Raw genomic sequence first — 96,638 nt, forward strand, 5'->3', positions numbered from 1 at the left:
TCCCTGGGGCGCTATTAGACTTTGCCTTATATTTTTTCCTCAATCAAAAAGCATTGTTAGAAAAAGGCAGTGGTCCTTATTTCTATCTACCCAAACTACAGGCTTATCGTGAAGCCGCATGGTGGAGTGATGTGTTTAGTTACACCGAAGATGAATTCGGGCTAACGCGCGGAACAATTAAAGCAACGGTACTTATTGAAACATTACCTGCCGTGTTTGAAATGGACGAAATTCTTTTTAGTTTGAAAGAACATATTGTTGGGCTTAATTGCGGTCGTTGGGATTATATCTTTAGTTATATTAAAACACTTCGTCAGTATCCTGATCGTATCTTGCCTGATCGCCAAGTTGTAACAATGGAAAAACCGTTTCTTAATGCTTATTCACGTTTACTGGTGAAAACCTGCCACCGTCGAGGCGCATTTGCAATGGGAGGCATGGCAGCTTTCATTCCATCTAAAGAAGCAGAGCGTCAAGCATGGGTGCTTAATAAGATTAAAACTGATAAAGCACTCGAAGCGAGTAATGGCCATGATGGTACATGGGTTGCACATCCAGGCTTGGCAGACACCGCTTGTGGAGTATTTGATCAGGTACTTGGTGCTCGTAACAATCAATTAGATATTACCCGAGATGGTGATGCGCCCATTACTGCCGATGAGTTATTAGCACCATGTGATGGTGAGCGTACAGAAGAGGGGATGCGTCATAACATTCGTGTTGCGGTGCAATATATCGAAGCTTGGATCTCCGGTAATGGCTGTGTGCCTATCTATGGCTTAATGGAAGATGCTGCAACGGCTGAAATATCGCGAGCTTCAATATGGCAATGGATTAAACATGGTAAAGCATTATCGAATGGTAAAGTTGTTACTAAAGCTTTATTTGAGCAAATGTTAGTTGAAGAAATGCGAGTTGTAGAAGCTGAGCTTGGGGATGAGCGCTTTAAACAAGGGCGATTTGATGAAGCCGCAGCATTAATGGCAAAACTAACGACAAGTGAAGAGTTAGATAATTTCTTAACCCTTCATGGTTATGAATATTTGAATTAAACGCAGTTGCGTTTCATTAAAACTGAGGATCCGCGGTAGTTGAGGGTAAGAACCACTTTAGAACGTAGTATCAATTGACCATCATACCAACGGATGAATGCGGACAGAGACGAGGGATACCATTATGACATTAACACGCCAACAGCAAATTGAAGCAATTGAAAAAGACTGGGCAGAAAACCCACGTTGGAAACATGTTAAACGCACATACTCTGCGGAAGAAGTCATTAACCTGCGCGGCTCATTTGCACCTGCAAATACTATAGCCCAGCGTGGTGCTGATAAACTATGGCAATTAGTGAATGGTGATGCCAAAAAAGGCTATGTAAATTGTCTTGGCGCTTTAACTGGTGGTCAGGCTGTACAACAAGCAAAAGCTGGGATTGAAGCGATTTATTTATCAGGTTGGCAGGTAGCGGCTGATAATAATACCGCGTCGACTATGTATCCTGATCAATCTCTTTATCCTGTTGATTCAGTACCTGCGGTTGTTAAGCGTATTAATAATTCGTTCCGTCGCGCAGATCAAATTCAATGGGCGAATGGTGGCACTCCTGAAGATGGCGTTGATTACTTCTTACCTATTGTTGCTGACGCTGAAGCCGGATTTGGTGGTGTATTAAATGCTTATGAATTAATGCGTAGCATGATTGAAGCGGGTGCGGCTGGCGTTCACTTTGAAGACCAATTAGCGTCGGTGAAAAAGTGTGGTCATATGGGCGGTAAGGTATTAGTGCCGACGCAAGAAGCTGTGCAGAAGTTAGTTGCAGCTCGTCTTGCGGCAGACGTGGCGGGGACCACGACTTTAGTAATTGCCCGTACCGATGCTAATGCTGCAGACTTATTAACGTCCGATTGTGACCCGTATGATAAAGATTTCATTATTGGAGATCGAAGCGCAGAAGGTTTTTATCGTGTTCGTGCTGGGATTGATCAAGCCATTGCCCGTGGCTTGGCGTATGCACCTTACGCTGATTTAATTTGGTGTGAAACAGCAACGCCATGTTTAGAAGAAGCGCGTAAGTTTGCAGAAGCCATTCATGAACAATACCCAGATCAACTTCTGGCTTATAATTGTTCTCCTTCTTTTAACTGGGAGAAAAACCTTGATGCTGAAACCATTGCTAAATTCCAGCAAGAACTTTCAGACATGGGCTATAAGTACCAGTTCATTACTTTAGCGGGTATTCATAATATGTGGTTCAACATGTTTGAATTAGCTCATGCTTATGCGCAAGGTGAAGGAATGCGTCATTACGTTGAAAAAGTTCAGCGTCCTGAGTTTGAAGCAGCCGATAAAGGTTATACCTTTGTTGCTCACCAGCAAGAAGTGGGAACAGGGTACTTTGATACCATGACCAATACTATTCAAGGTGGTAATTCTTCAGTGACTGCATTGACGGGCTCTACAGAAGAAGAGCAGTTTAAGTAAACGTAAAAACAGTTTTAAGATAACGTGTTTATAGTAGTGACTATCCTAGCAATGTTGTTATCGACAGTACTCATATATTAAGCCGCATATAATACGAGTACTTGTTAATTACGTTATCACCGGGGAGCAATGATGCTCCCCTTTTTTATTAATTAAGAATATCAAGAGTATCTAAATCAGGCTCAATAGGATCGACCTCTTCTTGCATTTCTAGCAGTGAAATTGCAATTGTTACAAAATCACTATCTGTAATAATACCCACTAATTTTTTATTCTTTAGCACGGGCAAGCAACCTATTTTATGTTTTTGCATATAAAGTGCTGCTTCTTTTAATCCTGCACGATAATCCACACTCATTATTTTTGTTTTCATGCCTTGTTCAATTAAAACATCAAGTGGGGAAGACAGTGGATTTTCAATAATTGATTTTAGATTGGAATCTTGGGCTGACAAAATATCGCGTTGGCTCACTAACCCGATAAGTTCATTGTTGTGGTTAGTGATCGGTATATGGCGAATAGATAAAGTATCCATCATTTCTTTCGCATCAAGCAACGTATCATTACGTGACAAAGTACGCGGTTGGGGTGTCATCATATCGGCAACGGTAAACATATAAACCTCCATGCTATACTGCAAAAAATCGCGAACGGTGGATCTATTAGCTGATCTTTTTCAATATATCGGAATATGTTGTTAGAACGCATGATGAACATCAAATATTTCAATATAATTTTTGTGGTCTTTATTCCTTGATAGAATGAGTGTTCGATTAAGGCGATATGAAAGAAATTCTCATATTACGAGATCTAAATTACAGTTGGGTTTCGCATCTTAAGGGAAGTTAAGTATATAATGCCCGCTTGCTGTGATTTAGGGCGTAATACAATGCAAGTTTCAGATTTTGATTTTGACTTACCAGATGAGCTGATTGCTCGTTATCCTCAACCTGAACGTACCGCGAGTCGTTTATTACAAATGACTGGCAATACGGGTGAATTGGCACATAAAGGTTTTAAAGATGTGTTAGATCTTGTACAAGCTGGCGATTTACTTGTATTTAATAATACACGAGTGATCCCTGCGCGTATGTTTGGACATAAAGCTTCGGGTGGTAAAATTGAAGTTTTAGTTGAGCGTATGCTTGATGACAAATCTATTTTAGCGCATGTTCGTGCCTCTAAGCCGCCGAAACCAGGTAATGAATTATTACTGGGTGAAAATGGTGAGTTTTCAGCTGAAATGGTTGCCCGTCATGATGCATTGTTTGAAATTCGTTTTAATAGCGATAAAACAGTGTTGGAGATCTTAGATGCAGTGGGTCATATGCCGTTGCCTCCTTATATTGACCGCCCTGATGAAGATACTGATAAAGAGCGCTACCAAACAGTATATAATACAAAGCCTGGTGCGGTAGCTGCACCAACAGCAGGCTTACACTTTGACGATAAGCTAATGGCAAATCTAAAAGCAAAAGGTGTTAATTTTGCTTTTGTGACTCTACATGTCGGCGCTGGTACGTTCCAGCCTGTGCGTGTTGATGATATCAATGATCATCACATGCATTCTGAATATGTTGAGGTTCCTGAAGAAGTTGTTACTGCTGTTAACGAAACGCGTGCAAATGGCGGACGAATTATCGCTGTGGGAACGACATCTGTACGTTCATTAGAAAGTGCCGCACAAGATGCCATAAAAAATTGTACTGAATTTAAGCCATTTTTTGGTGATACTGAGATCTTTATTTATCCTGGTTATCAGTTCCAACTTGTAGATGCGTTAATTACTAATTTCCATTTACCAGAATCAACATTAATTATGTTAGTTAGTGCTTTTGCTGGTTATGAAAATACCATGAATGCCTATCATGAAGCTGTAGCCAATAGATACCGCTTCTTTAGTTATGGCGATTCAATGTTTATCACTCGTAAAGATGTATAAGGTTTAATAAGTATACATTTTTTATCGAGAAAAGATTGAGGCTGCTTTTTGTTACAATTGCAGCCTTTGTTGTGTCTAAAGCATAGTATAAATTCAATGATATTAAGCCAGTCACAGCGTTACGTTCTTCCGCTACGCTTTAGGTTGTCTATTGCCAGTATGGTTTGATGAATTAAGGCGCAGTTGGCAATCATATATCTATATATTGTGATTGTTTTTTTTGGGCTGATCAGGCGTTTGCCTGTGGGGCTAGGTCCTGTAATGGGAAATACGTCAGATTGTTTCTCTGGCTTTTGGAGGTTTTGTGAAATTTGAATTAGATAAAACGCAAGGTCGCGCTCGTCGTGGTCGTTTGCAGTTTGAACGCGGTACGGTAGAAACACCTGCGTTTATGCCGGTCGGTACTTACGGTACTGTTAAAGGTATGACACCTGAAGAAGTTAAAGAAACGGGTGCTCAAATCTTACTGGGTAACACGTTCCACTTATGGTTACGTCCAGGTCAAGAAGTGATGAAATTACATGGTGATTTACATGACTTTATGCAATGGCAAGGTCCGATCCTTACCGATTCAGGCGGTTTCCAAGTATTTAGCCTTGGCTCTTTACGTAAGATCACTGAAGAAGGGGTTCACTTCCGTAACCCTGTTAATGGTGACAAGATTTTCATGGACGCTGAAAAGTCGATGGAAATTCAAAAAGATCTTGGCTCTGATATCGTAATGATTTTCGATGAGTGTACGCCATATCCAGCGACACACGACGAAGCGAAAAAGTCGATGGAAATGTCACTACGTTGGGCACAGCGAAGTCGTAATCACTTTGATAAGCAAGAAAATCCAAATGCACTGTTTGGTATTGTTCAAGGTGGTGTTTACGAAGATCTTCGTGATGTTTCTGTTGAAGGTCTAACCAAAATTGGTTTTGATGGTTATGCGGTAGGTGGTTTAGCGGTAGGTGAGCCTAAAGAAGACATGCACCGTATTCTTGAGCACACGTGTCCACAACTTCCAGAAGATAAGCCTCGCTACCTTATGGGTGTAGGTAAACCTGAAGATTTAGTGGAAGGTGTTCGTCGCGGTATTGATATGTTCGATTGCGTAATGCCAACACGTAATGCCCGTAATGGTCACCTATTTGTGACTGGTGGTGTGATCAAGATCCGTAATGCGAAACATAAAACAGACACAACGCCTTTAGATCCGCATTGTGACTGTTACACTTGTAAAAATTACTCTAAAGCGTATTTGTACCATCTAGATAAATGTAATGAAATCTTAGGTGCACGCTTAAATACAATTCATAATTTACGTTACTACCAACGCTTAATGGCAAGTGTTCGTAAATCAATTGAAGAAGATCGTTTCGATGCGTTTGTAGAAGAATTCTATGCGCGTCGCGACCGTGAAGTTCCACCCTTACAAAATGTTTAAAACGAGGACGTTATAAATGAGTTTCTTTATCTCACAAGCACACGCAGCAGCAGAAGGTGCCCCTCAGGGCGGAAGCATGCAGCTATTCATCATGCTTGGTTTATTTGCTGTTATTTTTTACTTCATGATTTATCGTCCACAAGCTAAGCGTGTGAAAGAGCACAAATCGCTAATGAGTTCGATGGGCAAAGGTGACGAAGTAATGACGAACGGTGGCCTACTTGGCCGTATCACTAAAGTTTCTGCTGAAAGTGATTACATCGTTCTAGCACTTAACGACAATACGGAAGTAACAATTAAAAAAGATTTCATTTCTGCTGTTTTACCAAAAGGCACAATGAAGTCGCTTTAATATAAAAACATTCGCTTTGAAGGATCATAGCAGTGCTTAACCGATACCCCCTGTGGAAGAACCTGATGGTGTTGTTCGCACTTATCATTGGTTTGCTTTATGCACTTCCTAACGTATACGGTGAAGATCCAGCGATTCAAATTACCGGGGCGCGTGGCGCCTCGGTTAATATGAGCGCTTTGGATACTGTCACCGAAGATTTAAAAAAGAACAATATTCCATACAAGTCAGTGGTTTTTGAAAAAGGCTCTGTGCTTGTCCGCTTTAACGATACTGATACCCAAATCAGTGCTCGCGATATCTTAAATAGTGAGTTAGGTGATGACTATGTGGTCGCACTAAACCTTGCCGCTTCCACTCCTGCTTGGCTTGAATCTATTGGTGCATCACCAATGAAATTGGGTCTCGACTTACGTGGTGGTGTTCACTTCTTAATGGAAGTGGATATGGATGCTGCTATGGATAAACTTCTTGGTCAACAAGAAGAAACATTCCGTACAGAGCTTCGTGAAGAAAAAATTCGTTACCGTGCAATCAGTAAAACAAAAGATAGTGTTCAAGTTCGTCTTCGTGATGAAGCGCAATTGGAACAAGCTGAAGTCGCGTTAGAAAAATTGCATCCTGATATGCTGTTCACAACCAGTAAAATCAATGGTCGTTATGTATTAACGGCGAAGTTTACTGAAGAACGTTTACAGGAGATTCGCAATTATGCCGTCGATCAAAACATCACCATTTTACGTAATCGTGTAAATGAACTCGGTGTTGCTGAGCCATTGGTACAGCGCCAAGGCGCAAACCGTATAGTGGTAGAGCTTCCGGGTGTTCAAGATACGGCACGTGCAAAAGAAATTTTAGGTGCGACAGCAACGCTTGAATTCCGCGAAGTTGATAGTGAGGCTGATTTAGCTGCAGCTGCGGCTGGACGTGTTCCTGCTGGCAGTGAAGTGAAAATGACACGTGATGGCCGTCCTGCGGTACTAAAAAAACGTGTCATTCTAGCAGGTTCACATATTACTGATTCAAATTCGAGTGCGGATGAATATGGTCGTCCACAAGTTAACATCTCGCTAGATACCGAAGGTGGTAGCAAGATGACGGCTTTCTCGAAAAATAATATCGGTAAGCTGATGGCAACGGTTTTCACTGAATATAAAGACAGCGGTAAGCGAACGCCTGAAGGGAAAGTTATCCTGACGAAACACGAAGAAGTGATAAACCAAGCAACGATTCAATCAGCACTTGGCCGAAGCTTCCGTATTACAGGTATCGACTCTCAAGCTGAAGCGCATAATTTATCATTACTATTACGTGCAGGTGCATTGATTGCGCCAATATCGATAGTTGAAGAGCGCACTATTGGTCCATCTATGGGTCAGCAAAACATCGATATGGGTGTACAAGCATGTATCTGGGGTATGGTTGCGGTAATGCTATTTACGCTGCTTTATTACCGTGGATTTGGCATGATTGCTAACTTAGCATTGATGATGAACTTAGTGCTTATTATCGGCATTATGTCCATGATCCCTGGTGCTACCATGACCTTACCAGGTATTGCTGGTATCGTACTGACTGTCGGTATGGCGGTTGATGCTAATGTACTTATTTTTGAGCGTATTCGAGAAGAGCTTCGTGAAGGGCGTAGTCCGCAACAGGCGATTCAACAAGGCTATGGAAATGCGTTTAGCACGATTGCCGATGCAAACATTACAACCTTAATTACAGCAATTATTTTGTTTGCTGTAGGTACGGGCGCAATTAAAGGCTTTGCTGTGACATTATCGATTGGTATTTTAACATCGATGTTCACCGCAATTATTGGCACACGTGCCGTTGTTAACTTGATCTATGGCGGTAAGCGCGTAGATAAGTTGTCGATTTAAGGAGTCGCAGAGATGAGAGAATTATTGAATGCGAACAAAGTCGTCGATTTTATGCGTTGGTCAAAGTTTGCCTTTATCTTTTCATTGATAATGATCATGGGATCGATTGCCACTATCTCGACCAAAGGGTTAAATTGGGGTTTAGATTTTACAGGCGGAACGCTGATCGAAGTTAGCTTTGAAAAGCCGGCTAATTTACCCTTGATACGTGAATCATTAGAGAAAGCGGGATTTGGTGATGCCGTTGTGCAGAACTTTGGTACTGCGCGTGATGTGATGGTGCGTTTGCAGCCTCGAGAAGGTGTTAAAGGTGAAGTACTTGGTAACCAAATCCTTGATGCCCTAAAAGATGGTACAGCACAGTCGGTTGAAATGCGCCGTATTGAGTTTGTCGGCCCTAATGTTGGTGATGAACTAGCAGAAGCCGGCGGCATGGCTATTTTAATCGCTTTGTTGTGTATCTTACTTTACGTATCACTGCGTTTTGAGTGGCGTTTAGCGGCCGGTGCTGTGTTGTCGTTAGCACACGATATCATCATTACTGTTGGTATTTTCTCAGTGCTGCAAGTAGAGGTCGATCTAACGATTGTAGCAGCATTGCTAACGGTGGTTGGTTACTCACTTAACGATACAATCGTTGTGTTTGACCGTATTCGTGAAAACTTCCGAAAAATGCGTAAAGGAAGTCCTGCTGAAATAATGAATAGTTCAATTTCGCAAACATTAAGCCGTACCTTAATTACATCCGGTACAACTTTGTTTGTTGTTATTGCGCTATTCGCTCAAGGCGGATCAATGATACATGGATTTGCATTAGCACTTCTGATTGGTATCACGATTGGTACTTATTCTTCTATTTACGTTGCATCAGCATTAGCGCTTAAATTGGGTATTACCCGTGAACACTTAATGCCAACGCCAGTAGAAAAAGAAGGTGAAGAGCTTGATGCAATACCATAATCAGTTGCTATAAGTTCAGAATGAGAAAGGACCGCTTGCGGTCCTTTTTTTATTTATTTAATTCAAGAATATAAGAAAGTGTGTTTTTTATTTGATCGAGCCATTCATAACGACGTCGATACATTGCACGTTTAGGGCGTGATATGTCTTCAGGATTTCGACGTACATCATCAGTAGGAAGTTGGTAAAAATGGTGATCATAACTTAACCCACCAAGGGCTTCCCAATGGCGGTTATAATCCGTTTTTATTCGAGAGCTTCCGTACCTTTTTGACTTATAACGCGCCACGCAATAGGAATGCGATTCTGTTTTTATTGCTAGTAAACGGTCAACGTGCCAACAATTAGCGATGAATGTCATTATTTTTATCATCAAATCTTTAGGGCGTTGACCATGAAGTGTTTTTGTTAGTTTCTTTATTTTTAGGTTATTTTCATCACTGCTCGAAGGCCCTTGTATTCCGCCGATAATGAGGTGACGTTCAGCGCCTGTTTCATTTATCACAAAGGTAACGGTATAGAAATTATCACCTTGAGCATCAAAAAGGACTAGGCTCAAATCCCCTTCTTTTTGAAAGCGACCATCAAAGGTAAGGTTTAATGAATACTCTTCTTCATCCACAATAAAAGAGGTAAGTTGTAACCCTTTTTCATTAGCGAATATTTGCTTGCAGGTGTCTTGAGGGAGTACCTGTGTCATGAAACGATAATGATTAGTAATATAGTCAACACGTTGATTGGGAGTTGCGGAATTAGTTATGTACGGGCGAAAAGGTTTTTCAATAAAGCGGTTATGCTTCGTACATAAAACTTCGAGCAATGTTGAGTCTATCCCATTAACAAGTTGTGTTAATGAAGACTTATAGAAAAGCCCACGAGCTAGAAATTTGAGGCGATAACGCCATAGCGGATTATATTTCTCTTTTAGATGCTCTGGATAGACAGTTTTAGAAAGTTGGTGCAGTGATAATGTCTTTTTCATGTTTATTTGGTATTTTTAATGCTTTTAGTGATTATAATGCACATGGTTTTATTGTGACACTGTTTTATTGTGTCATTGTTATAAAAAAACGCCCTGCTGTATAAATAACAGCAGGGCGTTTTTAATCTTACTGGATAATCAGCGGATTATTTCGCTAATGCGTCGCTACCGAATTCACGGATTTTTGCAAGCATAGGCTTAACTACACGTGCATTACCAGCAACAATGTTGCCAGAAGTTAGGTAGTTAGTATTACCAGTAAAGTCAGCACAGATAGCACCAGATTCGCGAGCGATTAGTTCGCCAGCAGCAAGTTCCCAAGGCCTTTGACCTAGCTTGAATACACCGTCAACACGACCAGCAGCTAAGTAGCAAAGATCCAATGCAGTACAGCCTGATTGACGCATGTCATCACAGTCTGCAAATAATGCATTTTGGATTTTTAGGTAGCTTTCTGCATGCTGTTTAGCTGCAAAAGGAAGGCCTGTAGCTAAAACAGTTCCTGTTAGATCACGAGGTTGTGATGAGCGGACACGCTGGCTGTTAAGCTGAGCGCCTGCACCGCGAGTCGCAGTGAATAATTCGTTACGTACAGGATCGTAAACAGCAGCAACTTCAGTGCGACCACGCATACGTAGTGCAATAGATACTGCAAAGTGAGGGTAACCGCGAACGAAGTTCATGGTGCCATCCACTGGGTCGATAATCCATTGACACTCTTTGTCACGTCCTTCTTTGTTACCAGACTCAGCTGCAATGATGCAGTGATCAGGGTAAGCCTTAAGGATAGTTTCGATGATGATAGTTTCAGCTTCATGATCGATATTGGTAACAACATCATTACCTTTATTAGCAACCTCAATAGATTGAGGTTTTTCTAGAGATTTAATGACATGGTCACCAGCCTTTCGCACAGCGCGAATGGCAATATTAAGCATCGGATGCATAGGATCTTCCCAACGGATGTTAAAGAACTAAAAAGCGGCGGCGAGTATAACAGAGCTAAAAAAAAAAGGAAGTGGTTATTTTTTCGACATTGTTCCGTTTGTATTGTGCGTTTATGCTAGGTAATACGTATAACTTGCTAATAAATAGTGCTGATTATCGTCATCTGATTATTGAATAGCGGTAATAGATAATTACTGGTATCAAAAACACATGTTTTCACCACTTTTATTATGGCTGTGCTAAAATCTGTCAGCTTTAATTAATTGTTGGAATGTTGCTTCATCATGTTAGATAAAATTCGCGTTGTTCTTGTTGGTACGTCACATCCAGGTAATATTGGTTCAGCTGCACGTGCAATGAAAGTTATGGGTTTAACAAATCTGGTATTAGTTGATCCAGCTTGTGAAATTGACAGTCATACTATTGCGCTAGCGGCAGGTGCTGCTGATGTTGTTGAAAACGCAAAAATCGTAAAAACATTAGATGAAGCGGTTGCAGATTGTGGTTTTGTTGTAGGTTCAAGTGCTCGCTCTCGTACACTTGAATGGCCACAGTTAGACCCACGAGAGAATGGTATTAAAGTTGTTGCTGAATCTAATCTGCATCCAGTCGCTATTCTTTTTGGTCGTGAGCGTACAGGGTTAACTAATGAAGAATTACAAAAGTGTCATTGCCACGTTTATATCCCAGCGAACCCTGAATATAGCTCATTAAATTTAGCTATGGCTGTACAAACAGTAAGTTATGAAGTCCGTATGGCTTATTTAGATTCTCAAAAGTATACGGGTAAAACGGAAGTTGAAGAATATCCTCGCGCTCAAGAACTGGAAATGTTTTATGAGCACCTCGAAAAAGTCACTCGTCAAACCCGCTTCATAAATAAAAACCATCCAGGCGTAGTCATGGCTAAATTACGCCGTTTATTCACTCGTGCTCGCCCAGAGCAGCAAGAGCTGAATATTTTACGCGGTATTTTGTCGTCAGTAGAAAAGACGATAGAAACGCTGGAAAAGAGTGGAAAATAGCCACATAACATAAAAGGACTAATAACCAACCAAAACAGTCGGGTAAATACTTGACCACTTTAGTAGGTTATGAGATGCTTGCTTTAAATATTCAAGCAGGTAGCAGTGTTATGAAGTTGACTTCAAAGGGAAGATACGCGGTAACGGCAATGTTAGATGTTGCATTACACTCGCATAATGGACCGGTTCCATTGGCGGATATTTCAGAGCGTCAAGGAATATCGCTGTCTTACTTAGAACAATTATTTTCGCGTCTTCGCAAAGCAGGGCTTGTAACCAGTGTTCGTGGCCCTGGTGGTGGTTACCGTTTAGGCGAAGAAGCATCTGATATTGCTGTCGGTATGGTGATCGCAGCAGTTGATGAATCAGTTGATGCAACCAAGTGTCATGGAAAAGGGGACTGCCAAGGTGGTGCTCGTTGTTTAACTCATACGTTATGGCATGACCTAAGTGATCGCATTAGCGGCTTTTTAAATAACATCACTCTTGGTGAGTTGATGAAAGATAATGATGTACAAAGCGTTTCTGATCGTCAGGATGAAATCCTACAAGGAAATAGCAAAGCATCTTTTGGACATAAAAAATCACACGACAGCGCCACAATAGGTGTCGATGTCCGCTCCTAGAGACCAGACGTTCGTGTTTTCGGAGAAGAAAATGAAACTGCCAATATATTTTGATTACTCAGCTACTTGCCCTGTTGACCCTCGCGTTGCCGAGAAAATGATGCAGTGCTTAACTATCGAAGGCAACTTCGGTAACCCAGCATCACGCTCTCACCGTTATGGTTGGCAGGCAGAAGAAGCAGTGGATACTGCTCGTGAAAATATTGCTGATTTAGTAAATGCAGATCCACGTGAAATTGTATTTACCTCTGGTGCAACGGAATCGGATAATCTCGCGATTAAAGGTGCTGCGCACTTTTATAGCAAAAAAGGTAAGCACGTTATTACCTGTAAAACAGAACATAAAGCGGTTCTTGACCCATGTCGTCAGCTAGAGCGTGAAGGTTTTGAGGTAACGTACCTTGAGCCTGAATCAAATGGTCTGATTGATTTAGCTAAACTACGTGATGCTATGCGTGAAGACACAGTTCTAGTTTCAATCATGCACGTGAATAATGAAATTGGTGTGGTTCAAGATATCGCAGCAATTGGTGAGCTTTGTCGTGAAAACAAAACGGTTTTCCACGTAGATGCAGCACAATCAGCGGGTAAATTACCTATTGATGTACAAGCAATGAAAGTCGATATCATTTCTTTCTCTGCGCACAAAGCTTACGGTCCTAAAGGTATTGGTGCCCTGTATGTCCGTCGTAAACCACGTATTCGCTTAGAAGCGCAAATGCATGGTGGTGGTCACGAGCGCGGTTTCCGCTCAGGTACGTTACCAACGCATCAAATCGTGGGAATGGGTGAAGCATTCCGTATCGCGAAAGAAGAAATGGACCAAGATTATCAACACGCGCTTAAATTACGTGACCGTTTGTTAATGCGTCTAGAAGGCATTGAAGAAATGTCTATCAACGGTGACTTAGAGCAACGCGTACCCCATAACTTAAATATTAGTTTTGCTTTCGTTGAAGGCGAATCATTGTTAATGGCGTTAAAAGATCTTGCAGTATCATCAGGTTCAGCTTGCACATCAGCAAGTCTAGAGCCTTCTTATGTACTTCGTGCATTAGGTCTTAATGATGAACTAGCACATAGCTCTATTCGTTTCTCATTTGGTCGTTTCACGACGGAAGAAGAAATTGATTATGCAGCAATCCAAATTAAAGGTGCAGTAGATAAACTACGCGAAATGTCACCACTTTGGGATATGCATAAAGAAGGTATTGATTTAAACACAGTTGAGTGGGCGCACCACTAATCTGCGGTTAGACTGTTTTCGAGGAAATTTATCATGGCATATAGTGAAAAAGTCATCGATCATTATGAAAATCCGCGTAACGTGGGTTCATTTGACAAAGATGATCAAAATGTAGGTAGTGGCATGGTGGGAGCACCAGCATGTGGCGATGTAATGAAACTTCAGATTAAAGTAACTGAAGAAGGCATTATTGAAGATGCAAAATTCAAAACCTATGGTTGTGGCTCTGCAATTGCTTCTAGCTCACTGATTACTGAGTGGGTTAAAGGTAAAACATTAGATGAAGCTGCATCAATCAAGAACTCTGCGATTGCTGAAGAGCTTGAGTTACCACCGGTTAAAGTTCACTGTTCAATTCTTGCAGAAGATGCAATTAAAGCAGCAGTTAGCGATTATAAAAAGAAACACGAGCAAAAATAACTTTCTGAGGGTTGCAGTATGGCCATTACTATCACTGAAGCGGCAGCAGGTCGCGTATCGACTTTTTTAGCCAATCGTGGCAAAGGTCTTGGCTTACGTCTAGGTGTGCGTACTTCAGGATGTTCTGGAATGGCTTATATCCTTGAGTTTGTTGATGAACTCGATGAAGGGGATCAAGTCTTCGAAGAAAAAGGCGTTAAAATTATTGTTGATCCGAAAAGTCTCGTTTATCTTGAAGGTACAGAGTTAGACTTTGCTAAAGAAGGTCTAAATGAAGGCTTTCAATTTAACAACCCTAACGTTTCAAGCGAATGTGGTTGTGGTGAAAGTTTCAACGTATAAACGTTTTTAGTGTTTCAATTAAACCTGATTGCTGATCGTCTTTGGCGAGTTGGTTATCAGGTTTGATTTTTATAAATGGTCGCAATATGAATCATTTCGAATTATTTGGGCTACCTTTTCAGTTTGAACTGGACGGTGGCCTTCTTTCCAGTCAGTTCCGCGAATTACAACGTCGTTTTCATCCCGATAATTATGCTACAGCATCCGAGCGTGATCGTTTACTGTCTGTTCAAAAAGCTGCACAAATTAACGATGCATTTCAAACGTTAAAGAATCCTGTATCGCGTGCTGAATACATGTTGGCTGAACGTGATGAAGATATTCGTGGCGAACAAAAAACACTGCAAGACATGGCTTTTTTGATGCAGCAAATGGAGTTGCGTGAAACATTAGAAGCTATTTCTGATTCATCCGATCCTGAAAGTGCGTTATTTGATTTTGAGCAGCAAGCTTCTGCGATGTATAAAGAGCAATTGGCGCAACTTGCTGAGCTATTGAATAATGAACAATGGGTTGAAGCGGCTGATGGCGTGCGAAAATTAAAATTTATTGTAAAATTGCGTGATGAAGTTGAGCGCCTTGAAGAGTCGCTATTCGATTAATCATCCACATGCGTTATTTAGATAGGAATGACAATGGCACTGTTACAGATTGCTGAACCGGGTCAAAGTGCTGCACCACATCAACATAAGTTGGCGGTGGGTATAGATCTAGGTACAACGAATTCACTTGTTGCTGCTGTTCGCAGTGGCGTTGCAGAAACATTAGATGATACAGAAGGTCGTGCAATTCTACCTTCTGTCGTTCATTTCGGTGACAATGAAGTCTTAACCGGTGATGCAGCCCGCGCTTTTGCTCAACAAGACCCAACCAACACGATTCTATCAGTTAAACGTCTTATGGGACGTTCACTGGCTGATATTGAACAACGTTACCCGCAGCTACCATACCAATTTGAAGCATCAGATAATGGATTACCTCAGCTTATCACGCGTAGTGGTAATATAAATCCTGTTCAGGTTTCTGCTGAAATTCTTAAATCATTAAGTCAACGTGCGGTTGATACGCTGGGTGGTGATCTTGAAGGTGTGGTAATTACGGTTCCTGCTTATTTTGATGATGCGCAACGCGCGGGTACAAAAGATGCAGCGAAATTAGCTAACCTCAATGTGCTTCGTTTACTTAATGAACCAACAGCTGCAGCGATTGCTTATGGCTTAGATTCAGGTCAAGAAGGTGTGATTGCCGTCTACGATTTAGGTGGTGGTACGTTTGATATTTCTATTTTACGTCTTTCTAAAGGTGTATTTGAAGTATTAGCGACTGGCGGTGATTCTGCATTAGGCGGTGATGACTTTGATCACTTGTTAGCTACGTGGATCTTAGAGCAAGCGGGTTACACTGATGCACTTACAGCACAGCAACGCCGCGCGCTACAAGATACAGCTCAAGCGGCAAAAGTGACGTTGACTGATGCAGATAGCGTTGAGTTTGATGTCTTAGGGTGGCAAGGTGAGATTAGTCGTGAGCAGTTTGACGTACTTATTCAACCACTTGTGAAAAAAACGCTAATGGCGTGCCGTCGCGCATTAAAAGATGCTGATATCACTACTGATGAAGTGATTGAAACAGTAATGGTTGGCGGTTCAACACGCGTACCATTGGTTCGTGATATGGTAGGTGATTACTTCGGTAAAACACCGTTAACGTCTATCGATCCTGATAAAGTGGTTGCGATTGGTGCAGCGATTCAAGCTGATATATTGGTGGGTAATAAACCTGATTCCGATATGTTATTGCTTGATGTGATCCCACTTTCACTAGGTATTGAAACGATGGGAGGCATGATTGAGAAAATTATTCCTCGTAATACGACGATCCCTGTTGCTCGTGCGCAAGAGTTTACTACTTTTAAAGATGGTCAAACGGCAATGTCCGTTCACGTCGTACAAGGTGAGCGTGAAATGGTGAGTGATTGTCGATCTCTAGCACGATTTATCCTACGTGGTATTCCTGCAATGGCTGCAGGTGCTGCTCATATTCGTGTTACTTACCAAGTTGACGCTGATGGTTTATTGTCAGTCACAGCAATGGAAAAGAGTAGTGGCGTACAGTCCTCTATCCAAGTTAAACCTTCTTATGGCTTATCTGAAAATGAAATTGCGACTATGCTTCGTGATTCAATGACCTATGCACAAGATGATAAAGATGCACGTGCATTGGCAGAACAGCAAGTGGAAGCTGATCGTGTTTTAGAAGGGTTAATCGCAGCACTTGCCGCTGATGGTGATACCTTATTGAGCACACAAGAGCGTGCCGAATTAGAAACAGTAATGATGGAACTAGTTCAATTGCGTCAGGGAGCAGATTCTCGCGCAATTGAAGCTGGAATTAAGAAAACAGATAAAGCAAGCCAAGAATTTGCTTCTCGTCGAATGGATAAATCTATTCGTCAAGCATTGGCTGGCCAATCTATTGATGAGGTTTAAGCATGCCTAAGATCGTTGTACTTCCCCACGAAGAACTATGCCCTGAAGGTGCAGTATTAGAAGCAGAGTCAGGCGAAACAGTCCTTGATGTTGCGCTACGTAATGGTATTGGAATTGAACATGCGTGTGAAAAATCTTGTGCATGTACTACGTGTCACGTTGTGATCCGCGAAGGTTTTGATTCATTGAATGAAAGTGATGAACTAGAAGACGACATGCTTGATAAAGCATGGGGGCTAGAGTCTGAATCTCGTCTAGGTTGTCAGGCGCGAGTCGCTGATGAAGATCTAGTGGTAGAAATCCCACGCTATACGCTAAATCTTGCCTCTGAGGCTGCGCACTAATTATAAAAAAGGTTACCATTAGGTAGCCTTTTTTTTCATCTCAGCGTTATTATTAGGTTATCTGTCAATATAATAAGAAGGTATTTTTAATGAGCTTAAAATGGATTGATTCGCTCGATATTGCAATTGAGCTGTGTGAACAACATCCTGATATTGATCCCAAAACAATTCGCTTTACTGACCTCAGCGAGTGGATACTTGCACTGGATGATTTTGATGATGATCCAGCCCACTGTAGTGAGCGAGTACTAGAAGCTATTCAGATGTACTGGATTGAAGAAGCTGAAGAATAAAGCGTCGTAATAGAATAAGCATCTAATTGATTGTAGAAACAATTGAATTAGATGCTTTTTTTGTTTTTGTCCGTAGATTAATATTTTAAATCTAATTGCAATCAGCGTACTTTACCCCCATAACTATTTATCAATAACGCATGTATTTGTTTAACACTGCGTAGTTGCTACATTCAAGGAGTTTTTAATGTCGACTATCATGGCTGTTTCTCTCACTCAACAAGCAGCAAATGCACAATGGGGTGTCAATGCCTTACTGAGCTTTAATGCTGAAGGTGCTGTTATTCATTTAATGGAAAATGAGCAACTTGTTAATATCCAACGCGCAGCCCGTCGTTTAGATACGCAGGGTATCAAACAGGTAGAACTTTCAGGTGAAGGTTGGGATTTAGATCGAACGTGGGCATTTATCCAAGGACATCGTACATCTAAGTCTGGCAACAGTGTGGTTTGGTCGGCGTTAAATGAGACTGATGAAGCGGAATTACAAGCACGAATCAAAGCGACTGAATGGGTACGTGAAGTTATTAACCAGCCAGCAGATGTTGTGCGCCCGTCACAGTTAGCGACACGTGCTGGTGAATTTATTAAATCGTTAGCACCAGAACATGTGACTTATAAGATCATCAAAGGTAATGATTTATTGGATGAAGGTTGGAACGGTATTCATGCTGTAGGTCGTGGCTCAGAGCATCGTCCAGCGATGCTTCGTCTGGATTATAATCCAACGGGTGATGCTAATGCGCCAGTGTTTGCATGTTTAGTTGGTAAAGGGATCACATTTGATTCCGGTGGTTACAGTATCAAACCCTCTACTGGTATGACTGCGATGAAAGCCGATATGGGTGGTGCAGCATTAGCGACAGGTGGTTTAGCATTAGCGATGGCGCGCGGCTTAAACAAGCGTATTAAGTTGGTGCTATGCTGTGCTGAAAATATGATCTCAGGTCGTGCACTAAAACTTGGCGATATCATTAAGTATAAAAATGGTACTACAGTTGAGGTTTTAAATACCGATGCGGAAGGACGTTTAGTCTTGGCTGACGGCTTAATTTACGCGAATAGCCAAAATCCTGAATTAGTGATTGATTGTGCAACATTAACAGGCGCAGCCAAAATGGCGCTTGGCAATGATTACCATGCGCTGCTAAGCTTTGATACTGAGTTGTCTCATGCCGCATTAACAGCTGCTGTAGAAGAAAATGAGGGTATGTGGCCGTTACCACTTGCCGATCTTCACCGTAACATGTTGCCATCAAATTATGCCGATCTTGCCAATATCTCAAGTGGTGATTTTATGCCAGGTGCAAGTACTGCAGCAGCATTCCTATCTTACTTCGTTGATGATTATAAAAAAGGTTGGATGCACATTGATGCCAGTGGTACCTTCCGTAAAAGTGCTAATGATCAGTGGTCAGCAGGTGCAACAGGCATGGGTGTAAGAACACTTGCAAACATCCTAACTAAATAAGTTCAGTTTCAAAATTAAAAGCCTTCTTATGATAAGAAGGCTTTTTGCATTATCAGAATAAGAAAGGAAGGCTTTATCATGCTCAATGTTTATTTATCAACTGAAGAGTCTAACGGTCCTTGGGGATTAAATTCTCTACTAAGCTATCAGCCAGATAGCGCGACAGTTCATTATTGCAGTGATTTTCCATTACGCCGTATTCAGCAGGCTGGTCGTCAAATTCAATCACAAGGTGCACAAGCTGTACGTTTAGTGGGGGAAGGTTGGAATTATGAGCGTCAATGGGCGTTTTACTGTGGTTTTGCTGCAACTGTTATACCAGTAGATATTCAATGGGCCTCCATTGATGAAGATGAATTAGAACTATTAAATGCTCGTCGTCATTGTTCTGACTGGTTACGTAAAACGGTTAACGCGACTCCTGAAGATATGTCACCCGAGAAATTAGCGCATGAAGCAACCTGTTTTCTAAAAAAAATCGGTGGTGACAATATTCATGCGCAACAAATTGTGGGCGATGAACTATTAGCTGATGGTTGGGTGGGAATATACAATGTTGGACGCGGTAGTGTGCGTCCTCCTGTAATGCTTGAAGTAGATTACAACCCTACTGGTGATCCTGAAGCGCCAGTATCGGCTTGTTTAGTAGGTAAAGGGATCACCTTTGATTCTGGTGGTTACAGTTTAAAGCCTAGCGCAGGCATGGTTGCGATGAAATGCGATATGGGAGGAGCCGCTACGGTTACTGCGGCGTTAGGTTATGCGATAGAGCAAGGACTACGTCAACGTGTGAAGTTGATCCTATGCTGTGCTGAAAACCTCGTATCAGGTAACGCTTATAAGCTTGGTGATGTGCTAAGTTATAAAAATGGTGTTACGGTTGAAATAGTTAACACTGATGCTGAAGGGCGCTTGGTATTGGCTGATGGCTTAATTGCAGCTTCTGCGACAGGTGCACCACTGATCATTGATGCTGCGACGTTAACCGGTGCAGCAATGGTTGCAGTAGGTAGTGACTATAATGCAATTTTTGGTTTAGATAAGCCATTATTACAACAGGCACAGCAGTTATCTGAGCTAGTAAATGAGCCCGCATGGCCATTACCGTTAGAAAAATGGCATCAAGAATATTGCCCTTCACCTTATGCTGACACCGCGAATAGTCGTGTACAAAAAGGTGGTGGTATGGGAGGCGCATCCAATGCAGCGGCGTTTTTGTCTCGTTTTGTTGACACAGAAAATAGTCGTTGGATCCATTTTGATTTAGCGGCATGTTTCCAAGATGGCGGAGATTCTCGCTGGGCCGCTGGCGCTACAGGGTTAGGTCTTGCTAATATTGCAGGTTTGTTGCTGTAACTTAAATTCATGAGTTTGTTTTTGACTCGTAGAAAGCAATAAGACTCAAAAGGAAAATATAATAATGACAATCGAAAGAACTTTCTCAATTGTAAAACCAGATGCGGTTAAACGTAATTTGATTGGTGCAATCTATCAGCGTTTTGAAAATGCAGGTTTGAATATTGTTGCAGCTAAAATGTTGCATCTAGACAGTGCGAAAGCGCAAGGTTTTTATGCAGAGCATGAAGGTAAACCTTTCTTTGATGATTTAGTGGCATTTATGACATCAGGTCCTGTCATGGTTCAAGTACTTGAAGGTGAAAATGCTATTACACGTTACCGTGAGTTGATGGGTAAAACTAACCCTGAAGAAGCGGCTTGTGGCACTATCCGTAGTGATTTTGCATTAAGTATGCGTCATAACTCAGTACATGGTTCGGATAGCCCAGAATCTGCCGCTCGCGAAATTGCATACTTCTTTGCTGAAGATGAAATTTACCCACAAGGTGAATAAAGGTTTTAAATCTATGAGTCGTCAGTGAGAAGCACTAATGTGAAACACTGAAAGAATAGATTAATCATATTATTAACGGGAAGCATTGACTTCCCGTTGTTGTATGTGGCGTTTTGAAATCAGCAACACTAAAATAACCTTAGAGTCTAGGTGTGGAAACCATGCCACAAAGGCTGTACAATTTCGCGCCTTAAACCCGAGATAACAGAGCTATCGATAGAGCTTGGTTATTAAGGCGCAGCAATAGTCATTTTTAGTGAGGCACCAACCGATGACAACTGTCAAAATCAATCTGCTGGATTTCGATCGCAAAGGTCTACGTAAATACTTTGCAGAAGAACTTAATGAGAAGCCATTCCGTGCAGATCAGATCATGAAATGGATTTATCATTTCGGTTGTGATGACTTCGATCAAATGACCAATATTAACAAAAAGTTACGTGAAAAATTAAAGCGCGTAGCTGAAATTCGTGCGCCGCATGTATCTGAAGCTCAGTATTCAACTGATGGTACGATTAAATGGGCGATGCGTGTTGGCGATCAAGATGTTGAAACCGTTTATATTCCTGATGAAGATCGCGCAACATTGTGTGTCTCTTCACAGGTTGGCTGTGCATTAGAATGTAAATTCTGTTCAACAGCACAACAAGGCTTCAACCGTAACCTACGTGTATCTGAAATTATTGGTCAGGTATGGCGTGCTGCAAAAGAAGTGGGTATTCAAAAGGATACAGGTCGTCGTCCAATCACCAACATCGTAATGATGGGAATGGGTGAGCCATTATTGAACATGAAAAACCTGATCCCAGCATTAGAAATCATGCTTGATGATTTAGGTTTTGGTTTATCTAAACGTCGCGTTACAGTTTCAACCTCGGGTGTCGTATCAGGCCTTGAGCAAATGATTGATACGATTGATGTGGCTTTAGCTATTTCATTGCATGCACCAACGGATGAGCTACGCTCTCAAATCATGCCAATCAATGATCGTTGGAATATTGAAGCATTTTTAGATGTTGTGCGCCGTTATGTGAATTCAACGAATGCGAACCGTGGTCGAGTAACGGTAGAATACGTATTGTTAGATCATGTTAATGATGACATGGAGCATGCTCGTCAATTAGCGAAAGTATTAAAAGATACGCCTGCAAAAATTAACTTAATTCCGTTTAACCCGTACCCTGGCTCACCATACAAAAAGCCAAGTAACTCTCGTATTGATCGTTTTATGAAAACACTAATGGAATATGATTTCACAGTGACGGTTCGTAAGACTCGTGGTGATGACATTGATGCAGCTTGTGGTCAGCTAGTCGGTGATGTTATTGACCGTACTAAGCGTACTCAAGCAAAATTAAATGCGGGTGAACAAATTGCAGTAAAAGCTGTCTAAAAACAGACTACTATAAATAACTGCGAAATTTCACATGGATGTTGAGGTGAGCGAAAATGGTACGATGGAGCGTATATCCACTGTTGTTATGCCTATTATTTACAGGCTGTGCCACAGTGGATGTGGTAGATAATGGTAAAGAATTTGATGCCAAAGCTGCCTCAGAAGCGAGATTGAACCTCGGGCTAAATTACTTAAAAGATGGCCAGTGGGAGCGTGCACGAGAAAATTTGGAAATCGCATTAAAATATGATCCTGATTACTACCGTGCACAAATATCGATGGCTTATTATTATCAAAAAGTTGGCGAAAAAGACGCTGCAGAGAAAATGTACCGAAAAGCATTAAAACATTCACCAAAAAATGGCGATGTTTTAAACAACTATGGTGTATTCTTGTGTAGTGAAGGGCGTTACGATGAAGCCATTGCCGCTTTTGTTAAAGCGATTGAACAACCTTATTATTATCTGATTTCGGCAAGTTATGAAAATGCAGGCTTATGTAGTCGTAAGCAAGGTAATTTAGAAACCGCGACGGGTTATTTTGAAAATGCGCTTTCCCATGACCCGTACCGACCGAGATCTATGTTGCAACTGGCGCAAGTTGAAATTGAATCTAACAATTTTAAAGATGCTCGCGTACAGTTATTCAAATTTAATAAGAGATATGGGTACACAGCAGACAGTTTGTGGTTGCTCATTCAGTTGGAAAGACAAGCTGGAAGTTTAACGCAGTCAAAAAAATACGCTATTTTGCTGAAAGAGAAATACCCAGATTCTCTGCAATATCAGAATTATTTGGCCAATGAATACTGAAAATAATGAAGAACAAAAAATAACAGAAGAAACACTGTTTCCAGGTGACGTACTCCGTCAAGCTCGAGAGCAACTTGGCTATTCACAAAAGGACATTGCGAACCGTTTGAGGTTGCGACTTTCTGTTATTGATAACATAGAAAATAATCAATTTGATCAAGCTCAACTAGCCACGTTCACACGTGGCTATGTGCGTTCATATGCAAAATATGTCGGCTTGGAAGAAGAAGCGGTATTAGCATTACTTGACAAATGTGGGCACAGAAAGCCGAAAGCTCAAGATATGCAAAGCTTTTCACGTCGAACGAAACGCGAAGCGCATGATAGTCGCATTATGGGATTAACATGGATTCTTGCTGCCGTTTTTGTTGGTGTGACAGCAGTTTGGTGGTGGCAAAATATTCATTTAGAACAAGCACCTGTTGCTACAACAACAGCAGATCAAACCGTTGCTCATGAAAAGCAAGAACAGGGTTCTGATGACACAATAGTAACCACATTAAATGGTGATGATGCATCAATCAGTGCCACTCAACCAGCAACGGTTGATACCGATGTTGATCACTCTTCATCAACGAACACTGAACAAAATACCGCTGCATCGACAACTTCTGCTGATGCTGCGACAGATTCATCTCCAATAACCACATCAACGGCTGCAACTGGTACACCAGCTGAGAATACTGAAACAGCAGTATCAACAACAACTGATGTTACTGAAAATGCAGAGACAACAGCTAATGCAACACCTGTCGTTGATACAACTGCACCACAGCTACAGCTAAAGTTTTCAGCTGATTGTTGGATAGATGTTCGTGATGCAACGGGTAAACGATTAGAGTCTGGTATCAAGAAAGCTGGTCAAGTATTAGATTTAGAAGGTAAAGCACCATTTCGTGTTCGACTTGGCGCACCTAGTGCCGTTAAAATTAACATTAAGGGTCAACCTTTTGATTTAAGTCGTTACCCTGCGTCTAAGCCAGTAACACTTAAGTTACCGCAGTAATGTAGAGAAAAAGCAATGCATAACGAATCACCAATTATACGCCGTCAATCGAGCCGAATTTATGTCGGTAATGTTCCTATTGGCGATGGTGCACCTATCGCCGTTCAGTCGATGACCAATACTCGTACAACAGATGTTGAAGCGACTGTTGCACAGATCAAGGCATTAGAAAAAGTTGGTGCTGATATTGTACGTGTCTCTGTACCGACGATGGATGCCGCGGAAGCTTTTAAATTGATCAAGCAACAAGTGAATATTCCACTGGTTGCTGATATTCATTTTGATTATCGCATTGCACTTAAAGTGGCAGAATACGGTGTGGATTGTTTACGTATTAACCCAGGTAATATTGGTCGTGAAGATCGTATTCGCTCTGTGGTTGAATGTGCTCGTGATAAAAACATTCCTATCCGTATCGGTGTAAATGGTGGTTCACTTGAAAAAGAGATCCAGCTAAAATACGGCGAGCCGACACCTGAAGCACTGGTAGAGTCCGCAATGCGTCATGTGGAAATCTTAGACCGTTTGAACTTTGACCAATTTAAAGTCAGTGTAAAAGCGTCAGATGTTTTCCTTGCTGTTGAGTCATATCGTCAGCTTGCTAAACAAATTATTCAACCACTTCACCTTGGTATTACTGAAGCCGGAGGTGCTCGTGCTGGTTCGGTTAAATCAGCCGTTGGTTTAGGTATGCTTTTGTCAGAAGGAATTGGTGATACCTTACGTATCTCGCTAGCAGCTGATCCCATTGAAGAAATCAAAGTTGGTTTTGATATATTAAAATCATTACGTATTCGTTCTCGTGGCATCAACTTTATTGCTTGTCCGACATGTTCACGCCAAGAGTTCGATGTTATCAATACGGTAAATGAGTTAGAGCAACGTTTAGAAGATATCGTTGTTCCAATGGATGTTTCTGTGATTGGTTGTGTGGTTAATGGACCAGGTGAAGCGGAAGCGTCTCACTTAGGCATTGCCGGTGGTAACCGTAAGAGTGCTTTTTATGAAGACGGTATTCGTCAAAAAGAGCGATTCGATAACGATAATGTGATCGACCAGCTTGAGAGTAAAATTCGAGCAAAGGCATCAATGTTAGATAAAAACAACCGAATTGATGTAAAACAGCAAGATATATAATCAAAAAACCATGCTCATATTGCTGAGCATGGTTCACTATTTCAAAAAGAAATTATATATTCGATTCTAATACCCAGCGGTTAACGAGAATAAACGTGGCGAAACAAATTCAAGCAATTCGAGGCATGAACGATTGCCTTCCAACACAATCTCCACTTTGGCAAAAAGTCGAAGGTACTGTTAAACAAGTGATCAGTGCATACGGTTACAATGAAGTTCGTATGCCTATTGTTGAATCAACACATTTGTTTAAACGTGCTATCGGTGAAGTGACAGACGTTGTTGAAAAAGAAATGTACACTTTTGAAGACCGTAATGGTGATAGCTTAACGCTACGTCCTGAAGGGACTGCAGGCTGTGTACGTGCTGGTATCCAAAATGGTTTATTATACAACCAAGAACAGCGTCTTTGGTACATTGGCCCAATGTTCCGTCATGAGCGCCCACAAAAAGGTCGTTACCGTCAGTTTCACCAAGTAGGTGTGGAAGTATTTGGTCTTAACGGTCCTGATATCGATGCTGAACTCATCATGATGACTGCACGTCTATGGCGTGAGCTTGGCATTAATGAGCACGTACGTTTAGAGTTGAACTCAATTGGTTCACTAGAAGCACGTGCCGAATATCGCAAAGCACTGATCGCATTTTTAGAGCAACACTTAGATGTGCTTGATGAAGATGCAAAACGCCGTATGTACACCAATCCATTACGTGTTTTAGATACTAAGAATGCTGCAATTCAAGAAATTTTAGAAGATGCACCTAAACTTTCAGAGTACTTAGATTTAGAGTCTAAAGAACACTTTGCGGGTTTATGTGAACTATTAGACGCTGCTGGCATCAAATATCAAGTAAATGAACGTCTTGTTCGTGGTTTAGATTATTATAACCGTACTGTATTTGAGTGGATCACAGAGAGCCTTGGATCACAAGGTACTGTTTGTGGTGGTGGTCGTTACGATGGTCTAGTTGAACAACTAGGTGGTAAAGCGACACCTTCAGTTGGTTTTGCTATGGGGCTTGAGCGCCTAGTATTACTAATGAAAGCATTAGAACAAGACGAGGTTCGTCGTTCTGTAGATGTATACATGGTTACAGCAGGTGAAGGCACATTAGCTGTGGGCATGAAGTTAGCTGAAAAACTACGTACTGAAGTACCAGGTTTACGAGTGATGACTAACTTTGGTGGTGGTAACTTCAAGAAGCAATTTAAGCGTGCTGATAACGTTGGCGCAGCGGTTGCATTAGTTCTTGGAGAAAATGAAATCGCTGAAAACTCCGTAGTAGTAAAAGATTTACACGGCGGTGAGCAGACGACCATTGCACAGGATGAGGTTGCCGCAAAGCTGGCAGCATTGATTTAAGAGAGGACAGGAAGTGAACGACTACGCCACAGAAGAACAGCAGGTTGAAGCGATTAAATCGTGGTGGCAAGAAAACGGCAAAGCCGTTGTTCTAGGTGCCGTGATTGGTTTAGGTGGTCTTTGGGGCTGGCGTTACTACCAGTCTGAAGTACATGTTGCAAAACACATTGCATCTGATAACTATACACAGGTTGTTTCTGCGCTTGATGAAAACAGCAAAGACGCAGTCGCTGAAGCAAAAACGTTTATTGATGCGAATAAAGATAGTCAATATGCGGTACTGACAGCACTACAACTAGCGAAAGTTCAGGTTGATAATAAAGATCTGGATGGTGCGGTTGAGCAACTTCAATGGGTGATTAATCACACCAAAGATGAAGCCATTTTGCCATTAGCAACAACACGTTTAGCTCGTATTTATGCTGAGCAACAAAAATTTGATGAAGCATTGGCTGAGCTTAAAAAGGTAACAGTACCAAGTTGGAAGTCAAAAGTCGCTGAACTGCGTGGTGATATCCTGCTACAAAAAGGTGATATCAATGGTGCACGTGAAGCATATGTAGAAGCTCAGCAAGAAGGTTCATCACCTGCGCTGCAAATGAAGCTTGATGATTTAGCGCAATAAGGCAGATGATGATGCATAAGGTGTTAAAACGTGTTTTGGCTGTTGCTGTTGCAGTAAGCGTGCTATCGGGTTGTGCAAGTGAAGTCGATTCAATTCAAATGGCACCATTGCCAAAGGTTGATAATACTTTCACACCAAAAACAGATTGGAGCCGTAGCGTAGGTAACGGTGTTTCTGGTTATTACTCAAAACTCACGCCAGTTGTTGGGTTAGATAAAGTGTACGTTGCAGATCGTGATGGTTTGATCGAAGCACTGAACCCAGAAAATGGTGAAGTTGAATGGGAAACTGACCTAGAAAAAGACAACAGCGCGTTGTTGGCTGGTGGGCTTGTTTTAGGTGATGGTAAAGTTTTTGTTGGTACAGCCAATGCAAAAGTCATTGCACTTGATGCTGAGACGGGTAAAGAAGTATGGCGCACCAATGTTGCTGGTGAAGTTCTATCAAAACCACTTGTTTCTGATGGCTTAGTTGTTGTCAATACTAGTTTGGGTGTGCTGCAAGCGCTTGATGCTGAAACTGGTGCTTCTAAATGGCAAGTCAGTAATGAAGTTCCAACGTTGACATTACGTGGTGATAGTTCACCTGTTTCTGTTTCTGGTGGTGTGTTCTGGGGCTTAGCGAATGGGCGTTTAGCTGGCGCGTTAATGACTGATGGACGTATGTTGTGGCAACAATCGATAGCGGCACCAAAAGGTTCAACAGAAATTGATCGTTTAGTTGACGTTGATGCGTCACCTGTTATTGATGGCGATCGTTTATATGCCGTTGGTTATAATGGCTCATTGGTATCGATCGATCTACGTTCTGGTCAGATCGCATGGAAACGTAACTATTCGTCAGCAACTGACTTTGTGATTGATGGTAGTGAGCTGTTCTTAGTTACAGCGAAAGATCATATTGTTGCTGTTGATGCGCGAAGTGGTACAGAGCTATGGCAGAACACTGATTTACAATATCGCCAACTAAGTGCGCCAGCTGTGATTGATGGTTATGTAGTTGTGGGTGATGCAGAAGGTTACTTACACTGGCTTGATACCCAAAGTGGCGAGTTTGTTTCTCAAGAATCAGTAGACGGTAGTGGTATTGCTGTACCGCCTGTTGCACTAGACGATAATGGCTTTATTGTTGTGACCCGAGACGGTGAAATCAACAAAATGCAAATACCGCAATAAAACGGTATAATGTCGCTAGATTAATTTTTCGGCTCCAGCTGCGATACGTAGTTGGAGCCGTTGTTGTTATATCCGTTGAATATATTATTGTCGGATGAAGGTTTACAAAAATGTGAACTGGAGGCAAGAATGAACGGTAAAAATGTCAATAAGACTATGAAAAGTAAGAGGTAGTTATGATTCCTGTTGTTGCCCTAGTCGGGCGCCCGAACGTGGGTAAATCGACGCTATTTAATCGTCTTACTCGCACAAGGGATGCACTTGTTGCTGACTTTCCTGGCTTAACTAGGGATCGTAAATACGGTAGAGCAGAGCTAGAAGAGCATGAATTCATTGTTATCGATACCGGTGGTATTGATGGTACTGAAGAAGGCGTTGAAACAAAAATGGCAGAACAGTCATTAGCAGCGATTGAAGAAGCTGATGTTGTTCTGTTCCTAGTAGATGGTCGAGCTGGCTTAACGGCAGCAGACGAAGCAATTGCTAAGCACCTACGCAGCCGTGAAAAGCCAACGTTCCTTGTGGTAAACAAGGTTGATGGTATTGATGCAGATAGTGCTTGTGCTGAATTCTGGCGTTTAGGCGTTGATGCAATGTACCAAATTGCAGCAACGCAAAACCGTGGTGTTACTGCATTGATGGAGCGCGCATTAGCACCGTTCTCTGACAAACTGAATGCAGAGCTTGCAGAAGAAGGTGAAGAGCAAGAACTTCAACTTGAAGATCTTACATCTGTTGAAGATATCGAGAAAGCAAACCTTTCTGAAGCGGATGCGGAAGCTGCCTATAAGCGTCTTCAAGAGCAGCCAATTAAGCTTGCAATTATTGGTCGTCCAAACGTAGGTAAATCAACACTAACAAACCGTATTTTAGGTGAAGAACGTGTTGTTGTTTACGATATGCCAGGAACAACGCGTGACTCTATTTACATTCCAATGGAACGTGATGGTCAAGAGTACGTATTGATCGATACTGCGGGTATCCGTCGTCGTAAGAATATGCACCAAGCGGTTGAGAAATTCTCGGTTATTCAAACGTTAAAAGCGGTTGAAGATGCTAACGTTGTATTGTTGATTATCGATGCTCGTGAAAACATTTCAGATCAAGATCTAAGCTTATTAGGTTTTGCACTAAATGCTGGCCGTTCATTAGTGATTGCTGTGAACAAGTGGGATGGTTTAGATAACGAAGTGAAAGAGCGTGTTAAGTCTGAACTTGACCGTCGTTTAGGCTTCGTTGACTTTGCGCGTATTCACTTTATTTCAGCACTTCATGGTACCGGTGTTGGTCACTTGTATGAGTCAGTGATTGAAGCATACCAGTCTGCAACTAAGCGTATTAGTACATCGTTACTAACGCGTATTATGCAAATGGCACAAGATGATCACCAACCACCAATGATCCGTGGTCGTCGTGTGAAGCTTAAGTATGCGCACGCAGGTGGTTATAACCCACCGATCATCGTGGTTCACGGTAACCAAGTTAATGATCTTCCGGGGTCATACAAGCGTTACCTAATGAACTACTACCGTAAGTCATTAGAAATGATGGGTACACCTATTCGTATTCAATTCCAGAATAGCGAAAACCCATTTGAGACTAAAAAGCAGAAGCTAACTGTTTCTCAAGAGCGTCAGCGTAAGCGTTTAACGTCTGCACTGCGTGATCGTAAGAAGTAATATTTTACGATAAATGAATACGAAAGAGCCCGATACGTGAACTCTTAGAGTTAAAAGCGTATCGGGCTTTTTGCTATTTATACTTTGTCGAATTAATACATCAAAGAGTAAAGCTGACGGCGGTAAGAGGCTGCAATCGGATTACCTTGACCTAATGCTGCAAGAATATCCATCATGGTTTTCTTTGCATTACCATCAGAGAAGTTCATGTCTTTACGTAAAATTGCAATCAATAACTCTAGCGCTTCTTCATTACGTTTTACTTGGCTGTATTGCACGGCGAGTTCATAACGTAAATCAACATTGTCAGGATCGGCTGCTAGCTTTTGCTCTAGTTGTTGGATCTCTGGCGAGTTACCTGCTTGCTTGTGTAATTCTAATTTAGCGACTAGGCCTTTGTATTGTGAATCTTGATCTTGCATTGGAATTGTTGCAAGAATCGGCTCGGCTTCATCAAATAAAGCAGTTTCAATCAGGCATTCAGCAATAGCGAGTTTTACTAAGCTATCGTTAGGTAGTTGTGTTGACAGTTGGCGAAGTAGGGGGAGAGCTTGAGCGTACTCTTTATTATCAACTAATACCAATGCCTGTTTTAATGCGATCTCTTCTTGGCTTGGTAGATGACGAGTCAGCATTTCACGTAACGTTTGTTCTGTTTGTGGTCCCGCAGAGCCATCAGCAGGTTGACCATCTTTAAACAGAGCAACAGTAGGTAAACCACGGACACCGAACTGAGAAGCGACCATTTGTTGGGTTTCACAGTTTAGCGAAGCAAGAATAAATTGTCCTTGGTATTCGCGAGCAAGTTTTTCTAGCGTTGCATTCACTTCTAGCGTTTCAGGCATCGATGGCGCCCAAAAACTGATCACAACAGGCGTTTGCATCGATTGCTCGATAACCTGTTGCAGATTTTGTTCATTAATTTCTAGCGCAGTATTTTGGTACATGTAATTCGATCCGTTGACTATTTGAAAGGCTATATCAAATATATGGGGATGAATCGATGTGGATCAAGTTGAGATAATGAAACAGAAATTAGTAAGTGTTTAAATAATGAGAAAGAACAGTATTAATTTCCGAATACCAGCAAAAGCGCTAACGTAATACATGCACACAGTAAGTTAATTTGGCGCAATGTCATATATACACCTTAAACGTAATGAAGAAAGAGCTAAGTTTGATAGTTAGCTTAAGTTATGGGATCACATTACATTTGTTATATGACAGTAATATTACGTTTTATGGGAAATGTAATACTGGGTGAGGTTCTTAACTGGAGTGAGTATTTTTTTATGTTTAGTGGTTATAAATCAGCGTATTAATCATTGTTGATTTTATAAATGTTGTTTTTATCACCACTTTTATAGGGTGAGAAAACTGCTTAAAAACTATGGAGTTTAAGCAGCTTATTTATTTTTTAATTGCTTTTTATCAATAACTTATCAAGGGTTGATGTTGGTAGGATACGACGTAAAAAACCAAAAATATAAGTCGGTTGTGTCACGTAATAGCGTGATTTTGGGCGAGAGCTATTAATGATGTCTAATAGTGGGCGTAATACTGCATCAGGTTTTAAAGTGAATTTGTTGGTTACCTCTTCTTTACCAAGACGAGATAGGGTGTCTTGGTAGTTGTCATAATGACGAGAGTTGTTCATATCAATATGGCGTTCAAACATACGTTTTGCGTTAGCGCGAAATTGGCTTTCAATTGGTCCCGGCTCGATCAAAGAAATACTGATCGGCGTATTGTCTAACTCTAAACGTAAGGTATCGGTATAGCCTTCAATAGCAAACTTACTAGTGTTATATGCGCCACGATATTTCATGGCGACTAATCCCAGTACTGAGCTGTTTTGTACAATTTTACCGTGACCTTGGGCTAGCATCAGTGGGATAACTTGTTTAGTCAGTTCATGCCAGCCAAAGAAATTCGCTTCAAATTGCTCACGTAAGGCAGATGTCGGTAAATCTTCTAATGCGCCGGGTTGTCCGTAAGCTGCATTATTAAATAATACATCTAATTTTCCATCTGTGATGGCTAGGGTTTGGTTTAAACCTTCAGTAATGGATGACTCAGAAGTGACATCTAATTGAACGCAGCGAATACCTTCTTGATTGAGTCTTTCCACATCTTCTGATTTGCGACAACTAGCAACCACGTTGAAGCCTTGCTCGGTCAGTATTTTTGCGCAGTAATAGCCAATACCAGAGCTACACCCTGTAATTAAAATAGATTGTGTCACTGTGAGCTTTCCTTGTTGAGATAAGGTTGAAGATGCTTTGCCATAAATTGAGCGATCAGCGGTTGTGCTTGTGCGGTTGGGTGAAGGCCATCTTTCATCATCAATTCTGGCTTTACAATAATATCGATTAGAAAAAACGGCAATAAAGGCACATTGGTGTCTTCACTCAATGATGGATAAGTATTGCGAAACAGTTCGTTATAACGTTTACCATAATTGGGTGGGACTTCAATTTGCATTAATAGTGGCTGAGATCCCACTTTTTGGATCTCATTGATCATTTGATTAAGGTTATTACGTAATATTTTAGGATGAAACCCACGTAAGCCATCATTTGCACCTAATTCTATCAAAACAAAATCAGGCTTATGTTGTTCTAATAATGCTGGTAACCGAGCCAACCCGTTACCACTGGTATCGCCAGAGATACTCGCATTCACAATGGTCGTTGGTTGTTTTTGGTGTTCTAACAGTGGCGGCAGAAGTGCAGGCCAACTTTTCTCTGCTGGCATCTGATAACCAGCACTGAGGCTATCGCCAAGAACTAACAGTGTTTGACTCAATGCGGTGGATGAAAACACCAGCATCAACAATGAAAGGATTCGTATCATGTCTGTCTCCGTAATTAAGGCACACTCTGTTTCAAAACAAGTCACGACTACCTTGTCGCCCATGACTATTTTGCAGGATGTTTCGCTTGAGGTCGAGCAAGGAGAATCTATTGCCCTTGTCGGTGTTTCTGGCGCAGGAAAATCAACTCTGATGACATTACTGGCAGGGCTAGATGTACCAACACAAGGTGAAATAGAACTGCTTGGTCATAATCTTTCTACGTTAGACGATGAACAACGTGCTCAATTACGTAGTGAATCAATTGGTTTCGTGTTTCAAAACTTCCTGTTACTACCGACCTTAAATGCACTTGAGAATGTCACTTTACCGTGTTTGATCCAAGATAATGAGATGGATGTTGAGCGAGCTAAAGAGCTACTTGCTGTTGTTGGCTTAAAAGGTCGAGAAACCCATTTACCAAGCCAGTTATCCGGTGGTGAGCAACAACGCGTCGCATTAGCTCGCGCTTTTATGATCAAACCGAAAATCTTGTTTGCTGATGAGCCAACAGGCAACCTTGATCAGCATACGGCAGCCATGATCATTGAGTTGTTGTTTGAGCTTAATAAAAACAGTGGCACAACACTGGTACTTGTCACCCATGACGATACGTTGGCGGCTCGTTGTGATCGTATTATGCGATTAGATAACGGCAAACTCGCGAGGGATGAACGTCATGCAGAGTGATTCACTTTCGATGAAAAAGCGTCCATTCTTTTTGCGTTGGGCGTGGCGTGAAATACGACAAGGTCAGTTGTGGTTAGTCACCTTGGCGCTGGGCTTAATTATAGCTTGTGTATTTGCGTTATCGGCATTGGTAAGCCGTGTTGAAGGGATCATTGTTTCGCAAGGTCGCTCTGCGTTAGCGGCAGATATGGTATTGAAGTCATCGCAAGCGGTAGATTTACAACAGTTATCAACAAATAAGGTCGCCATCTCACAGCAAACTCGTTTTGGCACTATGGCATTTAGCGATAACGGTATGCAGTTAGTTAGCGTTAAGGCTGTTGATGCGAAATTTCCATTACGTGGCGATTTACGATTGCAAGCGGTTGGTCAGTCTGTGCACCATCATGTGAAACCCGGTGAGTTGTGGTTATCAGAACGTTTATTTTCTCTACTTGATGTCAAAGTGGGCGATACACTAATGCTGGGTGATGGGGAGCTAACCATCACTGGGCGAATCTTAGAAGATCCTGAGCTGTCTTTTAACCCTTTTAGCCAAATGCCAGCAGTATTGATCAACAATCAAGACATTGCTGTCATTGGCGGGATTCAAGAAGGTAGCAGGATCAGCTATCGCTACTATTTTTCCGGCTCAGATCCTGATCTTGCTGATATTCGTGAAACGATGAAGTTAACCCCAAGTCAGCGCTGGTTAACTGAAAATGATGCTGGGCGCAGTGGCGATTTTATTGAGCGAGCAAGGCAATACTTATCGCTGACTCTAGTGCTGGTGGTGCTCATGGCATCAGCAACCTTAGTACTTACATGTCAGCACTATGCGTCGACGCGGATCACGTCAGTCGCGATGATGAAGAGCCTTGGCGCCAGTCGAGGCTTTTTATGGCGATGGTTATTACAACAGATTGCGGTTGTGTTTTCAGTCGCGATTGGTGTCGGTTTGTTATTGGGTTTTGGGCTCGAATGGTTACTGCGCTATCCACTGCAACAGTTGTTACCTGATGAATTACCGACTATTGGGTTTGCTCCGTTAGTGATTAGCTTACTGCTTGCTCTTTTCATTTCATTGCCAGCGTTGGGTATACCTCTATCTCGCTTGGTCAATGCTTCTGCAATGAATACGGTACAAGCAACCCAGACTCCAACATCTAAGTTCTCAACTATATGGTTGTTGTTGATCTTCCCTGTTTTTGCAGCGGTATGGTGGATTGGTAGCAATGTATTTGTGTGGCTCACCTTATTGGGCATGGTGGCACTGTTAGTGTTGCTGGCTTTAGTTGGCCTTGCTGCCATCGCATTACTTAAGAAGATTAAGCTTGGCTCTGCTTATGCTTTAGCGTTAAGCCGTGTTAATCGTAGTAAAGCGAAAACCGCGACACAATTGGCGGCATTGACGTGTTCGTTAATGCTATTAGCAGTAATTGGATTATTACGAAATGAGCTACTAGCGGATTGGAAAAATACCTTACCTGCTGATGCGCCTAACGTGTTTGCACTTAATATTGCACCAGAACAGCAACAAGCTTATTTAGCTTATTTGGATGAGAACAAGTTGGAGCGTTCAGAGGGCTACCCAGTGACGCGCGGGCGATTGGTTGCGATTAACGAAGAACGTTTTTATTCGAATGAAGAAAATAATAAAAGTGGAGCACAAGAAGCTGATAGCTATTCTGAAAATAACCGCTCTCGGGATGAATCTTTACGCCGAGAGCTAAATTTTACATGGGCAAAAACACTGCCGACTCATAATGAAGTGATTGCCGGTAAGTGGGGGAGTAGCTCTGGTGTTTCAGTCGAATCTGGTGTAGCGAAACGCTTGAACATTGCATTGGGTGACAAGCTGGCTTTTACCGTTGGTGGGTTAGAATTTAACGCCACTGTAAACAGTATTCGTGATGTGGAATGGCGTAATATGAAGCCGAATTTCTATTTCATTTTCACCCCAGATGTATTGCAGTCGTTTCCTGCTACATGGTTAGTGAGTTTTAGAGTGAATGATCAGCAAAGCGATTTACTCAATACCTTAGCTAGTAATTATCCAACCGTGAGTGTGCTTGATTTACGTATGATGGCAACACGGATTCAAGCTTTATTAGCCCAAGTGAGTTGGTCACTTACGGTATTAGCTGGCTTAGGTGTACTGAGTGGATTACTACTCATTATGACCTTGTTACGCTTGAGTATTTCAGAGCGTCAAAGTGAAATTCAGCTTTATCGCACACTCGGTGCTAGTCGCAATCGCATTGCTGCTACCTTGTGGTTTGAATACGGCATTATTGCGTTATTGGCTGGCATTATTGCGGCCATTGGCGCTGAATTTGTTGTCGGTTTGCTGGTGGTGAAAGGCTTTGAACTGCCGTTTACTATACATCCATTTATGTGGTTAGGCTTACCTGTGCTGGCGATTGGGTTGGTGTATTTAGTGTCACGATCGCAGATCAAGAAGCTGTTGTTGCCGTTGCGTTGATAAGGGTAATAGCCCTATTTTTATTTGTTAATTATTCTATCTGTTATCACATTACTCGGTAAGTGAATAAGTTATTATGAAATCGAGTAATAACATTACTTATTATATTAATTCTCAGGGCGGGGTGGAATTCCCCACCGGCGGTGTACTTTTTTAAGTGAGCCCGCGAGCGCTCGATATTTTTGAGGTCAGCAGATCTGGTTAGAAGCCAGAGCCGACGGTTATAGTCCGGATGAGAGAGAATTTAACAACAGGTGCTTTTGCATATTCATGCAAAAGCATATTTTGTTTGTCATTTATAAACTCTCAACTAGCCCTGATTCTGGTTATATTTTTTGGAGAAACCATGAATCAGATTTCCTTATTAGCCGAGTTTGGCTCCCCAATAACACGAGTAGAAAATGCACTTAATGCCTTACGTCGTGGGTTAGGTGTCATGTTACTTGACGATGAAAATCGAGAAAATGAAGGAGACTTAATTTTCTCTGCTGAACACATTACTGCTACTCAGATGGCACTTATGATCCGAGAGTGTAGTGGTATTGTTTGTCTTTGTTTGACCGAAAAACATGTCAAACAATTAGATTTGCCAGCGATGGTAGAAAATAATAATAGTGCTAATAAAACGGCATTTACAGTCTCTATTGAGGCAAAAGAAGGCGTTACGACTGGTGTTTCAGCTTCAGATCGCGTCACAACTATAAAAACAGCGATTGCATTAAATGCACAGCCTTCAGATTTAGCTCGTCCTGGTCATGTCTTTCCACTATGCGCGAATGAGAAAGGGGTATTAGGACGAAGAGGCCACACTGAAGGCACAATTGATTTAATGACATTGGCAGGTTTGGAGCCTGTTGGGTTACTTTGTGAGTTAACCAATATTGACGGTACAATGGCAAAAGCAGATGAAGTAGTATATTTTGCTAAGCAACACAATATGCCAGTTTTAACCATTGAAGATATTGTGGCTTATCGCCTTCAGCAGAAGAAAGATAAATCTCAAGAATTAGAGATGGTTTTATAAAGAAAAGGGGGGCTAAGAATAGCCCCTATTTTTATTTCTCTTAATCACACAATGTCTGCTTCAATGCTTGTTCAATACAAGGGAAGCTAAAGTTAAACCCTTCTTGCTGTAACTTATTCGGTAGCGCACGTTGGCTATCTAGTAATAGCTGTGCTGACTCCCCAAGCCCCAATTTTAAAACCCATGCTGGAGTGAACAAAAAGTGCGGGCGCTTTAGGGTTGCCGCTAAGGTTTGGCTAAACACTTTATTGGTCACAGGTGTTGGGGCGGTAAAGTTAAATGCGCCATGCGCTTCTGGGTGATTAAGTAAGAACAGAATGCCTTTGATCATGTCCTGTATATGGATCCACGGGAAGTATTGCTTACCATCGCCAATTTTACCACCTAACCCTAGTTGATAAGGCAGTAACATACGCGCTAAGGCGCCGCCTTGTTTGCCTAGTACGATACCTGTGCGGATAAGGCATACACGGGTTTGTTCAGATTGAGTCTCAAGGGCAATTTGCTCCCAGCGGTAACAGACGTTTTGCGCAAAGTCGTTATCGTTAATATCAAGCGGGGTCGATTCATCAATGCTTTTATCTTGATTATCACCATAAATGCCCACCGCTGAACCACTAAGAAAAGTATATGGAGGATTACTACTGGCTTTAATTTTATCAACGAGTTGCTGGGTGATATCCCAACGACTTTGACAGATTTTTTCTTTTTGTTTTTCACTCCAGCGCTTATTGATGATCGGCTCACCAGCAAGGTTGATAATGACGTCAAATTGGTCGAAATTGTCGAAGCTATCTAGGTTATCAACGGCGTGGATATGATGACCAAGTTGGTTGTAAGCACGAGTAGGGTTACGTGTAAGTATAGTGACGTGATCATGATTGAAATGGGGAATAAGTGCTCGTCCAATAAAACCTGTTGCGCCTGTCATTAAAATATTCATGTCGTTATTCCATTATCAGCCATCATCTAAGTTTTGATGTGTCGCTTATTTCTATTATATATCGGTTAAATTATCAGTATAACGAGTCACTTAAAAACCATTTTATTAATATTGTGACGCAAGAGAATTATCACGAACATTATGTACATATAAGCACTTAGTTGCAATCGGTGGTGAGATGTCAGTATTGCTAACATGGTAATTAGATGAAACAACGAGTAGACTTCGAGCGTGTATTTATGACTGGTTTTTGATAATGAAACTCTTTTTTGCCTCTGATATTCATGGCTCTTTGGCTAGTGCTGAAAAGATGATTGCAGCGTTTGAACAAAGTGGTGCAGAGCACTTAATTCTATTGGGTGATATTTTAAATCATGGTCCGCGTAATCCATTGCCTGAAGGTTACGATCCCATCAAGGTATCTGAGCTGTTAAATCGCTTCGGCGATCGTATCACGGCGGTACGTGGTAACTGCGACAGTGAAGTAGACCAAATGCTACTTGAGTTCCCTATTATGGCAGATTACAACCTTGTGTTATTGCCAACGGGCCAGCGTTTATTTTTAACTCATGGTCACTTGTATAACGCCAATAAACATCCTCGTTTACGCGCTGGTGATGTGATTGTATCGGGTCATACTCATATCCCTGTAGCAGCAGCAAAAGATGAGCTATTTGTGTTTAACCCAGGATCTGTCGCTATTCCTCGTAATGGTTTACCTGCAAGTTATGGTTTGTTAGATGGCAATCAGCTATCTGTGATCAGTTTTGATGGTGACGTACTGGTTCAAACGCAGATCTAAAATGAGCTAAGTTATAAAAAGTAACGCCCTGAATGCATCTCTCTGGCTTTAAAGTTAAGAGAAAGCATATTCAGGGCGATATTGTATCTAGAACGAGGTATATCGGTTATGACTCACTGTGGCGATCTACGTGTCCTAAGTCGCGCTCTGGGTCGATAACATCACGAATACGTTGCTTTAGTTGTTTTGCATCTGGAAAGCCACCATCGGCTTTACGTTCCCAAATAAGCTGACCATTACAGCGAACTTCAAAACGTCCACCAGTGTCTGGGTGAAGGCTGATGGTTTGGATTTCTTCACTGAACGTATGCAGTAGCTCTTGGGTCATCCATGTAGAGCGTAGCATCCAATTACATTGACGACAGTAGTAGATATCAATGATCGCTTTATCCATGAAATACTCCTTACATAGCGTGGATTAGAAAGCTGAGTAAAGTAACTTAAAGCCAATAATAAAAGTCAGGGCTTCAAAGCAACTTTTGATGAGTTGATTACTTTTTTGATGAGCAAGGTGAGCGCCTAAATAGCCGCCGAGTAATGAGCCAAGTAATAACACAGGGATCCAAGGCCAGTAAATCGGTGCACCTGCTTGGTAAATAGCGACAGCGCCAATTCCATTCCAAAATAATCCAACGCTGACCAATGTTAGGGCTACCGCTTGTTTGTAGTTAAAGCCAAACCAACGGATTAAAAAGAGGGTAACAAATAGCCCAGTTCCAGCGGTCAGTGAGCCATTTAATACCCCAATAATGGCAAGCCCTAAGCCACCAATAACCATGCCTTTCATGTCGCGATGTTGTGTCGTTTCTGTTTGTCCTAATTCTTTTTTCGTTAGAGAATAAATACCAAGGCAAAGGATTAGCATACCGAGGGCAGCTTCAGCGATGTTTTCAGGAAAAGAGAGGATCAGGTTTGCGCCAATAATCACGCCTATTGCGCCTGTAAGGATCACATATACCGTAAATTTCAAAGACAGGGTGCCTTGACGTAAATGTTTAATAGCTGCACCGACACCTAATGCCACACTCGCCACTTTGTGGGTTGCAAGGGCGATACTAAAGGGTAAGCCGAGAAAGATAAGTAGAGGAAATTGAATTAAGCCTGCGCCGCCACCGGAGAGTGATGCGAGGGTATTGGAGATCAATGAGCCAATAAATAGCCCTAGGGAGTTGAGTAAATCCATGCTAACAGGTTGTCCTTAACCGTTAATTAGCTTGTCAGCATAAAGGGTTAAAACACCTTATTCCAGTAATAAAAAACGCCCCAATACACATTTCAATAAAAATTGAAGGCATATACTGGAGCGTTTTATCAGTCGATTAAATAAGTATCAAAACTTATTTTTCTGTAGCTTGTTCTGCCTGAATCGCAGTTAGTGCAACGGTATAAACGATATCGTCTACTAGTGCGCCACGAGAAAGGTCGTTAACTGGCTTACGCATGCCCTGAAGCATTGGACCGATAGATACTAGATCTGCTGAACGCTGTACCGCTTTGTATGTTGTGTTACCAGTGTTTAGGTCTGGGAATACAAATACAGTTGCTTTACCTGCGACTGGAGAGTTAGGTGCTTTAGAAGCAGCTACGTTTTCCATGATTGCAGCATCGTACTGAAGAGGACCATCGATCACTAGATCTGGACGTTTCTCTTGAGCGATCTTCGTTGCTTCACGTACTTTATCTACGTCTGCACCCTTACCTGATTCACCAGTAGAGTAAGAGATCATAGCAACACGTGGGTCGATACCAAATGCTTTTGCAGAATCTGCAGATTGGATAGCGATTTCAGCAAGTTGCTCAGCTGTTGGATCTGGGTTGATCGCACAGTCACCGTAAACCAATACTTGGTCTGGTAGAAGCATGAAGAATACAGAAGATACGATAGATGCATCAGGTGCAGTCTTGATGATTTGGAACGGAGGAACAATAGTGTTTGCTGTAGTGTGAACAGCACCAGACACTAGACCGTCAACTTCGTTGTTCTCAAGCATCATTGTGCCTAGGAATACTGAATCTTGTAGCTTCTCACGAGCAACAACGTCAGTCATACCTTTCGCGCCACGTAGCTCAACTAAACGAGCAACGTAGTTTTCACGTACTTCGTCAGAGTTGATGATCGTTACGCCAGTACCAAGAACTACGCCTTGTTGCTCAGCAACGCGACGGATTTCATCAGGGTTACCTAGAAGTACACATTCCGCGATACCGCGCTCAGCACAGATAGCTGCAGCTTTAACTGTGCGTGGCTCGTCACCTTCAGGAAGAACGATACGCTTAGCCGCTTTACGAGCTAGCTCAGTTAACTGGTAACGGAATGCTGGTGGGCTAAGGCGACGCTCACGGTTTGAACCTTCAGTTAGAGACTCAATCCAGTTACCGTCGATGTGGCTTGCCATGTACTCGTTAACTAGCTCTACACGCTCTTTATCGTCTGCAGGTACTTCTAGCGTGAAGCTCTGTAGATTTAGAGAGGTCTGCCAAGTGTTACCTTGAGCCGTCATTACTGGAAGACCAGTCGAGAACGCGCGCTCACATAGATCCATAACAGGTTTTGGTAGGTCGTAACCACCTGTTAGAAGAAGTGCACCTAGTTCAACGCCGTTCATTGCAGCAAGACATGCTGCAACGATTACGTCTGGACGGTCAGCTGACGTTACAAGCAGTGAACCTGGACGGAAGTGCTCAACCATATTAGGGATAGAACGTGCACAGAAAGTGATGCTCTTAATACGACGAGTTTCGATATCACCTGCATTGATAATTTCAGCATTTAGGTGCTGAGCAATATCAGTTGCACGTGTAGCGATTAGCTCTGCGCTCCAAGGTGCACAACCTAGTACACGAATTGGGCTTGAGTTGAACACTTGCATGATTTCAACATTTGAAGGAACAGTACCTTCTGCGTCATCAAAGATCTCAGAAAGATCTGGACGAGTACGACCTTCAGCATCAACTGGTGCGTTAAGTTTGTTAACAATAACACCAGAGATTTGTTTGTTCTTGATACCACCGAAGTTAGAACATGCTACTTCGATACGCTCTTTAAGTTGAGCTGGGTTATCAGTACCTGGAGATACAACGAACACGATTTCAGCATCTAGTGTTTTTGCAATTTCAAAGTTGATTTGGTTTGCAAAAGGGTGCTTACGAGTAGCAACTAGACCTTCGATTAGCGTTACGTCAGCATCTGCTGTTGCCGCTTTAAAGCGTGCAACAATGTCTTCTAGAAGAACATCAGTTTTGTCGTTACGGATCAATTCTTCAGCGCTTGCCATTGAGAATGACTCAGCAATTTTCATATCGCTGTTAGCACTAATAATTGTTGTTGTTAGATCTGGTTGATCGCCACCTTTACGCGGTTGCGCAATAGGCTTAAAGAAAGAAACGCGAACGCCTTTGCGTTCCATTGCACGAAGTACACCAAGGCTAACACTTGTTAGACCAACGCCAGCGCCAACTGGAACAAGCATAATAGTACGGGACACTATGAATTCCTCAAACTATTGAATGATAAAGCACTGTTCAATAACAATTCATTTTAATGAGTAGAATAACTATAGAACAATACCACATGAAAACATGACGGGATGCCATGAAGAAACGGCTGACTTAAAGCCAGCCGTTAAGATAATCGTTAGATTAGATTTCAGCTAGAAGCGCTGTATCTTCTGCGATTACTAACTCTTCGTTAGTAGAAACAACCATTGCAGGGATGCGGCTGTTTGCAGAAGTAATAACACCTTCTTTACCGAAGCGTGCTTTAAGGTTTGCTTCGCTGTCTACTTCGATACCGAAGATAGATAGACGCTTAAGTACTTCTTCACGGATAGGAGCTGAGTTCTCACCGATACCGCCTGTGAATACGATAGCGTCTAGACGACCGTCCATATTTGCTGCGTAGCTAGCTACGTACTTAGCAAGACGGTGACAGAATACGTTCATTGCACGCGTTGCTTCTTCTTTTTCGCCGTAGTTTTCTTCAACGAAACGACAGTCAGAAGTCACACCAGTTAGACCTAGTAGGCCAGACTCTTTAGTGAACATAGTGTTGATTTCAGCAACGCTCATACCTAGACGATCGTGTAGGTGGAACATAACAGCTGGGTCAAGGTCACCACAACGAGTACCCATTACTAGACCTTCAAGAGGAGTTAGACCCATAGAGATATCTACAGATTTACCGCCTTTGATTGCACATACAGATGCGCCGTTACCTAGGTGACAGTTGATGATGTTTAGCTCATCAAGAGGCTTGTCTAGAAGGTTCGCTGTTTCACGAGCGATGAAACGGTGAGAAGTACCGTGTGCGCCGTAGCGACGGATACCGTTTTCTTTGTATAGATTGTAAGGAATAGCGTATAAGAATGCTTCTTCAGGCATAGTCTGGTGGAAAGCAGTATCGAATACAGCCACGTTCTTAAGATCAGCGAAGTTGTGTTTAGCAGCTTCGATACCGACAACGTGTGCAGGGTTGTGTAGTGGTGCGAAATCAGACGCATCTACGATACCTTGAAGAACAACATCGTCGATTAGAGCTGAAGCAGAGAACTGCTCGCCACCGTGAACGATACGGTGACCGATAGCGCCTAGGTTCTCTTTAAGCTCAGGTTTAGAAGCAAGGATAGTATCAACCATGAATGCTAGAGCTTCTTCGTGAGCCGCGCCTTCACCTAGTTGTGCTTCGTGCTTGCCATCAAGTTTCCACTTGATGCGTGCTTCAGGAAGACCTAGACATTCTGCTAGACCTGAAAGGTGTTCGTCACCAGATACAGGATCGATGATTGCGAACTTAAGAGATGAACTACCGCAGTTTAGAACTAAAACCAGCTTAGACATGAGAGTGACTACCTATAATCTGTCTGAAAGTTGATATTCATTTTTGAATAAAAAAGTACCCATAGAATAGACGATGATGTATTTATCGGTCTAGTCGGGGTGAAATTCGTGCTCATTCTTGAGTATTTGAATTGAGTTACCTGCATTTCTGGTTCATCCTTGAGGGCGCTTAACTTGCAGTTAATACTATTAACAGCAACAATTACCTTTAAGCGCGCTTAGGATAGCGATTGTTAAGCAATATAACAAAAACATTTTTAGATAAATTTAATTTTAATCAAGTTTATTGCTTAAAAATTTTAAAAATTATATTTTTTTTTGATAAATGGTGCTTTATGACTCAACAAACAAAGTGGAAGTATTTCCAAGACGGTCAGCATTACATGAGCACATGGCCAATGCGTAAAGAGTTGGCTGCCGTTTTTCCTGAACATCGCTATATCAAAGCAACAAAGTTTGCCACTAAGGTGATGCCGGCCGTCGCAGCTATTAGTATTTTGACTCAAATGGTATTTAATAATTATGCAGCAATGCCACAAGCTGTTGCGATTGCGTTATTAGCGATATCGATGCCATTACAAGGTTTGTGGTGGCTAGGTAAACGTAGCCAAACCGTGCTTCCACCATCACTGGCGAAATGGTACAGCGAGATCCACCAAAAAATAGTCAGTGAAGGTTATGCTATGCAACCGAAAAAATCACAGCCTCGTTACCAAGAGCTTGCTGATGTACTTAGCCGTGCATTTAAACAATTAGACCGAAGTGCATTAGATCGCTGGTTCTAATTTAGAGTTATTAAACGAACAAAAGCAGCTTAATGAGCTGCTTTTTTTCGTTTAATATTTCACAGATCGTTTTCTATATATTTCGCCATTATTTAGCGTGAGATCTCATCTTATATACCGATGCTGCTTTCTATGCGTACTACTTTGTATTTATAGGACAGTTAACAAAGACCGATATATTTATTTCTCTTAACCTATAGGGATAAAAAATAACGCTTAAATATGTCGCTTTTGAGTTGTAATTTGATTTAACTTGTTGAATTTAAATCTTGTTGTTGAGTTTTTTTCTTTTTATATCATAGCAATATTAGTTTTCTATCGCTTTTTAAATAAAAGGTTATTTAAATTTCATGATATTTAAAGGTTTGTTCTTTCTATAAAAAAGAGCCACCTTAGTGACTCTTTTATCGTAAAGGATTTAACCTAAAACTTTATGTAATTATTCTTCGTCGAAATCAAAGTCTGGACGCTGTGCGCGTGTTGCAGGCTTTGCCAGGATCTCTAAGTATAATGATGGTAGTGCTAACTTCTCAGCTTCATCGATGTACTTGTTGATTTCTTTTACATGAATAACTTTTGCTTCTTGCTCGGTATGACCAAACTTACAATCAAAATCCCAAAAGTCAGCGCCGGCTGGAAGTGCTTTGTTGCGCTCACGACGTAGGTATTTTTTAACTTCAAATTTCACTGCTTCAACAACGCGAGGAACAGCTTTTTTAGGGTGGGTTAAAGCAAATGTTTTTTTCATGGTTTTCCTAGTTTTCTTTGGCTCAAAATTGGGAGAGCTGTATTTTTCCTATTTTACTTTAATTTGTGATGGGTAGCGATGGCAGAGATAAGATTTCATGCGTTTTTCATTTGGGGAGAGAAAGCGAAATGTCGTCGTAAAAAGTTTTTTCAAAAAACTAACGATAAATTGCAACCAAATATCTACATGGCTGTCATATAAAACACATAGAGAATTATTAATATCTACGCTGCTTTTTCACTATGGATATTAATAAACGCTATGTTGGTACCTTTACCTATCGTTAATAGATATTGAATGGGTATGCCATTCAGGTACTATAAAGGTAGTTATGGCACTATAATATGGCTACTAAGAGATATAGCTGTTATCTCCCTTAAGAACCCCAACTGCTTGGCCGCCGATGGGGTTCTGCTCTATCTGGGCTATGGTAATTTATTACTTTAAGCTATTTATAACACTTCAAGTCTTTGTTTCTTTTCATCATATCCATCATTGCTTTGTTCTGTTTTTCTTTTTTTACGTAACGAACAGGCAGCGATACCATCGTAACTTTATAATCTAGAGCATTATCAGAGAGTACTTCTGAGGATGTTATTGGAGTGACAAGTGCGACTTTTAAATTGGGGTTACGCGCTTTAATGCGAGAAGCCGTACCCAGTCCTTCCATTGTATGAAAACGACCTGCGACATGAATAATTTGTTTATTTGGATGCGTCTTTAAATACGCGACCATACTTTCTGCCATGGTATCGTCCCATGCAGTTTGGGCTGCAAACATACGTAGGTTTTGCTCTTCATTACCGTGATGCATTGAGTTTAAAAATTTGCTTTGATACGCATCTTTATCAAGAGTCAATGATTGTGCAATCCATGAACGCTCAGATGGTGGTAATTTATTTAAGTATTCAGGCCCTTTTTTACTAATACAACGAACGATGCCTTTTGGCGCATTAGCGGCAATTACGTCTAAGTTATTTTGTTTGGCAAATTCAACCAGCGGACGGTAATCACTGTCGTAGTTTGGCCACGCATTACCTTCTGATACCAATGTTCGCTCACCAATTTCCCCTGCAAGGTATTGATCAAAAATAGCTTGTTTATCCCGGGTGAACTGCTCCATTGATAATGTTAATTGCGAATTTTGTTGGTATAACGCAGCGAATAATTGGCTTTGTAATAGGTGAGCTGCAGGGTGGCTATGCCATTCACCAACTAAAATAATATCGGCGGTCTTTAACTCTGATGCTAATTGATCGACCGTTAAGGTCTTTCCATTTGGTGATGTAATGCTGTAGTCGTATAGCGTAGTTAGGTTTGCTGAGGATGAAGATGTTATGCCGGAGGTGTTAGATGCACAACCTGTTAAAAGTGTGGCAAAGCTGAAACTCAAAGCGAGCCATTTATTCATTATTGATATCCCTGAAAGTGAGCCTATCGATTAACAATAAGCAAAGTTCACAACAATAATAAATAATATAGTCAATACGAATTATTATCAATTGCGTATGGTAATAACTCGTATTAATGTGGTGTTATTGGCGGCGATATACGCGGATTGCGAAATCAGCCTCACAATGGAAATTATTGGCGTTAGCTAATTGTTGCCATACTTGCTCTGATGTTTTCCAAGCAAACGGTGTCATTTGCATCAATACAGTGGCTTCTTCACCGCTTAATGTCATGTCGTAATGTAGCTGTTCATCGGCAACCAGATCAAAGCCTGGAATCGTTTCAACAGGCATATCATGAAGGCGTACACCATCATAAATCAATTCTTTTAATTGATATAAGTGGCGTGGTGCAGGGGTCACTGCCACTAAGATTCCACCGGGTTTGATTGCGCGTTCTAATTCTTCACTTTTACACGGTGCATAAATACGTACGACACCATCAAACAATTGATCGGCAAAGGGTAAGCGGTGACTTGATGCAACACAGAAATCACATTCAGGGTATCGCTTAGCTGCGTATTTCACTGCAACTTTTGAAATGTCTAAACCATGGACGGAAAGTGCAGGAAATTGTTGGCGTAGTTTTACAAATTCAGAGGTGTAGTAGCCTTCACCACAACCAATATCAAGTAGCTCAGTCGCGCCATCAGGGAGAAGTGATGCTAATTGTGCGATGACAGCATCACGCAGTGGTTGATAATGCTCTGTATTTAAAAATAGGCGACGAGCTTGCATCATCTTTTTATTGTCACCAGGGTTTTTCGAACCTTTATGGTGAGCAGGCATGAGATTCACATAGCCTTCTTTTGCCAAATCAAATTGGTGATTATTACAACAACGGTAGGTTTTAGGTTGTTCGCTATGAGCGTCAAGAAGGAGCGACTCATGGCATAGAGGACATTGATAGGACATAAGAGTAAACCAAAGCGGAAAAACAGCCGCTAAGTGTAATGCTTATTGATGGTTGTCGCTAACGTATTTTTGTTCTGATAGTAAAAAGCCTTCGTTAGAGAAGGCTCATATTCAAGGAGTGTTGATGGGCAGAGCTGCTTAATGGCTTGGTCTTACTTTATATTCAGCTTTATCAAGCCCATGCTTTTTCATTCTTAGATAAAGCTTTTTACGTGGGATTTGTAAATATGATGATACTTCATTGATACGTCCTGCAAACAGGTATAGTGCATCTTCAATGACTTGTTTTTCATAGCCATCAACTAAATCATCTAGTGGGCTACTCATTTGCTCAAGAGGTTTAGAACGTTCTTGTCCGGCTAATTTCACAATGCCAATGGCGTATAACTCTGCAACATTTTTTAGCTCTAATACATTCCCCGGCCACTCATAGCGACAGAGTGTGTTGATGTAGGCTTTATCAATAGCGGGTAAGGCTTTATTGAGCTTTTTACAGCTCTGTTTTAAGTAGTGCTTAAAAATAAAGGTAATATCGCTACTACGTTGACGCAGTGTCGGCAGACTAAAACGTACTTGGCTTAAAAAATAAAATAGCTCAGGTAAGAACTGTTCACTTTCCACCGATGGCTCGGGTGAACCTGTGAATAGAGCAAGTAAACGCACTTCTTTTTTGCCTTGTCGCTCTTGTTCTAATAAGAAACGGCATAACCATTGCTGGCTTTCGATAGGCATAATATGTGGATTACTTAAACACAAACAACCGCTGCGAGCTGAAATCATGCTACGTTGAAGATCGGGTGTACAAGTAATACTTGAGCCATCAATCTCGATAAACGGGCCTTGATGAAGTGGGCTATTTTTATGCAAAATTTTAGCGACAGTATGACGCCCTGTGCCGTTTTCACCTTCAACTAAGACATCTTTGGTTGAATTAACAACCAGTTTTAATTGTTCGCGTATTTTTACAATTAATGGGCTCTCACCGAGAAGTAGCTCGGTTGCTGTATTGTGCAATGTTTTACGTTGTTCAATGATTTGTTTACGCTGAGGTAGATGCTTTTCGAGTAGCTTGATCAGTTCTTTAGGCTGTAATGGCTTTTGTAAAAAATCAATTGCACCTTTTTTAAGCGCGTCAACAGCCATTGGAATATCGCCATGACCGGTTACGATGATGACTGGAATTTCGTTATCAAAATCTTGAACTTTTTCTAATAGTTCCATGCCATCTAAACCGGGCATGTACATATCTGTCACAATGACTCCTGACCAATTATGATTTAACATATTAATCACTTTGCTTGAGTCTTGAACCGTTGCTACGTTGTAGCCTGAAAGCTCTAATAACTCTTGGTAGGCATCTAATACATCTTGATCGTCATCGACAATCAGTACATTTATTTCATCACTCATCATCTTTTTTTAACTCCAAAACAATCATCGCTCCACCTGTGAGACCAGAAGCGAGGAAGATGTTACCTTTTAACCTTGTCATAATTGAACCACAGATGCTTAATCCTAAACCAAGACCAACATCTTTTGTTGTTGTAAAAGGTATGAATAATTTTTCAATAATGTCATGACTAAAGCCATTACCGCTATCTAAAACTGCGATCCTTATAGTTTTTTTTGTGCTTTCTAGCTGAAGTATTGTTATTTGACGTTCTTCACAGCTAGCGACAGCATCACAGCTATTAACCAGTAGATTTACGAGTACTTGTTCTAGTTGTACCTGATCTGCTTGTGCAAAAAGCGGTGTGGTAATGGTGTTTGTTATGGTTGTCTTTTGTACTTTGGCGCGACTTTCAACGATGACGATAGCTTGCTTGATTGAGTCTCGAATATCAACTCGCTTTAACGGATTAGTGGCTGACTGTTTTTTTGCGAAATTACGTAAACTAGTAATCAGTTTACTCATACGCGTCACTAAGTCTTCTATCTTTTCGAAATTATCCGGTAACTTGTCATATTTTTGGTTATCAATTGCAAGTTTCGCACTAAATAGACGTGTTGAAATAGCAGAAAGAGGCTGGTTCAACTCATGAGCGAGTGATGTCATGGTTTGTCCAACGGTTACCATTTTCGCCGCTTGGATTAACTCATCTTGAGTAGCAATTAAATCTCCTTCGATGCGTTTACGATCTTCTATCTCGGCTTTTAGCTGTTGGTTTCTTAAGATCAATGACTGCGTTTTTTCAGTGACTTTACTTTCAAGCCAACGGGTGGTTTTTTCTTGTTCTGTAATGTCGGTCATAGTGATTATGACTTTATCCTGATTCCCTTGTTTGAATACGCGAAAATCGAGTCTGAGATAGAAGATACTATTTATATCTGTACTAAAGGTAACCGTGAGTTTGTAAGCACCTAATTGTCTTAATGGGCTTTTTTGATGAAAGAGTTGGATCAGTTTATGAGAAACCGAGCTATCAAATAAATCCCATAACTTTTGATGTTGGCTTATACGGTCAAAGTTAAATTGCTTCAGGGCCTGTAAATTTACAGATTCAACAATACCTAGCATGTTACAAGTGATGATGCTCGCTTGAGTGTTATTGATCAGGTTGAGAGCATTGGTGGTTTGGATATCTTGCATTTGCTGACAGAAGTCACGCAAGTTATCGCCAAGCATACCGATCTCATCTTCGCCTGTCGTTGCAATTTTGGCATTAAGATCGCCTTTTGCAACCGCGTATAAATCTTTACTCAATAAATTTAAGCGATTCACAATACCGTTACCGACAAGGTAAACCGAGAGAAAAATAGTGAGTATGATAGTGATAAATACAACGCCAAATAACATTGTGTTACTCAGGAAAATAGCACTATGTGTTTCATCGTTTAGATTTTTAAGAGAGTTATCTGCATGTTCAACCAATGTTTGGATCATTTCTTCTTGTTGATAGAGACGCTGTTTAATATCCAACTTAGTGCGATCTATTTGCAATCCTAAAACGACATCTTGTTGTAATTGTTGTTCGAGTTGACCACCTGGTTTTAAGATCGTGGTAAATCTCTCTAATAATTGGCGAAATGGAACAGATGAAGGGTAATTACTAATATTTTTACTAATAGCATTAAGCTCTGTAATTTTATGGCCAATAAAATTAAAGGCATTTTCAATGTCTCTATTTTTGCGTTGTTGAACGATCTCTTCTACTAATTGATGAAGTTCATTCTCTTTAATGGTGATCGATTGGATTAATGAGAATTCATTCATGACATTGTTAACAACATCAAGTTGAACGGCGTCTTTTTTAATTCCGTGTCGGTTCATGTTATTGAGTTTCCACTCAACTTCTTGGCGTAGTGGTGTCAGTTCATCAATAAGATCGTGATGGATCCATTTTAAGCTGTTTTCTGTTTGCTTTAAGGCAAACAAGCCACTATTTCTCTGCTGTAACAGTATTGTGTAATTATTTATTTGTTTTACAAGCGTTTGTTGACCTGATTTTATTGCAGGATAATAGTGTAGATTAGCAATGTTATTAATGGCTAAGCTTATATTATTGAGAATATGTGTGATTTTGTTCTTGATGGTTTCGTGCTTGAGCGGATTTGTATTTTGGCCCAAGTTATTCAATGCCGCCTGAAGCTCAGCGGTGTTGCGCTCTAACTGATAACTGGCCTGTAAGGTTGGCATATTGTTATCTGTAATCGTTTCAATCTGTGTGCTGAGCTTTTCCCAATTAATGACAGCAATAAGGCTGACTGTAATGGTGAGAAATGCCATCAAAATAATAGCCATAATAAGACGACTACCAATGGTTCTCTTGTTGATATAGCGGATCATTGCAATGCCGGATTCCTGTTAATAATCTTTTGGCTTAATGCGATAGCTTGCTCAAGTTGCGCTGCCATTTTTCCCCGCCATTGCTGTCTAAAATAATCAACTTGCGGGTTATCTCTAAATAAAGGTAACTCATGATATATCTTATTTTTTAAATCATCTATGCCAATTGGTGAGGTCGAAGCCAAGTGTTTTGCATGAAGAAAATCAACATGTTGTTGTTTTGTTAATTTATTTGATGAGGCTTCAATCGAATGCAGCAATTGCCATACTTGGTTTAATTGGGGCAGTTGACTACTGATGGTTTGTTCAAAAAGGTGCTTTACTAAGCCTGAACGTTGCTGAATTACATCGTAATCTAGTGATTCAACGTTAAATGTATTTTTAATAAACTCGTCTCGATTAATATCGCTATTATTGGCGAGTTGCTCGTTAATTGTTAATTTGGTTTGGCATTCTTGTGAAAGTAATAAACTCACAAAATCTCTCGTAAATTGTGAATGGTGACTGTTTTTTACCATGGCTACATAATGCGGTAATAAATGGCTTTGTGGTTGATAGCTAAAATCAATAAATGAAAATTGTTTTTTATAAGTGTGTGCATATCTATCAACAACAGGCCCTATACCGATTAAACCACGAGAGATAGCCTCACTGAGTGAAAACGCACTGGTTTCTACTGATGCAAGGTTTCCTCCTATTTGATAGAGCAATCGCCAACCTTCAACCCAACCATATTGCTGCAATATATTTTCAATCATTAGATGGGTGGTATCTGAACGATAAGGACTGCTAATACTAATGTGACGGTAGTAATAAGGTTTTATCAAATCTTTTAAGCGGCCAGGTATTGGTAAGTTATTCTTATTGAGATAGTTATTATTCCAAAGTAATCCGAACCCAGTGTATCCAAAGGAAAAAACATTACGTGAAAGGCGCTGAGGCGCTTTTCTAAGTTTAGCTTCACTAAGCGGTAATAACTTTTGGTTGTTGATTAGAGGTTGGAAGAAGGTTGGTGATGATGAAATGATAATATCAATATCATGGTTGTTCTGTTGCAATAACCGAAGCCCTGATTCTTCACGTCTTACAATGACTCTAACTTCGCTTTTTGGATACTGTTGTTTAAATTGTTTGACGATCGGGTTTAGTACAGATTCTGAAAATGTCGTTAAAATGATTAAATTCTGAGTTGGCTGGGCAAGTACTGGCGCGGCGAAAAAAAAGAGGAAGGAAAATAAGCGTACCATGTTAAACCGTAATCCCTAGTGTATCTCGATTAAATTTTTTATTTTTAAATAATTAGGAATGTACCTATATCATTCAGTAACAATCTCTGCCTTATATCAATAACATTTTACGGTATAGCTCACAAAAAATAGGTGCATATTGCGCGTTATGAGCGTTTTATAGCGATTAATCAGGGTAAAGGAAATAAATGACGGCTATAAAAAAACCGAGCATAGGCTCGGTTTTTTAGGAGGAGGTGAAAAATTACGCCGTGATTATTTGCTGAATCTCGTTACAAGATAAATGGTATTGGCGTGGGCAGTTGCGCCACACTTTAAGCATGCGTTGGTATTTTTCTAGCATCGGAACCTGACTATTGAAGCGATGCTCTGTTTTTTCAAACTGAGGATATAAACCTTCCTCATCGACGAGAAAGCGGACGTAATGCATGAGCGGTGCTTCGGTAGCTGCATCAAAACCAAGGAATTGTAATCGGCGTTGATCAATATCTTTAGCGCCATCACAACGACAATCTTCGAGGTTAAATGATTCTTGGAGAGCGTGGTACATCTCCATAAAGTCGATAACTTGACGACAATCATCTTCAGGTAAATTACCAAAGTCTTTATCTAGTTCACGCATTTGTAATGCATAGCCACGTTCAACAATAGTTTGAAGGCGACGATAATGAGCAGCGTTTTCAGGTGTCAGTTTTGACATCAAGTAGTACTGATTAGATAAGATTAAGCGTTGAGCATGGGTCATTTCCATTTGAGTTGGCCTCATTAATATTTTATTTTCTGCTGTTGAGATTAGCAGGTTAGGTATAAAATAAATTGATCTGACACCGTATGGGCATCTTTTTTTGTTACAGTATGTTGTTAAAAATGAAAAACCATATTTTTTGCAAGGTATTGATTTTTAATTATTGTTGTCTTTTATTGTTAAAACAATATAGGTATCTCTGTATTCAGGCGAGTATAAGATATCGTCGTTTAAAAGGTTGTTATTGCAGGCACTCGGCAACAACAACCTTTATTGTTAACGTTTAGCCCTTGTTAGCTTAAGCCGATAATATTGCCGCTCTCATCGATATCAAGATTCATAAATGCAGGCTTTTCAGGTAATCCTGGCATTGTCATTACATTGCCGCATAAAGCATAAATGAATCCAGCCCCAGCACACAGTTTTAACTCTCGTACTGGGACGGTAAAGCCTTTTGGTGCTCCTTTAATACTAGGGTCGGTTGAAATTGATAACGGTGTCTTCGCCATACAAATAGCAAGTTCATCAAACCCTAGAGCTTTAAATTTTACTAATTGTTGTTGAGCTACCTCAGATAACTCTACATGACTTGCCCCATACCCAACTTCAGCCACAGCCATTATTTTTTCTTCTAGTGGCTGGTTTAGTTGATATAACGGAGTGAAGTTTGCTTTATGTTGGCTGGCTTTCACCACACATTCTGCGAGTTTAATCGTACCTTCTCCACCTTTATTAAAGGCTTCACTGATAGCAACGTCTACATAGGTTTGAAAGCTTTCTGCTTTGATCATTGCTTGTAGTTGCTCTAATTCCGCATCTGTATCTTGTGGGAAACGGTTAATTGCGACAACAACGGGGACACCATAACGAGCTGCATTACTGATATGCCACTTTAGGTTTTCAAAACCTGCAACAAGCGCGTCATGATCTTCGGCCAAAATACCGTCAGGTAAGCCTTGTCCTGGACGTATATCATAAAGGCCAGAGTTGGCTTTTAAGCCTCGTAATGTTGCCACAACAACGGCACAATCAGGACCTCTTTTTGCTTGCTGAGCTTTGATATTACAAGCTTTTTCAAATCCCATATCAGATCCAAAGCCGCCTTCAGTAATGGTGAAATCACTGAGTTTTAAGGCGATTTTGTCTGCGATAATAGATGAGTTTCCGTGTGCTATATTGGCAAAAGGACCTGCATGTATAAGAGTGGGAACGCCTTCTAATGTCTGCATTAGCGTGGGCTCAATGGCATCGCAGAGGGTAACAGTCATGGCTCCTGCCACTTGCAGATCTTCTGTAGTAATAGGGTTACCATCAAGATCATAAGCTACGACAATGCGGCCAATGCGTTTTCGCATATCATGGAGATCACCCGAAAGCGCTAAAATAGCCATGAGTTCTGAGGCGGCTGTGATATCAAAGCCGTCATGGCGCTCTAAACCATTAATGGTTTTATCAGGTTCATTTTGACCTATGGTGACCATTCTCAAAGCACGATCATTATGATCCATCACGCGTTTCCAAGTGATGTTATTAATGTCGATACGTAGTGCGGGTAATCCCGTTTTTTCACTGAATAGATCATAACCTAAACGTGACTCATGATATAAGCGAGCATCAATTGCAGCTGCTGCAAGGTTATGCGCTGCCGTTACCGCATGAATATCACCTGTAAGGTGCAGGTTCAGCTTATCCATTGGTGCGACTTGGCTATAACCGCCGCCAGCAGCACCACCTTTTACGCCAAAAACTGGCCCCATTGAGGGTTGTCGAATACAAGCCATCACTGAGCGATCAATTTTTGCTAACCCTTGTGCCAAACCAATCGTTGTAACAGTTTTTCCCTCTCCCAGAGGTGTTGGTGTAATCGCGGTAACGACCACCAGTTTCCCTTCTTCTTGATCCGCCAATCGATTTAAGATGGCAGGTTTTATTTTTGCTTTTAATGAACCTTGCGGTGTCAGTTCTTGTGGTTGAATTCCAGCTTTTTTGGCAATGTCTTCAATCGGAGAGAGTAGGGTGTCACGGCAAATATCGATGTCACTTTTCATATAGGCTATATCCTCACTGTGGAAATCATGCGTATCTGCGTGATATGAGAAGTATTGGTTTTAAATACTATAAATATAGAAATTTATAGTAACGCAATCGTTTGCTTTTGTTTTGAACTAGTATTTTAACATGGTTGATTTGTTTTTGTTGTTATTACTCGCTAATGGATTTAGTTGCATTTGTAATGTATATAAGGTTTGTTGAAAGAGTATTAAAGGTAGGTAATAAAAGAATAATAAATTGGCTATTTAGTCACTAGAGTTGAAGTAGTATATCGATATATAGAGTAGAAGTAAGAATCTGATACTGATTAATAATGCAAACTCTGCTTGCATTATTGGCTGTGTGTTTGCTCATCATTACACTTTAAAATTTGATACATATCAAAATCATTAAAAATATTAAAGGAAGCTATCAATGAACGAGCCTGTGACTAAGTTAAAACATACAGCACCAATTTCGATTGGCATTATGCTGTTTTTTGTTACATTTTTGACAATCATTTTGCCATTGTCTCGTTAAGATAGTTACTACTTAACGAATATTAAAAAGCGAGCTTATGCTCGCTTTTTTTATTTATCGTTAAGTGAATTAGTACATCACTTTATGACCATAGCTCGCAATGATCTCTTTGATCGTTTCCATGGTCTCTTTCTTTGGTGGTTTAACCCCTTTTAGTTGGTATTCAAACCCCATAGCTTCCCACTTGTGCTCACCGAGTTGATGGTAAGGAAGTAGCTCAATCTTCTCTATATTGTCCATATCTTTAATGAATTCACCAAGAAGATGTGCTGAGCGCTCATCATCGGTATAGCCAGGTACGACAACATAACGAATCCAAGTTTTCTGGCCGCGTTTGTGAAGGTAACGAGCAAAATCGAGCACGCGTTTATTAGGAACGCCAACAAGATTATGATGAATATCATCATCTATTTGCTTTAGATCTAGCATAACAAGATCGGTTGCATCTAATACTTCATCCACCACATCGGTATGCTTACGAATATAGCCGTTGGTATCAAGACAAGTATGGATCCCTTCGGCTTGCGCTGCGCGGAAAAAGTCACGGACAAATTCAGGTTGAAGCATGGCTTCACCACCAGAAGCTGTAACGCCACCACCCGATGAGTTCATAAAGTGTCGGTATGACTTTGCTTCATGCATTAGTTCTTCAACTGTCGCCTCACGACCACCATGGGTATCCCATGTATCGCGGTTGTGACAATAAAGACAACGCATTAAACAACCTTGTAGAAATACGATAAAACGGATACCTGGTCCATCGACGGTTCCACAAGATTCGAAAGAGTGAATTCGACCTGTTGCTGACATAATACTTCTCCGCATGCTGCGTTTATTTAATTGTTATCTTATTACAAATTTCATTGTTATTGTAACTAAATATTATAAATAAAATGAGTGTTTTTGGTGTTGTTTTTGTCAACTTTTCATCTATTTATTGGGTGTTTTTATATTGCATTTTTTTCGTAATTAAATAGATAAGAATGACTGTCAATTATGGCTTGAGAATAGAGAATGGAACTTATTATAAAAAGTATAAACATAAAAAAACCGACCTTAAAGGCCGGTTTTTATCAGAAAGCTTACTTTCTGCGTACTAAGCTGTCCGCTCTAATTATAGAGAAGCAGTGAAAGTACGAGAGATAACGTCAGCTTGTTGCTCTGGAGTTAGAGAGTTAAAACGCACTGCGTAACCCGATACACGGATAGTTAGCTGTGGGTATTTCTTTGGGTGCTTAACTGCGTCTTCAAGAGTTTCGCGGTTAAGAACGTTCACGTTTAGGTGTTGACCACCTTCAATGCCTGACTCATGGTGGAAGTAACCATCCATAAGGCCTGCTAGGTTGTTCTCTTGAGTATCAAGATCTTTACCTAGTGCATTCGGTACGATAGAGAATGTGTAAGAAATACCATCTTTAGCGTGAGCAAATGGTAGTTTACCTACAGATGTTAGAGATGCCACAGCACCTTTCTCATCACGACCGTGCATTGGGTTAGCACCTGGTGCAAAAGGAGCACCTGCACGACGACCGTCTGGAGTGTTACCCGTCTTCTTACCGTACACAACGTTAGATGTGATAGTTAAGATAGACTGAGTAGGGATCGCATCACGGTACATCTTGTGAGTACGGATTTTGTTCATGAAGGTTTCAACTAGTTCACATGCGATATCATCAACACGTGCATCGTTGTTACCAAATTTAGGGTAATCGCCTTCGATTTCGAAATCGATAGCTACACCGTCTTCATCACGAATTGGTTTAACTGTAGCGTATTTAATCGCTGATAGTGAATCAGCTGCAACAGATAGACCTGCGATACCACATGCCATTGTACGCTTAACGTCACGGTCATGAAGAGCCATTAGTGAAGACTCATAGCTGTATTTATCATGGCTGTAGTGAATAGCGTTTAGTGCCGCAACGTAAGTTGTTGCTAGCCAATCCATGAATGGGTCAAGTTTGCTCATTACTGTATCGTAATCAAGAACTTCGTCAGTGATTTTTTCACCAACTGGACCTACTTGGATTTTCAGCTTCTCATCAATACCACCATTGATAGAGTAAAGCATCGTCTTAGCTAGGTTCGCACGTGCACCGAAGAACTGCATTTGCTTACCAACAACCATTGGCGATACACAACAAGCAATTGCGTAGTCGTCAGAGTTCATGTCTGGACGCATTAGGTCATCGTTTTCGTACTGGATAGAAGATGTATCGATAGATACCTTCGCACAGAACTTTTTGAAGCCTACAGGAAGCTGCTCAGACCAAAGAACAGTGATGTTTGGCTCTGGAGAAGGACCCATAGTGTATAGGCTGTTTAGGAAACGGAAGTTAGTACGTGTAACTAGTGTACGTCCGTCTAGACCCATACCACCCATTGATTCTGTTGCCCAGATTGGGTCACCAGAGAATAGGTCATCGTATTCAGGAGTACGTAGGAAACGAACCATACGTAGCTTCATTACGAAGTGGTCAATCATTTCCTGAGCTTGTGCTTCAGTGATCTTACCAGCAGCGATATCACGCTCGATGAAGATGTCTAGGAAAGTCGATGTACGACCTAGAGACATTGCTGCACCATTTTGTGATTTAACCGCAGCTAGGTAGCCAAAGTAAGTCCACTGGATAGCTTCTTGTGCTGTTGTTGCTGGGTTAGAGATATCGAAGCCGTACTTAGCTGCCATCTCTTTGATTTGAGCAAGTGCACGGTGCTGCTCACAAATTTCTTCACGACGTTGCATAGTCATCTGAAGATCTTCGCCATTCAAGAAGTCTTCTTCTAGAGAAGCAAATTGAGCAAGCTTATCCTTCATTAGGTAATCAATACCGTAAAGCGCTACGCGACGGTAGTCACCAATGATACGACCACGACCGTATGCATCTGGAAGACCAGTTAGAACACCAGACTTACGACACTTAAGAATTGAAGGAGTGTAAACATCGAAAACACCTTGGTTGTGTGTTTTACGAAGTTCAGAGTAAACCTTCTTCAATGTAGGATCTAATTCACGACCGTACACTTTGCATGAGTTTTCAATCATGCGAATACCACCGTTAGGGATCAAAGCACGCTTAAGAGGCGCGTCAGTTTGAAGACCAACAATAGTTTCAAGTTCTTTTTCAATGTAACCTGCATCGTGTGCAGTGATAGTAGAGGCAACATCTGTATCGAAATCAACAGGTGCGTGAGTTGCGTTTTCCTGCTTGATGCCTTCCATAACAGCGTCCCATAGTTTCGCTGTTGCTGGAGTTGCTTCTGTTTCAAGGAAAGAGCCGTCACCCTCGAAAGGAGTGTAGTTCTTTTGGATAAAGTCACGAACGTTTACTTCGTTCTGCCAATCACCAGAGGTGAAGCTTTCCCATGCAGTGAATTGCTCTGCCATTGTATACCTACCTATTACTATTCAGTAGAGAAAAAATAAGTGTTACCGAATCATGAACTTAGTGTTGATTATTGCCCTTAAGTTCAGAACGACGGTGAATAACCCAGTAAGTTAGACCAACTAAGAAACCACCACCAATGATGTTACCAATGGTTACTGGAATTAAGTTGTTCATAATAAAATGATTTACGGTTAAATCTGCGAACTCTGAAGGGTTTACACCTGTCATAGTCCAAAATTCTGGTGTTGCAAAATGATGGATAACAATACCCATTGGGATCATAAACATATTTGCAATACAGTGCTCAAAGCCACAAGCAACAAACATTGCTACTGGAAGTAACATAACCATGATTTTGTCTGTTGCGCTTCGGCAAGAAAATGTCATCCATACAGACAAACACACCATTAGGTTACAAAGCATACCAAGTACTACGGCTTGACCAAACGTATGGTGCAGTTTGTGTTGAGCTATTTTCATCGCTGTAATACCCCATTGACCGTTATCGCCAAGGTGCTGTTTTGCTATCCATATACAGATTACGAAGAATGAAGCGCCGATGAAGTTACCAATATATACAACGATCCAATTTTTTAATAATTGACCGGTCGTGATGCGATTACTTGCGCGAGCAACAGTGGTGAGAACAGAAGAGGTAAATAGCTCGCCGCCGCAAATAACGACTAAAATAAGACCAAGGCTGAATGCTAACGCACCAACAAATTTTGCCATGCCCCACGGCATATCGCCTGCACCTGTAGTAACAGTTGTGTAGAACACAAATGCAATAGAGATGAACACACCAGCGGTGATTGCTAAGAAGAAAGACTGCAGAGGATGCTTAGTGGCTTTGTAAACGCCAACTTCTTCTGCTTTTTTTGCCATTGCTGGTGGCATCAATGAATCGAAAGGATTATTTTCCATATTCTCAGGTGCTCTTTTATTGAGTTGAAGTGAGATTAAATCGTCCAATAGATAGTACCAAAGGTGTCCGATCATAAATTTGATCCAGATCATTGCGGTGAAAATTTATAACACTTTTGCGCATCTTATAAAATAATAATTTATTTTAAGTTATTGTTTTTTAAGGTTATAATTTTTTTGAAAAAACTAAAAAAAATTTTAATGTAATTTTATTACATAAAAAAATAGAATTTATTTTTTTATAAAAATCCTTTTTAATCAATGGTTTATTTTTTTTGTACTTTTATCGTATGTGTGTCATTAAAAAATATTGGTGAATTTTAAAAAAAATTTAATCTTTATTAATAAATATTAATGACGGTTTTATTCTATCTGGTGACAGTAATTGTTGTGGTTATATTTTGATTATTTTGTTAGTGAGCGGATAGGTGTGTGCATCTAGTGGCATTTAACCTATAAGTATATGCAAATTAAAGTCATCTTACTCTCTGACAAAAACATAGCAGAGCAATATAGGAATGCTAGTTTTTGTGCTTTATTTGTAAAGCAGATGATTACTCTTAAGTATTCATCTCATTATTCATTACTATTTTTGATAAAAAATAGAATATTGGTTAAACCTTGCCTGTTGTTTTTTATTTTGTAATTTATCCCATTAAACCACCAACCTATCTAATCGTGTTTAAAGTAAATAAGAAATATTTCGACTAAGTATGCGGATTATGTAAGTACTTAGTCAGTTTGTGGTGTTGGTTAATATGTTTCATCTGGGTTAATGAGATGTTGCAAAACCAAATTCCAGATGATACTTTCAAAAAAATGAATTTGAATGAAATGTCATGCTTTACTGTTGGACAAGCATTCGAGTGAAGGACGATTTCAAAAATGACAGGAGTTTGCGCACATGAAGGATGACGTGGCGCTTGAAGTTAAAAACCTGCACAAATCTTTTGGTGATAACGAAGTATTGAAAGGCATTTCGCTAACGGCTCGCGGAGGAGATGTTGTTTCAATCATTGGGTCATCAGGCTCTGGTAAAAGTACTTTCTTACGTTGCATTAATTTACTGGAAACACCCACCCAAGGAGAAATTTGGGTGAATGGTGAATTAATTAAAATGAACAGTAATCGTAGAGGTGAATATTTACCTGTTGATGATAAACAAGTTCAGCGTATTCGTGCCCGTTTAGCCATGGTATTTCAAGGTTTCAATCTATGGTCGCATATGACGGTATTACAAAATGTGATTGAAGCGCCAGTACATGTGCTTGGGCTTCCCAAAGCAGAAGCGATAGAAAAGGCTGAAGCCTTACTCAAAAAAGTTGGCTTATTTGAACGCCGTAATTATTATCCTGCCCACTTATCAGGTGGTCAACAGCAGCGTGCTGCGATTGCACGAGCCCTTGCTGTTGACCCTGAAGTTATGTTGTTTGATGAACCTACATCCGCCTTAGATCCTGAACTGGTAGGTGAGGTTTTAGGTGTAATGCAAGATTTGGCGCAAGAAGGTCGTACTATGCTGGTCGTCACTCATGAAATGGCTTTTGCTCGTGATGTCTCAAATCAAGTGATGTTTTTACATCAAGGCGTTGTTGAAGAGCAAGGTCACCCCGATAAGTTATTTACCCAACCTGAGTCTGCAAGATTACAGCAATTTATTTCGTCTATTTACTAAACTTAGTGTTGTCGACTAAGACATAGAGGCTATAACTCTGTGATTAGATAAGCGTACGAATAGTACATGGTTCACAGCATAGCTTGGTGTGAATAATTAAACGTAGCAGGAGAAGCGATATGAAAAAATGGATTTTAGCCGCAACACTAATTTCAGCGATGAGTGCGTCAGTTGTCCAAGCAAAAGAATGGAAAGAAGTACGATTTGGTATTGAAGGTGCTTACCCTCCTTTTAGCTGGACTGAGCCAAACGGTGAGCTAAAAGGTTTTGATGTGGATATGGCAAACGCGCTTTGTACGCAAATGCAGGTGAAATGTAAAATTGTATCCCAAGATTGGGATGGCATAATTCCATCTCTGCTTGCTCGTAAATACGATGCAATTATTGCTGCGATGTCTATTACTGAAGAGCGTAAAAAGAAAATAGATTTTACAGGTAAGTATGCTCTTATCCCGAACAAGTTTGTTGCAAAAAAGGGCACAGAACTTGATTTTACCAAAGAAGGTCTTAAAGGGGTAAAGATTGGCGTTCAACGTGCAACGACTCATGATAAATATTTAACGGATAATTTCGGTGAATCTGTTGAAATTGTTCGTTATGGCTCATTTGACGAAGCCTACCTAGATTTAAAAGCTGGTCGTATTGTTAGCGTATTAGGTGATGCATCGGCATTAGAAGAAGGTTTGTTAAATAAAGATGGTGGTGAAGGTTTTGAATTTATCGGTCCATCATTAACAGATCCTAAATGGTTCGGTGAAGGTTTTGGTATTGCCGTGCGTAAACAAGACAAAGATCTAACCAAAAAACTGGATGAAGCTATTCTCGCACTACGTGAAAGCGGTCAATACAAGCAGATTGCTGATAAGTATTTCAAATATGATGTCTACGGTCAGTAAATCATAAATGAATAAAGAGTACCTAGTTTTTGATGTGGTGATCTCGTCAAAGGATTAGCTAAGTGCTCTCTTATTCGGACAATGAAGGAGTATGACGTTGTTCGATTTATATGGATATGGATGGTCTTTAGCCCAAGGGGCGATGATAACAATACAGGTCGCACTGCTTTCTCTTTTGTTAGCAGCAACATTGGGTATGTTAGGCGCTTTAGCCAAATTATCACCTTATCGTTGGGCGCGTGCTATTGCCACTCTTTATACTACAGTTATTCGCGGTATTCCTGATCTTGTCTTAATGATGCTGATTTTCTTCGGTGGTCAGATGCTGCTTAATGATAGCTTGTATAACATTAACGAATGGGTAAATAATTACTTCACTCAGTCAGATCCTACTCATGAATGGACGAGTTATTTACCCGACTATATTGAGATCAGCCCATTTTTCGCGGGCATTTTAACGATTGGTTTTATCTTTGGCGCGTACATGGCGGAAACGTTTCGTGGTGCGATTTTAGCGGTGGATAAAGGTGAGCTAGAGGCAGGTAAAGCTTATGGTATGAGTGCATTTTTATCCTTTCGTCGTATTTTACTGCCACAGATGGTCCGTCATGCTTTACCTGGTTTTGGTAATAACTGGTTAGTGTTATTAAAAACCACCGCACTGGTTTCTATCATTGGTTTAGATGACATGGTGCGCAAAGGGGCATTGGCTGCAGGAACCACCCAAAAACCGTTTACGTTCTATTTTACTATTGCGGTTGTGTTTTTGATCTTTACCTCTATTTCAACCTTGGCCCTGAATTGGGCCGAGCGTAAATACAGTATTCCTACGAGGTAGAGCCGATGGACTTTAGTATCTTTACAGAAAGTTGGGAAATCTATCTAGAAGGTTTTTACACCACAGTGTGGATGGTTACCGTTTCGTTAGTGATCGGTTTAATTTGCGCGATCCCTATTGGGATGATGAGAAATAGTAGTAATAAACTTATTGCGTTTCCAGCTTGGGCATACATTTATTTTTTTCGTGGTACGCCGCTATTGATTCAGCTTTATCTTATCTATTACGGATTAAGCCAAGTTATCGATGTTCAGGGTACAATGTGGCAAGAGGCATGGTTCTGTGCTCTCGTCGCTTTCATCTTAAATACTGCTGCATATACTGCTGAAATTATTCGAGGCTCTATTAATAGTATGCCGCAAGGTGAGATAGAAGCAGCGAAAGCTTATGGCATGAGCCCATTTCAAGCGTTTCGTCGTATTATTCTTCCAAGTGCATTACGACGAGCGTTACCAGCATACAGTAATGAAGTGATCTTCATGGTTCATGGCTCAGCTGTTGCTGGGATTGTGACAATTGTTGATTTAACAGGGGCTGCGAGGATTGTGAATTCTCGTTATTACGCACCGTTTGAATCTTTCTTGTTTGCTGGGCTTTGTTACATGGTGCTGACGTTTGCCATCATCTGGGTATTTAAAAAACTTGAAGCGCGGTATTTACGCCATTTACAGCCATTAACTGAGATAACAGATTAATAGGTTGAATAGAAAAGCTCAGCAGGCTAATAATAGATGCTGAGCTTTTTGTTTTATAAGCTCTTTCTCTTACACCGCCACATCATCGTAAAGTGGGACAGAAGTCTGTGAAGCTACTTCATCAATGTATTGACGTACACGAGTTGGGTATTGGATCCCTTTCACGACAGTTAAATTACGCAGCATTGGAAATAGATGAATATCATCATAGCTAAGTTGGTTGCTACGCTCAGAAGGTAGTGTTACCCATTCTAATGTTTGCAGTGCTTTATTTGCGAGTTCAATGTAGTGCGCAGAGTCTTCAAAAGCTTGTTCAAAGCTGACTGATAACATTGTTTTTTTCTTGTTGTGGAACCACGTTTTTGCTTCTTCAACCTGAAACTCTGGTAGATCTACTTTTAGCCAGCGTGGATAGAGTAGGTAAGGCACACAATCTCGTGCCGCTTCAGCCCATTGTACTAATTCATCTTGATGTACTTCCGGCGCTAGAACAGGATTGCCATCGTTGTTGTCGATAAATTTGACGACATCTAAGCTCTCAGCCATATAGTTACCATCTGGCTTTTGTAAAATAGGTACCATGTTAGCGCCTACTTTGTCTATACGTGCATCAATATCGTGGTTTTGTAGGTAAACCAATTCAATATCGGCTTTTTTTAAGCCCGCAATCATCATTGCTTTTACGCAGAAAGGGCAATGATCAAATACAAACAACTTCATAGTTAGTCCCTTGTGGTGAAGTAGAGTGAAGATAAAAAGGAGAGTAGATACTCACCTTTATTCATTATTTGAAGACAGACCAAATAGGTGCGTGATCAGAGGGTTTTTCGATGCCACGTAATTCGTAGTCGACATCTGATTCAATACAGCGCTCAGCCAGTGATGGTGTAGCAAGAATAACATCAATGCGTAGACCGCGATTATCAACAAAGCCTTTTGATCGGTAGTCAAACCATGAATATTTATCATCTACCGTAGGGTGAAGTTGCCGGAAAGTATCGGTAAAGCCCCAGTCTAGTAAGGTTTGTAACCACTCACGTTCAATTGGTTGGAATGAGCATTTACCTGTTTTTAGCCAGCGTTTAGCATTAGCTGGGCCAATACCAATATCTAAATCCATAGGACTGATATTAATATCACCCATCACGATTAGTTCTTCATCGTTAGTGTGGGCAGTATTGAGGTAATTCATCAGATCAGCGTAGAACTTCTCTTTTGCAGGAAATTTTGTTTCGTGCTTAATATTATCGCCCTGTGGGAAGTAACCGTTCATCACAGTGATATTCTTGCCGCTGTCTTGCTTAAAGGTTGCCATGATCATTCGACGTTGAGCATTTTCATCATCGGTTGGGAACCCTTTTTGTACGCTAATTGGCTCTTGCTTACATAGCATTGCAACACCGTAATGAGCTTTTTGACCATGGAAGTAAACTTTGTAGCCCATCGCTTCAACATCCGCTAAAGGGAAGGCTTCATCATGAACTTTGATTTCTTGTAAGCCGATCACATCCGGCTGATGCTTTTCAATTAAGGCTTGAAGTTGGTGAAGGCGAGCGCGTAGCCCGTTGATATTGAAGGAGATAACTTTCATCATTTATTCCGATTACTGTCAGTTTTTAATTACGGATAAGAAAAGATACTAACATAGATATTTAACGCTGGTAGAACCTATTTCTTTTAAATAACCGATGAGGTTAATCGATATAAAACGAGGGGAAGCGGAAGCGGTAACACCACCATCTACAGGTAAGTTTACAAAGCTTGTATCATCACTTGCTAAGAAACTCATTACCGCTGCAACTTCTTCAGGTTCTGCTACACGTCCTAGCGGGATACGTTCGTTAATATCGTCAGGCCAGCCATTAGTCATGTTGGTTTTCACTAGGTTTGGGCATACAGAGTTAACACGCACACCTTCTAGGCCAAAATCCATTGCAAGTACACGAGTTAAGTTGACTATCACACCTTTTGACACGCAGTAGTAAGCAGCGCCCCAGTCAGCACCTAAACCAGAAACAGAGTCATTATTAACAATACAGCCTTTACTTTCGATCAAGTGAGGTAATGTATATTTAGAACAGTAAATAGCACCGTTAATATTTACGCTAGAGATTTTTTCCCAATATTGAACGCTACTGTCTAATATTGTGCCTGGAATATGTACGCCAGCATTATTCATTAAAATGTCAACTTTATTGAAATTCTTAGTGGTTTGATCAATAAAGTTTTTCACTTCAGCTTCATTTAAAATATCGGTTTTAATACTCAGTGTTTTTCTGCAATTTACTCACTGTGTACTTTATCTAGTGCGTCTTGATAAAGATCTGCTAGAACAGCAATTGCGTCTTCAGAGGCAAAACGGTGTGCTCAGCTTTACCCATGCCATTACCTGCACCTTTGATAATGACTACTTTTCCTTCAAATCTGTTCATAGCTAATTCTTATGTCATATAAATAGTGGCGTTATCTTAAGTCTCTTATTAATACTATTTTGTGATGATGAACACTTGTTATTTTAGGTATCAAGAAGGGATGAATAGCTAAATACAATGTTGTTTTTTGGGAAATATATTTGAATAATTTATTCATATTTACGTAATGGTATGTATGTCAAATAAATAAATCAGTGTTTTATTTTTGTGTTGAAGAATTAATTTTAATTGGATGGTTAAATATAGTTATTAAAATCAATAGATTAGATTTTTAATAACAGTCTATTTTTAGCTGTAATTCTAGGTCATGATAAAAAGAGATAAAAAATACGTACTTTACTTGTACTGAATTCGTTATCAGGTCTATGCTAGATGAATACGAAATACTACAACATATTGTTTTAAATAGTATTCGGATGAATATAACGCAGTAATGATATTGTTACTGCCACAGACGAAGGAAAATATAATGTCTATTATCACTTGGATTATTGTTGGTCTTATCGCTGGTGCGTTAGCTAAATGGTTAATGCCTGGAAATGATGGTGGCGGTTGGATTGCTACATGTGGTTTAGGTATTGCTGGTTCTTTTGCCGGTGGTTTCCTTGGTTCATTGCTGGGTATTGGTGCTTCAGGTTTACTTGGTACCATTATTGTTGCAACTGTTGGTGCTTTGGTACTGCTATTTATCTATAACCGATTTATTCGTTAATTGACGAAATAAAGGGTATAAAAAACCTAGAATACGTATTGTGCTCTAGGTTTTTTATTATTTAATCGATCTGATTTATCACTGTTGTATATGTTGAACTATATCGCTTTATCAGTGTTTTCTTCCAGTTTGCTAGTGGTTGCGGCAGCGGTATTTTTTTTATTTGTTTTAAATACTCGAGCGCCTCGCAATCATTATATTGATGTTGGTTAAGTAAACTTTCGCAATAACCTATCATAGCTTCACTACATTGTGGGTAATCATGCAAAATGGTGCTGTACAGTGCTTCGGCACGTTTTGAATCTTGGATTAAGTTCACTTTTGCGGTTTCTAAATGACTAACCAGTAGTCGAACATTTTCAATAATAAGTTGTTTTTCTGTCAGTTCACTTAAACGAAATTGACTGTGACCATCTAATTCTGAGCGTGTCATGAGTACCTGATAGATCTCCCCAATTAATCGTGTTTCCCCGTAACTTATAAGCATTGGTAGAGAGTCCACCATAATAATAGTGGGAGCTTGACTCATCGCACCAAAAAAGGGGCTCAGTCCTTGAAGTAATCGTCTTTTTGCTTTTTGTTTGTGTCGATCGGTGTGATTAATACGTGCAAGTGCAATATTAGCAAAGGCATCCAATAAGTATTTTTGATCGTCTTGAAGTCGCTGTAAGGCAAAACTATGAATGATTTTGATTTCATTGTGTAAGCGGAGGTTATGTTGAAGTGATAGTTGACTGGTATAGATTTGCTCAAAAATAGCAGTGTATTCAGCAAAGTTGACTAACCACCATTGATCGATAATAGGTAAATGTGTTGCTAACGTTTTTCCAGCATATAAAAAAGTCTCGATATCATTCATATCTGCCGCGAGTTGAGCAACTAACAAGGCTCTATGTGGGATTGTAGGCGTTAATGTAAGTACTTGCTGAGCGATATCTAATGCGTTTTCTAATTGCTTATCGTGCTGATAAAGATAAGCCAGTTCATCATAAGCGGTAACACACAAAGGTACTTGTTTTATTAGCAGCTTAAGTTGATTTATAGCATCAATAGTATTTCCTTGTTTTATGGCTAGCTGAGCATCAATAAGCACTAATTTATGGTGTTGAGTACGTTGTTTAAATACAGCCAATAATTGTTCTGCTTGTTGCCACTGCTTTTGTTCTATTAATAGCTCAAGTAATAATGCTTCAATATGAAGATTATGGCCTTGTTCGAGTAATAATTGACGACAACCTTGAATAGCAAGTTTAATATCTTTTTTATCTAAAGCATTATAAATCGGTTGGCGGAGTAAGCACATTTTGTAAACGTTGATCACTCGCTGCTTTAATGTTCCAACATTGATGGGTTTGGTCAAGAAGCTATCTGGATCAATTCCCATTGTGGTTGATATGACTTCTGGAGAACGATCACCTGAGAAAAAAATAATCCCACAGTTAGAGCTAATAATATTTCTTTTGCGTAATAAAGCGAGTAATTCACCACCATTGATATTTTGGTTAAGATGAAAATCAAACAAGATCAAATCGTAACGTTGGTTCTGACAGAGCTGTATTGCTTGTTGGTAGTAGGTTGCAATATCGATTGATTTTATCGCAATTTTAGCTAATACACTTTTGACAAGCTGGGCACAAGAAAGCTGATCGTCAACGATCAGTACTTTTATGTTGTTCCACCTTTCCTGTTCTAACTCCGTGAAACCTAGCGGCATAAGCTATCCATATATTTGCTTTTATTGAATTTATCGTAATCAATATGACTTTTAGTGCTTACTGATTTAATGCTGTAAAAATAACTATAGAATAAAATTATAGCAATTTCTTAAAACTTAAATTTAGAGCTGGGATAGGGAAATGATGAAGGTGTAAAAGGTATAGATAGAAAAAAACCAGCAGCCTAGGCTACTGGTTTGAATGATGGTGGTGGGGGAAGGATTCGAACCTTCGAAGGCAGTGCCGGCAGATTTACAATCTGCTCCCTTTGGCCACTCGGGAACCCCACCACGGGGTATTGCTCATTTTGGCTTTCGCCAGAAAAGACGTCAGTGGCGACAGCTTTTCGAAATAGATGGTGGTGGGGGAAGGATTCGAACCTTCGAAGGCAGTGCCGGCAGATTTACAATCTGCTCCCTTTGGCCACTCGGGAACCCCACCACGGGGTATTGCTCATTTTGGCTTTCGCCAGAAAAGATGTCAGTGGCGACAGCTTTTCGAAATAGATGGTGGTGGGGGAAGGATTCGAACCTTCGAAGGCAGTGCCGGCAGATTTACAATCTGCTCCCTTTGGCCACTCGGGAACCCCACCACGGGGTATTGCTCATTTTGGCTTTCGCCAGAAAAGACGTCAGTGGCGACAGCTTTTCGAAATAGATGGTGGTGGGGGAAGGATTCGAACCTTCGAAGGCAGTGCCGGCAGATTTACAATCTGCTCCCTTTGGCCACTCGGGAACCCCACCACGGGGTATTGCTCATTTGGCTTTCGCCAGAAAAGATGTCAGTGGCGACAGCTTTTCAAATTAGATGGTGGTGAGGGAAGGATTCGAACCTTCGAAGGCAGTGCCGGCAGATTTACAATCTGCTCCCTTTGGCCACTCGGGAACCCCACCACAAGTGAGGAGCGGATAATAGCAAACATTCTGATCCTGTAAAGACTTTTCTTTTAAATACTGAGTGTTTGCCTGAATTTTCATCAGATTACTAATTGTTGCTTTTATTTACATTTCTTGACGTTGCTTAACCGTAGATTCAGATATTATTACGGCAGGATTATTTATGGTGTGTTGATAATGAAAAAAATGTCCGTAGCTGTATTAGTAACTGCAGTGTTATCTGGTGGTTACTTCTACTTTCAGGGAACCTCTCATGCTGCACAAGAAAAGAAGGATGCGCGATCAAGCCGAGTTGTGAATGTCACGATGGGAACGGTCTCTTCTATGCCTATTGCTCAATCACTTTCTTTAACCGGAAAGTTACAAGCTGAGCACTCTGTGAATATTGCAGCAGAAACATCTGCACAGATTAAAAATATAGAAGTTAAGCCAAATCAAAGTGTTCAAAAAGGCACACTATTAATCCAACTTAATGATGACAAAGCGAAAGCGGCCTTTGATGAAGCTCTAGCCTATTTAAATGACGAGCAACGTAAATTAAACGAATTTAAACGCTTAGTGAAACGTGGTGCGATCACCCAAACAGAAATTGATGCGCAGACGACCAGTGTCAATATCGCTCAAGCTCGTTTAAAAGGGGCGCGTGCCGAGCTTAATGATCACATGATCCGCGCGCCTTTTAATGGCACAGTTGGACTCTTTGATTTCAGCCAAGGTCATCGTGTTGCTGAAGGTGTGGAACTGCTGACGTTTGATGATCTTTCGACAATGCGATTAGACATTCCTGTTCCTGAGCAATATCTCTCTCACCTTATACCGGGAATGAAAGTTATCGCAACAAGCCAAGCATGGCCTGATCGTGTGTTTAATGGTGAAGTACAAGCGATTGACTCACGTGTGCAAACCGATTCTTTAAATATCAAAGTTCGAGTGGTATTTGATAACAAAGATAATGCACTTAAGCCTGGGATGTTGCTAGCGGCTGATATTGGTTTTTTACCACAACCTAAAGCGGTAATTCCGGTTCAAGCGATTGAGTACTCAGGTACTAAACGCTTTATCTATCTTGTTGATGATAAACAAAAAGTACATCGAACTGAAGTTGAGATTGGTGCCCGTATTGATAATACCGTGGTAGTTAATAAGGGCGTAGAGATTGGTGATCGTATTGTTGTTCAAGGATTAGTGAATATGCGAGATGGAATAAAAGTTTCGGATATAACAGCAAAAAAGAATAATTCACAGCATGGAGCAAGTAGCTAATGTGGTTATCAGACATTTCGGTTAAACGCCCTGTTGTTGCAATTGTTTTAAGTTTATTGCTGTGTGTGTTTGGTGTGGTGTCTTTCTCTAAATTAGCAATAAGAGAAATGCCTGATGTGGAAAGCCCTGTTGTTACCGTGATGACTACATATGACGGCACATCAGCGACGGTAATGGAAAGCCAAGTCACCACTCCGATTGAAGATGAGTTGTCAGGTATTAGTGGCATTGACAATATCACCTCGGTCACACGAAATGGAATGTCACGTATTTCGATTGAATTTTCGATGGATTGGGACCTTACCGAAGGTGTTAGTGATGTGCGTGATGCGGTTGCCCGGGCTCAACGACGTCTACCGGATGATGCGAGTGATCCTATTGTGTCGAAAGACAATGGTTCAGGTGAGCCTGCCGTTTATATCAATTTATCCTCATCAGAGATGGATCGTACTCAGTTAACTGATTATGCCCAGCGAGTATTAGAAGATCGTTTCAGCTTAATTAATGGGGTGAGTTCAGTCAGTTTAAGTGGCGGCCTGTATAAGGTGATGTACCTAAAACTGAAACCTGAATTAATGGCAGGTCGTGGCGTTACCACAAAAGATATTATTGACGCGTTACGTGATGAAAACGTTGAATTACCCGGTGGTGAAGTACGTAATGATCAAACCGTTATGGCTGTGCGAACGGCCCGTTTATATCGCACGGCCAATGATTTTAAATACCTGACGGTTAGAACCACAGAAAATGGTACGCCCATTTACCTAAAAGATGTGGCTGATGTTGCAATTGGTGCTGAAAATGAAAATTCAACCTTTAAAAGCAACGGGGTTGTTAACTTAAGTTTAGGTATTGTCACTATGTCTGATGCTAACCCGTTAGAAGTGGCAAAAGATGTTCGCGCAGAAGTCGCGCGAATGCAGAAGTTCTTACCTGAAGGAACAAGCTTAACGGTCGATTACGATGCGACGGTATTTATAGAGCGCTCAATCAGTGAAGTGTACAGCACATTATTAGTCACGGGTGCTTTGGTGATTTTGGTGCTTTATGTCTTTATTGGACAAGCACGTGCAACCTTAATTCCAGCGGTAACTGTGCCAGTATCGTTAATTTCAGCGTTTATTACCGCGTATTTCTTTGGTTTTTCAATCAACTTGCTGACCTTAATGGCATTAATTCTTGCTATCGGGTTGGTGGTCGATGATGCCATTGTGGTGGTGGAGAATATTTTCCATCACATGCAGCGCGGTGAGTCACCATTGCTTGCTGCGTATAAAGGTACCCGTGAAGTGGGGTTTGCGGTGATTGCGACCACAGCGGTACTGGTGATGGTGTTCTTACCGATTTCCTTTATGGAAGGTATGGTAGGACGCTTATTTACTGAGTTCTCAGTATTACTTGCGATGGCGGTCATTTTCTCTTCATTAATTGCGTTAACTTTAACGCCTGTGATGGGCAGTAAAATCTTAAAAGCCAATGTAAAACCAACTCGCTTTAACCTATGGGTTAATCGTCAGTTTGATAAGCTTGAAAATGTCTATCGCAAAGGCGTTACGTTTGCTGTTAAAAAGCGCTTTATCGCACCGATTGTTGTATTAGCGTGTATTGGCGCAAGTGCAACTTTGATGAAAGTGATCCCTGCCCAATTAGCGCCGCAAGAAGATCGCGGTGTATTGTTTGCCTTTGTGAAAGGTGCTGAAGGTACCAGTTATAACCGTATGATCGGCAATATGGATGAAGTTGAAAGCCGTTTGCTGCCAATGTTGGGCAAAGGCGTATTGAAATCTGTCAGTATTCAATCACCCGCGTTTGGTGGTCGAGCAGGGGATCAAACTGGCTTTGTGATCATGCAGCTAGATGATTGGCAAGATCGCAGTGTAACGGCACAACAAGCATTAGGTATGGTGAGTAAAGCACTAACAGGTATTCCTGATGTGCGTGTTATTCCAATTATGCCAGGTTTTCGCGGTGGTTCTTCTGAGCCGGTTCAATTTGTACTCGGTGGCTCTGATTATCAAGAGTTGTTTAAGTGGGCATCGGAGCTAAAACACATTGCAGAAGACAGCCCAATGATGGAAGGGGTTGATTTAGATTATGCAGAAACCACACCTGAATTGATGGTTAATATTGATCGTCAACGTGCGGCGGATTTAGGGATTCCGGTTTCAGATATTGCAGAAACACTGGAAGTGATGTTGGGCGGACGTAGTGAAACTACTTTTGTAGATCGTGGTGAAGAGTACGATGTTTACCTGCGTGGTGACGAGAACCGCTTTAATAGCTCCGCTGATCTTAGTCAGATTTATTTACGTGCGAAAAATGGTCAACTTGTCACGCTTGATACCGTTGCTTCGATTGATGAAGTCGCATCAGCGCAAAAGCTTAGCCATAACCAGAAACAGAAATCGATCACGTTAACGGCGAACCTGTCTGAAGGTTACACCTTAGGGGAAGCGTTGGATTTCTTGGATCAACAAGCGATAGAGAAGTTGCCATCGGATATTACGATTAACTATGCGGGAGAGTCGAAAGACTTTAGAGATAATCAAAGCAGTATTGCCATTGTCTTTGGTTTAGCCTTGCTAGTGGCTTACTTAGTTCTTGCTGCGCAGTTTGAAAGCTTTGTAAACCCGCTGGTAGTGATGCTGACGGTTCCTATGGGGATCTTCGGTGGCTTAGCTGGTTTATGGTTAATGGGGCAAGGGCTTAATATCTACAGTCAAATTGGTATGATCATGCTTATTGGTATGGTGACCAAGAATGGTATTTTGATTGTAGAATTTGCCAACCAGTTGCGTGATAAAGGTATTGAGTTTGAACAAGCGATCATTGATGCATCAGTACGTCGTCTGCGTCCAATATTAATGACTGCATTTACTACTTTATTTGGTGCTATTCCGCTGATTATCTCAACGGGAGCGGGGGCTGAAAGCCGTATCTCTGTGGGTACTGTGGTGTTCTTCGGTATGGCGTTCGCGACCTTAGTGACCTTGTTTGTTATTCCTGCAATGTACCGCTTAATGGCTGGTAAGACTAAATCACCGGGTTATGTCGAGAGCTTGCTAGAAAAAGAGCTGCAGCATGATTACACAGGGCGTATTAGCCATGGTGATTTACCTAAATAGATGATCTCTTTATAGAACTCGCTATTAAAGCGTTAGTTTAATAAAAGGCGATAAGGATAAACCTTATCGCCTTTTTATTTACCTTTTTATAGGTGTAAGCTTACGGCGACTACCTCTTTAGTGAGCAATCAGTTAAACTTCTGCATAGATAACTATCGAGTAATTAAACTGCACGTTTGTAGCTTTTTACCCTGATCGTCCTAAAGCCCATTATAGAAGAAAACCATGTCACAGAATCCAACTGAACAGCAGAGCCCAAAAGGGGTTCGTCTTAATAAATTCATCAGTGATACAGGCTATTGCTCACGCCGTGAGGCGGACAAGCTGATTGATCAGGGACGCGTCACTATCAATGGTCAAAAACCAGAGATGGGCGTACGAGTAATGGATAACGATGATGTGCTTATTGATGATAAGCCACTTCGTAGCAAAGAGCGTCCAATTTATATCGCACTAAATAAGCCAACAGGGATCACGTGTACCACTGAACGTCATATCGAAGGTAACATCGTTGATTTTATTGGTCACCGCAAGCGTATTTTCCCTATTGGTCGTTTAGATAAGCCATCAGATGGCTTGATCTTCTTAACTAATGATGGCGACATCGTTAATAAGATCCTACGTGCGGGTAACTCTCACGAAAAAGAATACGTAGTCCGTGTTGATAAAGTGATCACGCCAGAATTCCTAGAGAAAATGGCGTCAGGTGTTGAGATCTTAGATACGGTAACCTTGCCTTGTAAGGTAACGAAAGAAACGAATTTCTCTTTCCGTATTGTGCTAACTCAAGGTTTGAACCGTCAGATCCGTCGTATGTGTGAAGCGCTTGGTTATGAAGTGTATAAGCTTCGCCGAGTACGCATTATGAACATCACTATTGATGGTTTACCCAATGGTAAGTGGCGCTACTTAACTGATGATGAAATCGGTGAAATTAACCGTTTAATTGCACAATCATCAGGTACTGAAGAAGCATCAAAAGTTGATGCTGAAGGTCGTAAAATTGCTAAAGCCACCGATGCGAAACTTTACGATCACCGCCAGCAAGAAGCGCGTAATGAAAAGCGTGCTCAAGAAAAAGCATTTAAAACCTACAGTGGTACGGGTGAATTTACTCGTCGTCCTGGTGGTCAGCGTCAAAATCGCCGCAATGAAGAAAGCGGTGAATCGCGCCAACAGCGTAGTCAGGGGCGTAATGATAATCGTCGTCCAGCGCGTACTTCAGATCGTGATTCAAAACCAAGTTTTGGTGGTAAAAGTACTGGCATCAAAAAGTGGAAATCTAAAAAAGAAGATTAATACACTTAAATAGATAAATAACGCCCTTTAGTTTCTTATACATTCTCTAGACAGAGTGGATAGTTTTAAGGGCGTTTTTATTGGTGCGTAAGTCGATGTGTAAATAAGGAAATAGCATGAAAATTGTTGCTGTAACAGCTTGTCCTACGGGGATCGCCCATACTTACATGGCAGCAGATGCGCTAAATAAAACAGCGCATAAAATGGGAATTCAGATCCACGTTGAAACGCAAGGTGCGATGGGGATTGAAGATCAGTTAACACTGCAAGATATTGCTAAAGCAGATTTAACCTTGATAGCTTCAGATATTGAAGTAGAGCAGCGTAGCCGATTCACAGGCAGTAAAATCCATTGTGTTACTATTGAAGAAGTCTTAGTTGATCCAGAAGCTGTGCTAAAACGCTGCCAGCAATTAATTATCCAATAGCAGAGCATTACGATGTTGGAAAGACGCCTTACCTTCTATTGTGGTCACACTGGATTACCCCTTTATCAGTTAGACAAATTGAAAAAGCTCGCCAGCTATTTTACTGCCGATGTGCAGGTGTTTAACTTGCAATTGTTACGCTCTGAGTCGGTAACCAAGCCTTTGCGCATTTCAACTCTTGCAAGTAAACCTTATCAATTGTGTCAGCTTGTTATCACAGGCGTGGATGCTGAATTAGCCTTATTGGTGCTGACTGATTTTATTCACGAATATGCTTGTCCGTTATTGTTGCCATTGAGCGATAGTAAGGGGAATAGTATTTTAAAACAGCGTATGACATTGCTAGATTTTCCTCTTTCTTTTATCACGCCGAAAAAAATTCAGGTCGATAATACGAAAGCACAATTATTAGCAACGATGACACGCTCGCTGGTGGATGAAAAGGTGATTAAAGTCGATGATTATCAAGAGGTGTTAGCTGCGATAGAAAAGCGTGAAAGTATTTCTGCGACTGTGATGGGTAATGGTATTGCGATGCCCCATGTGATGATAGAACCCATTACTCAGCCTGCAATGGTAATTTCCTGTTGTCAGAAAATGGATTGGCACAGCGCACGAGGAGATGTAGGTAAGGTATTAATGATGGTATTACCCAAGCCCTTATCACGTTCAGTGCTAATGGCTTTTTCTCGGTTTTCAAAGCAACTATTACAAGATCGTTATGCAGATGCTTTGCGCCAAGCCTCTGATAGTAATGTCATACAAGCGCTGATCATTGAGGTGATGCTAGCGTCTGATTAAGGTTGCGATATTCAGTTGGTGTACGAGCTGTTTTGTTTTTAAATACTCGACAAAAGTAATTCATATCTTGAAACCCGCATCGAGTTGCTACTTCCGCTAAACGAAAATTGTATTTCTTGAGCATAAATTTTGCGCGTTCTAACCGTACCCAGCAGATGTAATCTGCTAATCGCATATGCCCCTGCTGTCTAAATAAGCGCGAGAGGTGATTAGGGGTAATGTTAAAGCGATGAGCGATGGATTCTCGGCTGATCGCGCGGTGAAAATTCTCTTGAATATAAATACAAATCCCTTGATAGAGATCTTCACAACGATTCTTTTTTACCCTATCAGGGGTATTGAGCATAGAACGGCTATAGCTAAGGAGCGCCAACAATAGGTGTTCATCCATTGGTTTTTTCGTTGGTTCTTTTGCCAGCATATTCAATGCCGATAAAATAGGATCAATAGCGTGTCCTGTCGCGGCTTGGATTGAGTGTTTTTGCACATCAAAAAAGTGAGGATTGTCTTTGCTTTTGCTGACTAAACTAAAACCAATTTGTCTTTTACCAAACAGTAGGCTCAATACCGAGCATTCCGTATCCCAATTGGGTTTATTCCAACAGTTTGGTGGGATATACAGAGCATCACCCAGCATCAAGTTAATATCACGAATGCCATATTCACCATCTTCTAATTGATTCATATATTCGCCTTTAAGTACCAATTCAAGACGAGGAAAATTCACTTGATAACTAAATTGTGGTGGTGTGGTGTGATCATTGGCAAACAAAATATGGTTAAAGCTTTCTCGCTCTTCGAGAATAGAATCAATAAGGTTAAGAAATACAGTATCCATTATTGCCGCCAATAAAACTGAGTTGTAAGGATTGTGAGTTAGGAATGAATCTTTACGGTTTCTTTTGCTATAGTGCAGCGCAATATATTGTAAAACATGAGCCAACCAATGGATTATATCGAATAAGGTTGTATTGTGACCTTGATGGATGTTCCACTTTTTGATTTATGTACCATTTACGATCGTTTAAATGGTATTCCTCTTTGTAATTTTTATGATTTGCTAAGTGGAATACGATTTCATCGATGCACAACGATAATAAATTTAGGAATTAATATGGCTGGTACTCACCGTTCTGTGTTTTTTAAAATGAATAATGTGATTCAAGATTATGCATGGGGAAGTAAAACCTCGATTAAATCTTTGTTTGATATCGCGAACCCTGATGCTAAACCACAAGCAGAATTATGGATGGGCGCCCATGCGAATGGTTGCTCTAAAATTGAAGTACAGGGGAAGTCGGTAAAGTTGTCTGACTTCATTGCAACGGATCCGGATGCGATCATTGGTGTGCAAACCCAGCAACAATTTAGTGAGCTGCCGTATTTATTTAAAGTGTTAGCGGCAGAAAAAGCACTGTCTATTCAGGTTCACCCAAATAAGCAGCAAGCAGAAGTAGGCTTTGCGAAAGAAGAGCAAATGGGCATTGCTCGTAATGCGGCGAACCGTAATTACAAAGATCCAAACCACAAGCCAGAGTTAGTCTTTGCGTTAACACCGTACCAAGCGATGAATGGTTTCCGCCAAATTGAAGACATTGCTGCGCAGTTCAATGCACTTGAAATTCAATCTATCAGTGAGTTAGTAGCAGCATTTAATGCCAATCAAACGGAAGCGGGCTTACGTGATTTCTTTACTGCAATGTTATCGCTTGAAGGTGAGCAAAAAGCTTCGGCTGTAAACGCATTATTGGCTTACAGTGAAGCACATAACGATCTACCATTGTTTGCTTTATTATTAGAGTTAGCCGAGCAATATCCTGGTGATATTGGTTTATTTGCACCATTAATGCTAAATGTATTAACCCTTCAACCGGGTGAAGCGATGTTCCTTAGTGCCTGTACGCCACATGCCTACATTAAAGGTACGGGTTTAGAAATCATGGCGAACTCCGATAATGTATTGCGCGCAGGTTTAACGCCAAAATACATGGATGTACCAGAGCTCGTTACAAATACTTATTTTACACCAATGGCTTTTGATTCATTGTTGTTAGCCCCAACACAAGCTGAAAATGGTCTACATTACGCAATCCCAGTTCCTGACTTTAAGTTCAGTGTTTACAAGCAAGTAGACAACATTCGTCTTACGGTGAATAGTGCTGAAATAGTCTTTGCCATTGATGCACCAGTAACATTGACCCATGGTGATGGTGATGGTGTCGTAATAGAGAAAGGTCAGTCAGTGTTTATTCCTGCTTATACTGAGCTGTATCAAGTAACTTGTGTTGGTACATTTGCCCGCGCCTATAACTAAGCATATCTAACGACTTAGCACTTATTTAAAGCGACAGAATTTTCTGTCGCTTTTTTGTTTTTGATAGTGTGAAGTATTTCACTAAAAGTAGGTTGATATTGAATATCAGATGCGTGTTATTTCTAGTTGTTTAAAATTTAGCGTTACAGGTTGTCATATGTGCTTGAACTTCTTTTCTTATTTAAATTGCTGATAAATAATGTTTTTCACCTTTATTTGAACCATTTTATTACGTTTTAATAAAGTGTGTGATAGTTCACATCCTTATTGTTAGGTTACATTTATCCAGCTAAAGCCTTTTTTATGCTCTATTTTGAAGCTGCCAAACACCAGACAATATTCCCATACTCAAATCCATCAAATTCAGTGTGATGGACGATAAAAATAATTCTTGGGGATAGAACATGATCACTTCCTTGATCAACGAAAGCTTAATTAACCTTAATCTTAAGGCGAAAACCAAAGATAACGTGTTTAATGAAATGGCTGAAATATTAGCAGCGCAAGGGCGCGTGGCTGATAAAGCTCAATTCATTGCTGATGTAAAAGCACGTGAAGAATTAGGCAATACAGGATTTGAAGAAGGGATCGCTATCCCTCATGCCAAAAGTGCAGCCGTTGCACAACCTGCTGTAGCGATTGGTGTTAGCCGTACAGGTATTGAATACGGCGCAGAAGATGGTAAACCATCACAATTGTTTTTCATGATCGCATCACCTGATAACGGCGATAATCATCATATTGAAGTATTAGCTGAACTCTCATCAAAGTTGATTGAAGATGGTTTTGTTGAGAAGTTCTTAGCCGCTAAGACTGAAAAAGAAGCCTTAGCTTTATTACTTGAAGAAAAAGAGCAAGCCGTCACGCAAGCACAAACGAAAGGTTTGATCATTGGTGTGACAGGTTGTCCTGCCGGGATTGCTCATACTTACCTTGCCGCAGAGGCATTGGAAAAAGCAGGTGCTGAGCTTGGCTATGAAGTAAAAGTAGAAACCAATGGCTCAATTGGTGTCAAGAACTCCCCAACAGCTGAAGAAATTGCTCGTGCAGAAGCGATTGTGGTTAGCTGTGATAAGCAAGTAGACATGGCTCGCTTTGCTGGTAAAAAACTGATTAAAACCGGTGTAAAAGCACCAATTAAAGATGCAAAAGGCTTAATTCAACAAGCGTTAGTGGCGAAAGCTTATGAAGCTGATGGTGATGACACTTCTGACTCTAGCGAAAGCAAAGTCGCGCAAACCCGTTCAAACTTATATCGCTATTTGATGAACGGTGTATCCCATATGATCCCATTTGTGGTAACAGGTGGATTGTTAATCGCATTGTCACTGGCCATTGGTGGTCAACCCACTGATTCTGGTATGCAAATTCCAGCGGGTAGTTTATGGCAAAAAGTGCTCGACGTTGGTGTTGTTGCATTTACCTTAATGATCCCAATTCTTGCGGGTTACATTGCTTTTGCGATTGGTGATCGTCCTGCATTAGCACCGGGTTTCATTGGCGGTTGGATTGCTAATAACGGTTCATTTTATGACGCAAGTGCGGGTACTGGCTTTATTGGTGCCATTGTTGCAGGCTTGCTGGTGGGTTACTTCGTTCGTTGGGTTGCAACACGTAATTACCATAAGATGGTGCAGCCATTAGTGCCGATTCTTATTGCGCCAATTACTGGCACCTTGTTTATTGCTAGTTTATTTATCTTCGTTATTGGTGCGCCAATCGCTGGATTGATGGATAGCATGAATAGCATGCTTACTGAAATGAGCACAGGTAACGTAGTATTACTTGGTATTGTACTGGGTGGTATGGCTGGCTTTGATATGGGCGGTCCTTTTAACAAAGTCGCGTTCTTGTTCTCTGTCGGTATGATTGCCAATGGCCAAACGCAATTCATGGGTGCTATGGCATGTGCAATTCCAGTCGCTCCTTTAGGCATGGGCTTAGCAACAGTACTTGGTCGTAAGTTAAATATCTTTGAGCAATCAGAAGTTGAAGCAGGTAAAGCGGCGGGTGCAATGGGCTTAGTAGGTATCTCTGAAGGTGCAATTCCATTTGCTGCGCAAGATCCATTGTCTGTGATTCCAGCAAACGTCTTAGGTAGTATGGTTGCTGCAGTGATGGCGTTCTCTTTTGGTATTACTAACAGTGTGGCACACGGTGGTCCAGTGGTGGCATTACTGGGTACGATGAACAAACCTGCGCTTGCAATACTATGTATGGCATCTGGTATGGTTGTTACTGCTCTTGTTGCGGTAACACTCAAGAAAGTACGTAAAGCTAAGGCTGAACGAGCGTTAGCAACCGCTTAATTACTAATATAAAGAGCTAAATAAAAGCGATGGGTAAAAGCCTGTCGCTTTTTTGTTTCTGAAAAACTGGACTGGCGGTAATTTGCACACTTGTTCTTGCAATCTATCGGACAACTTTGCACTATGTCAGTATTAGTAAAATTAAAAATGCATGTAAGCATAGAGATATCACAGAGGAAGTAATGGCAGGAAATACGATTGGACAACTATTTCGCGTCACCACATTTGGCGAAAGCCATGGCTTGGCGCTGGGCTGTATTATAGATGGCTGCCCACCGGGACTCGCATTAACTGAAGCTGATATGCAGCATGATTTGGATCGCCGTCGCCCGGGAACATCAAAATATACTACGCAACGTCGCGAACCTGATGAAGTGAAAATTCTATCTGGCGTATTTGAAGGTGTAACAACGGGCACATCTATCGGTTTATTGATTGAAAATACCGATCAACGCTCTAAAGATTACTCAAATATTCAAGACTTATTTCGTCCAGGACATGCCGATTACACCTACCATCAAAAATATGGGGTACGTGATTACCGTGGTGGTGGTCGCTCATCTGCTCGTGAGACGGCAATGCGTGTTGCTGCTGGCTCTGTGGCAAAGAAATACCTAAAGCAAGTACATGGTATTGAAGTGCGCGCTTACCTATCACAAATGGGCGATGTAAAAATCGATAAGGTCGATTGGGATCAAATCGAACAGAATGCATTCTTCTGCCCAGACGTTGATAAAGTTGAAGCTTACGATGAACTGATCCGTAAGTTGAAAAAAGAAGGCGACTCAATCGGTGCGAAAATTACCGTGGTTGCTCAAAATGTCCCTGTTGGTTTAGGTGAACCCGTTTTTGATCGCTTGGATGCCGATATTGCGCACTCTTTAATGAGTATTAATGCGGTAAAAGGTGTGGAAGTTGGTGACGGCTTTGATGTGGTTGAACAACGTGGAAGCGAACACCGTGATGCGATGACACCGGAAGGATTTAAAACTAATCATGCTGGGGGCATTTTAGGTGGTATTTCATCTGGTCAAGATGTTGTGGCACATATTGCCCTTAAGCCAACATCAAGCATTACGGTTCCGGGTGAAACCATTACTAAGCAGGGTAAATCAGCGGAAGTTGTGACGAAAGGTCGCCACGATCCATGTGTTGGCATTCGTGCGGTACCTATTGCTGAAGCCATGTTAGCGATTACTTTAATGGATCATCTATTACGTCATCGCGGTCAAAACGCAGATGTTGTTACTGATACACCGAGGATTTAATTTATATAAAACTGATATATAAAAAAGCCACGCCTTGATGTATTCAGCGTGGCTTTGTCTTATCTGGGAATAATATGGTGAATATTAATGAAAGGATTCTTCTTTAAACTCAAACACAGGTAAGCTCCAGCTAAAGTACACTGCAGCCATGCGTAGGCTAAAACCTGTAATCAAGGTACATAGTGTGGTGATATCTGGGTGTACACCTATATAAGACATGACGTAATACATGATGCCAGCAATGAATGCGACTGATGCATAAAGCTCTTTATGCAGCACCATAGGTTTACGACGAGTGATCATATCACGTAGCAAACCACCAAATACGCCTGTCACAACAGCCGCAACGACACAAATTATTGGAGAAAGCCCCATTGTCATCGCGACTTGACATCCAATAATACTAAATACGATTAAGCCGATAGCATCGAGCAAGATAAACACTTTATGAAAACGTACAACCCAACGGGCAAAGTAGGTAGTTAAGATCCCTGCAACGCAAGTGACCACTAAGTATTGTGGGTGTGCAACCCAGCCTAAAGGGTAGTGACCGAGTAATATGTCACGAACTGTCCCTCCACCAATTGCAGTAGCACTTGCAACTAGCATTACTCCAAACCAATCCATGTGGCGTTTACCTGCAGCTAGTGCACCGGTCATCGCTTCTGCCGTAATGCCAATAATGTATAAAACTGAAAGCAGCATGGTAATAATCGTCCTAAAAGAAATTGGGCTGATTGTATTTGTGATAGTCATCTACTTCTAATGAAAAGAAAATATTTATACATGAATTTAATTAATCCTATATTGATAACTTAGTATTTAGGTTTATTATTCTTCAAGTGGCGTATACAGTCTTTTATTAAAGTAGTTGGCTGAAAAGCAATCAAAAATTGCTGTGTTATTTATAAAATGACAAGAATATGACGTTTGTCATAGTCTGTAATCTTAAGAATATTCGCACTTAGATTCACTGCATTGTATAATCGATAAGTTATGTATTTTAGAAGTTACCATTAGTATGAGACATGATTACAACGACTTAATCTTCATTTTTAATGGGTTATTTTTAGAAAGCCTCAATACAGAGTTACTTCTAGGCGGTGAAGAGCCAATTTATCAGCCTGCTTCTAGTGAGCGACAGCATAATCAGATAATTTTTGCCCGTGGCTATTTTGCCTCGGCAATGCATGAGTTAGCACACTGGTGTATTGCAGGTGTAGAAAGACGAAAATTAGAAGATTATGGTTATTGGTATGAACCTGATGGACGTTCAGAGGCAGTTCAAGCAGCGTTCGAGAAAGTAGAGATTAAACCACAGGCCATAGAGTGGATTTTATCAGCAAGTTGCGGGTTTAAATTCCAAGTAAGTTGTGACAATTTGAGTGGTGACTGTGAGCCTGATAGGGTAGCGTTCACGTTAAAAGTACGTGAGCAAGCACTAACCTATTTAGAGTGCGGAATTTCAGGGCAAGCAAAAATGTTATCTGATGCTTTTCGAGCTTTTTATGATATCAAACAGTTAACAGAACAGGATTTCATACAACCCTCTCGATATAACGAAATGTGTTGTGTATAGGATAAGAAATGATAATTCAAGAATACGAAGAGAAGCTATTATTGCTTATCGACGATGGAATAGACACAGCAACAGATGATGAGTTGTTTGCTGGTGGTTATTTACGTGGGCATATTTCATTAGCGGCAGCTGATTGTGAGTCTGAAAATGAATCACTACTATCATTAATGAAGGATAAAGTAGAACAAAGCATTGCTGATGCAAAAAGTGAGCTTTCTCCTTCTGATTATGTTCTTGTATGCCAAATGTGGCAAAAGATTTCGGCTTAGTTTTTAGGTTTGTGGAAAAATAATGAGTAATATTCAAGCTGTAAATAACTCATCAAATGATGAAATTGATTTAGCTGAGTTAGTCAAAACACTTTGGCAAGGTAAGGTGACAATTGCTTTATGTTCAATTGTTTTCACTGTCTGTGCAATTGTTTATGCACTGACTGCTCAGCAGTGGTGGACTTCAGATGCTACTGTAACCAGAGGGCAGTACAAGGATACAGCTAACATTCGTAGTCAAGTGACGAACCTATACTCTGTAATTGATGTTTCAAAAGTCAATAATATTTTTGAAAGTGGTCGTCTACTGAACGAATTCATAACAGAATTTAATGCATTCGATAACAAAAAAGCATTTTTAGAGCAAAATTCTATCATTGAACAATATGCAAAAGATGATGGTGTTAATAAGGAAGATAAAGGCAAATTTATTGCTTTTTGGGCGAAAAAAATTGACGCCTCTCTGAACGATGAAAAAAAACGACCAAATGTTTACAAGTTGAGCTTTGAAGCTAGAAGTTCTGAAGCAGCACATGATTTACTCAAAGCATATTCCTCATTTATAACAGATCAAGTTCGCGATGAAGCTTTCTCTGTTATCGCATCAAAAATTGCACACAATAAGCAAATTTTGTTAGCTTCAAAAGAGTCTTTAGAGTTGAAAGCGAAAGAAAAACAGAAAGCGCTTTTATTGAAAACTAATTATGCTCTAGATATTGCTCGTTCTGCGAAGGTTAATAAGCCGTTGGCAGACGTAAATTTAACGGGTGTATTTCCTATACAACTTGGTACTGAAGGGTTAAAAGAACAAAGTAACATATTAAAATCAATGAAAGATCTTAGTTTCTTTGAGCCAAGTTTAACCCAAATTAAGATTAAGTTAGGGCTACTATCAAAAATTTACTTAGACAAAGATACAGCAATGAAAAGCGTGCGTTATCTAAAAGATATTGATTACCCAATCAGTCGTGATAAACCAAAGCGTTCACTCATTGCTGTACTAGGTTTCTTACTTGGTATGATGCTTGGTGTTGCAATTGTTTTATTAAAGAGCGCGTTTAATAAAAACGCTAAATAAGATAATTTAACGCAGAAGAAAGTTAGAACATAAATGAAAGGCTAAGTACTATATTACTTAGCCTTTTTGTTTATTGAATAAAATTAAACGGAGTTAACCATGTTCAACAAAATCCTCGTGGTATGTGTCGGCAACATTTGTCGCTCTCCTTCGGGTGAACGTATATTGCATAAAAAGTTACCGGCCAAACACATCGCTTCTGCAGGTATTGCAACCCAAAAAAGCGGGTTAGTTGGTAAGGGGGCTGATGCGATGGCATGTGAGGTGATGGGGAAATATGGTGTTGATTTATCTGATCATAAAGCGAAGCAACTAACGCCTGAGTTATGTCATGAATATGATCTGATTTTAGTGATGGAAAAGGGGCACATTGAAGCTGTGACCAATATTGCGCCTGAAGCTCGAGGTAAAACCATGCTGTTTGGACAATGGATTGGTCAACGTGACATTCCAGATCCATACCGTCAAAGTCGTGAAGCGTTTGAGCATTCATTAATGTTAGTAGAGCAAGCCTCACAAGCGTGGTCGGCTAAACTTTAATTTTTCGTTTATAAATATGGTTTACTTGCTTACTGAGTAATACGTTACTTATGTGTTACATAGCTGTTTTTCGTTGATTTCGTGAGCCGGCTCTGATTCTAGTTGTTAATATTTCTATCATGGTAATAGCTCTGTCATTATCAAAAATTGGACGAAATATAAACACAAGGAATGTTCGTGGATATTATTCACCATGGAGCCAAAACTGGCGTAACAGGCTCTTGTCATGAGTTAGTTATTGGTAATAGCAGCCTATTAGTTGATTGTGGTCTTTTTCAGGGCGCTGAAAATAAGAATAATAAGTTTGATATTGAATTCGATGTTAAACGTATTGAAGCGCTCTTGATCACTCATAGCCATATTGACCATATTGGTCGTATTCCATGGTTACTTGCCGCTGGTTTTACCGGTCCAATTTATGCGACAGAAGCAACGGCAGCATTATTGCCGTTAATGCTTGAAGATGGTTTAAAAATCCAATTAGGATTTAACTCTCAGCAATGTAAGCAATTTATACAACTGATTCAGCAAAAAATACGTCCTGTCCCTTATGATTGTTGGGCGAAAGTCGTTTTATTAAATGGAGACAGCGTCTCTGTTCGCTTTCGTCAAGCTGGTCATATCTTAGGCTCTGCCTATATAGAAGTAGAACTTCCTGACCAAAATATTGCCGTATTTAGTGGCGATCTTGGTCCTTGTAATACGCCGTTATTAACTGATCCTGTATCCCCTGAAAAAGCAGATTTGCTTGTGATTGAAAGTACTTATGGCGATAAAGCCCTACATGATACTCAGCAACGTGAAGTTCATTTGCGGAAAATTATAGAACATTCATTACAAGATGGTGGAGCGATCTTAATTCCTGCTTTCAGTGTGGGTCGAACACAAGAGCTATTGTTTGATATCGAGAATATATTAGCAGATGTATTAACAGGTTCGAGTCATGATAATACTTATCGATGCTGGAAATCGTTACCCGTAATCTTAGATTCACCGTTAGCCTTGAAAGTGACAGAGCAATATCGCCATTTTCAAGAGTTATGGTCAAAAGAAGCAAAAGATAGTCGTTATATGGGGCGTCATCCTCTTTCTTTTGAGCAATGCGTGACAATAGAAAAACATCAAGATCATATCGAGTTAGTTAATCGCTTAAAGCATTCAGGGGAGCCTGCAATAATCGTCGCGGCTAGTGGGATGTGTGCAGGTGGGCGTATCGTTAATTATTTAGAAGCGTTATTGCCAGACTCCAGAACTGATGTCATTTTTGCTGGATATCAAGCAGAAGGAACACTGGGGCGCGAGTTATGTCATGGCGATAAACAAGTTGAAATACATGACCAAGTTATAGATGTTAACGCCAGTATCTATCAAATGTCTGGCTATTCAGCTCATGCGGCACAAGACGATTTAGTCCGATTTGTTGCTGGGATTAATGATGGTCCCTCTGTGATCCGTGTTGTTCATGGTGATGTTATTGCGCAAACACAACTGGCAAACTGCTTACAAGAGTGTAAGCCTGAAGCTCATATCATTATTGCTGCTAATGAATAGCAATATAATTAAATAGAGTTTCTAATGTCTTTTTTGAGAGTGATTACGCTGTTTGCTCTCAATACAATAATGTGCATCGAGTAACATAATATTAATGGTTTTAATTTCATTTCAATTATAAATAAGAGCTGAATCTGAAAAATATCTAAAATTTAGTCTTTACGCTTTTTATTTATCACTTCTTATCAATATTCAAACTAAGGTAGTCATCACCCTATATTTGGCTCATTGTTATCTTAGCTGTTGTTCTTATTTTTATTGTGAAGCTAGAAGCATTAGCCGCTAGTTACAATGATAAATAAGGACACTCATGAAAGCTATTTTACCTCTTATGATAGTCGCTCTATTAAGCTCTTCAGCAATTGCTGCTGATTCTCCTGTTGTTGCGGGTTACTTTGCCGACTGGCAATACAATAATGAAGCTAATCCTTACACTGTTAAAGATATTCCTGCAGATAAACTTACTCATGTTATTTATGCTTTTTTAAGCATGTGTGGTCCACATCAAGGCGCGATTGATGCGGTTCAGAAACAAATTAAAGAGGCATGTGAAGGTAAAGCACCGTTTAGTGCAGTGATTGTTGATCAAGTATCTGCATTGCAGAAAGACTTTGGGCCGACGAAAGCTAAGGTTGCTTATAAAGGACATTTTGCTCAGCTTAAAGATTTAAAAAATGAAAAGCCGGAACTTAAAATATTGCCTTCTTTTGGTGGTTGGACAATGTCTGAACCTTTCCATGCAATGGCGAAAGATAAAGAGTCGATTGAACACTTTTCCAAATCAGCCGTAGAACTGATTGCTGAGTATGACTTTTTCGATGGTATTGATTTAGATTGGGAATACCCAGGTGGTGGCGGTTTAACAACGTCTCCTTGGAATCCTGATACTAAACTATCGGATGAGCAGAAAGCATCAGAAAAAGAAGCGTATACTCATTTAGTGAAAACACTACATGCTGAGTTAGACAACTTAGAGAAGAAAACCGGGCGTCAATATGAGCTTTCTACTGCTGTTGGTGTAGGAAGTAAAGCTGAGTCGATTGATTGGGTTGCTGTTGCACCGCACTTAACCAATATGTTTGCGATGACTTATGATTATTTAGGTGGCTGGGGGATACAAACAGGGCATTTAACGAATCTTCATGCTACGGATAATGGTTGGTGGGGAATGGGCACCGATGTCTTTGTGAATAAAATGATTTCTCTTGGTATCCCTGCCGATAAATTAGTCGTTGGTGCGGCGTTTTATGGTAGAGGCTGGGAAGGAACCAAAGGATTCGATGGCAAGGCTATTCCGAAAGAGCTTTCTTCTACGCAAGGTGCAAGTTTTGGTACGTCAGCACAAGAGCCTGGTTACTTTATGTATTGGGATTTAAAACGTAACTATACAAAAGCACAAGGCTATATCTCTGGCTATGATGAGAAAGCTGAGGCGCCTTACTTGTGGAATGAAGAGAAACAAGTTTTTATTAGTTATGATGATTCACACTCGGTAAAAGCCAAAGCTGATTGGGTAAAGAAAAACAAGCTTGCAGGTCTTTTTGTATGGGATTTATCTGGCGATGAAAATAATGAATTAATGAATGTTATGTCGGCAGAATTGAAGTAACGGTACAACAAAGAAAACGCAATAAATTATCCGCCAGTAATCAGAGGATAGTCATTGCGCTTTTTTATTAATTTACAGTACTTGAATTGCTTTGCCTTTAAGTAGCTTTCTGACCCACATGCGTCCAGGATGGAGCGCTTCAAGTACGTCAAGTGGTAGTGGTAATGGATCGCCGCAAATTTGCGATGCTAAGAGTTCGCCGAGTAATGGCGCTGAGCTTAATCCTCGAGAGCCTAAACCAACTATAGCAAAAAGATTATTATAGGTTGGGACAGCTTTCGCTGACGTTTGATTATCTCTAAGATCATCGTATTGTTGTAATAAATCATCATAACGACAAACATTACCCACATACGGTAAGTGATCACGTACCGCACAGCGAATGCCAACACGTGCTCTGTTTTGAATATCAAAGCCATCTATATCTATCTGTTTAGGCCACTCAATATTAGGTAAACAGTTTACTAACCGTTGTTTGTTATCTTGTTGATCATTTTCATTAAAGTTAAGGTCTATATTACTACGATCGTAGCTGGCTCCAATACAATGACTCTGTGTCTCAGGGTTCATTGGTGTGAGATAGCCGTTATAACAAAGTACAGTTTTTAGCTTGCCCAGTGATGGATCTGTCGGCACATGGCTGACTTGCCCGCGAACAGAAGATGCAGGGATCTGCTGGGTTTGTGGATATTGATTAAAGCGGTGACCATTAGCCAAAATAACCGTGCTATGTTGTGCTTGACTTCCATCAGTGAAGGTAAGCTGCCATTGCGTTTTTTTAACTTGATCTAACTGACATAATTCTTTTTGTGTTTTTAGTGTCAGTTTCCCTTCATTCACGGCATGTTCAATTAATGCTGTGGTTAACTCTTTAGGTGATAACCAGCCGCCAAGCGGGTAATGAACACTTTCAAAGCCCGTTTCAACCCCTGTGATTTGCTCAGTTTGTTCTTTATCGAGTTTATGAACAAGTTCAGATGCAAAACCACCATTGATGATATTTGCGAGTTTATGGCTTGATTTATCATCCCATGCTAATTGGGTCACGCCGCACCAGTTATGACTAAAATCGACGTGAATTGCGGATTGCTCTATAAGTTGTCTCGCGAAGATAAAAGCGCTAGAGAAAAAACGAGATAGCCTATCGTTACTACCATTTAATAATGGGTAGACAGCACCTTGTCGGTTCCCTGAAGCGCCTTCAGCAAGTTCATTGTCAGCGCAATATAATGTGACATGTTGACCACGGCGGATCAAAGCTAATGCGGTAGTTGCAGATGCGATACCACCACCAATAATAGCAATATTTGAGTTTGACTCTGTTTGTGCTTCACGATTATACCAAGGCGTAATATTCGTTTTATGTTGGCGTTCAGCAACGTGGCCTACGATCATGTCACGTTTAGTACCAAAGCCTTTGGTTTTGCGCATATCAAAACCGGCTTCAATTAACCCTCGACGAACAAAGCCCGCAGCTGTAAAGGTTGCTACGCTACAACCTTTACGTGCCATTTTAACCATGCCGTTAAATAAGTTTTGGTTCCACATTTCAGGGTTTTTGCTAGGGGCAAAACCATCAAGGAACCATGCATCGATGATACCCTCATCGCCAACCCATACTTGAGGCATACAATCTTTGATATCACCAAACCAGAGATCTAAGGTGATCATGCCATCTTCTAATACGATACGATGACAATCTGTAATAGCTGGAGGGTAATGAGTATGAAGCTGCTCTGCAAGTTCTGCAAGTTCAGGCCATGCTTGATGTGCTTTAATCAAATCTTGTTGAGTAACCGGGAATTTTTCAAAGCTAATAAAATGTAGCTCTGTGGTTGTCGCATCTGGGTGTTGAGAACGGTAATCTTTAAATGCTTTCCATACGGCTAAAAAGTTTAATCCGGTACCAAATCCTGTTTCAGCGATAACAAAACGACGACGGTCGCCGTCAATCCAGCGCTCAGGTAAGCCATTTTGCTTAAGGAAAACATAGCGTGTTTCTTCTAATCCATTAACGTTGGAGAAGTAGACATCATCAAAGTTATTTGAGACGGGGGTTCCCACATCATTCCAATCAAGAACGGCATTTTCAATTTGTAAGGTGGATTTTTCTTGTTGTGAAGAAGACAAAAGGGAAACCTCTTTTATAACGGACAAACGATTATCGAAAACATGGTTTAAATATCACCACTTTTAGGCGTAATATAGAAAGAAATGGCAATTTTGAACCGATTGTACCCGAATATCAGGAAAGCTGACCACTTTTTACCGCTAAAGCCGTTATAGTCGGTAGCTCTGTTATCTCGGTATAACAAACGCCAAACCGCTTTAAGATATGATGTTCCGTTAAAGACGGTATAATTATTGTTATGAACGCGCATCTTAAAGCCGTTTGGGAGTAAACCCGCCGTAGAGAGAGCTCACGGTTAGGCTATATCCAATTAATTTTAGTAGGAAGTCATCATGAAACGAGCCGTAATTACAGGCATGGGCATTGTATCTAGTATTGGTAACAACGTTGCAGAAGTACTAGAGTCATTGAAAACAGGCAAGTCAGGCATTAATTTTTCTGAGCAGTTTGCTGAAATGAAACTACGTTCAAATGTTTGGGGTGATTTAAAAATTAACCCAGCAGAGCATATTGATCGTAAGAAAATGCGTTTCATGGGTGATGCCGCGGCTTTTGCTTATCTGTCAATGGAGCAAGCTGTTGCCGATTCAGGTTTAGCTGAAGATCAAGTTTCTAACGAACGTACAGGTTTAGTTGCAGGTTCTGGCGGTGCATCATCACATAACCAATACCTTGCTGTAGATACGTTACGTGAAAAAGGCGTTAAGCGTGTAGGTCCTTATATGGTACCACGTACGATGTCTTCAACGGTTTCTGCATGTTTAGCAACACCGTTTAAGATCCGTGGTGTTAATTACACCATGAGCTCAGCATGTGCAACATCAGCACACTGTATTGGTCACGCATTAGAGCTAATCCAATTGGGTAAGCAAGACGTTGTTTTTGCTGGTGGTGGTGAAGAGCTAGATTGGTCATTAACAATGATGTTTGACGCAATGGGCGCATTATCAACCAAGTACAATGATGATCCATCAAAAGCATCACGTACTTACGATGCAGATCGCGATGGTTTCGTGATTTCTGGTGGCGGCGGTATGGTTGTCGTTGAAGAGCTAGAACACGCACTAGCACGTGGCGCAAAAATCTACGGTGAGATCGTCGGTTATGGCGCAACATCTGATGGGTACGATATGGTTGCACCTTCTGGTGAAGGCGCAGTTCGTTGTATGAAGATGGCGATGCAAGATCTTGATGCACCAGTTGACTACATTAATACTCACGGCACATCAACACCCGTTGGTGATGTAAAAGAGTTAGGTGCTATTCAAGAGCTGTTTAGTGATAATTGTCCAGCAATCTCAGCAACAAAAGCAATGACAGGTCACGCACTGGGTGCTGCAGGTGTCCATGAAGCCATTTATTCAACACTGATGCTAGAGCACGGTTTTGTTGCACCAAGCATCAATATTGATAACCTAGATGAAGCAGCACAAGGCCTTGACATTGTGACTGATAAGCGTGATGTTGAACTGAAGACGGTAATGTCTAACAGCTTTGGTTTCGGTGGTACTAACGCCACGCTAGTGATCAAGAAATACGAAGCGTAATCGTATTTAATTAATCACCGTTTATATTAAGAAAGAGTCATAAGAGATTATGGCTCTTTTTTTATTCATTCTTTTTCAATAATACAGTGAGATAGTTGTTAGATATTGCTGCTTTTGTTTTTTTTATATGTTTTCAGTTACACTAAAGTCAGTAGGCAAGGGTTTAATTACAGTTACTTGCACATTTATTCATTGAGGTTAATTAATGAAAATTACTGTGGTGGGAACCGGCTATGTCGGTCTGTCTAATGCGGTGCTTTTATCTCAGCATAATGAGGTTGTTGCACTCGATATTATCGAAGAGAAAGTTGCGTTAATTAATCAAGGTCTCTCTCCAATTGTTGATACGGAGATTGAAGCGTTTTTACAGCAGAAAGCTTTGAACCTTGTAGCAACAACGGATGCATCACATGCTTATGATAGCGCTGAGTTTGTCATTATAGCGACCCCAACTGATTATGATCCGATCACTAATTACTTTAATACCAGTTCAGTAGAAGCAGTTATTAAAGATGTGGCCAAGAAAAATCCATCAGCGACCATGGTGATTAAATCAACCGTGCCTGTTGGATATACAGAAAGTATTAAAAAACAGTTTGGCATTACGAATATTATGTTCTCACCAGAGTTCTTACGTGAAGGTCGTGCACTGTACGATAATTTATATCCCTCTCGTATTATTGTCGGTGAACGTTCTGAGCGAGCTGAGATCTTTGCTGGATTATTAAAACAAGGTGCTGAAAAGCAAGATATTGCCGTTTTATTTACAGATTCTACAGAGGCAGAAGCGGTAAAATTATTTTCCAATACTTACCTTGCGATGCGTGTGGCTTATTTTAATGAACTCGACAGCTATGCGGAAGCATTAGGCTTAGATAGTCGTCAGATTATCGAAGGTGTGGGTTTAGATCCTCGTATTGGCAATCATTATAATAATCCATCTTTTGGCTATGGTGGTTACTGTTTACCTAAAGATACTAAGCAATTACGCGCGAATTACCGTGACGTACCTAATAACATTATAGGTGCGATTGTGGATGCGAATACCACACGTAAAGATTTCATTGCTGATTCAATTCTTGCTAAACAACCGAAAGTTGTGGGGGTTTATCGCTTAATAATGAAATCAGGGTCTGATAATTTCCGCGCATCCAGTATTCAAGGCATAATGAAGCGTATAAAAGCCAAAGGTATTGAAGTGGTGCTGTTTGAACCAGTACTGGAAGAAGATGAATTTTTTAATTCAAAAGTAATCAAAGATCTTGAAGAATTTAAAGCGATGTCTGATGTAATTGTTTCTAACCGTATGGCGGTTGAACTTCAAGACGTACAAGAAAAAGTATATACCCGAGACTTGTTCGGGGCTGATTAAGTAAAGCAGGGAAGCCGAAATGAAAATCCTTATTGATGAAAATATGCCGTATGCGTTGGAGTTGTTTAGTGAACTTGGTGAGGTCATCGCCAAACCAGGTCGAAACTTAACGGCTGATGATTTGGTTGGGATCGACGCCCTCATGATTCGCTCGGTGACAAAAGTTAATAACTGTCTGTTAGAAAAAGCCGATAAGCTAAAATTTGTGGGAACGGCAACAGCGGGACAAGATCATGTTGATCAATCGTTATTAGCTGAGCGTGGCATTACTTTTACAGCAGCGCCAGGCTGTAACAAAGTGGGTGTTGCTGAGTATGTGCTTAGTAGCTTAATGATATTAGGGCAGCAACAAGGTTTTTCTATTTTTGACCGTACTGTTGGGATCATTGGCGCTGGTAATGTGGGCTCATATTTGGCGAAGTGTTTAGATGCATTAGGCATTCGTTATCTGTTGAATGATCCATTAAAGCAAGCGGAGGGCGATGATCGTAAATTTGATTCAGTTGAAACTCTACTTGCTGAGTGTGATGTTATTACTACTCATACGCCTTTAACACGTGATGTTGAGTTTCCAACTCATCATTTAGTAAACGAAACTTTTCTTAATGCATTAAAACCCAATACCATATTAATTAATGCAGCTCGTGGTCCTATCGTTGATAATAATGCTTTAAAAGCCGCTCTAGTGGCTTCTCAGAATGGTGCAGGGAAATCACTCACAGCAGTACTTGATGTGTTTGAGCAAGAGCCATTGGTGGATTTAGAGCTACTACCGTATTTAGCTTTTGCGACACCGCATGTAGCTGGATATGGGCTTGAAGGTAAAGCTCGTGGAACAACCATGGTATTTAACCGCTTTTGTGAGTTTCTTGGGGTTGATAAGCAAGTAGATGCGAGTGAACTATTACCTGTTGCGCCAATCCCTCTGGTTGAATTGAGCCGTCAATGGGATGAGGCAAGTTTATTTAGCCTTACCCAATTGGTGTATGATGTACGTAAAGACGACGGTATCTTCCGTCGTCAAATGCAGCTAGCTGGTGACGATAACAGCAAAATGGCCACTGCTTTTGATATGATGCGAAAAAACTACTGGGATCGCCGTGAATATAGTGCAATTACAGTAGCAGGCAAGGCAGATTTTGAGGTAGAGTCGCTGGCTAAATTAGGTTTTACAGTAGTAGAGGTCACTCAATGAGTCAGGAATATGATATCGCAATACTAGGCGCAACAGGTGCTGTCGGCGAAGCTATGGTCGAGGTGCTAGAAGAGCGTAATTTTCCTGTTCGCAATCTTTACTTGCTGGCAAGTGATCGTAGCTCTGGCAAAGTGTTACGTTTTAAAGGTAAATCAGTCCGTGTGAAGAACGTGGAGGATTTCGATTGGGGCCAAGTTCAAATTGCTTTGTTTTCAGCAGGTGCTGAAGCATCACGTCATTGGGCGCCTATCGCCACTGATTTTGGCGTCGTTGTTATTGATAACACATCTGAATTTCGTTATGAATATGATGTTCCCTTAGTGATCCCTGAAGTAAACCCTGAAGCGATTGCTGATTATCGTAACCGTAATATTATTGCAAATCCCAACTGTTCTACGATTCAAATGTTAGTTGCACTTAAGCCAATTCAAGATGCTTACGGTATTGATCGTATTAATGTCGCGACTTATCAATCTGTATCAGGCTCTGGTCGTAAGGGGATTGATGAGCTTGCGGGTCAAACGGCAAAATTACTGAATGGTCTGCCTGCTGAGAACAGCGCTTATGACAAGCAAATTGCATTTAACTGTATACCTCATATCGATGAGTTTATGGACAACGGTTACACCAAAGAAGAA

83 protein-coding genes, 5 tRNA genes, 1 pseudogene and 1 riboswitch (1 of these 90 cut by a window edge) are annotated in these 96,638 nt (G+C 40.8%); of the genes and pseudogenes, 55 read left to right on the plus strand and 34 right to left on the minus strand.

The window, feature by feature from the left end:
• Together aceB and aceA are read left to right on the plus strand one after the other, a co-directional pair.
• On the plus strand, window positions 1-1,052 hold the 3' portion of the coding sequence (aceB, locus tag SKA34_RS14625; RefSeq protein ID WP_006646302.1) for a malate synthase A. Its footprint begins 562 nt before the window's first position; only the last 1,052 of its 1,614 coding nucleotides appear in the window; the start codon falls outside the window, past its left edge; it ends in the stop codon at window positions 1,050-1,052.
• 124 nt (window positions 1,053-1,176) lie between these two features.
• A complete protein-coding gene (gene aceA / locus SKA34_RS14630; protein WP_006646303.1) occupies window positions 1,177-2,484 on the plus strand; it encodes an isocitrate lyase in 1,308 nt (435 codons plus the stop codon).
• A 148-nt stretch (window positions 2,485-2,632) separates the two neighbouring features.
• Here the strand turns inward: aceA and SKA34_RS14635 are convergent, their stop codons facing one another.
• Window positions 2,633-3,100, minus strand: a complete 468-nt coding sequence (locus SKA34_RS14635; RefSeq protein ID WP_006646304.1) for a CBS domain-containing protein — start codon at window positions 3,098-3,100, stop codon at window positions 2,633-2,635.
• Window positions 3,101-3,373: 273 nt separating this feature from the next.
• On the opposite strand from SKA34_RS14635, the gene queA reads away from it, so the two are divergent.
• The 5 genes from queA to secF all read left to right on the plus strand — a co-directional run bounded on the left by queA (window position 3,374) and on the right by secF (window position 9,056).
• Window positions 3,374-4,426 carry a tRNA preQ1(34) S-adenosylmethionine ribosyltransferase-isomerase QueA gene (gene queA, locus SKA34_RS14640; RefSeq protein ID WP_006646305.1) on the plus strand — a complete coding sequence of 351 codons (1,053 nt, stop codon included), beginning with the start codon at window positions 3,374-3,376 and terminating at the stop codon, window positions 4,424-4,426.
• 304 nt (window positions 4,427-4,730) lie between these two features.
• Window positions 4,731-5,858 (plus strand): tRNA guanosine(34) transglycosylase Tgt, encoded by a 1,128-nt coding sequence (gene tgt / locus SKA34_RS14645; protein WP_006646306.1) that lies wholly within the window; start codon window positions 4,731-4,733, stop codon window positions 5,856-5,858.
• Window positions 5,859-5,874: 16 nt separating this feature from the next.
• The gene (yajC, locus tag SKA34_RS14650) at window positions 5,875-6,210 is read left to right on the plus strand and encodes a preprotein translocase subunit YajC (protein WP_006646307.1); all 336 of its coding nucleotides are present in this window, start codon (window positions 5,875-5,877) and stop codon (window positions 6,208-6,210) included.
• A gap of 32 nt (window positions 6,211-6,242) precedes the next feature.
• Complete coding sequence (gene secD / locus SKA34_RS14655) at window positions 6,243-8,096, plus strand: protein translocase subunit SecD (RefSeq protein ID WP_006646308.1); 1,854 nt, start codon at window positions 6,243-6,245, stop codon at window positions 8,094-8,096.
• 12 nt (window positions 8,097-8,108) lie between these two features.
• A complete protein-coding gene (secF, locus tag SKA34_RS14660) occupies window positions 8,109-9,056 on the plus strand; it encodes a protein translocase subunit SecF (protein ID WP_006646309.1) in 948 nt (315 codons plus the stop codon).
• A 49-nt stretch (window positions 9,057-9,105) separates the two neighbouring features.
• On the opposite strand, the gene SKA34_RS14665 is transcribed toward secF, so the two are convergent.
• On the minus strand, window positions 9,106-10,038 hold the full coding sequence (locus SKA34_RS14665; RefSeq protein WP_006646310.1) for a VirK/YbjX family protein: 933 nt from the start codon (window positions 10,036-10,038) through the stop codon (window positions 9,106-9,108).
• 146 nt (window positions 10,039-10,184) lie between these two features.
• Window positions 10,185-10,985: an inositol-1-monophosphatase gene (suhB, locus tag SKA34_RS14670; RefSeq protein ID WP_006646312.1), complete on the minus strand. Its 801-nt coding sequence runs from the start codon at window positions 10,983-10,985 to the stop codon at window positions 10,185-10,187.
• Between the two features lie 285 nt (window positions 10,986-11,270).
• Here suhB and trmJ point away from each other — a divergent pair, with 285 nt between their 5' ends.
• From trmJ to der, 20 genes are all read left to right on the plus strand, one after another.
• Window positions 11,271-12,011: a tRNA (cytosine(32)/uridine(32)-2'-O)-methyltransferase TrmJ gene (trmJ, locus tag SKA34_RS14675; protein WP_006646313.1), complete on the plus strand. Its 741-nt coding sequence runs from the start codon at window positions 11,271-11,273 to the stop codon at window positions 12,009-12,011.
• 110 nt (window positions 12,012-12,121) lie between these two features.
• Window positions 12,122-12,637 (plus strand): Fe-S cluster assembly transcriptional regulator IscR, encoded by a 516-nt coding sequence (gene iscR / locus SKA34_RS14680; RefSeq protein WP_039860694.1) that lies wholly within the window; start codon window positions 12,122-12,124, stop codon window positions 12,635-12,637.
• A 31-nt stretch (window positions 12,638-12,668) separates the two neighbouring features.
• Window positions 12,669-13,883 carry an IscS subfamily cysteine desulfurase gene (locus tag SKA34_RS14685; RefSeq protein ID WP_006646315.1) on the plus strand — a complete coding sequence of 405 codons (1,215 nt, stop codon included), beginning with the start codon at window positions 12,669-12,671 and terminating at the stop codon, window positions 13,881-13,883.
• Between the two features lie 33 nt (window positions 13,884-13,916).
• Window positions 13,917-14,303, plus strand: a complete 387-nt coding sequence (gene iscU / locus SKA34_RS14690; RefSeq protein ID WP_006646316.1) for a Fe-S cluster assembly scaffold IscU — start codon at window positions 13,917-13,919, stop codon at window positions 14,301-14,303.
• Between the two features lie 18 nt (window positions 14,304-14,321).
• Window positions 14,322-14,645, plus strand: coding sequence for an iron-sulfur cluster assembly protein IscA (gene iscA, locus SKA34_RS14695; protein ID WP_006646317.1), 324 nt, complete (start codon window positions 14,322-14,324; stop codon window positions 14,643-14,645).
• 86 nt (window positions 14,646-14,731) lie between these two features.
• On the plus strand, window positions 14,732-15,247 hold the full coding sequence (gene hscB, locus SKA34_RS14700; protein WP_006646318.1) for a co-chaperone HscB: 516 nt from the start codon (window positions 14,732-14,734) through the stop codon (window positions 15,245-15,247).
• 33 nt (window positions 15,248-15,280) lie between these two features.
• Complete coding sequence (gene hscA, locus SKA34_RS14705; protein WP_006646319.1) at window positions 15,281-17,134, plus strand: Fe-S protein assembly chaperone HscA; 1,854 nt, start codon at window positions 15,281-15,283, stop codon at window positions 17,132-17,134.
• Window positions 17,135-17,136: 2 nt separating this feature from the next.
• On the plus strand, window positions 17,137-17,478 hold the full coding sequence (gene fdx / locus SKA34_RS14710) for an ISC system 2Fe-2S type ferredoxin (protein ID WP_006646320.1): 342 nt from the start codon (window positions 17,137-17,139) through the stop codon (window positions 17,476-17,478).
• Between the two features lie 89 nt (window positions 17,479-17,567).
• Window positions 17,568-17,771 carry a Fe-S cluster assembly protein IscX gene (gene iscX / locus SKA34_RS14715; protein ID WP_006646321.1) on the plus strand — a complete coding sequence of 68 codons (204 nt, stop codon included), beginning with the start codon at window positions 17,568-17,570 and terminating at the stop codon, window positions 17,769-17,771.
• A 187-nt stretch (window positions 17,772-17,958) separates the two neighbouring features.
• The gene (gene pepB / locus SKA34_RS14720; protein WP_006646322.1) at window positions 17,959-19,242 is read left to right on the plus strand and encodes an aminopeptidase PepB; all 1,284 of its coding nucleotides are present in this window, start codon (window positions 17,959-17,961) and stop codon (window positions 19,240-19,242) included.
• Window positions 19,243-19,320: 78 nt separating this feature from the next.
• Window positions 19,321-20,598, plus strand: coding sequence for an aminopeptidase PepB (gene pepB / locus SKA34_RS14725; RefSeq protein ID WP_006646324.1), 1,278 nt, complete (start codon window positions 19,321-19,323; stop codon window positions 20,596-20,598).
• Between the two features lie 64 nt (window positions 20,599-20,662).
• The gene (ndk, locus tag SKA34_RS14730) at window positions 20,663-21,094 is read left to right on the plus strand and encodes a nucleoside-diphosphate kinase (protein ID WP_006646325.1); all 432 of its coding nucleotides are present in this window, start codon (window positions 20,663-20,665) and stop codon (window positions 21,092-21,094) included.
• Between the two features lie 271 nt (window positions 21,095-21,365).
• On the plus strand, window positions 21,366-22,487 hold the full coding sequence (locus SKA34_RS14735; protein WP_006646326.1) for a bifunctional tRNA (adenosine(37)-C2)-methyltransferase TrmG/ribosomal RNA large subunit methyltransferase RlmN: 1,122 nt from the start codon (window positions 21,366-21,368) through the stop codon (window positions 22,485-22,487).
• A gap of 56 nt (window positions 22,488-22,543) precedes the next feature.
• A complete protein-coding gene (gene pilW / locus SKA34_RS14740) occupies window positions 22,544-23,302 on the plus strand; it encodes a type IV pilus biogenesis/stability protein PilW (protein WP_006646327.1) in 759 nt (252 codons plus the stop codon).
• Complete coding sequence (gene rodZ / locus SKA34_RS14745; RefSeq protein WP_006646328.1) at window positions 23,292-24,308, plus strand: cytoskeleton protein RodZ; 1,017 nt, start codon at window positions 23,292-23,294, stop codon at window positions 24,306-24,308. Before pilW ends, rodZ begins: the two co-directional genes overlap by 11 nt.
• 15 nt (window positions 24,309-24,323) lie before the next feature.
• Window positions 24,324-25,445: a flavodoxin-dependent (E)-4-hydroxy-3-methylbut-2-enyl-diphosphate synthase gene (gene ispG, locus SKA34_RS14750; RefSeq protein WP_006646329.1), complete on the plus strand. Its 1,122-nt coding sequence runs from the start codon at window positions 24,324-24,326 to the stop codon at window positions 25,443-25,445.
• Window positions 25,446-25,540: 95 nt separating this feature from the next.
• A complete protein-coding gene (gene hisS / locus SKA34_RS14755) occupies window positions 25,541-26,809 on the plus strand; it encodes a histidine--tRNA ligase (RefSeq protein ID WP_006646330.1) in 1,269 nt (422 codons plus the stop codon).
• 13 nt (window positions 26,810-26,822) lie between these two features.
• Window positions 26,823-27,434: a YfgM family protein gene (locus SKA34_RS14760; RefSeq protein WP_006646331.1), complete on the plus strand. Its 612-nt coding sequence runs from the start codon at window positions 26,823-26,825 to the stop codon at window positions 27,432-27,434.
• 11 nt (window positions 27,435-27,445) lie between these two features.
• A complete protein-coding gene (gene bamB, locus SKA34_RS14765) occupies window positions 27,446-28,609 on the plus strand; it encodes an outer membrane protein assembly factor BamB (protein WP_006646332.1) in 1,164 nt (387 codons plus the stop codon).
• Between the two features lie 176 nt (window positions 28,610-28,785).
• On the plus strand, window positions 28,786-30,288 hold the full coding sequence (der, locus tag SKA34_RS14770) for a ribosome biogenesis GTPase Der (protein ID WP_006646333.1): 1,503 nt from the start codon (window positions 28,786-28,788) through the stop codon (window positions 30,286-30,288).
• 92 nt (window positions 30,289-30,380) lie between these two features.
• On the opposite strand, the gene SKA34_RS14775 is transcribed toward der, so the two are convergent.
• From SKA34_RS14775 to SKA34_RS14785, 3 genes are all read right to left on the minus strand, one after another.
• Window positions 30,381-31,235 carry a co-chaperone YbbN gene (locus SKA34_RS14775; protein ID WP_006646334.1) on the minus strand — a complete coding sequence of 285 codons (855 nt, stop codon included), beginning with the start codon at window positions 31,233-31,235 and terminating at the stop codon, window positions 30,381-30,383.
• A gap of 470 nt (window positions 31,236-31,705) precedes the next feature.
• Complete coding sequence (locus SKA34_RS14780) at window positions 31,706-32,533, minus strand: SDR family oxidoreductase (protein WP_006646335.1); 828 nt, start codon at window positions 32,531-32,533, stop codon at window positions 31,706-31,708.
• On the minus strand, window positions 32,530-33,144 hold the full coding sequence (locus SKA34_RS14785; RefSeq protein WP_006646336.1) for an arylesterase: 615 nt from the start codon (window positions 33,142-33,144) through the stop codon (window positions 32,530-32,532). The genes SKA34_RS14780 and SKA34_RS14785 overlap by 4 nt, the downstream gene beginning before the upstream one ends.
• On the opposite strand from SKA34_RS14785, the gene SKA34_RS14790 reads away from it, so the two are divergent.
• From SKA34_RS14790 to ribB, 3 genes are all read left to right on the plus strand, one after another.
• Window positions 33,143-33,832 carry an ABC transporter ATP-binding protein gene (locus tag SKA34_RS14790; RefSeq protein WP_006646337.1) on the plus strand — a complete coding sequence of 230 codons (690 nt, stop codon included), beginning with the start codon at window positions 33,143-33,145 and terminating at the stop codon, window positions 33,830-33,832. The genes SKA34_RS14785 and SKA34_RS14790 overlap by 2 nt on opposite strands.
• The gene (locus SKA34_RS14795; RefSeq protein WP_006646338.1) at window positions 33,822-36,296 is read left to right on the plus strand and encodes an ABC transporter permease; all 2,475 of its coding nucleotides are present in this window, start codon (window positions 33,822-33,824) and stop codon (window positions 36,294-36,296) included. The genes SKA34_RS14790 and SKA34_RS14795 overlap by 11 nt, the downstream gene beginning before the upstream one ends.
• A 106-nt stretch (window positions 36,297-36,402) precedes the next feature.
• Window positions 36,403-36,544, plus strand: a riboswitch (FMN riboswitch).
• Window positions 36,545-36,642: 98 nt separating this feature from the next.
• Entirely contained in the window at window positions 36,643-37,320 is a 678-nt protein-coding gene (gene ribB / locus SKA34_RS14800) for a 3,4-dihydroxy-2-butanone-4-phosphate synthase (protein ID WP_006646339.1), read from the plus strand.
• Window positions 37,321-37,360: 40 nt separating this feature from the next.
• Here the strand turns inward: ribB and SKA34_RS14805 are convergent, their stop codons facing one another.
• Entirely contained in the window at window positions 37,361-38,263 is a 903-nt protein-coding gene (locus tag SKA34_RS14805; protein ID WP_006646340.1) for a TIGR01777 family oxidoreductase, read from the minus strand.
• A gap of 256 nt (window positions 38,264-38,519) precedes the next feature.
• On the opposite strand from SKA34_RS14805, the gene yfcE reads away from it, so the two are divergent.
• Window positions 38,520-39,065, plus strand: coding sequence for a phosphodiesterase (gene yfcE, locus SKA34_RS14810; RefSeq protein WP_006646341.1), 546 nt, complete (start codon window positions 38,520-38,522; stop codon window positions 39,063-39,065).
• Between the two features lie 106 nt (window positions 39,066-39,171).
• Here yfcE and SKA34_RS14815 read toward each other — a convergent pair whose 3' ends face one another.
• From SKA34_RS14815 to SKA34_RS14830, 4 genes are all read right to left on the minus strand, one after another.
• Complete coding sequence (locus SKA34_RS14815; RefSeq protein WP_006646342.1) at window positions 39,172-39,459, minus strand: SelT/SelW/SelH family protein; 288 nt, start codon at window positions 39,457-39,459, stop codon at window positions 39,172-39,174.
• Between the two features lie 24 nt (window positions 39,460-39,483).
• The gene (locus SKA34_RS14820; protein ID WP_006646343.1) at window positions 39,484-40,248 is read right to left on the minus strand and encodes a sulfite exporter TauE/SafE family protein; all 765 of its coding nucleotides are present in this window, start codon (window positions 40,246-40,248) and stop codon (window positions 39,484-39,486) included.
• A gap of 154 nt (window positions 40,249-40,402) precedes the next feature.
• Window positions 40,403-42,550 carry a phosphate acetyltransferase gene (pta, locus tag SKA34_RS14825; RefSeq protein ID WP_006646344.1) on the minus strand — a complete coding sequence of 716 codons (2,148 nt, stop codon included), beginning with the start codon at window positions 42,548-42,550 and terminating at the stop codon, window positions 40,403-40,405.
• Between the two features lie 154 nt (window positions 42,551-42,704).
• Window positions 42,705-43,901, minus strand: a complete 1,197-nt coding sequence (locus SKA34_RS14830) for an acetate kinase (RefSeq protein ID WP_006646345.1) — start codon at window positions 43,899-43,901, stop codon at window positions 42,705-42,707.
• A 335-nt stretch (window positions 43,902-44,236) separates the two neighbouring features.
• Here SKA34_RS14830 and yfbV point away from each other — a divergent pair, with 335 nt between their 5' ends.
• Window positions 44,237-44,686 carry a terminus macrodomain insulation protein YfbV gene (yfbV, locus tag SKA34_RS14835; RefSeq protein ID WP_039860695.1) on the plus strand — a complete coding sequence of 150 codons (450 nt, stop codon included), beginning with the start codon at window positions 44,237-44,239 and terminating at the stop codon, window positions 44,684-44,686.
• Between the two features lie 439 nt (window positions 44,687-45,125).
• Here the strand turns inward: yfbV and SKA34_RS14840 are convergent, their stop codons facing one another.
• The 11 genes from SKA34_RS14840 to focA form a co-directional block, all read right to left on the minus strand.
• A complete protein-coding gene (locus SKA34_RS14840) occupies window positions 45,126-45,434 on the minus strand; it encodes a DUF6172 family protein (RefSeq protein ID WP_006646347.1) in 309 nt (102 codons plus the stop codon).
• 448 nt (window positions 45,435-45,882) lie between these two features.
• Window positions 45,883-46,845 carry a ChaN family lipoprotein gene (locus SKA34_RS14845; RefSeq protein WP_006646348.1) on the minus strand — a complete coding sequence of 321 codons (963 nt, stop codon included), beginning with the start codon at window positions 46,843-46,845 and terminating at the stop codon, window positions 45,883-45,885.
• 124 nt (window positions 46,846-46,969) lie between these two features.
• Window positions 46,970-47,800 (minus strand): 23S rRNA (guanine(745)-N(1))-methyltransferase, encoded by an 831-nt coding sequence (rlmA, locus tag SKA34_RS14850; RefSeq protein WP_006646349.1) that lies wholly within the window; start codon window positions 47,798-47,800, stop codon window positions 46,970-46,972.
• Between the two features lie 138 nt (window positions 47,801-47,938).
• Window positions 47,939-49,213, minus strand: coding sequence for a sigma-54 dependent transcriptional regulator (locus SKA34_RS14855; protein ID WP_006646350.1), 1,275 nt, complete (start codon window positions 49,211-49,213; stop codon window positions 47,939-47,941).
• Window positions 49,203-51,587 (minus strand): ATP-binding protein, encoded by a 2,385-nt coding sequence (locus SKA34_RS14860; protein WP_006646351.1) that lies wholly within the window; start codon window positions 51,585-51,587, stop codon window positions 49,203-49,205. Before SKA34_RS14860 ends, SKA34_RS14855 begins: the two co-directional genes overlap by 11 nt.
• The gene (locus SKA34_RS14865; RefSeq protein ID WP_006646352.1) at window positions 51,584-52,834 is read right to left on the minus strand and encodes an ABC transporter substrate-binding protein; all 1,251 of its coding nucleotides are present in this window, start codon (window positions 52,832-52,834) and stop codon (window positions 51,584-51,586) included. Before SKA34_RS14865 ends, SKA34_RS14860 begins: the two co-directional genes overlap by 4 nt.
• Before the next feature lie 244 nt (window positions 52,835-53,078).
• Window positions 53,079-53,585 carry a YfbU family protein gene (locus tag SKA34_RS14870; RefSeq protein ID WP_006646353.1) on the minus strand — a complete coding sequence of 169 codons (507 nt, stop codon included), beginning with the start codon at window positions 53,583-53,585 and terminating at the stop codon, window positions 53,079-53,081.
• Window positions 53,586-53,872: 287 nt separating this feature from the next.
• Window positions 53,873-55,627 carry a formate--tetrahydrofolate ligase gene (locus SKA34_RS14875; protein WP_006646354.1) on the minus strand — a complete coding sequence of 585 codons (1,755 nt, stop codon included), beginning with the start codon at window positions 55,625-55,627 and terminating at the stop codon, window positions 53,873-53,875.
• A 592-nt stretch (window positions 55,628-56,219) separates the two neighbouring features.
• A complete protein-coding gene (gene pflA / locus SKA34_RS14880) occupies window positions 56,220-56,960 on the minus strand; it encodes a pyruvate formate lyase 1-activating protein (RefSeq protein ID WP_006646356.1) in 741 nt (246 codons plus the stop codon).
• A 304-nt stretch (window positions 56,961-57,264) separates the two neighbouring features.
• Window positions 57,265-59,538, minus strand: coding sequence for a formate C-acetyltransferase (gene pflB, locus SKA34_RS14885; RefSeq protein WP_006646357.1), 2,274 nt, complete (start codon window positions 59,536-59,538; stop codon window positions 57,265-57,267).
• Window positions 59,539-59,596: 58 nt separating this feature from the next.
• Complete coding sequence (focA, locus tag SKA34_RS14890; RefSeq protein ID WP_006646358.1) at window positions 59,597-60,463, minus strand: formate transporter FocA; 867 nt, start codon at window positions 60,461-60,463, stop codon at window positions 59,597-59,599.
• A 904-nt stretch (window positions 60,464-61,367) separates the two neighbouring features.
• Here focA and SKA34_RS14895 point away from each other — a divergent pair.
• From SKA34_RS14895 to SKA34_RS14910, 4 genes are all read left to right on the plus strand, one after another.
• Window positions 61,368-62,138 carry an ABC transporter ATP-binding protein gene (locus SKA34_RS14895; protein ID WP_006646359.1) on the plus strand — a complete coding sequence of 257 codons (771 nt, stop codon included), beginning with the start codon at window positions 61,368-61,370 and terminating at the stop codon, window positions 62,136-62,138.
• A gap of 119 nt (window positions 62,139-62,257) precedes the next feature.
• Window positions 62,258-63,034, plus strand: a complete 777-nt coding sequence (locus SKA34_RS14900; protein ID WP_006646360.1) for an ABC transporter substrate-binding protein — start codon at window positions 62,258-62,260, stop codon at window positions 63,032-63,034.
• A 97-nt stretch (window positions 63,035-63,131) separates the two neighbouring features.
• Window positions 63,132-63,872 carry an ABC transporter permease gene (locus SKA34_RS14905; protein WP_006646361.1) on the plus strand — a complete coding sequence of 247 codons (741 nt, stop codon included), beginning with the start codon at window positions 63,132-63,134 and terminating at the stop codon, window positions 63,870-63,872.
• A 5-nt stretch (window positions 63,873-63,877) separates the two neighbouring features.
• Window positions 63,878-64,567 (plus strand): ABC transporter permease, encoded by a 690-nt coding sequence (locus SKA34_RS14910; RefSeq protein ID WP_006646362.1) that lies wholly within the window; start codon window positions 63,878-63,880, stop codon window positions 64,565-64,567.
• 69 nt (window positions 64,568-64,636) lie between these two features.
• Here SKA34_RS14910 and grxB read toward each other — a convergent pair whose 3' ends face one another.
• The 3 genes and pseudogenes from grxB to SKA34_RS14925 all read right to left on the minus strand — a co-directional run.
• Window positions 64,637-65,287, minus strand: a complete 651-nt coding sequence (grxB, locus tag SKA34_RS14915; RefSeq protein WP_006646363.1) for a glutaredoxin 2 — start codon at window positions 65,285-65,287, stop codon at window positions 64,637-64,639.
• Window positions 65,288-65,351: 64 nt separating this feature from the next.
• Window positions 65,352-66,158 (minus strand): exodeoxyribonuclease III, encoded by an 807-nt coding sequence (gene xthA / locus SKA34_RS14920; protein WP_006646364.1) that lies wholly within the window; start codon window positions 66,156-66,158, stop codon window positions 65,352-65,354.
• 111 nt (window positions 66,159-66,269) lie between these two features.
• Window positions 66,270-66,999, minus strand: a pseudogene (locus SKA34_RS14925) (SDR family NAD(P)-dependent oxidoreductase); the annotation flags it as partial.
• 469 nt (window positions 67,000-67,468) lie between these two features.
• Here SKA34_RS14925 and SKA34_RS14930 point away from each other — a divergent pair.
• On the plus strand, window positions 67,469-67,711 hold the full coding sequence (locus SKA34_RS14930; protein WP_006646367.1) for a GlsB/YeaQ/YmgE family stress response membrane protein: 243 nt from the start codon (window positions 67,469-67,471) through the stop codon (window positions 67,709-67,711).
• 61 nt (window positions 67,712-67,772) lie between these two features.
• Here the strand turns inward: SKA34_RS14930 and SKA34_RS14935 are convergent, their stop codons facing one another.
• The 6 genes from SKA34_RS14935 to SKA34_RS14960 all read right to left on the minus strand — a co-directional run bounded on the left by SKA34_RS14935 (window position 67,773) and on the right by SKA34_RS14960 (window position 70,319).
• Complete coding sequence (locus SKA34_RS14935; protein WP_006646368.1) at window positions 67,773-69,425, minus strand: response regulator; 1,653 nt, start codon at window positions 69,423-69,425, stop codon at window positions 67,773-67,775.
• 206 nt (window positions 69,426-69,631) lie between these two features.
• Window positions 69,632-69,716, minus strand: a tRNA-Tyr gene (locus tag SKA34_RS14940).
• Window positions 69,717-69,782: 66 nt separating this feature from the next.
• Window positions 69,783-69,867 (minus strand) — tRNA-Tyr (locus SKA34_RS14945).
• 66 nt (window positions 69,868-69,933) lie between these two features.
• A tRNA-Tyr gene (locus SKA34_RS14950) sits at window positions 69,934-70,018 on the minus strand.
• 66 nt (window positions 70,019-70,084) lie between these two features.
• A tRNA-Tyr gene (locus SKA34_RS14955) sits at window positions 70,085-70,169 on the minus strand.
• A gap of 65 nt (window positions 70,170-70,234) precedes the next feature.
• Window positions 70,235-70,319 (minus strand) — tRNA-Tyr (locus SKA34_RS14960).
• Window positions 70,320-70,499: 180 nt separating this feature from the next.
• Here SKA34_RS14960 and SKA34_RS14965 point away from each other — a divergent pair.
• The 5 genes from SKA34_RS14965 to SKA34_RS14985 all read left to right on the plus strand — a co-directional run bounded on the left by SKA34_RS14965 (window position 70,500) and on the right by SKA34_RS14985 (window position 77,238).
• On the plus strand, window positions 70,500-71,585 hold the full coding sequence (locus tag SKA34_RS14965) for an efflux RND transporter periplasmic adaptor subunit (RefSeq protein ID WP_006646372.1): 1,086 nt from the start codon (window positions 70,500-70,502) through the stop codon (window positions 71,583-71,585).
• Window positions 71,585-74,710: a multidrug efflux RND transporter permease subunit gene (locus SKA34_RS14970; protein WP_006646373.1), complete on the plus strand. Its 3,126-nt coding sequence runs from the start codon at window positions 71,585-71,587 to the stop codon at window positions 74,708-74,710. The genes SKA34_RS14965 and SKA34_RS14970 overlap by 1 nt, the downstream gene beginning before the upstream one ends.
• Window positions 74,711-74,935: 225 nt before the next feature.
• Window positions 74,936-76,009: a 23S rRNA pseudouridine(2604) synthase RluF gene (rluF, locus tag SKA34_RS14975; RefSeq protein ID WP_006646374.1), complete on the plus strand. Its 1,074-nt coding sequence runs from the start codon at window positions 74,936-74,938 to the stop codon at window positions 76,007-76,009.
• 116 nt (window positions 76,010-76,125) lie between these two features.
• On the plus strand, window positions 76,126-76,437 hold the full coding sequence (locus SKA34_RS14980; RefSeq protein WP_006646375.1) for a PTS fructose transporter subunit IIB: 312 nt from the start codon (window positions 76,126-76,128) through the stop codon (window positions 76,435-76,437).
• A gap of 12 nt (window positions 76,438-76,449) precedes the next feature.
• Window positions 76,450-77,238, plus strand: coding sequence for a PTS sugar transporter subunit IIA (locus SKA34_RS14985; protein WP_006646376.1), 789 nt, complete (start codon window positions 76,450-76,452; stop codon window positions 77,236-77,238).
• Here SKA34_RS14985 and SKA34_RS14990 read toward each other — a convergent pair.
• The gene (locus SKA34_RS14990) at window positions 77,210-78,076 is read right to left on the minus strand and encodes an AraC family transcriptional regulator (protein WP_006646377.1); all 867 of its coding nucleotides are present in this window, start codon (window positions 78,074-78,076) and stop codon (window positions 77,210-77,212) included. The genes SKA34_RS14985 and SKA34_RS14990 overlap by 29 nt on opposite strands.
• 276 nt (window positions 78,077-78,352) lie before the next feature.
• Here SKA34_RS14990 and manA point away from each other — a divergent pair, with 276 nt between their 5' ends.
• The 3 genes from manA (at window position 78,353) to aroC (ending at window position 83,129) form a co-directional block, all read left to right on the plus strand.
• Complete coding sequence (gene manA, locus SKA34_RS14995; protein WP_006646378.1) at window positions 78,353-79,552, plus strand: mannose-6-phosphate isomerase, class I; 1,200 nt, start codon at window positions 78,353-78,355, stop codon at window positions 79,550-79,552.
• A gap of 404 nt (window positions 79,553-79,956) precedes the next feature.
• On the plus strand, window positions 79,957-81,861 hold the full coding sequence (locus SKA34_RS15000) for a fructose-specific PTS transporter subunit EIIC (protein ID WP_006646379.1): 1,905 nt from the start codon (window positions 79,957-79,959) through the stop codon (window positions 81,859-81,861).
• A 182-nt stretch (window positions 81,862-82,043) separates the two neighbouring features.
• Window positions 82,044-83,129, plus strand: a complete 1,086-nt coding sequence (gene aroC / locus SKA34_RS15005; protein ID WP_006646380.1) for a chorismate synthase — start codon at window positions 82,044-82,046, stop codon at window positions 83,127-83,129.
• Between the two features lie 84 nt (window positions 83,130-83,213).
• Here aroC and SKA34_RS15010 read toward each other — a convergent pair whose 3' ends face one another.
• A complete protein-coding gene (locus SKA34_RS15010) occupies window positions 83,214-83,834 on the minus strand; it encodes a trimeric intracellular cation channel family protein (protein ID WP_006646381.1) in 621 nt (206 codons plus the stop codon).
• 316 nt (window positions 83,835-84,150) lie between these two features.
• Here SKA34_RS15010 and SKA34_RS15015 point away from each other — a divergent pair, with 316 nt between their 5' ends.
• From SKA34_RS15015 to SKA34_RS15040, 6 genes are all read left to right on the plus strand, one after another.
• Window positions 84,151-84,708 (plus strand): elongation factor P hydroxylase, encoded by a 558-nt coding sequence (locus SKA34_RS15015; protein ID WP_006646382.1) that lies wholly within the window; start codon window positions 84,151-84,153, stop codon window positions 84,706-84,708.
• An 11-nt stretch (window positions 84,709-84,719) separates the two neighbouring features.
• Window positions 84,720-84,977 (plus strand): YfcL family protein, encoded by a 258-nt coding sequence (locus tag SKA34_RS15020; protein ID WP_039860696.1) that lies wholly within the window; start codon window positions 84,720-84,722, stop codon window positions 84,975-84,977.
• Window positions 84,978-84,999: 22 nt separating this feature from the next.
• Window positions 85,000-86,055 carry an LPS O-antigen chain length determinant protein WzzB gene (locus SKA34_RS15025; protein WP_006646384.1) on the plus strand — a complete coding sequence of 352 codons (1,056 nt, stop codon included), beginning with the start codon at window positions 85,000-85,002 and terminating at the stop codon, window positions 86,053-86,055.
• Window positions 86,056-86,154: 99 nt separating this feature from the next.
• Window positions 86,155-86,595 (plus strand): phosphotyrosine protein phosphatase, encoded by a 441-nt coding sequence (locus SKA34_RS15030; protein ID WP_006646385.1) that lies wholly within the window; start codon window positions 86,155-86,157, stop codon window positions 86,593-86,595.
• 177 nt (window positions 86,596-86,772) lie between these two features.
• Window positions 86,773-88,146, plus strand: a complete 1,374-nt coding sequence (locus SKA34_RS15035) for an MBL fold metallo-hydrolase (RefSeq protein WP_006646386.1) — start codon at window positions 86,773-86,775, stop codon at window positions 88,144-88,146.
• Window positions 88,147-88,456: 310 nt separating this feature from the next.
• Window positions 88,457-89,755 carry a glycoside hydrolase family 18 protein gene (locus SKA34_RS15040; protein ID WP_006646387.1) on the plus strand — a complete coding sequence of 433 codons (1,299 nt, stop codon included), beginning with the start codon at window positions 88,457-88,459 and terminating at the stop codon, window positions 89,753-89,755.
• 72 nt (window positions 89,756-89,827) lie between these two features.
• On the opposite strand, the gene mnmC is transcribed toward SKA34_RS15040, so the two are convergent.
• Entirely contained in the window at window positions 89,828-91,885 is a 2,058-nt protein-coding gene (mnmC, locus tag SKA34_RS15045; RefSeq protein ID WP_006646388.1) for a bifunctional tRNA (5-methylaminomethyl-2-thiouridine)(34)-methyltransferase MnmD/FAD-dependent 5-carboxymethylaminomethyl-2-thiouridine(34) oxidoreductase MnmC, read from the minus strand.
• Window positions 91,886-92,218: 333 nt separating this feature from the next.
• On the opposite strand from mnmC, the gene fabB reads away from it, so the two are divergent.
• From fabB to SKA34_RS23695, 4 genes are all read left to right on the plus strand, one after another.
• A complete protein-coding gene (fabB, locus tag SKA34_RS15050) occupies window positions 92,219-93,433 on the plus strand; it encodes a beta-ketoacyl-ACP synthase I (protein WP_006646389.1) in 1,215 nt (404 codons plus the stop codon).
• A gap of 205 nt (window positions 93,434-93,638) precedes the next feature.
• Entirely contained in the window at window positions 93,639-94,805 is a 1,167-nt protein-coding gene (locus tag SKA34_RS15055) for a nucleotide sugar dehydrogenase (RefSeq protein WP_006646390.1), read from the plus strand.
• Between the two features lie 19 nt (window positions 94,806-94,824).
• Window positions 94,825-96,000, plus strand: coding sequence for a 4-phosphoerythronate dehydrogenase (locus SKA34_RS15060; RefSeq protein WP_006646391.1), 1,176 nt, complete (start codon window positions 94,825-94,827; stop codon window positions 95,998-96,000).
• Window positions 95,997-96,638: aspartate-semialdehyde dehydrogenase (locus SKA34_RS23695; protein ID WP_006646392.1), on the plus strand; the 642-nt coding region annotated here is incomplete at its 3' end. The genes SKA34_RS15060 and SKA34_RS23695, both read left to right, overlap by 4 nt.

It is taken from the genome of Photobacterium sp. SKA34 (assembly GCF_000153325.1).
Classification (GTDB): Bacteria; Pseudomonadota; Gammaproteobacteria; order Enterobacterales; family Vibrionaceae; genus Photobacterium.

Bases quoted from the DNA above. Each gene is read 5' to 3' on its own strand.
- aceA (WP_006646303.1), top strand. From the start codon at position 1,177: ATGACATTAACACGCCAACAGCAAATTGAAGCAATTGAAAAAGACTGG.
- SKA34_RS14635 (WP_006646304.1), bottom strand. From the start codon at position 3,100: ATGTTTACCGTTGCCGATATGATGACACCCCAACCGCGTACTTTGTCA.
- queA (WP_006646305.1), top strand. From the start codon at position 3,374: ATGCAAGTTTCAGATTTTGATTTTGACTTACCAGATGAGCTGATTGCT.
- yajC (WP_006646307.1), top strand. From the start codon at position 5,875: ATGAGTTTCTTTATCTCACAAGCACACGCAGCAGCAGAAGGTGCCCCT.
- secF (WP_006646309.1), top strand. From the start codon at position 8,109: ATGAGAGAATTATTGAATGCGAACAAAGTCGTCGATTTTATGCGTTGG.
- SKA34_RS14665 (WP_006646310.1), bottom strand. From the start codon at position 10,038: ATGAAAAAGACATTATCACTGCACCAACTTTCTAAAACTGTCTATCCA.
- suhB (WP_006646312.1), bottom strand. From the start codon at position 10,985: ATGCATCCGATGCTTAATATTGCCATTCGCGCTGTGCGAAAGGCTGGT.
- trmJ (WP_006646313.1), top strand. From the start codon at position 11,271: ATGTTAGATAAAATTCGCGTTGTTCTTGTTGGTACGTCACATCCAGGT.
- iscR (WP_039860694.1), top strand. From the start codon at position 12,122: ATGAAGTTGACTTCAAAGGGAAGATACGCGGTAACGGCAATGTTAGAT.
- SKA34_RS14685 (WP_006646315.1), top strand. From the start codon at position 12,669: ATGAAACTGCCAATATATTTTGATTACTCAGCTACTTGCCCTGTTGAC.
- iscU (WP_006646316.1), top strand. From the start codon at position 13,917: ATGGCATATAGTGAAAAAGTCATCGATCATTATGAAAATCCGCGTAAC.
- iscA (WP_006646317.1), top strand. From the start codon at position 14,322: ATGGCCATTACTATCACTGAAGCGGCAGCAGGTCGCGTATCGACTTTT.
- hscB (WP_006646318.1), top strand. From the start codon at position 14,732: ATGAATCATTTCGAATTATTTGGGCTACCTTTTCAGTTTGAACTGGAC.
- hscA (WP_006646319.1), top strand. From the start codon at position 15,281: ATGGCACTGTTACAGATTGCTGAACCGGGTCAAAGTGCTGCACCACAT.
- fdx (WP_006646320.1), top strand. From the start codon at position 17,137: ATGCCTAAGATCGTTGTACTTCCCCACGAAGAACTATGCCCTGAAGGT.
- iscX (WP_006646321.1), top strand. From the start codon at position 17,568: ATGAGCTTAAAATGGATTGATTCGCTCGATATTGCAATTGAGCTGTGT.
- pepB (WP_006646322.1), top strand. From the start codon at position 17,959: ATGTCGACTATCATGGCTGTTTCTCTCACTCAACAAGCAGCAAATGCA.
- pepB (WP_006646324.1), top strand. From the start codon at position 19,321: ATGCTCAATGTTTATTTATCAACTGAAGAGTCTAACGGTCCTTGGGGA.
- ndk (WP_006646325.1), top strand. From the start codon at position 20,663: ATGACAATCGAAAGAACTTTCTCAATTGTAAAACCAGATGCGGTTAAA.
- SKA34_RS14735 (WP_006646326.1), top strand. From the start codon at position 21,366: ATGACAACTGTCAAAATCAATCTGCTGGATTTCGATCGCAAAGGTCTA.
- pilW (WP_006646327.1), top strand. From the start codon at position 22,544: ATGGTACGATGGAGCGTATATCCACTGTTGTTATGCCTATTATTTACA.
- rodZ (WP_006646328.1), top strand. From the start codon at position 23,292: ATGAATACTGAAAATAATGAAGAACAAAAAATAACAGAAGAAACACTG.
- ispG (WP_006646329.1), top strand. From the start codon at position 24,324: ATGCATAACGAATCACCAATTATACGCCGTCAATCGAGCCGAATTTAT.
- bamB (WP_006646332.1), top strand. From the start codon at position 27,446: ATGCATAAGGTGTTAAAACGTGTTTTGGCTGTTGCTGTTGCAGTAAGC.
- der (WP_006646333.1), top strand. From the start codon at position 28,786: ATGATTCCTGTTGTTGCCCTAGTCGGGCGCCCGAACGTGGGTAAATCG.
- SKA34_RS14775 (WP_006646334.1), bottom strand. From the start codon at position 31,235: ATGTACCAAAATACTGCGCTAGAAATTAATGAACAAAATCTGCAACAG.
- SKA34_RS14790 (WP_006646337.1), top strand. From the start codon at position 33,143: ATGTCTGTCTCCGTAATTAAGGCACACTCTGTTTCAAAACAAGTCACG.
- SKA34_RS14785 (WP_006646336.1), bottom strand. From the start codon at position 33,144: ATGATACGAATCCTTTCATTGTTGATGCTGGTGTTTTCATCCACCGCA.
- SKA34_RS14795 (WP_006646338.1), top strand. From the start codon at position 33,822: ATGCAGAGTGATTCACTTTCGATGAAAAAGCGTCCATTCTTTTTGCGT.
- ribB (WP_006646339.1), top strand. From the start codon at position 36,643: ATGAATCAGATTTCCTTATTAGCCGAGTTTGGCTCCCCAATAACACGA.
- SKA34_RS14805 (WP_006646340.1), bottom strand. From the start codon at position 38,263: ATGAATATTTTAATGACAGGCGCAACAGGTTTTATTGGACGAGCACTT.
- yfcE (WP_006646341.1), top strand. From the start codon at position 38,520: ATGAAACTCTTTTTTGCCTCTGATATTCATGGCTCTTTGGCTAGTGCT.
- SKA34_RS14815 (WP_006646342.1), bottom strand. From the start codon at position 39,459: ATGGATAAAGCGATCATTGATATCTACTACTGTCGTCAATGTAATTGG.
- SKA34_RS14820 (WP_006646343.1), bottom strand. From the start codon at position 40,248: ATGGATTTACTCAACTCCCTAGGGCTATTTATTGGCTCATTGATCTCC.
- SKA34_RS14830 (WP_006646345.1), bottom strand. From the start codon at position 43,901: ATGTCTAAGCTGGTTTTAGTTCTAAACTGCGGTAGTTCATCTCTTAAG.
- yfbV (WP_039860695.1), top strand. From the start codon at position 44,237: ATGACTCAACAAACAAAGTGGAAGTATTTCCAAGACGGTCAGCATTAC.
- SKA34_RS14840 (WP_006646347.1), bottom strand. From the start codon at position 45,434: ATGAAAAAAACATTTGCTTTAACCCACCCTAAAAAAGCTGTTCCTCGC.
- SKA34_RS14845 (WP_006646348.1), bottom strand. From the start codon at position 46,845: ATGAATAAATGGCTCGCTTTGAGTTTCAGCTTTGCCACACTTTTAACA.
- rlmA (WP_006646349.1), bottom strand. From the start codon at position 47,800: ATGTCCTATCAATGTCCTCTATGCCATGAGTCGCTCCTTCTTGACGCT.
- SKA34_RS14855 (WP_006646350.1), bottom strand. From the start codon at position 49,213: ATGATGAGTGATGAAATAAATGTACTGATTGTCGATGACGATCAAGAT.
- SKA34_RS14860 (WP_006646351.1), bottom strand. From the start codon at position 51,587: ATGATCCGCTATATCAACAAGAGAACCATTGGTAGTCGTCTTATTATG.
- SKA34_RS14865 (WP_006646352.1), bottom strand. From the start codon at position 52,834: ATGGTACGCTTATTTTCCTTCCTCTTTTTTTTCGCCGCGCCAGTACTT.
- SKA34_RS14870 (WP_006646353.1), bottom strand. From the start codon at position 53,585: ATGGAAATGACCCATGCTCAACGCTTAATCTTATCTAATCAGTACTAC.
- SKA34_RS14875 (WP_006646354.1), bottom strand. From the start codon at position 55,627: ATGAAAAGTGACATCGATATTTGCCGTGACACCCTACTCTCTCCGATT.
- pflA (WP_006646356.1), bottom strand. From the start codon at position 56,960: ATGTCAGCAACAGGTCGAATTCACTCTTTCGAATCTTGTGGAACCGTC.
- pflB (WP_006646357.1), bottom strand. From the start codon at position 59,538: ATGGCAGAGCAATTCACTGCATGGGAAAGCTTCACCTCTGGTGATTGG.
- focA (WP_006646358.1), bottom strand. From the start codon at position 60,463: ATGGAAAATAATCCTTTCGATTCATTGATGCCACCAGCAATGGCAAAA.
- SKA34_RS14895 (WP_006646359.1), top strand. From the start codon at position 61,368: ATGAAGGATGACGTGGCGCTTGAAGTTAAAAACCTGCACAAATCTTTT.
- SKA34_RS14900 (WP_006646360.1), top strand. From the start codon at position 62,258: ATGAAAAAATGGATTTTAGCCGCAACACTAATTTCAGCGATGAGTGCG.
- SKA34_RS14910 (WP_006646362.1), top strand. From the start codon at position 63,878: ATGGACTTTAGTATCTTTACAGAAAGTTGGGAAATCTATCTAGAAGGT.
- grxB (WP_006646363.1), bottom strand. From the start codon at position 65,287: ATGAAGTTGTTTGTATTTGATCATTGCCCTTTCTGCGTAAAAGCAATG.
- xthA (WP_006646364.1), bottom strand. From the start codon at position 66,158: ATGAAAGTTATCTCCTTCAATATCAACGGGCTACGCGCTCGCCTTCAC.
- SKA34_RS14930 (WP_006646367.1), top strand. From the start codon at position 67,469: ATGTCTATTATCACTTGGATTATTGTTGGTCTTATCGCTGGTGCGTTA.
- SKA34_RS14935 (WP_006646368.1), bottom strand. From the start codon at position 69,425: ATGCCGCTAGGTTTCACGGAGTTAGAACAGGAAAGGTGGAACAACATA.
- SKA34_RS14965 (WP_006646372.1), top strand. From the start codon at position 70,500: ATGAAAAAAATGTCCGTAGCTGTATTAGTAACTGCAGTGTTATCTGGT.
- SKA34_RS14970 (WP_006646373.1), top strand. From the start codon at position 71,585: ATGTGGTTATCAGACATTTCGGTTAAACGCCCTGTTGTTGCAATTGTT.
- rluF (WP_006646374.1), top strand. From the start codon at position 74,936: ATGTCACAGAATCCAACTGAACAGCAGAGCCCAAAAGGGGTTCGTCTT.
- SKA34_RS14980 (WP_006646375.1), top strand. From the start codon at position 76,126: ATGAAAATTGTTGCTGTAACAGCTTGTCCTACGGGGATCGCCCATACT.
- SKA34_RS14985 (WP_006646376.1), top strand. From the start codon at position 76,450: ATGTTGGAAAGACGCCTTACCTTCTATTGTGGTCACACTGGATTACCC.
- SKA34_RS14990 (WP_006646377.1), bottom strand. From the start codon at position 78,076: ATGGATACTGTATTTCTTAACCTTATTGATTCTATTCTCGAAGAGCGA.
- manA (WP_006646378.1), top strand. From the start codon at position 78,353: ATGGCTGGTACTCACCGTTCTGTGTTTTTTAAAATGAATAATGTGATT.
- SKA34_RS15000 (WP_006646379.1), top strand. From the start codon at position 79,957: ATGATCACTTCCTTGATCAACGAAAGCTTAATTAACCTTAATCTTAAG.
- aroC (WP_006646380.1), top strand. From the start codon at position 82,044: ATGGCAGGAAATACGATTGGACAACTATTTCGCGTCACCACATTTGGC.
- SKA34_RS15010 (WP_006646381.1), bottom strand. From the start codon at position 83,834: ATGCTGCTTTCAGTTTTATACATTATTGGCATTACGGCAGAAGCGATG.
- SKA34_RS15015 (WP_006646382.1), top strand. From the start codon at position 84,151: ATGAGACATGATTACAACGACTTAATCTTCATTTTTAATGGGTTATTT.
- SKA34_RS15025 (WP_006646384.1), top strand. From the start codon at position 85,000: ATGAGTAATATTCAAGCTGTAAATAACTCATCAAATGATGAAATTGAT.
- SKA34_RS15030 (WP_006646385.1), top strand. From the start codon at position 86,155: ATGTTCAACAAAATCCTCGTGGTATGTGTCGGCAACATTTGTCGCTCT.
- SKA34_RS15040 (WP_006646387.1), top strand. From the start codon at position 88,457: ATGAAAGCTATTTTACCTCTTATGATAGTCGCTCTATTAAGCTCTTCA.
- fabB (WP_006646389.1), top strand. From the start codon at position 92,219: ATGAAACGAGCCGTAATTACAGGCATGGGCATTGTATCTAGTATTGGT.
- SKA34_RS15055 (WP_006646390.1), top strand. From the start codon at position 93,639: ATGAAAATTACTGTGGTGGGAACCGGCTATGTCGGTCTGTCTAATGCG.
- SKA34_RS15060 (WP_006646391.1), top strand. From the start codon at position 94,825: ATGAAAATCCTTATTGATGAAAATATGCCGTATGCGTTGGAGTTGTTT.